This is a genomic window from Paenibacillus sp. FSL R7-0048 (assembly GCF_038004505.1).
In the GTDB taxonomy this organism is placed as follows: Bacteria; Bacillota; Bacilli; order Paenibacillales; family Paenibacillaceae; genus Paenibacillus_AQ; species Paenibacillus_AQ odorifer.
Map to the genome: position 1 here is coordinate 1,614,801 of NZ_JBBORF010000001.1, position 115,343 is coordinate 1,730,143.

Annotated in this window: 90 protein-coding genes and 2 pseudogenes (2 of these 92 cut by a window edge); 80 read left to right on the top strand and 12 right to left on the bottom strand. The window is 43.5% G+C overall.

Annotation, left to right across the window (positions count from 1 at the left end; translation table 11 throughout):
• The 6 genes from NSQ91_RS06980 to NSQ91_RS07005 all read left to right on the top strand — a co-directional run.
• A protein-coding gene (locus NSQ91_RS06980; RefSeq protein WP_076187556.1) for a PA14 domain-containing protein crosses the window boundary here: on the top strand, positions 1-1,655 show its 3' portion. Its footprint begins 322 nt before the window's first position; only the last 1,655 of its 1,977 coding nucleotides appear in the window; the start codon falls outside the window, past its left edge; the stop codon is at positions 1,653-1,655.
• A 23-nt stretch (positions 1,656-1,678) separates the two neighbouring features.
• Complete coding sequence (locus NSQ91_RS06985; RefSeq protein ID WP_256716695.1) at positions 1,679-3,097, top strand: GBS Bsp-like repeat-containing protein; 1,419 nt, start codon at positions 1,679-1,681, stop codon at positions 3,095-3,097.
• A gap of 199 nt (positions 3,098-3,296) precedes the next feature.
• Positions 3,297-8,879: an RHS repeat-associated core domain-containing protein gene (locus tag NSQ91_RS06990; RefSeq protein ID WP_340917111.1), complete on the top strand. Its 5,583-nt coding sequence runs from the start codon at positions 3,297-3,299 to the stop codon at positions 8,877-8,879.
• 36 nt (positions 8,880-8,915) lie between these two features.
• Positions 8,916-9,689, top strand: coding sequence for a hypothetical protein (locus tag NSQ91_RS06995; protein ID WP_076305689.1), 774 nt, complete (start codon positions 8,916-8,918; stop codon positions 9,687-9,689).
• 113 nt (positions 9,690-9,802) lie between these two features.
• A complete protein-coding gene (locus NSQ91_RS07000; protein ID WP_076305688.1) occupies positions 9,803-10,411 on the top strand; it encodes a helix-turn-helix domain-containing protein in 609 nt (202 codons plus the stop codon).
• A gap of 134 nt (positions 10,412-10,545) precedes the next feature.
• Positions 10,546-11,451, top strand: a complete 906-nt coding sequence (locus NSQ91_RS07005) for a phage/plasmid replication domain-containing protein (protein ID WP_076305687.1) — start codon at positions 10,546-10,548, stop codon at positions 11,449-11,451.
• Positions 11,452-11,702: 251 nt separating this feature from the next.
• Here NSQ91_RS07005 and NSQ91_RS07010 read toward each other — a convergent pair whose 3' ends face one another.
• The gene (locus NSQ91_RS07010) at positions 11,703-11,912 is read right to left on the bottom strand and encodes a helix-turn-helix domain-containing protein (RefSeq protein WP_076305686.1); all 210 of its coding nucleotides are present in this window, start codon (positions 11,910-11,912) and stop codon (positions 11,703-11,705) included.
• Between the two features lie 182 nt (positions 11,913-12,094).
• On the opposite strand from NSQ91_RS07010, the gene NSQ91_RS07015 reads away from it, so the two are divergent.
• The 7 genes from NSQ91_RS07015 (at position 12,095) to sigK (NSQ91_RS07045) (ending at position 18,771) form a co-directional block, all read left to right on the top strand.
• Complete coding sequence (locus tag NSQ91_RS07015; protein ID WP_076305685.1) at positions 12,095-12,871, top strand: recombinase family protein; 777 nt, start codon at positions 12,095-12,097, stop codon at positions 12,869-12,871.
• A 235-nt stretch (positions 12,872-13,106) separates the two neighbouring features.
• Positions 13,107-14,342 carry an IS110 family transposase gene (locus tag NSQ91_RS07020; protein ID WP_076305684.1) on the top strand — a complete coding sequence of 412 codons (1,236 nt, stop codon included), beginning with the start codon at positions 13,107-13,109 and terminating at the stop codon, positions 14,340-14,342.
• 168 nt (positions 14,343-14,510) lie between these two features.
• Complete coding sequence (locus tag NSQ91_RS07025) at positions 14,511-15,008, top strand: hypothetical protein (RefSeq protein ID WP_076187630.1); 498 nt, start codon at positions 14,511-14,513, stop codon at positions 15,006-15,008.
• Between the two features lie 80 nt (positions 15,009-15,088).
• Complete coding sequence (locus NSQ91_RS07030; protein WP_076187628.1) at positions 15,089-16,057, top strand: hypothetical protein; 969 nt, start codon at positions 15,089-15,091, stop codon at positions 16,055-16,057.
• Between the two features lie 354 nt (positions 16,058-16,411).
• Positions 16,412-16,735, top strand: coding sequence for a hypothetical protein (locus tag NSQ91_RS07035; protein ID WP_076305683.1), 324 nt, complete (start codon positions 16,412-16,414; stop codon positions 16,733-16,735).
• Positions 16,736-17,883: 1,148 nt separating this feature from the next.
• Positions 17,884-18,213, top strand: a complete 330-nt coding sequence (locus NSQ91_RS07040; protein WP_076305682.1) for a hypothetical protein — start codon at positions 17,884-17,886, stop codon at positions 18,211-18,213.
• Positions 18,214-18,771 carry an RNA polymerase sporulation sigma factor SigK gene (gene sigK, locus NSQ91_RS07045; protein ID WP_340921420.1) on the top strand — a complete coding sequence of 186 codons (558 nt, stop codon included), beginning with the start codon at positions 18,214-18,216 and terminating at the stop codon, positions 18,769-18,771. It begins immediately after the preceding gene.
• Positions 18,772-18,990: 219 nt separating this feature from the next.
• On the opposite strand, the gene NSQ91_RS07050 is transcribed toward sigK (NSQ91_RS07045), so the two are convergent.
• Complete coding sequence (locus tag NSQ91_RS07050) at positions 18,991-22,149, bottom strand: amidase family protein (RefSeq protein WP_081392002.1); 3,159 nt, start codon at positions 22,147-22,149, stop codon at positions 18,991-18,993.
• A gap of 853 nt (positions 22,150-23,002) precedes the next feature.
• Between NSQ91_RS07050 and sigK (NSQ91_RS07055) the strand changes: the two genes are divergently transcribed.
• Complete coding sequence (gene sigK, locus NSQ91_RS07055; protein ID WP_081392001.1) at positions 23,003-23,545, top strand: RNA polymerase sporulation sigma factor SigK; 543 nt, start codon at positions 23,003-23,005, stop codon at positions 23,543-23,545.
• A 399-nt stretch (positions 23,546-23,944) separates the two neighbouring features.
• On the opposite strand, the gene NSQ91_RS07060 is transcribed toward sigK (NSQ91_RS07055), so the two are convergent.
• Positions 23,945-24,910, bottom strand: a complete 966-nt coding sequence (locus NSQ91_RS07060; protein WP_076219033.1) for an NAD(P)H-dependent flavin oxidoreductase — start codon at positions 24,908-24,910, stop codon at positions 23,945-23,947.
• A 248-nt stretch (positions 24,911-25,158) separates the two neighbouring features.
• On the opposite strand from NSQ91_RS07060, the pseudogene NSQ91_RS07065 reads away from it, so the two are divergent.
• The 12 genes and pseudogenes from NSQ91_RS07065 to NSQ91_RS07120 form a co-directional block, all read left to right on the top strand.
• Positions 25,159-25,476, top strand: a pseudogene (locus NSQ91_RS07065) (sigma factor); the annotation flags it as partial.
• 377 nt (positions 25,477-25,853) lie between these two features.
• Positions 25,854-26,012 (top strand): hypothetical protein, encoded by a 159-nt coding sequence (locus tag NSQ91_RS07070; protein ID WP_248547758.1) that lies wholly within the window; start codon positions 25,854-25,856, stop codon positions 26,010-26,012.
• Positions 25,936-26,883: a Gfo/Idh/MocA family protein gene (locus NSQ91_RS31980; protein ID WP_370510818.1), complete on the top strand. Its 948-nt coding sequence runs from the start codon at positions 25,936-25,938 to the stop codon at positions 26,881-26,883. Before NSQ91_RS07070 ends, NSQ91_RS31980 begins: the two co-directional genes overlap by 77 nt.
• A gap of 491 nt (positions 26,884-27,374) precedes the next feature.
• Positions 27,375-28,007 carry a carbohydrate-binding family 9-like protein gene (locus tag NSQ91_RS07080; protein ID WP_076098916.1) on the top strand — a complete coding sequence of 211 codons (633 nt, stop codon included), beginning with the start codon at positions 27,375-27,377 and terminating at the stop codon, positions 28,005-28,007.
• Positions 28,008-28,231: 224 nt separating this feature from the next.
• Entirely contained in the window at positions 28,232-29,110 is an 879-nt protein-coding gene (locus NSQ91_RS07085) for an ABC transporter ATP-binding protein (protein ID WP_249267678.1), read from the top strand.
• The gene (locus NSQ91_RS07090) at positions 29,107-31,566 is read left to right on the top strand and encodes a hypothetical protein (RefSeq protein WP_076305658.1); all 2,460 of its coding nucleotides are present in this window, start codon (positions 29,107-29,109) and stop codon (positions 31,564-31,566) included. The genes NSQ91_RS07085 and NSQ91_RS07090 overlap by 4 nt, the downstream gene beginning before the upstream one ends.
• Positions 31,563-32,255, top strand: coding sequence for a hypothetical protein (locus NSQ91_RS07095; protein ID WP_076305657.1), 693 nt, complete (start codon positions 31,563-31,565; stop codon positions 32,253-32,255). The genes NSQ91_RS07090 and NSQ91_RS07095 overlap by 4 nt, the downstream gene beginning before the upstream one ends.
• 26 nt (positions 32,256-32,281) lie before the next feature.
• Positions 32,282-32,875, top strand: a complete 594-nt coding sequence (locus tag NSQ91_RS07100) for an RNA polymerase sigma factor (RefSeq protein ID WP_076125358.1) — start codon at positions 32,282-32,284, stop codon at positions 32,873-32,875.
• On the top strand, positions 32,850-33,827 hold the full coding sequence (locus NSQ91_RS07105; protein WP_076305656.1) for a hypothetical protein: 978 nt from the start codon (positions 32,850-32,852) through the stop codon (positions 33,825-33,827). The genes NSQ91_RS07100 and NSQ91_RS07105 overlap by 26 nt, the downstream gene beginning before the upstream one ends.
• An 11-nt stretch (positions 33,828-33,838) precedes the next feature.
• The gene (locus NSQ91_RS07110) at positions 33,839-34,489 is read left to right on the top strand and encodes an ATP-binding cassette domain-containing protein (RefSeq protein WP_076302147.1); all 651 of its coding nucleotides are present in this window, start codon (positions 33,839-33,841) and stop codon (positions 34,487-34,489) included.
• A gap of 438 nt (positions 34,490-34,927) precedes the next feature.
• Complete coding sequence (locus NSQ91_RS07115) at positions 34,928-35,269, top strand: hypothetical protein (protein WP_076221106.1); 342 nt, start codon at positions 34,928-34,930, stop codon at positions 35,267-35,269.
• Positions 35,270-35,683: 414 nt separating this feature from the next.
• The gene (locus tag NSQ91_RS07120) at positions 35,684-36,343 is read left to right on the top strand and encodes a YczE/YyaS/YitT family protein (protein WP_254848794.1); all 660 of its coding nucleotides are present in this window, start codon (positions 35,684-35,686) and stop codon (positions 36,341-36,343) included.
• A gap of 55 nt (positions 36,344-36,398) precedes the next feature.
• Here the strand turns inward: NSQ91_RS07120 and NSQ91_RS07125 are convergent, their stop codons facing one another.
• Entirely contained in the window at positions 36,399-36,815 is a 417-nt protein-coding gene (locus NSQ91_RS07125) for a MerR family transcriptional regulator (RefSeq protein WP_076218374.1), read from the bottom strand.
• Between the two features lie 120 nt (positions 36,816-36,935).
• On the opposite strand from NSQ91_RS07125, the gene NSQ91_RS07130 reads away from it, so the two are divergent.
• The 4 genes from NSQ91_RS07130 (at position 36,936) to NSQ91_RS07145 (ending at position 41,824) form a co-directional block, all read left to right on the top strand.
• Complete coding sequence (locus tag NSQ91_RS07130) at positions 36,936-37,985, top strand: NAD(P)-dependent alcohol dehydrogenase (RefSeq protein ID WP_076185356.1); 1,050 nt, start codon at positions 36,936-36,938, stop codon at positions 37,983-37,985.
• A gap of 569 nt (positions 37,986-38,554) precedes the next feature.
• Positions 38,555-39,955, top strand: coding sequence for an ABC transporter substrate-binding protein (locus NSQ91_RS07135; protein ID WP_076305654.1), 1,401 nt, complete (start codon positions 38,555-38,557; stop codon positions 39,953-39,955).
• Between the two features lie 85 nt (positions 39,956-40,040).
• Positions 40,041-40,958, top strand: coding sequence for a carbohydrate ABC transporter permease (locus tag NSQ91_RS07140; protein WP_340012090.1), 918 nt, complete (start codon positions 40,041-40,043; stop codon positions 40,956-40,958).
• On the top strand, positions 40,955-41,824 hold the full coding sequence (locus NSQ91_RS07145) for a carbohydrate ABC transporter permease (protein WP_076125340.1): 870 nt from the start codon (positions 40,955-40,957) through the stop codon (positions 41,822-41,824). Before NSQ91_RS07140 ends, NSQ91_RS07145 begins: the two co-directional genes overlap by 4 nt.
• A gap of 214 nt (positions 41,825-42,038) precedes the next feature.
• Here NSQ91_RS07145 and NSQ91_RS07150 read toward each other — a convergent pair whose 3' ends face one another.
• Positions 42,039-43,568 (bottom strand): PucR family transcriptional regulator, encoded by a 1,530-nt coding sequence (locus NSQ91_RS07150; protein WP_340917135.1) that lies wholly within the window; start codon positions 43,566-43,568, stop codon positions 42,039-42,041.
• Positions 43,569-43,763: 195 nt separating this feature from the next.
• On the opposite strand from NSQ91_RS07150, the gene NSQ91_RS07155 reads away from it, so the two are divergent.
• The 14 genes from NSQ91_RS07155 to NSQ91_RS07220 are packed head-to-tail and all read left to right on the top strand — an operon-like array spanning position 43,764 to position 60,087.
• Positions 43,764-44,015 carry an acyl carrier protein gene (locus NSQ91_RS07155; protein ID WP_081386479.1) on the top strand — a complete coding sequence of 84 codons (252 nt, stop codon included), beginning with the start codon at positions 43,764-43,766 and terminating at the stop codon, positions 44,013-44,015.
• Between the two features lie 11 nt (positions 44,016-44,026).
• On the top strand, positions 44,027-45,775 hold the full coding sequence (locus tag NSQ91_RS07160) for a CocE/NonD family hydrolase (protein WP_076193524.1): 1,749 nt from the start codon (positions 44,027-44,029) through the stop codon (positions 45,773-45,775).
• 17 nt (positions 45,776-45,792) lie between these two features.
• On the top strand, positions 45,793-46,176 hold the full coding sequence (locus NSQ91_RS07165; RefSeq protein WP_076125332.1) for a holo-ACP synthase: 384 nt from the start codon (positions 45,793-45,795) through the stop codon (positions 46,174-46,176).
• Entirely contained in the window at positions 46,177-47,181 is a 1,005-nt protein-coding gene (locus tag NSQ91_RS07170) for a phosphate acyltransferase (RefSeq protein ID WP_076125330.1), read from the top strand.
• 4 nt (positions 47,182-47,185) lie between these two features.
• The gene (gene buk / locus NSQ91_RS07175; protein WP_076193519.1) at positions 47,186-48,319 is read left to right on the top strand and encodes a butyrate kinase; all 1,134 of its coding nucleotides are present in this window, start codon (positions 47,186-47,188) and stop codon (positions 48,317-48,319) included.
• Positions 48,312-49,235: an alpha/beta hydrolase gene (locus NSQ91_RS07180; protein WP_076125327.1), complete on the top strand. Its 924-nt coding sequence runs from the start codon at positions 48,312-48,314 to the stop codon at positions 49,233-49,235. The genes buk and NSQ91_RS07180 overlap by 8 nt, the downstream gene beginning before the upstream one ends.
• Positions 49,199-50,713 carry an FAD-dependent oxidoreductase gene (locus NSQ91_RS07185; RefSeq protein WP_217696513.1) on the top strand — a complete coding sequence of 505 codons (1,515 nt, stop codon included), beginning with the start codon at positions 49,199-49,201 and terminating at the stop codon, positions 50,711-50,713. Before NSQ91_RS07180 ends, NSQ91_RS07185 begins: the two co-directional genes overlap by 37 nt.
• A 3-nt stretch (positions 50,714-50,716) precedes the next feature.
• A complete protein-coding gene (locus NSQ91_RS07190) occupies positions 50,717-52,855 on the top strand; it encodes an FAD-dependent oxidoreductase (protein WP_081393540.1) in 2,139 nt (712 codons plus the stop codon).
• A gap of 2 nt (positions 52,856-52,857) precedes the next feature.
• Complete coding sequence (locus NSQ91_RS07195; protein ID WP_076125325.1) at positions 52,858-54,219, top strand: NADH-ubiquinone oxidoreductase-F iron-sulfur binding region domain-containing protein; 1,362 nt, start codon at positions 52,858-52,860, stop codon at positions 54,217-54,219.
• A gap of 50 nt (positions 54,220-54,269) precedes the next feature.
• On the top strand, positions 54,270-54,713 hold the full coding sequence (locus tag NSQ91_RS07200) for a hypothetical protein (RefSeq protein WP_076125323.1): 444 nt from the start codon (positions 54,270-54,272) through the stop codon (positions 54,711-54,713).
• Between the two features lie 40 nt (positions 54,714-54,753).
• Complete coding sequence (locus NSQ91_RS07205) at positions 54,754-55,722, top strand: 2-keto-3-deoxygluconate permease (RefSeq protein ID WP_076125321.1); 969 nt, start codon at positions 54,754-54,756, stop codon at positions 55,720-55,722.
• Positions 55,723-55,732: 10 nt separating this feature from the next.
• On the top strand, positions 55,733-56,698 hold the full coding sequence (locus NSQ91_RS07210; protein ID WP_076125319.1) for a flavodoxin family protein: 966 nt from the start codon (positions 55,733-55,735) through the stop codon (positions 56,696-56,698).
• A 45-nt stretch (positions 56,699-56,743) separates the two neighbouring features.
• Positions 56,744-57,754: a 2-oxoacid:acceptor oxidoreductase family protein gene (locus tag NSQ91_RS07215; RefSeq protein ID WP_076125317.1), complete on the top strand. Its 1,011-nt coding sequence runs from the start codon at positions 56,744-56,746 to the stop codon at positions 57,752-57,754.
• Between the two features lie 26 nt (positions 57,755-57,780).
• A complete protein-coding gene (locus NSQ91_RS07220; protein WP_076125316.1) occupies positions 57,781-60,087 on the top strand; it encodes a thiamine pyrophosphate-dependent enzyme in 2,307 nt (768 codons plus the stop codon).
• Positions 60,088-60,412: 325 nt separating this feature from the next.
• Here the strand turns inward: NSQ91_RS07220 and NSQ91_RS07225 are convergent, their stop codons facing one another.
• On the bottom strand, positions 60,413-60,844 hold the full coding sequence (locus NSQ91_RS07225) for a hypothetical protein (protein ID WP_076125314.1): 432 nt from the start codon (positions 60,842-60,844) through the stop codon (positions 60,413-60,415).
• Positions 60,845-61,186: 342 nt separating this feature from the next.
• On the opposite strand from NSQ91_RS07225, the gene NSQ91_RS07230 reads away from it, so the two are divergent.
• The 4 genes from NSQ91_RS07230 (at position 61,187) to NSQ91_RS07245 (ending at position 66,113) form a co-directional block, all read left to right on the top strand.
• The gene (locus tag NSQ91_RS07230; protein ID WP_076276587.1) at positions 61,187-61,924 is read left to right on the top strand and encodes a CPBP family intramembrane glutamic endopeptidase; all 738 of its coding nucleotides are present in this window, start codon (positions 61,187-61,189) and stop codon (positions 61,922-61,924) included.
• Between the two features lie 114 nt (positions 61,925-62,038).
• Positions 62,039-63,190, top strand: a complete 1,152-nt coding sequence (locus NSQ91_RS07235; protein WP_248547750.1) for a PdaC/SigV domain-containing protein — start codon at positions 62,039-62,041, stop codon at positions 63,188-63,190.
• Positions 63,191-63,586: 396 nt separating this feature from the next.
• Positions 63,587-64,984, top strand: coding sequence for an MATE family efflux transporter (locus tag NSQ91_RS07240; protein ID WP_076302143.1), 1,398 nt, complete (start codon positions 63,587-63,589; stop codon positions 64,982-64,984).
• 322 nt (positions 64,985-65,306) lie between these two features.
• A complete protein-coding gene (locus NSQ91_RS07245) occupies positions 65,307-66,113 on the top strand; it encodes an AAA family ATPase (RefSeq protein ID WP_175619978.1) in 807 nt (268 codons plus the stop codon).
• 102 nt (positions 66,114-66,215) lie between these two features.
• Here NSQ91_RS07245 and NSQ91_RS07250 read toward each other — a convergent pair whose 3' ends face one another.
• Positions 66,216-67,253, bottom strand: a complete 1,038-nt coding sequence (locus NSQ91_RS07250) for a LacI family DNA-binding transcriptional regulator (RefSeq protein WP_076125304.1) — start codon at positions 67,251-67,253, stop codon at positions 66,216-66,218.
• 465 nt (positions 67,254-67,718) lie between these two features.
• Here NSQ91_RS07250 and NSQ91_RS07255 point away from each other — a divergent pair, with 465 nt between their 5' ends.
• The 19 genes from NSQ91_RS07255 to NSQ91_RS07345 all read left to right on the top strand — a co-directional run bounded on the left by NSQ91_RS07255 (position 67,719) and on the right by NSQ91_RS07345 (position 91,093).
• A complete protein-coding gene (locus tag NSQ91_RS07255) occupies positions 67,719-68,639 on the top strand; it encodes an ABC transporter permease (RefSeq protein ID WP_076185370.1) in 921 nt (306 codons plus the stop codon).
• Between the two features lie 17 nt (positions 68,640-68,656).
• A complete protein-coding gene (locus NSQ91_RS07260; protein WP_036675818.1) occupies positions 68,657-69,538 on the top strand; it encodes a carbohydrate ABC transporter permease in 882 nt (293 codons plus the stop codon).
• 61 nt (positions 69,539-69,599) lie between these two features.
• Positions 69,600-71,213 (top strand): ABC transporter substrate-binding protein, encoded by a 1,614-nt coding sequence (locus tag NSQ91_RS07265; RefSeq protein WP_076193509.1) that lies wholly within the window; start codon positions 69,600-69,602, stop codon positions 71,211-71,213.
• Between the two features lie 57 nt (positions 71,214-71,270).
• Positions 71,271-72,752: a glycoside hydrolase family 32 protein gene (locus NSQ91_RS07270; RefSeq protein ID WP_076305017.1), complete on the top strand. Its 1,482-nt coding sequence runs from the start codon at positions 71,271-71,273 to the stop codon at positions 72,750-72,752.
• Between the two features lie 21 nt (positions 72,753-72,773).
• Positions 72,774-73,667 (top strand): ROK family protein, encoded by an 894-nt coding sequence (locus tag NSQ91_RS07275; RefSeq protein WP_076305018.1) that lies wholly within the window; start codon positions 72,774-72,776, stop codon positions 73,665-73,667.
• A 94-nt stretch (positions 73,668-73,761) separates the two neighbouring features.
• Entirely contained in the window at positions 73,762-76,311 is a 2,550-nt protein-coding gene (locus tag NSQ91_RS07280) for a GH32 C-terminal domain-containing protein (RefSeq protein WP_340917155.1), read from the top strand.
• Positions 76,308-77,564 carry a family 16 glycoside hydrolase gene (locus NSQ91_RS07285; RefSeq protein WP_340917158.1) on the top strand — a complete coding sequence of 419 codons (1,257 nt, stop codon included), beginning with the start codon at positions 76,308-76,310 and terminating at the stop codon, positions 77,562-77,564. The genes NSQ91_RS07280 and NSQ91_RS07285 overlap by 4 nt, the downstream gene beginning before the upstream one ends.
• A 297-nt stretch (positions 77,565-77,861) precedes the next feature.
• Complete coding sequence (locus tag NSQ91_RS07290; RefSeq protein WP_076125296.1) at positions 77,862-78,863, top strand: LacI family DNA-binding transcriptional regulator; 1,002 nt, start codon at positions 77,862-77,864, stop codon at positions 78,861-78,863.
• Between the two features lie 21 nt (positions 78,864-78,884).
• Positions 78,885-79,865 (top strand): N-acetylglucosamine kinase, encoded by a 981-nt coding sequence (locus NSQ91_RS07295; protein WP_076125294.1) that lies wholly within the window; start codon positions 78,885-78,887, stop codon positions 79,863-79,865.
• 43 nt (positions 79,866-79,908) lie between these two features.
• A complete protein-coding gene (locus NSQ91_RS07300; RefSeq protein ID WP_076307094.1) occupies positions 79,909-81,207 on the top strand; it encodes a 6-phospho-beta-glucosidase in 1,299 nt (432 codons plus the stop codon).
• A 24-nt stretch (positions 81,208-81,231) separates the two neighbouring features.
• Entirely contained in the window at positions 81,232-82,158 is a 927-nt protein-coding gene (locus NSQ91_RS07305) for an ABC transporter permease (RefSeq protein WP_036675807.1), read from the top strand.
• Positions 82,159-82,217: 59 nt separating this feature from the next.
• Entirely contained in the window at positions 82,218-83,108 is an 891-nt protein-coding gene (locus NSQ91_RS07310) for a carbohydrate ABC transporter permease (protein WP_076125288.1), read from the top strand.
• A 33-nt stretch (positions 83,109-83,141) separates the two neighbouring features.
• The gene (locus NSQ91_RS07315; protein WP_076219658.1) at positions 83,142-84,788 is read left to right on the top strand and encodes an extracellular solute-binding protein; all 1,647 of its coding nucleotides are present in this window, start codon (positions 83,142-83,144) and stop codon (positions 84,786-84,788) included.
• Positions 84,789-84,826: 38 nt separating this feature from the next.
• Positions 84,827-86,560: a family 10 glycosylhydrolase gene (locus NSQ91_RS07320; RefSeq protein WP_339190093.1), complete on the top strand. Its 1,734-nt coding sequence runs from the start codon at positions 84,827-84,829 to the stop codon at positions 86,558-86,560.
• A gap of 266 nt (positions 86,561-86,826) precedes the next feature.
• A complete protein-coding gene (locus NSQ91_RS07325) occupies positions 86,827-88,110 on the top strand; it encodes a DUF1963 domain-containing protein (RefSeq protein ID WP_339190094.1) in 1,284 nt (427 codons plus the stop codon).
• 166 nt (positions 88,111-88,276) lie between these two features.
• Entirely contained in the window at positions 88,277-88,606 is a 330-nt protein-coding gene (locus NSQ91_RS07330) for a PadR family transcriptional regulator (RefSeq protein ID WP_036675798.1), read from the top strand.
• A gap of 14 nt (positions 88,607-88,620) precedes the next feature.
• Complete coding sequence (locus NSQ91_RS07335; RefSeq protein ID WP_076125280.1) at positions 88,621-89,487, top strand: pentapeptide repeat-containing protein; 867 nt, start codon at positions 88,621-88,623, stop codon at positions 89,485-89,487.
• A gap of 76 nt (positions 89,488-89,563) precedes the next feature.
• The gene (locus tag NSQ91_RS07340) at positions 89,564-90,322 is read left to right on the top strand and encodes an ABC transporter ATP-binding protein (protein WP_076185338.1); all 759 of its coding nucleotides are present in this window, start codon (positions 89,564-89,566) and stop codon (positions 90,320-90,322) included.
• Positions 90,323-91,093, top strand: coding sequence for an ABC transporter permease (locus NSQ91_RS07345; protein WP_340917165.1), 771 nt, complete (start codon positions 90,323-90,325; stop codon positions 91,091-91,093).
• Positions 91,094-91,158: 65 nt separating this feature from the next.
• Here NSQ91_RS07345 and NSQ91_RS07350 read toward each other — a convergent pair whose 3' ends face one another.
• A complete protein-coding gene (locus NSQ91_RS07350; RefSeq protein WP_340917168.1) occupies positions 91,159-93,090 on the bottom strand; it encodes an ATP-dependent DNA helicase in 1,932 nt (643 codons plus the stop codon).
• Positions 93,091-93,381: 291 nt separating this feature from the next.
• Between NSQ91_RS07350 and NSQ91_RS07355 the strand changes: the two genes are divergently transcribed.
• The 9 genes from NSQ91_RS07355 to NSQ91_RS07395 all read left to right on the top strand — a co-directional run bounded on the left by NSQ91_RS07355 (position 93,382) and on the right by NSQ91_RS07395 (position 100,725).
• Positions 93,382-94,563 (top strand): sensor histidine kinase, encoded by a 1,182-nt coding sequence (locus NSQ91_RS07355; protein WP_076125275.1) that lies wholly within the window; start codon positions 93,382-93,384, stop codon positions 94,561-94,563.
• 182 nt (positions 94,564-94,745) lie between these two features.
• Positions 94,746-95,192, top strand: a complete 447-nt coding sequence (locus NSQ91_RS07360) for a V4R domain-containing protein (protein WP_340917172.1) — start codon at positions 94,746-94,748, stop codon at positions 95,190-95,192.
• A 148-nt stretch (positions 95,193-95,340) separates the two neighbouring features.
• A complete protein-coding gene (locus tag NSQ91_RS07365; RefSeq protein ID WP_076309646.1) occupies positions 95,341-96,600 on the top strand; it encodes an MFS transporter in 1,260 nt (419 codons plus the stop codon).
• On the top strand, positions 96,597-97,901 hold the full coding sequence (locus NSQ91_RS07370) for an alkaline phosphatase family protein (protein WP_076185333.1): 1,305 nt from the start codon (positions 96,597-96,599) through the stop codon (positions 97,899-97,901). The genes NSQ91_RS07365 and NSQ91_RS07370 overlap by 4 nt, the downstream gene beginning before the upstream one ends.
• 28 nt (positions 97,902-97,929) lie before the next feature.
• Positions 97,930-98,802 carry a YitT family protein gene (locus NSQ91_RS07375; RefSeq protein WP_036675789.1) on the top strand — a complete coding sequence of 291 codons (873 nt, stop codon included), beginning with the start codon at positions 97,930-97,932 and terminating at the stop codon, positions 98,800-98,802.
• Positions 98,803-98,969: 167 nt separating this feature from the next.
• On the top strand, positions 98,970-99,239 hold the full coding sequence (locus NSQ91_RS07380; protein WP_340917175.1) for a nucleotidyltransferase domain-containing protein: 270 nt from the start codon (positions 98,970-98,972) through the stop codon (positions 99,237-99,239).
• Positions 99,179-100,057, top strand: a complete 879-nt coding sequence (locus NSQ91_RS07385; protein ID WP_340917178.1) for a nucleotidyltransferase domain-containing protein — start codon at positions 99,179-99,181, stop codon at positions 100,055-100,057. The genes NSQ91_RS07380 and NSQ91_RS07385 overlap by 61 nt, the downstream gene beginning before the upstream one ends.
• Positions 100,058-100,187: 130 nt before the next feature.
• Complete coding sequence (locus NSQ91_RS07390) at positions 100,188-100,514, top strand: DUF6442 family protein (RefSeq protein WP_340917181.1); 327 nt, start codon at positions 100,188-100,190, stop codon at positions 100,512-100,514.
• 1 nt (position 100,515) lies between these two features.
• A complete protein-coding gene (locus NSQ91_RS07395; RefSeq protein ID WP_076125269.1) occupies positions 100,516-100,725 on the top strand; it encodes a helix-turn-helix transcriptional regulator in 210 nt (69 codons plus the stop codon).
• A gap of 104 nt (positions 100,726-100,829) precedes the next feature.
• Here the strand turns inward: NSQ91_RS07395 and NSQ91_RS07400 are convergent, their stop codons facing one another.
• A complete protein-coding gene (locus NSQ91_RS07400; RefSeq protein ID WP_076193472.1) occupies positions 100,830-103,502 on the bottom strand; it encodes a cation-translocating P-type ATPase in 2,673 nt (890 codons plus the stop codon).
• Between the two features lie 344 nt (positions 103,503-103,846).
• Positions 103,847-105,253: pseudogene (locus tag NSQ91_RS07405) on the bottom strand (MFS transporter).
• A gap of 111 nt (positions 105,254-105,364) precedes the next feature.
• Between NSQ91_RS07405 and NSQ91_RS07410 the strand changes: the two are divergent.
• From NSQ91_RS07410 to NSQ91_RS07420, 3 genes are all read left to right on the top strand, one after another.
• Positions 105,365-106,252, top strand: a complete 888-nt coding sequence (locus NSQ91_RS07410) for a LysR family transcriptional regulator (protein WP_076305027.1) — start codon at positions 105,365-105,367, stop codon at positions 106,250-106,252.
• Between the two features lie 406 nt (positions 106,253-106,658).
• Positions 106,659-111,215 (top strand): endo-1,4-beta-xylanase, encoded by a 4,557-nt coding sequence (locus NSQ91_RS07415; RefSeq protein WP_076305028.1) that lies wholly within the window; start codon positions 106,659-106,661, stop codon positions 111,213-111,215.
• A 433-nt stretch (positions 111,216-111,648) separates the two neighbouring features.
• Positions 111,649-112,662 carry a stalk domain-containing protein gene (locus tag NSQ91_RS07420; protein WP_076305029.1) on the top strand — a complete coding sequence of 338 codons (1,014 nt, stop codon included), beginning with the start codon at positions 111,649-111,651 and terminating at the stop codon, positions 112,660-112,662.
• A 91-nt stretch (positions 112,663-112,753) separates the two neighbouring features.
• Here NSQ91_RS07420 and NSQ91_RS07425 read toward each other — a convergent pair whose 3' ends face one another.
• Complete coding sequence (locus NSQ91_RS07425) at positions 112,754-114,196, bottom strand: DHA2 family efflux MFS transporter permease subunit (RefSeq protein WP_254847740.1); 1,443 nt, start codon at positions 114,194-114,196, stop codon at positions 112,754-112,756.
• 294 nt (positions 114,197-114,490) lie between these two features.
• On the opposite strand from NSQ91_RS07425, the gene NSQ91_RS07430 reads away from it, so the two are divergent.
• Entirely contained in the window at positions 114,491-115,072 is a 582-nt protein-coding gene (locus NSQ91_RS07430; RefSeq protein WP_076125257.1) for a TetR/AcrR family transcriptional regulator, read from the top strand.
• 98 nt (positions 115,073-115,170) lie between these two features.
• On the opposite strand, the gene NSQ91_RS07435 is transcribed toward NSQ91_RS07430, so the two are convergent.
• Positions 115,171-115,343 carry the final stretch of an ABC transporter substrate-binding protein gene (locus tag NSQ91_RS07435; protein WP_143763921.1) on the bottom strand. The gene runs 1,099 nt beyond the window's last position, so 173 of the gene's 1,272 nt are visible here — the last part of the coding sequence; its start codon lies off the right edge, out of view — the gene reads right to left on this strand; it ends in the stop codon at positions 115,171-115,173.

Below are 115,343 nucleotides of genomic sequence, written 5' to 3' on the forward strand. Positions count from 1 at the left end.
TTGCAGATGATGGGGTTCGTTTATGGGTCAATGGCCAATTAATAATCGATAAATGGGTGACACAAGCTAGCGAGCTGACGAGTTTACCCATAACCTTAACTGCGGAGAAAAATTATGACATACGTATCGAGTATTTTGAAAATGGCGGAGGGGCAACGGCCATTCTACAATGGGCAAGCCCAAGTCAAAGCAAACAGGTCGTGCCACAAAGTCAGTTAAATCCTCCAGTAGAAGTCTCAGGTATGGGACTGAAGGGGGAATACTATGACAATATAAATCTGAGCGGACTTAAGCTAACACGTACGGATATTAATCTTAACTTTAATTGGGGATTGAGCTCTCCAGCCCCTTCTCTTGGCGCGGATACATTTTCCGTGAAATGGACAGGAACGATCAAACCTAAATATAGTGAAACCTATACATATTATATGATTGCAGATGATGGTATTCGGCTTTGGATAGATGGTCAATTATTAATCGACACATGGGTGACACAAGCCAGGGAGCTGAAGAGTCTACCGATTACATTGATGGCAGGACAGAATTATGATATCCGTATCGAATATTTTGAAAATGACGGAGGAGCAACGGCTATCCTTCAGTGGTCGAGCCCCAGTCAAACCAAGCAAATTGTACCGCAAACCCAGTTGTATCCACCTGCTGAAATTTCGGGCACAGGTCTGAAGGGTGAATATTATGACAATATGGATTGGACAGGACTAAAGCTAACACGAACCGATGCGGATCTTAATTATAATTGGGGTGCCGGGTCTCCAGATGACTCCCTTGGAACAGATACATTTTCAATCCGATGGACAGGAACACTTAAGCCCAAATACAGTGAAATGTATACCTTTTATTTAAATGCGGATGATGGAGTACGTCTTTGGATAGATGGTAAACTTCTTCTTAATCGGTGGGAAAATCAGTCGGGTCAATTTGAAAGCAGCCCTATAGCATTAATTGCAGGTCAACAATACGATATTCAAATTGAATATTTTGAAAATCTAGGCGGCTCAGCCGTTGGATTATTATGGACAAGTCCTAGTCAGACCAAACAATTCATACCGCAGAGTCAGTTGTATCCCCCTGCTAAATTACCCGGTGCCGGCTTGTTAGGTGAGTACTACGACAATATGGATTTGACAGACCTTACACTCACTCGAACGGACCCTGCTATTCATTTTGGGTGGGGACTTGGCTCCCCAGATGCTAGCATAGAGGGGGATACATTCTCAGCAAGATGGACGGGAACGATTCGCCCGCTGTATAACGAAACATATACCTTCTATTTCAATTCGGACGATGGGGTCAGACTTTGGGTGAACGGCCAATTGATCATAGACCAATGGGTCACGCAGGCAAGTGAACTGACCAGCCTTCCTATCTCATTGATAGCGGATCAAAACTATGACATTCGTGTTGAGTATTTTGAGAATAGTGGTGGGGCAAACGCTATTTTATCCTGGTCTAGTGCTAGCCAGATAAAGCAGATCGTGCCTAAGTCCAATTTGTTCTTACCATACAAAACCTATACTCCTGTAGAATACCACTACAATGCGGGAGGACGAATAGAATACATTCGATATTCAGATGGGACTGTTGTTCATTACTACTATGATGCAAACGGTAACTTACTACGGAAGAACCTATAAAAGTGTAAAGGAGTACTATACAGATGAAGATATTAAAAACAACAATGCTATTGTTGGGAGCGTTAGTAGTCTTTTTAGGATATGGAGATTGTATTCTGACTGCTTCTGCCCAGGACATACCTTATGCCAACTATATTATGGTGGATATAAGTAGCAATCCAAAACCACAAACCTTATATGTCTACAATCAAGGCAGGCTAGAAAATGAAATTTATCCCGATAACTCGATCATTCAATATACATATGATAGGAATGGAAATCTGCTAAAGAAGAGTAAAGGCTATTCGTCAACATCGTATGTATTTAGTAGCTCAGCACTTTCCTATGACATCTATTTAAAGGGGGTTTCTGATAGTATCCAACAGGTGACTTTTCCGACATGGACTGAACAAGGTGGACAAGATGACTTGGAATGGATAGCGGGTGAGAAGCTTACTAATGGATTATGGAAAGGAACAGTTGTCCTAGCTAGGCACGGAAAAGAAACAGGCCAGTACAATACACATATCTACGCAGATGGCAAAGCAGTCAGTGGATTAACTGCCACGGTACAAAATAACATAAGAGTGATCTCACCTCATGAAGTATCATTGGCGGATGGTTATTATGAGATTTTTGTGGAAGGAATCGCGAGCAATGTTAGAGAAATTCGATTTCCTACGTGGACAGATTACAATTGGCAAGATGACCTAATGGATCCATGGATTATCGGCGAAAAAGTAAATGAGACGACATGGAAGATTCGTATTCCCTTTAGTAATCATAATTATGAGACAGGTAGTTATATTACGCATATTTACGCTACTGATAAATATGGAAACATGGAAATGCTAGATGGCACGTCAGTTAATGTTAAGGGGGGGACAGGGGGTTCAAAGGAAACGGACATATCTGGAGTGTCCTACGATATATTTATCTATGGTGTAGATCCGAAAACGCAAAAAGTCCAATTTCCAACGTGGACAGCGAATAAGGATCAGGATGATTTAGAGTGGATAGAGGGCGTTAAGATTGCAAATGGGGTGTGGAAGGGAACCGTAGTTTACTCAAACCATCATTCAGAAACTGGACGATATAATACTCATGTTTATGCGGATGGGAAATATAGTGGAGCTTGGTTATTTGATGTGACAAATAATACAAGAATCACAGCTCCGAGTGTTGCATACATGAGCAGCAGTTTTTACGATATTACGATAGAAGGAGTTCCCTCTAGTGTTACAGATGTTCGATTTCCAACTTGGACGGTAAGTAATGGTCAAGACGATTTAGAGGATCCATGGATTAAGGGGGAACGTTTAAGTTCTACAAGTTGGCGAATTCGAATTCCTTTCTTTAAACATAACAATGAAACAGGAATGTATATTACCCATATTTATTCCTTTGATGCTTCTATGAACAAAATGATGATTGGTGAAATTTTAGTAGAAGTAAAGAAGTGAGTGAAATTAAAAGAGGAGATGCAAAATTCATGTTAATGCATCCCAGGATAGGAAGGTATATTGAAGAAGAAACGATTCAAATAGGGAATGAACTATTATTCTAATAGATTATAGATAAATATTGGGGAATATTTTCATAGAAAGATAGAAATATAGCTTAATTGTGAGGTAACCAAAATAATTGCTGGGGGAAACTAAGTTGAGAAAAATAAAGCTAGTGAGAAAAATATTAATGGTCATCATGTGTTTATCTTTGATCATTCCAAATATTTTGGAAGGAACTGCGAAAGCGAGTACAACCGTTAAAAGTACTTCTGATCAAACTTACATAAACAAAGCACAAGATTTACCTGCTCCATCACCTGCACCGTCAGATTTTTTGGATTTTTCAACGGATTCGGGACCACAGCCTACACCTACGACTCGTCCAGAGAATTCTGCGAGTAAATTATTCAAAGAAGAAGGTTGGCAGGACTCCATTCCTCCATTGCCGGATGAGAAGGCTACTGTGGAGGTAGCCACCTATGATCCGAAATTTTCCGAAGCTATTGTATCAATTAAAGTTAAAACGCTTGAGAAGCAAGGATTACTCAATCATTCGGTCTCTTCAGGTGGAACGGCTACAAATCAAAGAGTAGTATCACAAGATTTAATCGAATCTGAAATCGAAAAGCTGTTTTTGGCCGGAGCTTCCATTGAAGATGTCTATTGGATTAATTATCTGATGCAGGATTCACCGAATCAAACCTTACTTGAGCTATTAAAGTGGAAGCAAGAAGGAAAGCTAAGCTGGGAAGACATACAAGGGGAATTAGAAAATCAAGCTATCCAGAAGAAGAACCCATCTTCGGTTCAAAATTCTACCTACCAGGATGATCCGATCTTTCAACAATTTCCGAGCATAACCTCGCTAGTGTATGGAGAGGACCTTTTTTCTCCAGATAAATTGAAAATCGCGGCTTTAACGGTGACTGCTTTTGATATGAGGGTCGCTGGCATATTTGACGGACTAGTTGTTCGAGCTCAGCTTAATCAAACCAACAAACCCCAATTTGGAGATCGTAATACTACTGATGAAGTGATCGATCCTGTTTCCGGTTCATTGACATGGAAAGAGAATCAAATCCATTTACCCGGTCGAGATGGTCTGGATTTGGATATTGGGATTATGTACAGTTCCAATCAAGGACATTCTTTTGAAAGAGCATATAGTTCTTCAGGTAATTATACGTACACAGAAAGATATGATCATTTTTTGGAGATGAATAGTTTAGGGGTAGGTTGGTCGTTTCAATTTCCTTCAATCGAAAAAAATGGCGACTATCGTTATTATCATGACGGAAAAGGTGGGGTGTATACCGTAGCCCGTTATCCAGAAAATGGTGATGAATTTACAAAATACACAAAGTTCCTAAATTACAAGCAAAAAAACATGCGATTTGTTTATAACAATGAGAACCATGAATTTAATAACGGAGAGGAAAATTCCTGGTACTACGTTGAATTCGAGGATAAGAGAAAAGAGTACTTTTCTGCCAATGGAGCACTTATCGGGATTGTAGACCGTTTTGGAAATACAATTAACTTTAAGCATCGCTCTATAGATATTGATGGTATACGATCTGTTCTTATCAGTTCAATTACAGATACAGTGGGTCGTGAGGTTACTTTTGAATATGAGGATAACCTTAATACTCAAGAGATATTTAACGGTGAAAATGTGACGATTCGAGTTAAGCAAAATGGAACCGAGGTCCAAAAGGTCATCTTGACTAAAGGCAGAAAACTTGTGCCAGTGAATGAAATTGAAGTCTATTTGCCTGTACTATGGTCGGTTACAGATCAGAATGGGGACAAGACCTACTTCGACTATGAGGAAGGAATTGCATATTATCAAACAGGGAGTGATTATTCGGGTGCAAGAAATCAAAACTATCATACCTTGCTAAAAGAAGTCATATATCCTAATTCAAACACAGAGTATACGTATGAACGGGTTTCCAGAAATATAGGTGAAGATCAAACCCTTCATCAATTTCGACTCTTATCAAGGGTAGATAAAACAGGTCCGAAAAATTATAATTGGCTTCAGTATACGTATACAGGTGACTATACGGGATATCCGACCTATTATCCGCCATATCTACAGCAAAATAATCGCTATAGCAGCACGGTTACCGTAAAAAGCGATACGGCGGCCAACAACTCCAGAATCACCCGAAATTATGATGGTAAAGGAAAGTTGCTATCTACGGACACTCAAGCAGCTAATGGGGAGCGCAAGATCGTTACGAATACAGCATTTGATGGACTCTTCGAGCTATTCCCGACGAGAACTACAATTTCAGAATATGGTGTCGGGGACAGCGAGGCAAGTGCTAATCATTTGTATACAGAAACAACATATTCAGATTGGGGACTGGTCAGTACCCAAACCCAACCATTAACGGCGGAGCAACATAACAATTCAAATCTAAAACAACACTATACGACAACGATAAGCTATGAACCGAAATATCATTTAGTGGAGTCTAAATCTTGGTACCAGAATGAATCTGATCCGGCCCCATTAATTGAACGATACACCTACACTGACAAGGGAAGGCTATCGACAGTAACGAATGCGTCGGGGGAACAAACCACATATAGTTATGGTAACCGCGATACCTTGGGTGGAATCTCTCAAATGACGGCTGAAAAGACAGCCAAGGGTCAATTGGTAGCTAAAAGTGTAACCATATACGGACCTGAGAGTCGTTACGCCTACCCGACAGAACAACAACAGTGGTTCAACATCGGGAAGTCTGACCAGAAAATCGTGAAGACGAAGATGAGTTACGAGATGGGAACGGGTTTGCTGAAAAGTCAAAGTGACGGCAACGATCAGACTACGGTCTATGAATATGATGCAGCAGGTCGTCTAAAAAAAGAAACACATCCGATTCGAACCAATAGCAATGGAGAAACCTTCAGAGAGGTTATCGATTACAATTATTATCATCAAACCTCCAGTAACTTTGATTCGGTGAATGCAGGGACCTATGTTCTGAAGGTCGATACGATTAAAACTGTCACTCAATTATCCACTAACAGTAGTATGAGAACGTATGCGAATACGTTATATAATGGAATGGGCCTAGCGTTGTTAGAAGAGCATTATGACGATAACGTGAGTCAATGGGTCTTCACCCAGTACCACTACGATGATCAAGGACAAGCGATCTATCAAAAGGATGCGTTAGGCAATGAGATTACGGCTAGTTACGATGCATGGGGAAGGCAGAATCGTGCCACAGATGCCAATAACAATATATATGTAACGGATCATAACCTTAAGCAGCGCAAGACAGAAAGTTACATGATTGCTGCTGACACTCAAGAACGATTGAATTATCTGGAAACTATCTATGATCCATGGGGCCAGCCAGTTACCATGAAAACCTATAAAGACTGGCCGAGTCAATCACAGCCCCTCACAGAAAGTTATCGGTACGACATCAGTGGTAACGTGATCGGTTATACGGACCCTGCGAATCATCTGAACGATGCTGGGATTACAACATCGTATAGCTATGATGCTCTAAATCGTCTAACCTCCGTCTATGATGCGTTAAACCAGCGCACACGCTATACGTACGATGGAATTGGTCAGCTTGCGAAAGTTACGGTGCAAGCTAAAGGTGGAGCGGAGCAAACGCTGAATACCAAGAGCTACAACGAAGTTGGGTTATTGACGAGCAAGCTGGATGGGGCCTCTCAAAGTGAAAGCTTATCCTACAATGCATTAGGGCAACTAACCAGCAAAACCGATCGTAATGGCAGTGTGTTTAACTACAGCTATGACGAAATTGGTGGGCTTAAATCTAGCACAGTCAGCGGGAGTATCAACAATGTACCTCAGACACAGAAAACTGAATTGACATATAGCGATGGCTCGCCGAATTTGCAGACTACTAAAACCTATCTTAATGGAACAATGAAGGCTGTGCAGAGCAGTAGTGTGAACAGTTTGAATCAGGTACGGAGTATGAGCGGTACGGTCTATCCATCTGGGGTAGCTGCCCACTCTGCTTATATACTGAACCAGCGGGACGCGCTTGGTCGAATGACACAACTGAATGATAGCTACTTAGGCTTTTATGTAAACTACCAATACAACAAAACGAGATTGGACAAAGTGCAGACAAACGGAAGTTCTGTAGTGGATAGTGCATCAGCAGCCAATGTTCAATACGTTTATTCTGCCAATAACCTAGTGAAGTTCATTATCTATCCGACTCTGACAGACGGCAGTGTGTTACGGACCGAGTATGCGTATAACAAAGCGCTGAACTGGGTCGAGAGTATTACGAACCAGAAGGGAAGTAGCGTACTTTCTAGATATGTGTACGGATATGATAATAACGGAAATGTGATCTCGATCAAGGAAACGAAAAAAGATGGAACGGAACAAACGACAACATTTGCGTATGATGCATTGAATCGCTTAATAGCAACAGTACATCCAGGTGGGGGTCGTGATGGATATACGTACGATGTACGTGGCAACCGCTTGACAATGGAACAAAGTGTGGGTGATCCAGTAGCTTCATTTGAGGATACTAGCTATAGTTATGACTTGTGGAATACGTTAACATCCGTAACAAAGAACGGAAGCGAGACGAGGTTCGAGTACTATGGTGACGGACTTCGTGCGATAAAGAGCAAAGGTAGCACGCATACGCAAGTAAACTATGATTTAAATGGACAGGTAATTACGGAAGAAAAGTTAAATGGTAATAATATCGTGCAGAAATCCACGTATGTCCGAGGCGACCGAGTACTGGTGAAGAAAGACAAGACCGCTAGTAAAGATTATTATTATCTGTACAATGGTCACGGCGATGTAGTACAGATGGTAGATACGAGTGGTGCAGTAGTGAATAGCTATGCTTACGATGTGTGGGGCAACATTACCAGCCAAAAAGAAGAAACGCCAAACCCATTCAAGTACACAGGTGAAGTGTATGATGAAGAGACAGGTCTTTACTATCTGCGTGCACGATATTATGATCCGAGTATGGGGCGGTTTTTAAATGAGGATACGTATGAGGGGCAGATTGATAATCCGTTGAGTTTGAATTTGTATACGTATGTAGAGAACAACCCATTAATGTATACTGATCCAAGTGGACATGCGCCAATCGTGGGGGATAGTCCATATGATACAGCCCCTACAAATACTGTTAAGGGTTATATAGTATATGTTACAGAAAATCAGTTAACCCAACTTGGATTCCAAAATGTAACTAATGATATGTTGAAAGACCTAAATATTACATTGGGCATGTTTGATATAACAACTAGCGATAGGATTAGTCATTTTCTAGCACAGGTAATGCAGGAATCTGAATTGGGTAGGTGGACTACTGAATTAGGTGGTAAAAAATATTTTTCAAAATATGAGCCTGGAACTAAATTAGGTAAACAACTTGGCAACAAGGATAAGGGTGATGGATATAAATTTAGAGGTGCAGGATATATACAAATGACTGGTAGGTATAACTATCAGCGTTTTGCTGACGCAATGGATGACCAGAAAATTATGGAGTTAGGTGCTGAATATGTTGCTGAAAATTATGCATGGCGTGCAGCTGGATTCTGGTGGGATGATAACAATATGAATGAATTGGTTGATTCAGGTGCTTCAGTTGAAAAAGTAACAAGGCGAGTTAATGGGGGGACAAATCATCTTGCTAATAGACAGAAATACTACGCACTTACTAAGAAAGTTATACGTTAAAGAAAGACTTACTACTTGGAATGGAGATGAAGAGATGTGAAGCAACGGTTAATAATTATAATACCAATTTTATTAATATTAATTTCTTGTAGTGCGAAAGCTGAGCTAAACTCTGATAAAGCAAAAAATAGTAGTGAATCAAGTATAGGAGAAAGTTACGAAGTTGAAAGTAACAAGTATTCTAAAAACAAGATTAACATAACGTATCCAAAATTAGTGAATTTAGCTAATGATACAAATGAAGTGAAAATAAATGAATTGATTCAAGAAGAAGCAATAAGAATAGTTAAATCGTATTCATTAGAGAAGGATAGTCTTGAAATCGGATATCGAATTACATTTAAGAGTAATGAGTTACTGAGCATTCAATACTCTGGATCAGCATTTGCTGAAGGAGCAGCCTATCCGTTAAATGTCTTTTATACCTCAAATATTGATTTGGAAAAGGGGGTTAAGGTTAAATTAACTGATTTATTAGAGATAAACGAAGCATTCGTTGAAGCATTTAAACAGGGTAACTATAAAAGTTATGATAAAGATTTAAATTTGCAAGAGGAAGGAGTTATAGAAGATATCTGGAGTGGATATGATGCTCAAGATTTACTTAATTATTTTAAACAATCAGATGAAGTAAGTCAGATAAATGAATCAGGCACATTCAGCTATATCACCCAAGATTCAATTGGAGTAAGTATTTCAGTTCCACATGCGTTAGGCGACCATCTAGAAATGGAGATAAGTTTTGCAGAATTAAGTGAAAATATAAAGAAAGAAAATAAGTTGCTAGATAGCATAGTAGTAAATAAGTAATATATTAGTTGACCACATGGATGGAGAATCCGTGTGGTTTTTTATGTTGACATTCTGAGTATGGCGAAGTATAATCATCACAGCAAGACATACTAAGTATGGCGGTGAATAAGATGATAGGATTACAATTTATAGCTGACACGTTTCACATGGAGTACAAATCTGTAGCAGAAGCCATCGGGGTTTCCAAGCAAACATTTCAGGACTGGATCAAAGAAAGACGGAAGATACCTGAACCACGTCTGGAGCAATTGTCTGAGTTATTTGGGATTGAGGATCAAACCTTGTTCCAGAAGGAGTTGCTTCCATCCGAAAAGTCGGAAATTCTGATGGTTTACTTAACTAAAACAGATGAACATGAGGAAATTGAGATAACAGGTGTTGATGACGAAGGATATGAATATACAACAACAGAGCATTACTCGCATAATAGGCAGCTCGTTGACTATATCTATGAAGAGCAGAAAAAAGAACGATTGATTGAACAGTTGGAAGTACTGGTCAATGACGAAGAAAATGAGAATTTTAAACGGCTTGAAGATGTAGTTACAGTATTTCAAGAACAGAATCGCAATAAAAAGACAGCATTGGAATTGGTCTTATATTATCTCGTTCACCGGGATAACGAATGGGGAGTCCACCCAGATTACGCAAAATACGAACAGAAACAGTTCTTTGAGAAACTTGACAAGCTGTTTGAAGAAATAGGAATAAAACCTTAATGAGGTGGTGAGCACGATGAACAAGATAAATACGAGTTGAACAATAGCCTGACTCCAGCCGTGGATTGTCGTTCTTATAACATCTCCAATCTTATCCAATATTTTAGACTACTAGAAATGAAAGAAGGTTTCATATGTTTGACACTATCATACTGAAAGCAAGACCTATTCCTATTGATCCAGATATATTGAATCAATACAACGGACATTCAACTACATTCTTTAGCAAAGAAACAGGTGCATTAAACACAAGCTATACGTTAAAAGATGAAAAGTTGCCATATATGAAGTATATCGAGAATAGCCAAACACTCACAATACAAGTATCCATGCCAAAGTTTCTATACGGAGACAACGTTACGATGCTCACAGAAGCAGACATTCCCTTGTTCTTTGAACAGTTGCAAGAGAGGCTGCTCCAGCTCTTTGATGTGCATATCCCACACTCTGAATGGATAATAAGCCGATGTGATGTCTGTTGTAATTTTCAGGTAGGTAAGAAGGTCAGTGAATATGTGAGGATGCTAAGTAGGCAGCAGCTTGCTTACAAGAATACAATAGCGTACAACCAAGACCAGACCGTTGAATACCGGAACAAGAGCAGCAGAATTATGCTTTATGATAAGCACAAGCAGACTCGGAAGGAAGAAGAATCAAACGAGATTATTGAACGTTCTAAAGGTATACTGCGACTAGAAGTCCGACCTAGTGACAATGATCTGAGAAGATTCTCGCCAACGAGGAAGGCAGTAGAATTACTCCAAAAACCATTCTTTGACTATACGATGGAGAGGACACTTGCACAGATTGAGTATCCAGAGGAAGTCAGCGATATGGATTTGTCTTGGCTAATGGAGAACAGAGAGAACATCTCCAAGATTGAAATTGTTCTTGGTTTCCAGCTATTGCAAAGCAAATTTGATGAATCCGTATTAAGGCAGCTTTATACATCATCTACGTATGCCAATCGCAAAAACTTGGCAAAAAAAATAGCAATCCCCAAAGGGAACTGCCTAGATCGTCTTGCTATAAATAGCTAGAAGACACATCCTCACCGATGGACACGTTATTTTGCCGATAACGATAAAAAGTCCAACATGCTGGATGAAATAAAAATAACATAGTCTCTATTGTACTTGAAAATAAAGAGATTACAACCCCTACCTTCCGGGAAATGTTCACCATTACGATAGGAAAACACCCAGGGGTGGTTTACATCAAAAAGCATGATTCTTGTTGAGGAATAGGGTGTAGCACATCCAGCGCCCGACCCGACTTGCATTTAGACACCTTAAGCTTCCGAATCTTCAACAATCAGTTCATGGATGGAGATGTCTAGGGCATCACATATCGCTTCCAGCGTTCGGATATAGACTCTGTCTACTGAATCGGAACAGAGATGATTGATGGTTGCGTAGCGAATGTTCATTTGCATGGAGAGTTGACGTTGAGAAATTCCTTTCTCAGCAAGTATTTCTTTTAAGCGAATCTTTAATTTCATAGGAATAATCCTCCAACGTAAAAACGTACTATTAACCGTACTATATCACATTGTGTCCAATCTAGCATTGATATATACGCTTAAAGGTACTATAATTACTATATACTCTTAAGGGTATATAGCGTCGGTGTTACAGCAATTCTAATTCATGTAACGCTAGAGGTAATAGGGGAGGTAAACCTATGAATGTCATAGGATATATACGAGTTAGTACACAAGGACAAGCAAGGGATGGATATAGTCTCTCCTACCAGCAAGACGAGATTCAGTCGTATTGTGAGCAGCAGGGATGGCATCTGATTCAAGTCTTTGCAAACGAGGGAATCAGTGGAGCGAAGGTGGACGAGGACGCCTTAGAGATCGAACGTGATGGCTTCCAAGATATGCTGACTTATGTATCAAGTCAAAAAGTGGATTACGTTGTTGTACTTAACACAAGTAGGTTATGGAGAAGTGATATTGTCAAAGTCCTTGTGCATCGAGAACTAAAAAAACATAGTATCGACATTCGAAGCATTGAACAACCAACATATAGCATTTTTAAGAAAGACCCGTCTGACTTTCTAATTAACGGATTAATGGAGTTGTTGGATGCTTACCAACGGTTAGAAATTGCCATGAAGCTGGGACGAGGACGGAATAAAAAAGCATCAGAAGGTAAGTTTGCAGGTGGAGGTATCCCTTTTGGTTACAAGGGAAAGCGAGGGTCAAAGCAAATCTTCATTGACGAGCCGAAAGCATATATTGTTCAGCAATTATTCAACTTTAAAGATCAATACCCAGCTTGGTCATTATCGGCTTTAGCTGAGAAGTTAAATGAAGAAGGATTCACCACGGAACAGGGAATGAAGTTTACCAAAGTACAGGTAAAACGAATCCTAGACCATAAGGCGTTCTATCAGGGAACATATCGTTACGGACAGATTGAAGCAGATGGATTGCATCAAGCGATTCTTTAGTCAAGGAATGCAAGGAAGGTAAATAAGATATTGCTAACGTATCTTTGCGGCATAGATCGCTCGAACTGAGGATGCAAACTTATTTCACCATTGTTGTTCTATCCACTCGATTGAGTGGTTACTAATGGGGCTGGATACATACGAAAGCTAGCATCTACAGTAGCACTGATTCTTGAGTAAAATGACTCAAACTCATTAGTAACTATTCAAATCGAATATAGAGGGGCGAAGAAGAATGATAGAACAGCAGAATCTGATCTATGTAGGGGTTGACCTGCATAAACAACATCATACAGCCGTCATTATTGACTGTTGGAGCAAGAAGCTAGGAGAACTTAAATTCGATAACAAACCGTCTGCCTTTCCATTGCTCATTAAAGAATTGAAAAAATACACCGAAAAAGGTTTATCCGTTGTTTATGGACTGGAGGATGTTGGTGGTTACGGCAGAGGATTGGCTGTTTATCTCAAGGACAATCATTGCTGGGTGAAGGAAGTGAACGCAAAACTCGCCAACGCCAGAAGACAGAGCCATGTGACCGTTCAGAAGTCGGATAGCTGGGATGCTGAATGTGTCGCCAAGGTATTAAGAGACGAACTGGAGCGTCTACCTGATGCGAAGCCCATTGATCTATTCTGGGCGATTAGTCAGCTTGTCACGCAACGAAGATGGTTTGCTAAAAATTTAACTGGAACGGTAAAGAAGCTACATCAGCAGATTAGCTATCCGTATCCAAGTTATAAAAGGTTCTTCTCGGAAGTGGATGGTAAAACGGCACTTGCCTTCTGGGAAGCATACCCTTCTCCACATACCTTGAAGGACATGTCGGAGGAACAATTAGCTGGTTTTTTACGAAGCCATAGTAATAATGGACTGTCGCATAAGAAGGCTATTCAAATTCTTGCACTTATCGAAGGTGATGGGGATACGTATCGGGATTTCCAGACTTCACGAGATTCGGTAGTAATCAGTCAAGTCAAGACTGCTAAATTTCTTAAGGAGGAAATGGCTAGGGTAGAGGGAGAGATTGAGCAATTGATGAAGCAGCTTGGCTTCCAGCTTGAATCTATGACAGGTATAGAGGTGGTAACAGCAGCGCAGCTTGTGGCAGAGATCGGAGATATACACCGATTTTCATCCCCCGATAAACTCGCCCGATTTGCTGGCATTGCACCTGTAACTGTAGGATCAGGAAACAAGTCACGAAACTTCAAGAGTAAGCAAGGCAATCGAGAATTGCACGATATTATCAAGAGCCTTGCGATTCGTCAGATCGGTGTCATTCGTACCAAGAGAGAACCGAAGAATGCCTTTTTTCATTCATACTATGAGCAAAAGATAGCAGAAGGAAAAACCAAACAACAAGCCGTTGTATGTTTAATGAGGAAGTTGGTAAACATCATCTACGCCATGATGAAGAAAAAGTCAGCATACGTGATGCCGAATACACCTGTACGGCAAGCAGGGTGATAGAATTGGTGGTGATTGGGAGTATGTTCTCGGTTGCCACCTTCTTTATTAAAAGTACGCTTTATAAACTAGGATACGTATGAGGGGCAGATTGATAATCCACTGAGTTTGAACCTGTATACGTATGTGCATAACAACCCGATACGTTATAGTGATCCAAGTGGTCACATGATTTTCGAAGAAACTCCGGGGTCTTATTATGCACCTGAAAAAATAAAAAGGATGGATTTGGAAAGCCCTAGTTATTGGCAGGGCGTGAAAAAGCGTGCTAGTGGAATAAGAAGTAAAGCTAAAAGACTGAATTTATTCGGCGAACTCGCAAAAGCCATAGTTGAACAAGAAGCAAAATCAGTAGTATCGGATATGATTTGGTCAGATTTGAGTTCTACTCAAAGAGGAGAAATGATTGAAGAGATTTTAGCAGAATATGATTATAAAGATATGTATCAAATAGGAAGTGAAAATGGGGGGTACCTTCCAGTAATTGATTTTGTAACAAATGATCGCCAAATTATAAGCCTCAAAACAATCGACCCTAGGAGTTACACGGCAAGTAGTTTAAATAGTACCCTATCTCAATATCTAAAGGAATTGAACAGTCTTGATATATATAGACAAAGCTTATGTTACTCTAGACAGAAGGCGATTAGATATTGTTGTTCCTAAAGGTACGAAAGGGATGATAGATCTAAAATCGCTACTTGACAAAGCAGGGGATACTAAAATTTATATAAAGGAGTTTTAAAATGTCTCAAACACAATTACGAATTATATTTGAAAGTAAATATCTGAGTTTAGAAAATGTATTAAATTGGATAAGGAACGCTCCTGGATTTAAAATAGAACATTTTATATCAGATTTAGTAACTAAAGGGAATGTTTTGGATTATAACGAAAAAGACTTTTCAAATTGCTTTACAAAAGAGATGAGTAAAAAAGCTCCTGTTTTTATAACGTTACTTGACTTAAATGGCAATAAAATTATGCTTAATAAAGGGAGAGATGCGGCATCGCTAATCATTAATCTTAGTAATATAACTAGAGTAGAACTACAGGATTGGATCGCATATACAGATGGTTTTTTTGAAGATAATATTGGAATTGTAGCTTGCATTTATCCTGAAGATGATTATTTTTGGCAGCAAAATACGGATTTATGGCAATACGAGAAATACGGAAGACCAGTCGATGAGCTGAAATTGCAGAATATAGATAGTGCTACTGTTATGATTGACCCTACATCTCTCCCAGGAAATTCTTTATATGTAAATGATATTTGGTTTGGTTCTACATGGATGATGTGGTTTGGTCCTGATTATTTTCAGTTTATCCCACAAGAGCGTTTACTTGAATTTGATCAAGCTTATAAAGTAAAAATACTAAGTAATAATACAGTAGTTTTTCAGCTATTCGAAGAATTCGAAGAAGTCCAAAAAAAAGAATCGCGTAATATTCAATGGGCTTTTAGGAATTACTTTAGAATCAATGAATTAGTAAGTACTTTGCGTCAGAATGAAGTCAGAAATAAGAGTGGAAATCCAGATCCTGCTATTGAAATATTCAATACTAATTGTACACATGGGGGAGTACGTTTAGTACGTCTATATTTAGATATCTATAACAAAAGCGTGCCTCGATCACAAGCAAAGCAACAGGTATCATACGAACTGGATTCCAATGGAAATACCCTTTGGATAAGTAAGATTGATATATAAAGTTCCCTTTATGCAAATGTGGTTTGATGCATTCCTTTAAATAAACTATATATTTTTCTCGAAAAAAATGAGTTTTTTATAATCTATATGTTGAGCCACATGTGAGTACATACTCTATGTGGTTTCTTTTTGAGTGCTGATTGAAACTTCCCCCTTGCAATGAAACTCACCTAGCTCATCTGTGATTGGATTATAAAGTAATATACAAGGTAATGAAAACTGGTATTATCAGGAATGGAATGCAAATGAGTATACGAATCTGAAGTATAAGAATGGATATTGGAAAGAAAGTATTCCGTATACACTAATAAATAAAGATATTCACCATCCAGCCGAAATCGATTCGGTGAGGACATGGATAGCACCAAAGTCAGACTCATTCGAGTAACAGGTAATATTGCCAATGCTGAGATAAACGGTGGAGACGGAGTAGTGGCTACGGTATTAAAAAAGACTATTTCATACTATGATAATAAATATGATCAGATTTCCTCAATTACAAGAAGCATTACGCAGCATGCATTTGAGAATGGAAATAAAAGAACAGCACTAGATACTTTAAATATGTTGCTTAAAGATTTTAATCTAAAGAGTCCTTTAACAGATTCGCAAAAATCTAATCTAATAAATAACATGGCGGAAGGAGTTATTAAAGATGTATCAGATATTTCAAGATAATATAAAAATATGTTTGAAGTATGATGGAGAAAGGAAGAATAATTTATTTACTGTAATGATAATTGATAAAGATGATCTTAAAATTCGGTATCAAGAGATTCCGATATTCCATACGAGGTATTGCAAATGTTAATAAAAGAGTATGGCATTATTGTTTCAGAAGAAATAAATAAATTATTTTTTGATATTTTTATGAAATTGAAAACTGAATTGAATTGGATAAGTTTATGAATTCTGAATATGTATTTATATATACGTCAGAATTAAAAGCACAAATTGTATACTATATATCTATAATTAGATGTGAGATTAATTGTAACTATACAAGCACTGATTTAAATCAACTATTTAATTTCATTATGAAAATTCGAACAACGTAAGTGTTGAAAAAGTCTATAACGAAAACTTTGAAACTGGAAATTGGTAATGTTAACTGGACCGTAACAGCATATGCTGTTACGGTCGTATTGTATCGAGAGTCTTAATTCCGCAAGAAAATGGGTTGCGCCTATGTCAGGATTTATTCGAATAGCTGAATGTGGCCAAGAATACAATGGTTGCTGGAGACAGTGTAATCGTAAAGGTGTGAAATAATAATACTCAATTATATTCACAAAAATTGACCTACAATAACACAATGGGTTTTGAAGTAGGTGTAACGGTAGAATTTATTGCAGCAGATTCAATCTATTTCATCGTTAATAAAAATGGTACCAATGCTTTTTATGGAAGAAGTTGTAATTTAATTCTTGCATACTCAATCTACGTATTATTTAATATGGGGCATTCATTTCGGTGGTTCAATATTGATAGATGATGTCGAATTCAAAAAAATATAATTATAGAATTTAATATAAAATCTTGGTTTTTTATTATTCGATGTCTTTGAGATGAGGAGAGTTTCAATGTCGAAACGTATGGCTTTAATTATATAGGGGAATAAAGATGAAAAAATCTCTGAAGTTTATAATTTTGGCTGCATTAATACTATGTATTCATTTTCAGTTGCTCGATCAGAGAGCCATCGCGGCTCAGTATAGACATCAAATTACCACAATTCAAATGGAAGACTAGTATATTCTTTTTCGAGTCCAGGGAACTACTACTTTTCATACGATCGAAACGGAAATATTCTAGAGAAAACGGCATTGAGTAATATCTTGGTTAGAACGGATGATCTTAACAACTTGGATCAAACGTATTATCACACCAATTCGTTATATTTGGATGAGAGTAATGCGGCGTATTTTGATAACGATCATTCACGGGCTGCGAGAACTATGCTTACTGATGATGAAATTGTGTGGAAGCAAACAGGTTTAAAAGTGTTTCAGGCGATAACCTATTCAAATAAAGAAAGTAATTACTTTGATTACTTTACCTCTGTTAATGGAATAGATTGGGATAAAGCGTTTCCGACAGTTACTGTATCTCAAGGCTCGGGGGGGGGGGCTAAACATTCACTACAAGCATCTTAAATAAGACTTCTAAGAAAACCAGATGATCTTACATCGTATCCTGTCCATAACCTCAAGAAATTCGACAACACAGGTGAAGACATGGAGGACCTCATCTCCATCGGCACCATCGGCCTGATTAAAGCTATTGAGAGTTATCGTCCAAACAAAGGAACCAAACTAGCCACATTTGCTGCTCGTTGTATTGAAAACGAAATCCTGTTGCACCTGCGTTCGCTCAAGAAAACACGTAAAGACGTATCCCTGCATGATCCAATTGGGACGGACAAAGAAGGTAATGAAATTACTCTCATCGATATCCTTGGTTCGGAAGCGGATGATGTTATTAAAGAAGTGGATTTGAAGATCGAGAAGAGTAAGATTTATCGTAATCTTGATATTCTGGATGACCGGGAAAAAGAAGTTGTGGTTGGGCGGTTTGGATTGGATACAGGCGGGGAAGAGCGGACGCAGCGGGAGATTGCTAAGGAGCTTGGCATTTCGCGGAGTTATGTTTCGAGGATAGAAAAAAGGGCGCTCATGAAGCTGTATCATGAGTTTTATAAGGCTAAGCGGTGAGACTGATGACAATTACACAGTAATAATCCATTAATAATAAAACTTGAAAAGCGACTTGTCTACGGATGAGTCGTTTTTTGTGTGGATAGGGTTAGCCCTACTTATGATACGGTTCATCGCACTATCTGTAACGGCAAGTTATAAGGCCATCCCTTTCGGGATGGCCCTTCCTGTAAACGTGGTTACTCGAGTACTCTGTCATTTTTAATTGAATTTCTTTTAATTAGTAGTTTCTAGTAATCTGGAAACAATTGCTGCAAACTCTGCTCTAGTAATATCTTTTTCAGGCTTAAATGTACTGTCTGCGTATCCTGTAATAATATTATTGGATGCGAGTGCATCGATGAAATCATAATACCATGCATTTCTTTTAACATCTTTGAATGATGTGTTTCCAGTACCAGTTAGCTTAAAAGCTCGAGTGATTAGTACCGCTAATTCACTACGGCTAATCTTCTCATTTGGACGGAAGCTTCCGTCGCTATATCCGTTCATCAAGCCTGATCTAGCAGCTGCACCAATAAACTTATTCGCCCAATGAGTTGGAGATACATCTATAAAGTTACTTTCTTGTCCTTCAAGTCCCATATAAGTTGCAATTACTTTAATTGCTTCGGCACGAGTCAAACCTGAATTTGGGCGGAATGTTCCATCGGAATACCCCGTCAATAATCCCTTAGCAATTAGTGCGTCAATGCTTGTTTTTGCCCAATGATTCATTGTATCTACAAAACTAACAACTTTCGGTTTATCTGCTGGTATTATTGTTTCTGCAGGTGACGGTGTTTCTATAGGCGTTGTTATTGCTGGAGGTGTCACCGTACCTCCTCCAGTATTTGGATGGGTTGGTCCATTATCTGTGTTTGGATCAGGATTAGTAGAGTTTGAAACGTATTGAAGTGCTGGAGCAAATGTTGTAAGTAGTCTAGCTTGACTTTGTTGCTCAAGAGCGTAGCTCATGCCTAAAACTTTTGCATCGTCCCATGCTCTACCAACCAGTTGCATAGAGATAGAATATCCGCTGTCATTCGTTCCTACAGGAACAACTACCGTAGGTAGACCCATAGTAGAGGTTAATACGCCTGTGTTACGGTCTGAACTTAATTGAGAAGCTGCTGCGTCATTGTTATATACGTCGCTAATAAAACCTGCATAAACAACAGCATCAACACCATTCGCGTCCATCCAGCTTTTAATAACTTCCTTATAGTCGGTTCTATACTTAATGTAATCTTGTACAGCTTGTTCAGTCATACGAGTTGGAGTACTATATCCTCTTTGATTATAGATAAGCACCTTATCTGAAGCTAGTACACTTGCTCCATCAATATAAGGGAAGTCCTTATGCAACTCAATATAACGTGCCCAACCTTCAGTAGATCCATTAATACCAGAAGGACGACTAGGGCCTGATGGTACAGCTGACATTTCAACCATAGTCGCACCCGCTGCTTGAAGCTCTGAGAACTTATCCATCACTGCCTGTCCAGTATCATCATCAGCATATGCAGATACAAAGGATGCAGGAATGTATCCAATTTTCTTTCCTTTCAATGCATTAACATCCAGAGATTCCTTCCAATCCACTGGACGCTTATGATCTGCATCAGCAGTGACTGTGAAAATATCCTGTGGGTCCGTACCCGTTGTAGCATTCAATATAATGGCTAGATCAGTTACTGTTTTAGCAATGGGACCTGCATAATCTTGTCCCCAAGTGAGTGGCAGTACACCTGTAGTACTTGCCATACCGTCTGTACCCCGGAAGCTTTTTAAGCTAGCGCCTGTAGTTGGTGCATATAGAGATACCCCTGTTTGCGATCCCATTGCTGCTGCTGCAAAATCAGCTGCAACAGATACTGCAGACCCGCCGCTTGAGCCAAAAGATGTTTTCGATGGATAGAGTGCATTCCATGTTTGCTGCCAGCCGCTTTCACTAAAGCTTCCGCTGTTAGCAAACTCAGAAGTATTTACTTTACCAATAATTACAGCTCCAGCTTCCCTCAGTTTTTTCACTTGGAATGCATCAGAATCAGGCTGCCAGCCTTCAAGAGCTTTACTGCCACCGGTAGTAGGCATATCCTTTGTATCATAAATATCTTTTATCGCAATTGGAATACCCAATAAATCACCTTTTACACCTTGGGCACGGGCATCGTCAGCAGCTTTTGCTTGGTTAAGCGCAGTTTCAGATACATGCAGGAATGCATGGAATCCCAATTGTCCCTCATCGTATACCTTGATTCTATCTAAATAGGCTTGAGTAATTTGTACAGAGGTAGTTTTGCCAGTAATCATATCCTGCTGCATTTCTGCAATTGATTTATTCTTAACATCATACGGCGATGAAGTTACTAATTCTTTAGGCGCAGGAGCATTTGGTATAACCAGATGATCTCCAGTATCAAGTCCCTCTATAGCAGATATATCCCAGTTGCTAATTGACCGAATTTGTGCGTTTGTTAATCCTGTTACATCCAGCAGACTATTAAGTCCATCTAGCATAGCAACCAGATTTTTCAACCCTTCTTCACCAGCTTCTCCAACTTGTACATAATTTACTAGGGATTTCGATTCGCCCGGGCCAATATTTAGTGAATTAATGAACCCATAGAAATTCGCTTCATTTCCATACTCAGCTAATGGTATTGTGAATGGATCCTGTTGCTGATTACCTAGACCGGTTAATCCATTATCAAACGGCTTTGGAGATCCCACTGCAACGCCTAACGGCTTATTGTTTTTGGCGCTACTATCTACAACAATCCATGAATCATCTGTAGTTACCTTTAGATCGCCTGAATAGGTTGCCTTAACTACTGAAGCATTTGTTGTTGTACCATATCCTAAAGAGCCACCGAATGATACATCAACTTTTATTGCCACATCATTTTTATTAGTGAAAGTATCAAAGAATCTCGTTCGATTATGAATAGTATCCACATACACCTCACGTGTTACAGTTACATTTCCTAGATTTACAGATTGAGCCGAAGTAAACTTATTAACGCCGTCATATTTCAAGTCAAACCCACGCATCATTTGACCATTCATCAGTGGAGCTGAAGGCGAGGACACTTTAACAAAGATATTGCCGAAACCTTGTACTTGTGTAGAACCAACTGTACGTAAACTTCCTGTGTCTAAGCTAGGAGCAAAAACATCGTGAATCTCCCATACTGTGCCACTTTCTGAAGTAACTCTAGTTAAAGCGTCAGCTGTTTGGAACGGAATTACACTCGTAGCAATAACAGATAACACAATTGAAGTAGCTATAAATTGCTTTTTACTCCAATTTTTTTTTGCTGGTGAATATTCAGATCGGGTGGAACCAGAATGCTCTCTTTTAGTTTCACGTAGACGTTTGAACTTATTCATGTGCGTAATCTCCTTTTCCTGTATGTATTTTATTATTTAATGTTAGGAAATATAACACTAGTATTTGTTTCAGTCAATGAATATTATGAATTTAATATATTTTGAGTTTGAAAAAAGGGAAAAACGGCTCTTTTAATTATTCTGTGTAACGTATATGTAAACTGTTTCGTTAAATAAATTACAATTTATGATAGGTTTTGGAGAATCTATAGGATATTGAGTATCATCATCCGGCTGCATCACCAAAAACCTTGAATTTCACTTATCTCTATGTGAATTTGACGAAATCAAAAAGAAAAGGAACAGCTAAAAATTAACGGAGAATATTATGTTTTTCATTTCATGAAAGTGGAAGATTCTATATCGGAGCATGGCATAAAACAGAATCACTGATGATTCCAGATGCATAGCCGCAAGATCACTAATGGGCATCCTGAAAAGAGTAAAGTATCTGCTGGGAAAGAAGCCATAAGAATAGCCAGGTAGTGTATCTGGAATAAGTGGGATTTCATTGTGGAAACCACTTTAGCGGGTGGTAACGTTATAAGGCAGATGAGGATGCAAAGGAACAAGGCTTTGAAATTATTGTGTTTTATGTGGAACTAGCAGATGTTCGGCTAAATATTGAATGTATTGCTCTACGTGTGAAAAACGGTAGCTATCATATTGAAACCGAGGATATTATTAGACTCAATTTAACAAGTGTAATACTCTGACATCTCACTTAGAGTTAATTGATCAAGTAAAGTGTTATTTAAATGGATTACCAGGATGTACACAAGAAATCAATCGGAAACTACAAATTAAATATAATGTGCAAAAGGAAACCAATTCGAATCAGAATCGATCGTAATTGGTTTATTTTTTGACATCACATCGTGCCCATAACCTCAAGAAATTCGATAACACTAGGGAAGACATGGAGGATCTGATCTCCATTGGCACCATCGGCCTGATTAAAGCTATTGAGAGCTATCGTCCAAACAAAGGAACAAAGCTAGCCACATTTGCAGCACGTTGTATTGAAAACGAAATCCTGATGCACCTGTGTTCGCTCAAGAAAACACGTAAAGACGTATCCCTGCACGATCCAATTGGGACGGACAAAGAAGGTAATGAAATTACACTTATCCATATCCTTGGCTCCGAAGCTGATGATGTCATTAAAGAAGTCGATCTGAAGATCGAGAAGAGTAAGATATATCGCAACCTAGATATTCTGGATGACCGGGAGAAAGAAGTTGTGGTGGGTAGGTTTGGGCTGGATACAGGTGGAGAAGAGAGGACACAGCGGGAGATTGCTAAGGAGTTGGGGATCTCGCGGAGTTATGTTTCGAGGATAGAGAAGAGGGCGCTCATGAAGCTTTATCATGAGTTTTATAAGGCTAAGCGGTAAACTCATAATCACAAGGTAGTATCCGTTAACCGGCATACATAGAAAGCTTCAAGGACCATATTAGAATTTTTTAGAGAAGATATAGTTCAGCGAATTTTTGTATTAAACCAACTCATAAAAATACATGAGAAAGGGAGAGGGAAAATTGTTAAGTGGTGCTCTGAAGAGTACATATATCCAGTCATCTTTTGCGATTGGGCTTATTGCATTTTGGCTGTGAAGATATTTAGCTGTTGTTGCAATTAAAAAGAAAGGTACGGAAATCTTTGGTTAATACAACACAAAAGCTTATTAAATATAACTAAATTTGAGTATCAAGCGAAATAAAAAAACCACTTATGCTCGGAAATCCCAAGCTTGCTTAAGTGGTTAATCGTGCTTTTGAATCTTATAACAACCTTAAGTTGTCGGGTTCAATGCCCCTTGATACTCATCCATTAAATTGTCGATAATCTGCTGTACGGACAAAATCTCTTTAATCTCATGAACTCTGGACCCAGCAAAAACCAATCCGTTCTTAACATCTCCTCTAAGGGAAGTGAGCAGGGATTCCATTGTACAGAAGCGATGTGAACAAACCTTTAGACAATTATAGCATTTGACTATCTTTAATTTGGCATCATCACTGATCCGGTCCGTAAAATCATTCCGAATCGCTCTACCTTCTAGACCCACAGTAGACTTGATTAGGACAGTATCTCCTTGCTGAGCATCTACATACTTTTGCTTGAAGGCTAAGGGAGCATCACACTCAAGGCTAGCCACAAAACGGGTACCCATTTGAACACCAGATGCGCCGATCCGAAGGGCTTTTGCGATATCATCCCCTGTTAGAATTCCACCCGCAGCAATAACAGGAATCGAAACGGCCTCTAAGACTTCAGGAAGGATATCAAACATGGATCTGTCTGTACCTAAATGGCCTCCAGCTTCGAACCCTTCCACAACGACTGCGGAGGCACCAAGTCTTTCGGAAATTCGGGCTAATTTGGCGGATGAAACAATAGTTACGACAGGAGTACCATATTCTTTACCCCAAGCATAAATATCTCTAGAAATTCCGGCTCCGGAAATAATAAAGTCAACCTTTTCCTCCAAAGCAATCTTCATTTTTTCGGCAAAGTCCTTCACTGCGAATAGTACATTCACACCGATGTAGCCATTTCCTTTAGAGAGTTCTCTTGTTTTGCGAATATGCATTCTCAGCTCATCAGGAGTAATCCCTGTACCAGAGATGGTGCCGATCCCGCCTGCATTGGCTACAGCAGCGGCTAGTCCACTTAAGGATATGCCTACACCCATTCCACCTTGAATAACAGGAACTCTCGATTTAATATGTCCGAATTGGATTGTTGGAAGTTTCAATTACACACCTCTTTTGCAAGTTGTTGACATTATTAATACTCCTCTAGAGTAATAAGATATATCGTAACACAGCTAATTCTTTCCCGGATGTGACTGTAAACATGCTCAAACTATGTTAAATATCATGTCTTTCAACTGTTAAGTTGTTGATATCAAGTGAAAATTTAAGAAAACGAAGTGACTATTAAAAAAAGGACAATGAATAACAAAAAAAAGAGCCATCCATCCGGTAAAACCTTCATACTTCTATCAACGCATTTCTATCAAGAAAGTGGATTTTGACATCGTATCGTGTCCACAACCTCAAGAAATTCGATAACACAGGGGAAGACATGGAGGATCTGATCTCCATCGGCACCATCGGCCTGATAAAAGCTATTAAGAGCTATCGTCCGAACAAAGGAACCAAACTAGCCACATTTGCTGCTCGTTGTATTGAAAACGAAATCCTGTTGCACCTGCGTTCGCTCAAGAAAACACGTAAAGACGTATCTCTGCACGATTCGATTGGGACAGACAAGGAAGGTAATGAAATTACACTTATCGATATCCTTGGCTCTGAAGCTGTATCATGAGTTTTATAGGGCGAAGCGGTGAGGATATTAGATAATAACTTAAGATTCACTATAGAGTGTTTTAAAAGCGACTTGCAAAAAGGGAGTTGCTTTTTTATGTGCGCCCAGCATTGGCGATCTATAGGGTTGAAGTTCCGCATACATCGTACAAAAATGGCAGACCTTGCGGCAAGCGATAGAAGAAAGAACCTATGAACCGAGTCCCTCCCCTACATAGAATTAGAAGGAATAACGGAATCGTGCAAAAAGTAACTTTCTTTGCTAAATAAAAATATCCATCATTCTTATATAATAAAGGTGACAAGGTATCATAACAAGGAGCTTGGATCAACATAAAATAACCTCCGCGAGTGAGAAGGATAGGATGGATGCATCATGAAAAGGTACGGGGCGGTCGTGATAGGCTGCGGTTATATGGGCTCTCTCCACTTGGACGCGATATCACGACAGGTGCGGGTCCGGTTGATCGGCGTGGCGGATTGGAACCGGGACAGGGCCTCCTTAGTGGCAAGCCAATACGGAGCTGAGTGTTGGAGCACGGATTACCGGGTCTTGATAGAGCGTGATGATGTGGATCTGGTCATTATCGCCACGTACCCGTCCTCCCATCTGGGGATCGCAAAAGATTGTCTCGCTGCAGGGAAGCATATCCTATGCGAGAAGCCGATGGCGGGCAATGCACGGGAAACACAGGAATTCATGAAGCTGGCCCGTGGAGCTAAAACCAAGGTGCTGATCGGTCACATCCTTCGCCATAACACTACGTACCAGGCGGTTATGAAGATGATCCGGGAGGGCGCCATCGGCTTCCCTTTGGTCATCCGGCTATCCCAATTGAAGCCCTCCAAAAATTGGGTTTCCCACTTATCCCTGCTCCGGGACGTCTCGCCGATCGTGGATTGCGGCGTCCATTATATCGATGTGATGCGTTGGGCTACAGGGGCGGACGTAGTAAGCGTCAATGGGATCGGGCAGCGTCTCTACGAAGAAGTCCCGCCGTATACTTACAATTACGGACTCATGACCCTCCGTCTGTCGGACGGCTCCATCGGCTACTTTGAGACAGGGTGGGGCAAGGGGCTTCCGACTGATAACCGGAAGGAATTTATCGGACCGGCAGGCCGGATTCGCATCATATACAAGAACGAACGACCGCGAGAGGATCAGCATCTGGGGAATCTGATCGAGGTCGAAGACTACCAGAAAGGAGCGGTCCGGCAGATCAATATGGACTTCTCCGTAAAGCCTACGGGTGCCCAGCTGGACTATTTCCTGTCCATGCTGGAGAACAACTTGCCCCCTATACCGGCAATGGAGGAAGCCTGCCGGGCGATGGAGATCGCTCTCTTAGCCGACCGGGCGATCCATGAAGGAATTACGTTACCTTGCGCGAAATAAGGGTTGACCAACATGGTGATGGTAACAGGGGATGAACCGGTGCATGGTGTACACCTGCTGAGGAATAAATTGTCCACACCCATGCAAAGTACGGCAGCCGACATCAGTCAGTCGAACTGAGGGATGTATACGGTGCCGTCGGGTACCACCCGCTGGATCATCAACGGATTGCAGGGCTAGTAAGCTCCGGAGCCATATTCCGGGAGGTTCCATTCGGCGAGGTGAAGGTAGATTTCGACGCATTGCAGGAGAACACGGATACGGGGGGATCTGACCATCGATCGGGAAGTGGGGGATGCGCCCGAGGGGATATAGAGTGTGCAGTTCCATCATCCGCCAATACAGGTAACGGCAGACGGCCGTGCGAAATTTCGGGGATCGAGACTGCGTATTGGAAAACCGGTAAGTCGCGGGTCTAAATAATCAAGTTAATTAATAGGGTTGTTTTGCTGTGTTAGCCTAGTGGGATTTCCAACCGAAGGGAATGAACCATGGAAAGAAAATTAGAAACCTTAGTGATTTCCCGCCTGATAAATCAGACGGATGTTTCAGTTACAGAAGATTTCCAGATCATTAAACAGTATCAATGGCTTAAAGGATATAACCCGGTCGTTACAGCAAGATTAAATTACAGTCAGGAGGATCTGAAGCTTCAGTTTAAGGTTTACGAACAGAATCCAATACGAACATATAGAAACATGAATGATCCTGTGTATAAGGATAGCTGCATCGAGTTCTTTTTTCAGCCTACTCCGGATTCGGACCAGCGCTATATGAATTTCGAATTTAATGCGAATGGCGCAATTCTCTTGCAGATAGGAGCGGATCGGTATGATCGCTTCCCAATCACTATCAATCCAGCACTTTTCCAAGTCCTATCCACCACGGATCAGATTAATGATAAAGGGGAAGCGTATTGGGAATTAAGCTTTTCGATCTCATGGGCATGGGTACAATCTTATTTTTCGGATTTTCGGGCAGTGCCGGGAAAAAGGATAAGAGGAAACTTTTACAAGTGCGGCGATGAAACGGTTTATCCGCACTTTGGAACATGGAGCAAAGTTCATTCGAACAAACCAGAATTTCATAGAAGCTGTGATTTTGGGATTCTGTACTTAGAGTAACTGCGAAATGCAGGTTAATGAATAACTTCCAAAGCCGCATATACGGGGTTGGAGGTTTTTTTGTCGTAGTAGACACATCGAACAAATGTCATATTGGCAGCGCAAGGATACTATTATTTTAAAAAATCACCTGTTTTTTAAACTTTTAGAAGGGAGTGTCGTTATACTGTTCGACAATCTACTCGTGCGCACGGTAGTTGGCCAAGTACGAATGGAGGCAGGTAATGATGCATGTAGTTATCCAGCAATTGTGCAAAAAATATGGCAGTAAACAAGTACTGAACGGAATTAACCTGACATTGGGTACGGGTATGTTCGGCTTACTCGGTCCCAATGGGGCGGGAAAATCGACATTGATGCAAATATTGGCAACAGTAATACCGAAAACATCAGGGGATGTACAAATTGGACATTGCAAGCTTGGGCGGGATGAACGTGAAATTCGTGGCTTGCTTGGCTACCTGCCACAAGAGTTTGGCGTATATCGCAAGTTGACAGGCGCAGAATATCTCGATTATGTCGCGTCCATGAAGGGCATTACAAATGGAAAAGCCCGGAGGAAAGCAGTAGCCGAAATGTTGCGCCGAGTCAATCTGGAGGAGAAGCGCCATGTGCGTATAGGCAAATATTCTGGCGGGATGCGGCAGCGCATCGGTATTGCCCAGGCGTTGCTAGGTGATCCGCAGTTCATTATTGTGGACGAGCCTACGGCAGGGCTTGATCCCGAAGAACGCATGCGATTTCGTGATATGCTGACTGAGCTGGGTAAAGATCGTACTGTGCTACTGTCTACACATGTCGTCGCCGATATTGATAATAACTGTAAGAGTATGGCGATTATGAGCGGAGGGCGCATCGTATTTCACGGTACGCAAGAACAATTGCTCCAGCGTGTGCAGGGACAAGTGTGGACGGTCCAAGTGGGTGATGAGAAGCTTGCAGAGCTCAAAGAAACTGCAGCCATCGTGACTGCAAAGCGTTCAGGAGCCGGCTATGAGGCGCGTGTTCTTGCCAGTTCTGTCCCATTACCTGGAGCAGTCCAGGCAAAGGCAGGACTTGAGGACGGATATATCGCGGTCATGAGAGCGGGGAATAGCCAATGAGCCTGATTCGCTATTACAAAACAGAGTGCAAGCTACTGCTGCGTGGCCCAGGCTTGTATCTAATGCTGGCAACTGTGGTCGGCATCCTGTATTTGATGTTTCAGACCGCCGATGCCAAATTGGATCGTGCAGTATACGTGATGGATATTTCTGAGGTGTATTGCCTTGTAGCCCTCATTATTTTGCCTTTGCTGGCAACAGCGATAGCACGGCGGGATGAAGAATGGAAGACAGCAACCATGATGGCTACCTTTCCGTATCGAACATGGGAAATGGAGGCTGCACGCTTGCTCTGTGCTGTAACCCTTCCGTTAGCAGCTGCGCTCGTGCCGATGGGGGCTTATGTATGGTTGGTCGTAAATGATGGCATCTCATGGGGAATGCGTGAATGGTATACCTCTGCTGTATTGGCTTCCTTTGCCATCCCGATGTTATTTGCAACTGTAATTGCCTACTTAGTAGGTATCCTTATCCGCAAGCGATACAGTTACTTGATCAGCTTCGTCCTGTTGCTTAGCTTGGCAATTATTTTACCGGAATTTTTTAAGACCGATCGCCCTTCTTTTTCATTACCCCCTCATACGCAGATTTGGTTCGATTATTCACTAGTTAAATATATTGGTAAGTCTTACTCACGTATGTGGGGATTTATATATGATCCGGCATTTTGGCTGCATCGCGGCATCGTTGCAGCTTTAGCAGCAGGAATGGTCATGACTGTTCTACTTGTAGTATGTAGACGCAGGCGGGAACGGGTCAAGGCATGGCTTGTCTATCCCACGATGCTGATTCTAGGTGCAGTATTGTTATGGGCAGGTAGTGCGATGTACGGATACCTGCAGGAACGGGCAGATATTGCGGATGCCAATGAACGTTTCTATCGCGAACGTCTTACTTCAGCCAATGATATCACGCAACAGCGTGAATTGGAGCAACTGCTCGTTGCTGGAATTGCAGCGGGTAAATATTCGGAGGCGGATATTGAGGAAATGTCTCGGATCACCCTTAACACAAACGGGAATACCAGCAATCCGCTCTCGGTATCGCATATTAAAGATCTGCTTGTCGGAATGAAGTTCCAGGATCTACACATTAACAGCTACAAGCTGAATTTGGAATTACTGCCGCGGCATGGGTTAGAAATACAGGCGACGATGCAAGCAAGCAATGGACAAGCGGCAACACTAGAGCGATTCCCAATCATGCTGCGACATATCTTTGATGTACAGGAACTGAAGGTGAACGGTGCTGCTGCTGCCTATGAGTGGGAAGAGGCTACAGATGTACTTTGGATCAAGCCTGCAACGGATGTTATGCCAGGGGAGCATATGGAGATCGAGATGACATATAGAGGTACCCTAAATGATTGGCGGCATTATTATTCCGTCGCTCCTAGCAGGGATAGATGGGAGCAGATCGCTGTTGTCGACGATAACAGGATTTTCCTGCCAGCTTTCTATGGCTGGTACCCTGTTATCGGCAATAGCCGGCTATCGGAATTGCTTACCGATCACTACGAATGGGGGCGTCACGCTACAGATATTCTGGACACACAACTGCCGCGCCCTATGGCGGGCTTTGAAGTTGCTATCACAGGGCCAAGTGGCTTGAAACTGTTCTCCAACGCCTCTGTCATTACTAGTAAGATGGCTGGAGAGAAGGGAGCGACCATCACGCGCCTGGAGCTGGATGAAGCAAGCGGACTTACATTATTTGGGGGCGATCTGCAACTTGCAGAAGCGACGGCAGACGGCAAGACGTTGCGTCTGTTGGCATCTGGTCAATTGCCTGCCCGTTCTGTCGAAGAAGCAGCACAGTTCGCAGCCAGGCATTACGCCCAAGCGGCGCGTACTTTGAAAAAGTTGGATGGAGAAGCTGCAACGAGTTTTCCCCAGACGGTTACTATGGCACTTGCCGATTATCCGTATTATAGTTTGAATATGGTGAGTATGAGCACCCTTGGCATGGTAGATGCATCAGTTGGAGGTCCGGAAGCTCGCGATGTCCACTTTTTGTCTAAGGTGTCTGTGTCAAGTTATTTTGGGGCGGAAATTGATCGAGGGAAAAATGGGAATATCCAACTGAGAACGGGGCAGTACTGGCTTGATTACAGTGCCAAACGTAGAGAGATTAGAAATGCGAGAATGTTAAATTTAAACGCCCAATATACACTGAATAACTTTTTTCAGGCTTATAACGAGCTCAAGCTGGTCGGAGGGAAACTGCCAGATCGACTGTTCGAACCTGTTAGCAGCTATTTTTTGAACGGTACACCGAATCAGGTTTATGACCTTATGAATACCATATACAGCCAGTACGGTATTGAAAGTGTCTACGATGTCATCAAGCTTGTCTATGACAGTATTGGCACAGAGCAGCTAATCGAGGACATTGATGAACAAATGGAAGCGCTTCTGCGAGGCTATTTGCAAAGGAAAATGGAGGGAGGACAATGAAGGTTGCCCTCATTCTTTTGTCCCGTGCAAAATATGCTTGGCGCATCCTATGGGGCGGCTACTTGCTAGCTATAGCTATTATTGCGGCGCTGATAGCAGCTGGTTGCCTCATGCTGCCAATGATGATGCCCTCTCCTGGTTTTTATCATGTCAAAGTGGCTTTTATATTTGTGCTGCCTTTACTTGCGATTGCCTTGAGTGCTGCCTTGTTCGCCGATGATTTCAGTGAGGGTACTTTTGCCCATCATTTCAGCTATCCATATTCACAATTACTCGTGTTCGCCGAGCGAGGAGCGGTCGCTGCGCTATTGCTAGTTATCTATGAAGCAGCGTTGCTCTGGGCAATTGACCGCTGGGCGATCGTTTTAAGTACGGCACAACTAGCTTACATAATTAAACATAGCCTCAGTGTGAATATGTTCCTTGGCGGTCTGGCGGCATTGGGCACTCTGCTAGGGCGCAATATGGCTGTCGGGCTAGGAGTGGGGGCAACGGTGTGGCTGCTGGAGTATTTTATGTCCAGTATGCCGCTCAATCGGTACTATTTATTTCAAGCCGTCTGGCCGGTGAGCCAGTTCACAGATAAATCGCATAACGCTATCGCATTATTTGCAGCAGCTGGAATACTGCTTTTCTGCTGTATGCTTCTATTGGGGAAAGGCAGAGGTTGGCTCGTGTGCAGGCAATAGTGCTGAGCGAGAAAGGAGAGAGTCAAGTGAACAGCAGGGCTGTTGTTACGGATGAGCAACTGCTCGAGCAATACAAGCAAGGGAATACAGCCGTGCTGGAGTTGTTCGTCTATCGGTATCATCAGACCATCTATGCGTATTTATACCGACTGACCAGCAAACGTCAGCTCGCAGAAGATTTGGTGCAAGAGTGTTTTGTCAGAGTATTCACGGCTTTGCAAGCTGGTCGGTTGCCTGAACGGTTTCGACCATGGATTTATCGAATTGCGACGAACCTGTGCCGTGATGTATGGAAGTCCGGAGCTTATCGTTATGAAGTAGCGGCTAAGGATACCGGAGTGTATGATGCGGCAGATGGAGGTAAGGATACGGTAGCGTCTTTTTTAGACAAGCAATATGAGCGTGAAGCAGTCATTGCTGCCCTTGGCGCTTTGCCTGAGGAGGAGCGGCAAATTGTTATTTTGCGTTTTTATGAGGAGCTCAAGCTGGATGAAATAGCCGAGTTGCTGGAACTGCCGCTTGGAACGGTCAAGTCCAAGCTGTATCGGGCGTTCAGGCGACTGGCCCATACATTGCAGAAAGGGGAGGATCAGGATGAGTTACATATCCGGAGCCGGTAGCGCCGATAAGGCTAGTCGCGACAGTCAACTGCACAGGGAATTGCAAGAGCAGCGGCAACTAGAGGAAAAGGGTGAAGCAGCAGCGGATCGATGGGAGCATGACCAGATCGGAGCCGTATTCAGCCAACTGGATCGCTATACCGTCGATGGTCCCAGCGGCCAGCAGACGGAATCTCTGCTGGCGCTTGCCGCCACATATGCCACACAGCCTGAGTGGGCGGTTGCTGTACCCTCTTCCAAGCGAGTGGCAAGACATGACAGGCCTGGGCGGCAAGCAACTGTCGCTATATCTTTACCAGTAAGGCTTATGCAACGCATGGCAGCTCAGGTAAGGACGATGCATTGGCTGTTTTGGCTTACATCAGCGCTTATGATTGGCATAGGAGCAGTCGTTGAGGGGCTGGTAGCAAGTGAATGGTTCAGTAGCTCTGCCAAGCCGGATGTATTTTTATTTACGATTCTGTTGCTTCCTGTAGCCAGTGTGGCCTATTCACTCCGATCCATGCATACGCCAATGAGTGAGCTTGAGGCGACCTTTCCTGTTACACCCGTACAGCTTATGGTAGCCAGAATAGGAACCATACTGCTATATGACCTCCTTCTAGCGCTGTTGTTTTATGTAATACTCGTTATGACGGGTACCAGCGGTGAATTCGGATCTAACACTACTTTACTGATCACAGATCTATTACTGCCGATCTGCCTGAGCGCTTTTGCAGCGCTGGCTGCAATGCTTCGTTTCGGGACATGGCCTGGTACCGCGGTTGTCCTCGCAGTGGGCGTCATCCAGTTTTCCGCTGGCGAGAGGCTTGGCGTATTTCAATTGTTCAGCGAATACGGGTCCGAACACTGGCTTGCAAGCAAGCTTGTTGCTGTTAGTCTGGCAATAGCGCTGGGTGTTATAACAAGTATTTTGCTGCGCCATCGGCATTATTACAAGCAATATGGATAGGAGGGAGAGTGGTGCGAGGAGCTGAGCTAAAACTTACCGCGGTTGAACTTCTTGCAGATAATGGTCACCTGCTGCTAGGGGATGTGAATCTGGCTTTGCCGCCAGGCTGGTATGGTCTGGAGGGCGCCAATGGCAGTGGGAAAACAGCATTGCTCAAAGCGATAGCTGGTCTATACCAGCCTGTACGCGGCCTGATTACCTATCAGCTTCATGGCGTGACGTTGTCAGGGAATGCTTTCAAGTCTTATCTGGGCTACAAGCCACAGCAGACAGCGTACTATGACAATATGAACGTCGAGGCATACATGCGTTATGTGGGTGAGATGAAGCTGATGCCACGGGCAACCATTGAGGAACGATCTCGTGAGCTATGTGAACGGCTTGGGCTTACTGCCGAGTGGAAAACGCCCATTCAGCGGTTGTCAGGCGGCAACAAGCAACGGCTTATGATTGCTCAGGCGATGCTTGCTGATCCATGGTTTCTGCTGCTGGATGAGCCTCTCTATGGCATGGATATCGAGATTCGTTTCCTGCTGCTAGACACGTTGTACGAAATGACACCTGGCACAGTCGCAATCTTTTCAGGCGCTTTGGAGGGCCTACAGGGAGGTTGGTTGGATGCTGTGATCAAACTTGAAAATGGTACAGCGGCGCTGCACTGATGCAGCGCCGTTTTCTATATTAAATCATCCTGCTGCGGCTGCGAAACTTGCCTGGCGGATAGCCAGACATTTGTTTGAACCATTTGCTGAAGGGGTGGATAGAGTCGGCCTCTAGCTGGCTGGCAATGGAGACTCTTCTACTCTTATCATTGGCAAAGAACGGGGAGTTTTGAACACAAATAAAATAATGAGAAGTGACAGATTGCTTGGGTAGTGTTGGGATAATATCAATAATTGGCGAACCAGCCGATGGAATCAATGGCGTGATTTTCTCTTTGAATGGAGATTTTTTGGTACCTTATTGTCAGTACAATCATACAGAGAAAAAAAGGAGGAGAACCCAGAATCATGCACACCAAGAATAAGGGGAAGTACAATGATTTTTCGAGATATTTACCTGGATAGCCAATTGTTGCGGAAGAAGACGAAACACTTCCCTTGGCTCATCCTGATTTGATGTTGTTTTTGCTTAACACCACAAATGTAATTGATAGTGTTGATTATAGACTGTTCAAAATAAAGGAAACAGCTATCGTTCAATTTTTTGTAACGGACGCATTTAAACAACTAGTGGAACTCCATGACCTTAAGGGCTTAGATTTCTCAGAGGTATACGATTCAGCTTTTACTGCAGAAAAAGAAGAAGAGCAAGAACGTAATTACCAAGCTGCCCTTGATTTCATAGAGCGCAATAAAGGAATTGAAGTTCATATGATGAGGCTCGTTTCCTTATGGAGCAGGAAAAAGTTGTTGCCAGCGGAAAGTGGAGAATGCAACTAGATGAGAATGGGGAGCAATGGCTTGCGAATTTTACACCTGATTTGATTTATTGCTGGGGCCAGCCAATTTATATTCCTCCTGTGTTAATGCTTTTTCAATGGCATGAAGTAGAGAAGTCTGAAATTAACTTATAGAACCCGGTGGAATGAAATATACTCTTATGAAGCTTTATCATCATTTTTAAAAGGCTAAGCGCTGAGCTTAAAGCCATAAGTTAGATTCTGTTAACACTAAAGTTTTACAAAGGCGACTTATCTGCGGACGGGTTGCTTTTGTTTTTTTCAGTTCCCATCAAAACAATATAGTCCTGACCGATCTGCTTATCCAAATCATTGAATACTATCAATAAAGATAACCGTCAACCAATAGAATATATGATATAATGACGTGGTTGTTGTAAGGTGCAATTTTAATATGAAAAATAGGATGGGCAATATGAAGGGTTATCTTTATAACGTGGATAAAAAAAGATTGATTATTATGGTTATCGGCAATGTATTTCTGGGCATGGGAATTAGTATTTTTAAGCTGTCCGGCATGGGGAATGATCCCTTTAGCGGCATGGTGATGGCTCTTGCAGAGTGCGTGGGTATAACATATGCAAATTTTCTGATCTTGCTGAACCTGGCATTGTTTGTAATCGAATTCATAACCGGACGAAGGTATATAGGAGCAGGGACTTTTGTAAACGCAATCTTTTTGGGGTATATCGCTACGTTCTTTCATAGTACTTGGCTATCTCTGTTAGGCGAACCTCAGCTGTTATGGCAGCGGGTGGTCGTCGTAGCGATTGGCGTGGTGGTATGCAGTTTTGGGGTATCCCTGTATCAGACATCGGCTGTGGGAGTCGCTCCTTACGACAGCCTGTCCCTGATTATGAGGGATAACGTCCCGAAAATATCTTATTTTTGGCACCGGATGTTTACGGATGCTCTTTGTGCTTTGATTTGCTTCCTGGCAGGAGGCGTTATAGGCTTAGGTACTCTAGTGTCCGCACTTGGTTTGGGACCCATTATTCATTTTTTTGATGTGAATTTTACGGAGAAGCTGCTGGCAAAAAAGCGTCCAAATTAAGAAAGGCGGGGCAGATCAATCTGCCCCGCCTTTACTGTAATTTGAAGGTTCATTTCTAATGAGTAAATGCACTCTTAATGTTATTTTTTTTATGAACATCTTCCGTGCCGCTATCCAAGGCGGTCTTGTAGTAGAAGCATTTATGGTCTATGACTTCCATCGTTTTTCTCAATTCTTCCATCTGTGCTTCTACAGAAGCTTTCCGCTCCAGGAACATATCATATCTCTGCTGCAAGGTGGAGTCCCCTTCAGAGCACCACTCAATGAAATGTTTTATTTCCTTAATCGGCATCCCGGATGACTTCAGGCATTCAATTACTTTTAAAGCATCCATATCCGTTTCTTTGAAAATGCGTTTCCCGCTGGGGGTTCTTTCTATAAAAGGCAAAAGCCCTTCCTTGTCATAGTAACGCAGGGTATGTGATGTCATATTAAAATATTCTGCAACTTCACTTATGGAGTATGTCTTCATCATCTATCTCCAGTCTTAATTATATTTTATGCTTGACTTAGAGTTAACTTTAAGTAATAACATAGGTTTTGTAAAGTCGGCGTTACAGCTTTTTATATTAACTAGAAGAGAGGTTTCACTATGATAAAAGTAAATGCACGTGCTACATTCAGTCAGGAAGGCCCGTTCAAGCTAACTACAATCGAACGCCGGAATCTGCAGCCGCACGATGTTCTTATTGAGATTAAATACGCTGGCATTTGCCACTCGGATATTCATACAGCCCGCGGGGAGTGGGGACCGGTTAAGTATCCACTTGTTCCAGGGCATGAGATCGCCGGTATTGTCAGCCAGGTCGGTTCCGAAGTTACAAAGTACGCAGTCGGCGATCGTGTAGGGGTTGGTTGTATGGTTGACTCCTGTGGAGAGTGCAGTAATTGCCAAAAAGGTGAGGAGCAGTATTGCCTGAGTGGAAATACGGGCACCTATGGAGCTATCGACCGGCATGGTCACTATACTCAGGGCGGATACTCCACGCACATCGTTGTAACAGAAGACTTCGTGGTCCGGATTCCTGATGCTATTCCGCTTGACGCGGCTGCACCGCTTTTGTGTGCAGGAATCACCACCTATTCACCGCTGCGCCATTGGGGAGCCGCTCCCGGCAAAAAAGTAGCTGTAGTGGGTCTTGGCGGGCTTGGACACATGGCTGTGAAGATTGCTCATGCCATGGGAGCTGAGGTTACTGTGTTATCACAGTCACTGAAGAAGAAGGAAGACGGATTGCAATTAGGAGCGGATCATTATTATGCGACCAGCGATCCGGAGACATTTAAGCAGCTTGCCGGTTCATTCGATCTTATTGTGAATACAGTAAGCGCACAAATTAATATTGATGCCTATCTTTCACTTCTGGCATTGGATGGTACATTAGTCAATGTTGGTGCGCCCGCTGATCCATTGGCAGTTAACGTATTCTCGCTGATCGGCCACCGCCGTTCGTTTGCCGGGTCGATGATTGGTGGAATCCGTGAAACGCAGGAAATGCTTAATTTCTGCGCTGAACATAATATTGCTTCTGAAATCGAGGTCATTTCTGCTGACCGGATTGATGAAGCTTGGGAGCGTGTGCTTGCTTCAGATGTCCGTTACCGGTTTGTCATCGACATCAGCACGATGGGGAACGAATAAGAGACACCTTCATTCTTGACCTCGGTTCGTGGCCACAACCTCAAGAAATTCGATAACATAGCGGGAATTTGCTAAGGAGCTGGAAATCTCACGCAGTTATGTTTCGAGAAGAGAAAAAAGGCGTTGTTGCATACAGCAGCATATGTGTATAAATGCTAAATAGGCAGAGCAGTGCTTCTACCATTGGGGTAGGAGGACGGCTCTGCTTATTGTCGTTGCTGCAATTGAATATTTTGGTTCAGCTGATTCTGCCGTTTTTATGAAAAAGATGATTCTTTAAAGGTTGGAATTTTTAAAAATCAGGTTGAAAAATGCTATTTTCCCTAATAGAAAATCATGACACAATAACAATAAAGCGCTTACTTCATTAAAACATCCCAAGTTCATGAAGACTCTATACCACTTTTTGAAAATATTTACGATATTAAAAGTCGTATCTGCTGGCCGAAATTGCGGATTCCAAGCAAAGGTTGAAATTATTAAAAAAGTTGGTACTAAACGTTTAACTCAATAACTTAAGGGGTCAAACGGTTAGACATATCTATGTAATTATGAAGGGGGAGAGGGAAATGAAAGTAGGTAAAGCATTCGGGGTAGGTATTCTTTCAACTGCACTAGCGTTAAGTGTCATTGGCTGCGCGAAAGACGAGACAAACACAGCAACCAAGGCATCTGATGCACCCAAAGCATCTGAGAACGCAACCTCCAAGCCTGAGGAGAAGGTCAAGATTATCTATTCGATGTGGGGAAGTGCGGAAGAGGGAAATGTAACCCAGGGAGTGGCGGATAAGTTTAATGCTTCTCAAGACAGAATTGAAGTAGAAGTACAAGCAATTCCTTGGGAAAACTACATGACTAAGCTGAATACAATGGCTACGGCAGAGCAATTGCCTGATACAGGGATGCTCAGAGAAGATGGGGTCGTTCAGTGGTCTACCCAAGGCATGCTGAATGATGTAAATACAATGTACGAAGGAAGCGACAGCAAACCACTGGATAGCTTAGCCTACAAATATCAAGGGAAAACCGTAGCCTACGCGGCTGCCAATGAAATCTTACTCCTCTATTACAACAAAGATATGTTTGACAAGGCCAATGTACCCTATCCCCCAGCCGCTTTAGACAAAGCGTGGACATGGGACGAATTTGTAACAACAGCAAAGAAGCTGACCCTTGATAAAAATGGTAAACATCCTGATGAGAGTGGCTTTAATGAGCAGAGTATCGTACAGTTTGGCGCATCCGTTGAAAACTTACCATGGCAGCTTGAGACCTGGGCGCTTGGTAATGGTGGAGGGTTCTATTCGGGTGATGGGACTGAGGTGAGAATTGGAGAAGACGCCAGTATAGAGGGAATTCAGAAGGTTGCAGATCTTTACTTGAAGGATCATGTTGCTCCGTTGTCTGTCGGACAGACTGATGATGGCATTCAACGAACCATCATCGCGGGAACTGTTGCCATGGCTACTAACGGTGCGTGGAACGTGGGAACTAGTCTGAATACGGCCAAGAATGAAGGCTTGAACTATGGCGTTGCAGTATTGCCTTACATGAAGGAAAAGGTTACCCTCAACACGGGTGGCGCCAATGTCGTCTTCTCCCAGACTAAGCATCCAAAAGAAGCGATGGAATGGCTGAAATGGTACAACTCAGAAGAAAATAACTGGGGCCTCATTAGCTCGGGGATCTGGATGCCGACGCTGGAGAAGTGGTACACGGATGAGACCCTTACCCGTAAATGGGTCGAAAATCCTAACTTCCCTGTTTATGACGAATATAAATCTGCAGTAGTCGACTATGCGCAATCACCTGCTGTGAAGCCCGCAGCGTGGTTCTATACGAATCATACGACAGAGTTTAACACCTTGCTCGGGTCGGTTCTAGGGGATGTATGGACTGGAAAGACGACCGCTAAGGATGCTATTTCTAAAAATCTGGATGCGTTGAAAGCAGCCCATTCAGGCAATTAGTAAAGTCCGTAAAAGAATGGCCGCTGCCAAGCTCACACACGCGGCGGCCATATTATGATCTTCAGGTGGGGAGATAGAGATGGAAATGATTAATAAATCTCCGAAACGTCGTTCACGTATCCATTCAGGTGAGGCACGAGCCGCGTATATATTATTGATCCCTGCCTTCATTGGGCTGATCTTTCTAACGTATTTACCTCTTATTGGGGTGCTCGGGATCAGCTTAACGAATTGGACGGGACTTTCAGACCCCAAATTTGTTGGCTTCGAGAATTATATTAATCTATTTACCACTGATCCTTATATTAAAGATTCTATTATCGCTACGGTCTACTTTGCCGTCTTATCGGTAGTTGGAGGCATGATTTATTCACTTTTTATTGCGATGCTACTGAATCGTAAAATTCCGGCAAGAGGGTTTTTCCGAGCTGTGTTCTATGTACCGTACGTTTTGCCGGCAGCCGCAATATATGTAGGATGGTCCTGGTTATACGAAGCTAATTTTGGATTTTTTAACTTTATTCTCTCTGAGATGGGTTTGAACAAAGTTTCTTTTATCGCGGATTCCAGCTATGTCATTCCATCCCTATCCTTGATTTCGGTTTGGCTGTCAGGTAACTTAATTGTTATTTTCTTAGCTGGGCTGCAAAATGTTCCGGTCGTCTACCATGAAGCGGCTGAAATGGATGGTGCGAATGGATGGAAACGATTCTTGCATATCACTTTACCGTGCATGTCGCCCATTATCTTTTACAATTTGCTAATGAGCTTGATTGCCAATCTCCAAATTGTTACGCCGGCTCTTTCATTAACGAATGGCGGCCCGGGTAATTCTTCACGCTTTTTAACTTATCTGATGTATGATCAAGCTTTTGTAAATTATAAATTGGGGTATGCTTGTGCGACAACAGCCGTTATTTTTGTTATTCTTGCAGGCTTTACTGGTGTATTATTCAAAACCTCCAACCTATGGATCTTTAATGAAGGAGGCGATGACAAATGAGTGTAGCCTCATACGGAAGATTAAAGAGCAAAAAACGTAATAATCAATGGATGAACCTGATCTCGTTTGTCGTTGTTATTTTTTTTACTATACTCGTGCTCTTTCCAATCTGGTGGATATTTCGCACGTCGCTCATGTCGAATGCCGAGATATACCAATATCCGCCTTCACTGCTGCCAGGAAATTGGTTGTTTTCAAACTATGCAGAAACGCTAGAGATCTTTAAGTTTTGGAAATATTTATGGAACACTATGATTATTATTGTACCCGCCTGTCTGGCAGGAACCTTTACAGCGACTTTATGCGGTTATGCCTTTGCAAGACTGCGTTTTCGGGGCAAAAAATTGATTTGGGCTCTTTGTGTCGGTTCGATGCTTCTACCTGCCATGGTTACACTTATTCCGCTATATATTGGGTGGACGAGAGGCTTAGGAATTCATGACAGCTATCTGCCGTTGATTTTGCCTTATTTCTGTGGTGGCGGGGCTTTTAATATCTTTTTGATTAGGCAGTTTATCATGTCTATTCCGAGAGAGCTTGATCAAGCAGCAACGATCGATGGCGCTGGATATTACCGCATTTTGTTCAGCATTATTATGCCGGCCATTAAATCTGCGATGATCGTCGTCGCATTATTTATCTTTATCGGTTTATGGAATGATCTACTTCAACAGATGATTTACATAAACTCAAGCGATAAGTATACGATAGCCTTGGGACTAACCGCCTTTAGAGGCCAACTAAAGCAGGACTGGTCGCTGACGATGGCGGCTACGTGTATGTCCTTTGCGCCGGGTGTCATTTTTTATCTGATTGGTCAAAAATATTTCGTAGAAGGAATCACGTTGACAGGACTGAAAAATTAGCTTCAATGGCTAAAGATAGCGCACTGTAATCTGCTCTGAAGTATTAATGGGGGCACCTTTCTGCTAAGGCTTAAGTTCCGAGCCCGGCGGTATAAGGTGCCCTTTATTTGTGCTGTAAAAGCTTCTACAGATTATGAATAAAGTTATATAGGTTTGCTGGGACGAGTCCTCTCTTTGAATTGGAACGTCCATACAAGCTCCTCGAAGATTAGTTTTATTTATGTACTTCGTATTTTAAGTTCAGAAAATGAAATGTCAATTGCAGTTTGAGACGAATATCACCGTTGCTTAAGTCTAATTGGAAAAGCTCCCGGATCCTGTTGATACGATAGAACAAAGTGTTTCTATGGATAAAAAGTGCTTTTGCCGCAAGAGCTGGAGTGTCCACATACTGAAGATAGGCTTCAAGGGTAGGCAGCAAACTTGTTTTGTGGGTATGGTCATAAGCAATAAGCTTCTGAATAACCGGATGACAGAAATCAGCAAGATCATGATGTTCAGATATGATTTTTCCAATATGCTCACAGAGATAGTCCTCATACACATAGATTGACTTGTTAAAGTCAAGTTGGAGTCCTAAGTCGATGGCAGCCAGACATTGTTTGTAATATTTTCGCAAAAAATTTAATTGACTGAAGGAGTCACTCATTGAAGCAGTCAGACTATTTACTTGCAGAAACTCCAGAATCCGTTCTTCTTTAGTAATTATTTCGTGGGTTGAATCGGTGAGAGAGATTAGAAATACAATGCGCCCTTGAAAAACGATCCAACGGTTGTTTGGCAGGAATTGACTTAGATGCTGCGCGACCAGTTGAACTTTTCCCTCAAAAAAACCGTTGTTTTGGTCAATTAAGGTCAACACACGCAAGTTAGAGGACAGCGGCCACTCCATATGAGCCAAGCGCATTGCAATGACATTAGCATCATAGAGATCACCAGTAAGGAGTTCGGTAAGCAGAAAGCTATGAACCATTCCTTGATTGGATTTATAGAAATCACTCTTCTGCAATTCTACCGAAACCAGTTCGCAAAGAAATTTTACTAGTTCAAAATCAATATCAGTAAATTCACGATCAAGCTCCATAACACTAACCTGTGCAAATTCTATACCGTGGACGTACACAAAAGCTGTAATCCAACCGTTCTTGGTCTCGGGATCACGAGAGTAATAAGGAAAAAGAGCCATCCGGGTCCGCTCGTATAAATTGGATTTCTTCATGCTTTGAATATTTCGGTCAAGGACATAACCTAAGTGTCTCTGTTGTTCAATATCAGGTCGGCTGGGAATAGGTGCTTGACACATAGCGAGTAATTTATAGCCAGCATCAACAATGATAACCGGATTACCAAAGATGCGGGTGGCTTCATTCGTCATGTGCTGCAATCCTTTGTTGGAGTTAAGTGCGGAGATAAGCGTGTGCATATGCTCAATAAGCCGATTCTCATGAGCAAGGATAGTAGAGATTTTCTCTGAAAGATCAAGCAAATCCAGTTCATTTGGCAGAAGGGTAAGGCAAGTATAAGAATCAACAGATGCGTCACAATCCTGAATACAGAAAAGTGGGGTGTCTGTTGGAAAGTCCCTTGGTATATCTGAAAGCTTGCCTAAATAGGCAGAGTCAGTCTTGAATACGGAGCAGGGTCGCAGGATAGCAAATTCGTTAATCTCTTTGGTTTGTAATGCCTCTTCCGGCCAGGCAAGACAACAGTCGCTAAGTTTTCTGATGATCTTTTGAAGATTCACGAGAACAGCCTCCAATAGCACTAGGAACCTTTGTGCAATTTTACAAAACTTTGCTGAAATAACCGATCACGATTAAGTTGCAGCACATGGGAGATAACGCTCTCATTATATATACTGAAATTATCACATGCAGCAATAAATGACACTTTAGCTTGAAAATGTGTGATGAGCTGTATTCAACAAGGAGGGATTGTATTGGAATTACGTGAAGAAATTTATGCGAAGCTGGTGGAAAGAGCTTCGCCTTTATTCGGGAAGAAGCCGGAGGATTTGTCGGAAAGTCTTTCATTTACGAGTGATTTACAGGCAAAATCTGTGCATTTTTCGCAGATCACTACTTTCTTGGAGGACGCTTTTAATGTTGAAATTCCATATATGAAATTTCGCCGGAAACAAACCATCGCTGAGGCTGTTGATTATGTGCTGGAAATTTGCGAGAACGGATAAGGAGAAGGACAATGAACAAATTTTTTACAAAGAAAGAAATGTTTCAGGGCGAAGAGCTTGAGAGTATTTACCGTGTGGCCCGTCGGCCTGTTAATAAAGAGCAGGATATTGATCTTTCTGCAAGTGAAAATCCAATGGATGCAATGGGACAAGGTTTCTGTCCTCCCTTCAACCAACGAACATACATTGCGGGTGAAGGCGTGATCTGTCAGCAAGACGTACCCGTTAAAATGCGTGACGGGGTGACTATCTACTGTGATATATATATGCCGGAAAATCGAATAGACAAGATTCCTGCACTAGTTTCCTGGAGTTTTTTCGGGAAAAGGCCAGGAGAAGGAATGAGTGAGTGGCAGATTATGGGCGTTCCTCCGCAGACCGTATCCAAACTCGCAAAGTTCGAGTCTCCGGACCCTATGTATTGGTGCCGAATGGGTTACGCCGTTGCCAACGTTGATACTCGCGGTGCAGGTCATTCCGAAGGTGATGTAAGCATGTTCAGTCGTCAGGATTGTGAGGATGGCTATGATTTTATCGAATGGCTGGGTGTTCAATACTGGTGTAACGGTCGAGTGGGTATGGGAGGAAACTCTGGTGTAGCCATGACCCAGTATCGTGTAGCAGCTTATCAACCTCCCCATCTCGCCTGTATAGCCCCGTGGGAAGGCACGACTGATGTGTACCGGGAAGCAATTTATGAAGGGGGCATCCCAGCACTTAGCTTCAATGAATTCATCGCAGCTTCGGTTACGGGGAATGGCGGTGTCGATGATCAAGTGGCTATGGCACGGAAATATCCTTTAATGAACGGTTACTGGCGTGACAAAATTCCTGATTTCAGCAAGATTACGATTCCGTGTTACTGTACCGCCGGCTGGAGTCATTTTCATCTGCGTGGTTCAATTCAGGGCTATCGTAAAATTAAGACGAAGCAGAAATGGCTGCGCGTACATCGCGATTTTGAATGGGCAGATGCTTATGATCCTTACAATCTTGAGGACCTGAAGCGCTTCTATGACCGCTACCTGAAAGACATTCATAATGGCTGGGAATTAACCCCCCGTGTCCGGCTTGATGTTATGGATGCTTTCGATTGTGATTACCAGGTACAGCGCAAGGAAAAAGGATTTCCTCTGGAGCGAACTCAATATACACGTTACTACCTGGATGCGGCCAGCATGAGCATGCAAGAAGGTCCTGTTTCTGCCGCATCCGAAGCAACTTACGACTCGGACAGTGGAGAAGCAATCTTTGATATGGAAATTAAAGAGGATACTGAGCTGACCGGTTATATGTTTTTACGGCTTTATGTTGAAGCAGCCGGGCATGACGACATGGATCTTTTCATTAATATTCAGAAGGCTGATGGAGAGGGCAATTGGATTCCCTGGCATGTACTGGATGAGCCGCATCCCGGAGCATGGGGTAAGATTCGTGTTTCGCACAGAGAGCTTGATTCAAAGCTTAGTACCCACTATCAGCCTGTGCTTTCTCACGAACGTGAGCTGAAGCTCACTGGGGGAGAGGTAGTTCCGGTGGATATCGAAATTGTACCTTCCAGCCGGATCTGGCATAAAGGTGAGAAACTGCGGGTGCAGGTGGCAGGCCGCTATATCCGGGAGGGTTGGTTCGAGCCTCTAGCGTGGGACACAGACAATAAGGGCAGACACATCATTCGCACTGGCGGGGAATATCAATCCTTCCTTCAGGTACCGGTAATTCCGCCACGTTATCAATCTGGTGAATATATCTACCGTTAGATATGGAGGAAAGTCCGATGATCGGTGTGGGGACAGATATCGTGAATTTTTCTCATCTGCGAGCCATTACGCTGGTGCAGGAAGATCCATTTATACAAAAAACATATACTCCGAATGAGATCGCGCAAGCTATAAGCCGTCCGGAGCCTTTTTATTACTATGTAACGCGGTTTGCCGGCAAGGAAGCGGTGTTCAAGTCTCTAGCTATCAGTGGCGAGGGAGTTAGTCTCAAAGAGATTGAAATCCTTAATGATGCCGAAGGGCGGCCTAATGTGATACTGCATGGGGAAATCGCCAAACGGGCGCTGCAAAGCTCATGTGCGCAAGTGAAAATTTCCCTTTCTTATGATACAGACTACGCGGTGGCCTTTGCCATAGCTGCAGATGGAAGGAGTATATAAATGAGCCTGCTGGAAACGCTCGAGCAAAAAGCACGTCTTCATCCCAAAAGGGTGGTTTTCCCGGAATGTGATAATGAAATGATTTTGAAAGCCGCCGCGGAGGTGGTCGCACGCAAGATAGGCCAACCTGTGCTAATTGGCAATTCAGAGAGTATCAGTGCGCGTGCGGTGGAACTTGGAATTTCGACTGAGGCATTCAGTTTCTTCAATAATTCGAATGAGCAGCAGTTAGAAGAACTCGCTGACGAATATACAGCACGTTTTGATGAGTTGAGCAGAAAAGCGGTCCTGCGCAAGGCAAAAGATCCAGTAAACTGTGCGATGCTGCTGGTTAAGACCGGCAGGGCTGATTGTGCAGCTGCTGGACGCGAGTATACTACGGCTGAGGTTATAGTGGCGGCTCAAAGCATTATCGGGATGCAGGAAAGCTTTAGCAGCATTTCAAGTCTTGGTATTGTGAATGTGCCGGGCTTTGAGGGTCCTGAAGGTCAGCTGCTTGCTATAGCTGATTGTGCGGTGAATGCCGCTCCCGATGCTGACGAACTTGCTGACATCGCCATATCCTCTGGATATACTGTCAAAACGCTGCTCGGCTGGGAGCCTCGTATTGCTATGCTTTCCTTTTCTACATGTGGCAGCACGGAGCATGAGAGTATTGATGTTATCCGCAAGGCAATCGATATTGTACATGGCAGAGTGCCGGACTTGAAGATCGATGGTGAATTTCAACTTGATGCAGCTATATCCCCAGGGGTGGCTGCAAACAAAGTGAAGCGTGAAAGTGATGTCGCTGGCAAGGCAAATGTGCTTATATTTCCAAATCTGCATGCCGGGAATATAGGTGTCAAGCTGATACAGCTTTTTGGTAAAGCCGATGCATATGGGCCTGTACTTCAAGGCTTTGCACAGCCGATCTGCGATTTTTCCCGCAGTGCTCCGCTTTCCGAAATGATGGGCAATATTATTATGCTAATTGTACGCGCACAGCATGGAAAGGAACTGTGAAGACATGGAAAGGATATATAAAATTTTTACGCTCAGCCCAGGCTCTACTTCAACAAAATTGGCGGTTTTTGAGAACAACACACAAGTATTCAAAGCGAATGTTGCCCATGACCCGGCAGTTCTAAAGACCTTTGCAACTATTGGCGACCAACTTCCTTACCGGCGCGAGACGATTCTATCGGAGTTATATAAGGCTAAAATCAGCCTTACTGCTATGGATGCTTACGCTGCGTACAGTGGAGGTTTGGAAAGCATGGTTGGTGGCATTTATCCGATTAATGAAGCCATTCTTAAGCATTCCCGGGAGGGAAGAACGGTCAAGCATCCGGCAATTCTCGGCGCACAGCTTATTCAAGCATTCTCGGATGAATTTGGCGGAGCACCTGCATATTTGGTCAACCCGCCTGATGTTGACGAATATGAGGAGCTGGCCCGTTTTACAGGGATAAGGGGCATTTATCGAGAGAGTAGAGTACATGTGCTCAATCAGAAAGAAGTCGCCATGCGGTATGCCAAAGAACTACGCAGACCGTATGAGGAATGCAACTTTATTGTGGCGCATGTGGGCGGGGGACTATCTGTTACTGCCCATAAGAAGGGAAGAATGGTAGACGGCAATGATGTACTAAATGGAGAAGGTCCTATGGCGCCGAATCGTTCTGGCTCAGTCCCTGCCGTCCCCATTATTGATATGTGCTTCTCCGGTGAATACACCCATCAGGAAATGATCCAGAAGATCAGCAAGACAGGAGGACTAGTCAGTCATCTCGGTACAGATAACACCATGGAGATCAAAAAAATAATTGCTAGCGGAAATACTTATGCGAAGCTTGTTTATGATGCTATGGCTTATCAGTTATGCAAAGCTGTCGGTGCTTGCGCAGCAGTTCTTCAAGGCCAAGTGGACGGGATCATTCTCACAGGCGGCGTCAGCAATGACCTCTATTTTACAGGTTTTGTGGAGCTATACTGTGGCTGGATCGCACCTGTTAAGGTGTACGGGGGTGATTTTGAAATGGAGGCACTTGCGGCAGGCACTGTGCGTGCTCTGAACGGTGAAGAAGAAACCAAAGTGTATACGGGTTATCCCGTATGGGAAGGTTTCAACAGAACAGAAACAGGAAAATCAAATGGATGATTTCTTGCAAAGCTTCATTAAAATCATACCCTCCATTCGTGCATCTGAAAGAATGGTCCTGTTGTCACAGCATATTCATGGAGAGCGGCTGGAAATACCTTGCGGTGAAAGCCACAGTGTTGAAGTTTGGTTGCATCGTGCCCAGCGGCAAAACTCGCCAGTACTTTTTGAGCTGCATGGCGGGGGGCTAGTGCTTGGCGATGCTGCCAAGGATGATAACCTGTGCGAGGAAGTCAGAACTCTTATTGGCTGTCACGTAGTAGGGATAAATTACCGCAAAGCTCCTGAGAATCCTTACCCTGCAGCGCTAGATGACGTCTGTGGAGTAATGAAGTGGTTTGCCGAAAATGCTGAAAGCTTCAGTATGGACCCTTCACGGTTTGCAGTTATGGGATTCAGTGGAGGGGCGACTCTTGCTACAGCCGCATCAATGAAGGCAAGGGAACAGGATCGCTACTCTATTTGCTGCCAGATTTTGCATTACCCCTATCTTGATGCCGTAACTGATCCGGCAGCGAAGGAGCGCTGTTTGTCCGATATGGCCCCAGAGTTGATGAAAGCGTTTACTTTTCTATATTCAAGTGAGGAGCAACGGAAGGAACCCTATGTATCACCGCTCCATGCGCCTGAACGGTTCATTACTAATATGCCGCCGGTCATTATAGTACTTGCCGAGTGTGATGCGTTGTGCTATGAAGGCGAACAATATGCAATTCGTTTGTCCAGGGCAGGCGTTCCAGTCTTTATACGGCAGATGCAAGCTGCGCACCATGGCTATATAGAAGATGCTTTTAATAGTGCCTGTTATAACGAACTTCCCATAGATACAAAAGAAACCCATGCAATCAACTTCCGTGAGCTGGCAAATGAGGCGGTGGAATGGAGTGCGCAATGGTTAAGGATGTATTTAAATTAATGTTTCTAGGAAAGGAACTTTATATGAGACGGATCGAGACAGAAATAGTTGTAATTGCCGCAGGACCTTCCGGATTGGCAGCCGCTGCGCAAGCTGCTGAGAACGGAGCGAGGGTAGTAGTGCTGGAGAAAAACAGTACGGTAGGTGGCGCAGCAAATATGGGGATGGGACCTCTGGGGATAGGTACGCGGCAGCAAAAATCCATGATGGTAGATATCAGTGTAGAACGGGCCTTCAAAATGTTTATGGAATATACGCATTGGCGCGTAGATGCCACTCTTGTGAAAAGGTATTTTGAAAATTCCGCCAATACCATTACCTGGCTAGAAGAGATGGGCGTCCAGTTTGCTGGCGCATACAAATATTTTCCGAAATCTGAGCAGACCTGGCATATCGTAGCAGTGAACGGTGGCATTGGCCGCAATGGCGGTGCCATCATGAATAAAGCAATCATGGAATACGCACGTGAGCATGGGGTTGAGTTTTATCTTGAATCCCCTGCTCAGCGTATTCTTACAGATGGACAGGGCAAGGTCTGCGCAGTTATTGGCAGAGGGCCTGATGGTGAAGAAACTGAGTTCCGATGCAAGGCTGTTGTTGTAGCTACGGGAGGTGCAGGTGATAATCCAGAGATGATTAAGGAGCGCACCGGCTATAGCTACAAGGAGGATATGTTCAATTTTGCAATACCCGGACTCAAGGGTGACGGAATTCGTATGGCCTGCGAGGCAGGGGCTGCGACAACCGATATGACTGTTGAAATGATCTACATTCTGCCACATTCGGATACCGGTCCGGATAGTGTGCCTGCCGTACTGATGCAACCTAACCTGATGGTGAATCAACTCGGCAAACGTTTTATTAATGAGGAAGAAATGCAGAACAATACCTTCACCGGCAACGCCATCGCTATTCAAAAAGGGCGTGTAGGTTATTCCATTATTGATTCCACTATTCTAAAGGGGTATAAGCGCAATGGTCTTGATGTCATAAACTTTGTGCATGACCCGGATGATGTCAGTGATTTTGATGAGGTCGTAGAGGATTACATCCTTCAGGGCAATCCGGACATTATCAAAGCAGACAGCATTGAGGAGCTAGCTGAAAAACTTGGGATCGTTCCAGAGGCTTTGCTCGATACAGTTGATGAATACAACGATATGTGTGATAGAAGTGATGAGCTCTTCTTCAAAAACAAGACTTATATGAAGCCTGTTGTGAAGGCACCCTTCTATGCCGGATGCTTTCGTCCCAGCGCGTATGGCACACTTGGCGGTATAAAAATAAACGATAGAGCAGAAGTGCTGGATAAGGAATGGTTGCCTGTACCCGGTCTGTACGCTGCCGGTACAGATACCTGTACCATTTACGGGGACAGCTATATGTTTCTTTTACCCGGAAACACGATGGGTTATTGCTTGAATACGGGACGTTTTGCTGGTGAAAGTGCCGCTGAATATGTGAGAGCAGAGGAATAAACGATGAAGGACGAACAAGTGACACTGGTGATTGACGGAAAGACCGTATCTGTGCGTACAGGTGGAACGATTCTAGAAGCTGCACTATCAAACGGTATCTATATCCCGAACCTCTGTTACCATGAGAATCTTCGTCACACTGCCTCCTGCCGACTCTGCATGGTGCGTCAGGAAGGGAAAAAGGGTGTCGTGGCTGCCTGTGCTGTAAAGGCGGAAGAAGGAATGGTCATTGACAGTAAGGATGCTCTCGCTGAAAACGTACGAAAGCTTTCTGTTGATTTAATGTTCAAAACACATCCAAGTGAGTGTACAGGCTGTCCAAAATTCGGACACTGCCAGTTCCAATCCATTTCCCAATTTGTCGGAGATACGGGGCGCCGCCTCCGGGCCAACCCGATCCGTATTGCTGAGGATGTCAGGAACCCGATTATTCTTCATGAAATGACCCGCTGTATTCTATGTGGAAGATGTGTGCGTGCATGTGAAGAGATGCGGGGTGTGGGAGCTATCCGCTTTGAGAAGGTTCAGGGCCGGTTGCAGGTTGTAGTAGATGGTAATTCCCTGCAGGATGCAGATTGCCGCTTTTGCAGTGCTTGTGTAGAGGTATGCCCCACAGGAGCTATTCGTGAACACGAGGCCATTACGCAGAAGATGACTGGAAAGTCCCGTACAGATGCCCTGGTTCCATGCCGGGCGGCTTGTCCTGCCCATATTGATATACCCAAATATCTGCGGTTCATACGGGAAAAAAATTATCCGGCTGCGGCTGCCGTCATGCGCGAAAAAGTACCGTTTCCCCACGCGCTCGGGTACATATGCACCCATCGCTGCGAATTGGAGTGTAAACGTAATTTTCTCAATGAACCGGTGGCCATACGTGACCTGAAACGCCATGCCTGCGAGCATGATGACGGTAGTTGGAAAACTCGTTCTTTCCAAAAATCGGCCACTGGCAAAAAGGTCGCTATTATTGGTGCAGGTCCTGCTGGTCTGACGGCAGCCATGTACCTTGCAAAGCTAGGTCATGAGGTAACTATTTATGAAGAACGCCAAAAGGCTGGCGGTATGATGCAATACGGGATTCCACAGTATCGTCTTCCCCGGGAGATCGTTGACCGAGAAATCGGCATGATCCTGGAGTTGGGTGTGAAATTACAGACCGGTGTTCGGATTGAATTTCCTGCCTCCCTGATCTCAGAAGGATTTGACGCTGTTTTGGTAGCCGTAGGGGCTCATAAGGGAGCGCGTCTGCCACTGAAGGGCGCCGGGCTGGAAGGCGTATATACGAATATTGAATTTCTGCGCCAGACGGCAGAGGGGGAGGCTCCGACTGTCGGTAAGAACGTAATTATTCTGGGTGGGGGAAACGTTGCCTTGGACTGTGCAGGAATCGCAAAACGGTTTGGCGCGGAAACCGTTCATCTGGCTTGCCTTGAAAGCCGAAATAAGATGACCGCATCTCCTGAAGAGCTTCGCTGGGCTGAAGAAGAGGGAGTGCTGGTGCATAACAGCCGAACGTTTCTCGCCATTAACGGCAGCGGCGACGGTAAAGTGAACGGGCTGCGGATGGCAGAAGTGAAAGGCTTCCAGTTTGATGAGAATGGCAGGAGTGTCATTGATCTTATACCTGGCAGCGAAACGATACTCCCGGTTGATACAGTGATTTTTGCAGTAGGTCAAGGACCTGATTTGGCAGAGGGCTGTGGGTTAGCCCTTGGTCGTGGCAGCCGCATTGTTGTCGAAGCGAATAGCTGTGCTTCAAGCATTCCCGGTATTTTCGCAGCCGGAGACTGTGTAACAGGCACAGATTCAGTTATTCGTGCCATAGCAGGTGCGCGCCTGGCTGCTTCAGAGATGGACCGGTTTCTCGGCGGGGACGGCAATATTGAGGAAAATCTTTCACCGGAGCAGGCGGTTTGCCCGAGAATTGGTGCAATTAAAGGCATGAGTGATAGAAAGCGAAAGAAAACACAGATTGTTGCACCAGAGGAGCGTTGCCAATGCTTTGATCCGATGGATCTGGGTTATTCTGAAGCGCAAGTACCGGATGAGGCGCAACGTTGTCTGCAGTGTGATCTGCGACTAGAAATAGCTGCGCAAAAATTTTGGAATGATTATTCGAGTGTTGCCAGAGGTGAATAAAGATGCCACATGAAGTCAGCCGAACTCCCCATTTTCTGTCGCCTTTCCCGAATGCTGAAGAGCCTGCTATTCAGGAGCTTTTGGAGAATAGGCTAGCAATTTCAGCTTCGGACGCGGCAGTAAGAATTAGAGCACTTGCATTGACGGATAAACAAGGAGTGCTTCTCGATGAACGTTTATCCGCAATCAATCCAGATGACGGGAGACCCGTATTAATCTGCTCTCTCGCACAGGAGTTAGATGGATTCACGGACTTTATTCTTGCGCATGTCGCGAGTCGAATAGCAGCAGGGCTGGCAATGGCTGCAAAGATTTGCATGGATTGTGAGATTCTGATCTATGCCGAGACAGAGGCGCAAGCTGAGATGTTGGCGGCACCGCTGCGTGAGATAGCTCCGGCCTCGCTTATATCAGTGAAGTACGGACCGGCTTCTCCTGTCCTGCGGGAAGAAACAGCATTATACAATGCCATAGACAATGGTGTAATACGTTGTGACTTATGGGTGAAAAGCTTCAGTGCCGAAGGCTGGCAAGGGAGACCTACCTTCCTGCTGGATGTGGAGACTGCGTACTGGATTTACGAAGGTGTAAGCAGTTCCCGCCGTCAGGAGAAATTAATAATGATTACAACAGATGAGAGAACCAGGGTTGTGGCAGTTGCACTTGGCACCCCTGTGTCTGCTCTGTTAGAGGAGCTTGAACTTGCGCCAGCCAAGCCCCTGCTGCTGGGTGGCATGCTCGGGCACTTCGCATCGGCTCCGGCCTTAACTTCGGAATTCATAAGCTATGATTCTGTTTATGACAGTATCCGAATCTTTACCGACAAGCACTGTATGGCAACTATCGCCAAAGGGTTACTTAGCGCTGCAGCGGAGACATCCTGTGGAAAATGTGTGATTTGCCGTGAGGGGAGCTGGCAACTCAAAGCAGTCTTCACTGATGTTACCGAAGGGCGCGCAAAAAAAGAGGATCTTGATTTAGTAACAGATATTGGCGAATTAATCGGAGCAGGATCTTTTTGCGCATTTGGAAGAAATATGGTGGGGCCGGCGTTATCTGCTGTTGCCTGCTCCCGTCTTGATCTTGAAGCCCATATTGTACGCAAGACCTGTCCGGCTTCGGTGTGTACCCATTTTCTTGCCTATGTCATTGATCCGAAATTATGCAGCGGCTGCGGGGAATGTCTTGATGTCTGCCCGGAAAATGCAATCCAAGGGAAATCAGGCTATATCCATATGATCGATCCGGCGATTTGTGAAAAATGCGGAAGGTGTACGGAAGTCTGTGAAGAGAATGCGATTGTCACTGCATCTGGTCGCATCCGTGTCCCCAAACAGCTGACCAGGGTGGGCAGATTCAAGTAAGTAACAGAAAAATGGAAAGAGCATGCCATATCGGCTGCGGGTGCAGGAAAATGAGTAAGACATATTCTTTGTATTTTAAGCTTGTGTTGAATCTTCCCTCTGCGGCGGCGATGTCGCTTGCAGCTTCCCTGATGAATGAGGGGATTAATGGACGAACATGGGTGTTCACCCTGGTTGGTTTCTCGCTGGCTTGTCTTATTAACGATTTTATTCCCTTGATGAGGATTAGCGACTGGTTTACGGGGCTTTTTGCTCTAAAGAAGGATTTACTGGCGGGTCAATGTGTCGGCTGTCTGCTAATAAACTTCATTCCTGTAACTGTAATCAGCGGAGTGATGGCTCTGCTTGGCACATCAAACCTGTCAGGCTTTCTCACCTCATTTACTGGGAATTATCCGGTGCTTTATTTGGTTTCCTATCTAATGACCATGATCATGACACCTCTAGCCAAAGCTGCCGGGAATAAAGCATGCGCAAGAGTAACAGTCAGATAGAGGAAGGACACGATTACTTGGAAGAAGGGAATCGCCGTACATGAAAATATTAGAGAGAATACAGGGAATATCAGGCGGAATGATGCTGCTTCCTATGGGAATCGCTGCAATAATGCATACTTTTTATCCGAGAACCTTGATGGTTGGCAATCCGTCCACTGCTGTATTTTCGAATGCGGGAACGATGACGATCGTGGGAATTCTGCTAGTATTCTGTGGTATTCAGTTCAAACCTCAACAGCTTGTGACAACTCTGCGGCGGGGCGGCATACTAGTTGCGGTAAAACTTGTTCTTAGTGTTGTTTTTGGGATCGTTGTTATGAAGCTTTTCGGTTTGGCGGGTTTTGGAGGAATCTCTACCCTGGCACTTGTGGCTTGCATCACTAGTTGCAATCCCGGCATGTACCTTGCGCTGATGGAGAATTATGGTGATGACACTGACATTTCTGCGTTTGCTCTGCTGAACCTTATCGGGCTACCGTTCATACCCGTCTGTATTCTTGGTTTCTCTTCCGGAAATGGGATTGACGCTCGAAGCATCATGGCTACTTTAATTCCGTTTGTAGTCGGATTTCTTCTGGGTATGTTTGATCCTGCTGTTCGTAATTTTTCCAAATCAGGGACCTCACTTATGGTGCCTTTTCTGGGGTTTTGCCTTGGGGCGAATATCGATCTCAAGAGCGCACTCAGCTCATGTGGGCTGGGGCTGATTTTGTTCTTGATCTTTACCTTGATTAATAACATCCCCATGTTGTTAGTTGACCGATTCTGTCTGAAACAAGACGGGCATGCTTCTGCGGCGATTTGTTGTGTAGCCGGGTTATCCATAACGGTACCTCAACTTATGGCAGAGGTCGATCAGGCATATCTGCCTTATGTTGAGAGTGCCCGCGCACAAATTGCATTCGCAGTTGTTGCCAGTGCAATTGTCACTCCAGTTCTTGTGAAAAAGCTGAAACGATCTCGTGGATCAGTTTCTGAAAATATGCTTAACAAATTCGAATTGTAGGAGGCTACTAATGAAAATTTTAGGGATCAGTTGCGGAAGAAGAATGAGCAATTCAGAAATCCTTGTTAAAGAAGCTTTAATGGGTGCTGAGGAGCTTGGTGCCGAAGTAGAACTTGTGCGTCTTAATGATTTACATATTAAACCTTGCACCGGTTGTAATGCTTGTGTAGTGAGTCTGCTTGAAAAGTGTGGCTCAGGAGACTGTGTGATAAAGAATGATGACTATGGATTTATTGATGAAAAATTAATGGAATGCGACGGATTAATCTTGAGCTCAGCCATTTATGAAAAGAGTCCTAACGGATTATTGAAGATTCTGAATGACCGGATGGGGCCTTCTCATGACATTGCTTTCCGGATGATTGCCAAGAAGCAACGCGAGGAAAGAGGGATTACTACCGGCAAAGGCCCGGATGAAAGAAGCTTTAAAACAAGAGTAGCTTCTCTTATTGCTGTAGGAGGAAGTGAGTGGGACACACTCGCATTGCCGATGCTCCACCTTTTTACGTTGCCGATGCAAATTAATGTAATAGATAAAATGCTGGTCAATTGGGTTGGCTTACCTGGAGCAGTTGTGTTCAGGGAGGAAGAACTTAAGAGAGCAAGACAATCCGGTCGTCATGTGGCCGAAACACTCATGAATCCAGATACGGAAGCGAAGTATATTGGCGAACCTGGTTTATGTCCAATCTGTCATTCCAAACTCATAGAAATCAGAAATCATGATGATAATTACCCAGCAATATGTGGAATTTGCGGGGTCAGGGGGACTCTGGAGGTGGAAGACGGTAAAGTAAGATTTGATATCGCCGAGGAAGATAGAGCACATTCCCATGTTCTAATCTCCGGAAAGCTTGGCCACGCAGATGAATTATATCAAGTTTCTTTAAAACGTAATCCAAAGGCTGACGAATTGCCTGAACGGTTGAAGAAGTACAAAAATTATTTAGCTTATTCCAGACCTGAACGGGATTAATGCTCGCAAGAGTATTACTAGTCTTCTAGTGAAAGGAGTTCATTTATGATTGAATTACCACGAATTAACGATCTCGGATTTTTTGAAATTCGACTGGAGTCTATTGGAGGCTTGGGAGCTAACCTGGCGGGTAAAATGCTCGCAGAAGCGGGAGTCGTCGGAGCGGGGCTGAACGGCGTAAGCTTCTCGTCTTATGGATCAGAGAAAAAGGGCTCTGCTGTAAAGGCCCACATCCGCTTCTGTGATTTAAACACGCATATCCGTGATACTTCGCCGGTAGAGCGTCCCCATGTGGTTGGGGTGTTCCACGAAGCGCTTGTCAAGACCGTTAATGTCACCAGCGGGATTAATGAAGACAGCACTGTTCTTGTGAACTCGGCCAAGACGCCGGAAGAACTCAAAGAGCTGCTGAAGATGAAAGCCGGAACCATTGCTGTGATCGACGCGACAAGCATCGCACTGAAAGAGAAAAACCGTGTAAACATGGCGATGCTGGGTGCCCTGTTCCGGCTCTGCCCATTCCTGGTTGCTGAAACGATGAAGGGCGTTATTGAGAAATCGCTCGGCAAAAAATATCCGCAGGCTGTACAATCGGCTATTACGACTTTTGAGCGCGGCTACAATGAAGTGAAGTTTATGCACTTCGAGCTGGAGGCAGGGGACAGCATGCCTGAATATGTGCGTTCCGACATTTCGCCGTTTGGCTATGAAACTCAGCCTATAGGCGGTACGATCATCAATCCGGGAAGTAGCTTCCTCAAGAACCTGAGCATTTCCCGTTCCGGAATGATTCCGGCTTATGAAAATGAGTCCTGCATTAACTGTGCACAGTGTGACACCGTCTGCCCTGACCAGTGTTTTGTGTGGGAAGAACGGCTTGACCGCAAGGGGCGCTCACAGATGTTCCTGCGGGGCATCGATTATCAATATTGCAAGGGTTGCCTGAAATGCGTAGGCGCCTGCCCGACCTCGGCACTCTCAAGCATGCGCGAGAAGGAAGGCTATGCCGACAGCCATACAGTGCATCATCCATTCGATCTCATCACGCAAGCGTAAATCTGGTTAGAAAGGCGGAATGAACAATGGCTATTGATTATGAAAAAGAAATAGGTTCTGCCAAAGTAGAACAGAAATTCCTATATGAATCAGGCAATGAGATGGCGGCCTATGCTGCGCATCAGATCAACTATCATGTCATGGGGTATTTCCCGATCTCGCCATCGACAGAGGTTGCCCAATTCCTCGATACGATGAAAGCCAGCGGCCAGCATGACATTATGCTCGTGCCCTCAGATGGTGAGCACAGCTCGGCAGGTATCTGTTATGGCGCTTCTACAGCCGGCGGACGCGTATTTAACGCCACCAGTGCGCAAGGCTACATGTACATGCTTGAGCAGCTGCCTGTACAAGCCGGTACGCGGATGCCCATGGTTATGAACCTGATTTGCCGCTCCATCTCCGGACCGCTGAACATTCACGGGGACCACTCCGATTTGTATTTTGCACTCAATACCGGCTGGCCGATTCTGATGTGCCGTGACCCGCAGTCGGTCTACGACATGAATCTGATGGCACTGAAGCTGGCTGAGCATGTCAAAGTCCGCCTGCCGGTTATGGTAGCTTCGGACGGATATTTCACTTCTCACCAGAAGCGCCGCGTACAGGCTTTTGCGCACCGCGCAGATGTGCATAAATTCGTAGGCGAACAGCCGCCAGCCGGCTCAACCGATACCCTTGACCGCAACAATCCGGTTACTGTTGGTCCTTACATGAATGAACCGGATTATATCAATAATCGCTATCAGCAGTCTGTGGCCATGTACAATGCCGGTGAAGTGTTCGAAGAGATCGCTCAGGAATTTGCTGATCTGACCGGACGCCATTATGAGGTGATTGAGCAGTACCGGATGGGGGATGCCGATGTGGCTGTCTTCCTGATGAATTCCGCGTCCGAGATCATTAAGGATGTTGTGGATCAGTTGCGACTGCAGGGAGTCAAAGCCGGAGCGATTTCACCGAACATGATCCGTCCGTTCCCGCAGAAGCAGATCGCGGAAGCACTGAAGAATGTCAAAGCCATTACTGTTGGTGACCGTGCGGATTCCTTCGGCGGACACGGCGGCAACATGGTTAACGAAATCAAAGCAGCGCTGTTCACTTACGGGAATACAACGACTAAAGTCATCAGCCGGATTTACGGATTAGGCGGAAAGGACTTCTATGCTGAAGATGGCCATCATTTCTTCCAGCTGGCGTTGGATGCTGTTGTTGCTGACCGTGTTGAAGTACCGTTTGATTACTACGGCCACAATCCTGGTGAACCGGAAAAGGCACCGCAGCGCCTGCTTAAGCCGATGAATTTCGATTTGTTGAAGACGGGCCTCATTACTGTTACTAAAAATGAAGAAACCGGAAAGCTGGCCGTGAAGATTCCCCCGATCCGCAGTTTGATGAAGAAACCAAGACGCCTGGCTCCGGGTCACGGCACATGCCCGGGCTGCGGGATTTTCTCGGGTCTTGAGCTGTTCTTCAGGGGAATTGAAGGAGATATCGTTGCGCTGTACCATACAGGATGCGCAATGGTTACAACAACCGGCTATCCTTATTCGTCGCACAAGTCAACGTTCATCCATAACCTTTTCCAGAACGGTGCGGCTACGTTGTCCGGGGTGGTAGAAATGTTCTGGGAACGCAAACGCCGCGGAGAGCTGGATGGACTGGGCCTGAGGAATGACTTTACTTTCGTTATGGTAACAGGCGACGGAGGTATGGATATCGGGATGGGACCAGCCATTGGTGCTGCACTGCGCGGACATAAAATGATTATCATCGAGTATGATAATGAAGGTTATATGAACACTGGTGCACAGCAGTCTTATTCAACACCGCTCGGTCACCGGACTTCTACTTCAAGCATCGGCAAGACCCAGCAGGGTAAAGTTACCCAGCATAAAGATACTGCCCAGATCATGGCAGCCACTAATATTCCTTATGTATTCACCGGCTGTGAAGCCTACCCGCAGGATCTGCTCAAAAAAGCAGCTAAGGCCCAATGGTACGCGCAGAATGAAGGTCTGGTCTACGGCAAGATTCTGATTGCCTGCCCGTTGAATTGGATGACCGAAGACAAGGATGGGACGGATATTGTATCCTTGGCGGTGGAATCCTGCTTCTTCCCGCTGTATGAAGTGGAACAAGGCACAACGACCATTACGTACAATCCGGAGAACAAGGACAAACGTATTGAAGTCTCTGCCTGGCTGAAGACGATGGGTAAGACCCGCCATCTGCTCAAGCCTGAGAACGAACCGGCTCTGCGCAGCTTTGAGAGCGAAGTTCAGCGCCGCTGGAGTCGTCTCAAAGCGAAACACGAGCATTCTGAATTGTAAATATAGTTTTTTAAACATTACACTTATCGATATTTTGATTCGGAAGTGGATGATTTGCTCAAGGGAGTATATCTGAAGATCGAGAAGAGCGGATACAGCGGGAGATAGCGAAGGAGCTGGGGATCTCACGGAGTTATGTTTCGAGAGTGAATTTAAGAAACAAAGTCTGGGAATAGATTAATACCTGTGAGGACAGGGGATTCGTCGGTTTACGTTACTTTATTTATATAGTGTAGAAGTTAAAAATCATGATAAAAAGGCAACTTATCTGCGGATAAGTTGCTTTTTGGCGATACGTCATTCTTTAGCTAATTCGGCTCTTTTATTATTCAGAGCGGTTCTGCTCAATCATTAGATTGTACCTCTTCACAAGCAGCTTGTTGAAAAAATAAAAACATAACCCGTTAAGCAATCCTATTACGGTTGAACTGAATGCCGAGATTAGATATCCTTCATTTTCTACATTTGAAACAAGGTTAATGACAATAATTGAAAGAATTAGACTGAAAGCAAAACCTCCCAAGGAGAAATATAACAAATTGAGTAGAAAAACTCCTCTTCGCTTCTTAATCAAGCTTTCAATAAAATCATTTAAATAGATAATAAGTAAAATACCATAAACTAATAATAGGGCAATAAGCCCATAGAAACCAGCAGGTGGTGGCTTATCCGCAAGAGCAAAAAAGATGACAGTCCAAAAAAAGAAGAATGTGAAGAAATTTATCGTTTTAATTTTTTTTAACAGCTTCAGGTCCATAACATTGGTAAACCTCGCTTTTTAGTTTTTTAACAAGAGAACTGTTTATTCTATTATTACCTGTCTATTTTATCAAAACAACATAATTATTTCTGAAATAGATTCATTTTTTTTATACATTTTCATGAATTTGCAAAATTAAGTGATGAATTAATTTCAGTTTATTCAAAACTTGTGTAAATATTGTAATTCTTTTCTGAAAAAAATGTAAATGTTTCAGAAAAAAATGGGAGTATAGTGTGATAGTACAAAAAACAGCTGACTGTATTTCTATTCTCCGCATCATTGGTTTTAGTATTCAGAGAGTATAGCTTTTCATTATTTTCAGGAAGGATTTGATTAATGATGAGTAAAAGTAATTTTTTTAGATTTGAGCGTAAAAATGATGATTTTCCGTTCTACAGTGAACTGCAATCCCCTACTCTAAATTTGAAAACCAGCCTAATATTTCTGATAGCTGTTGCTGCAGGTTTTGCATTGTTTCTTATTGGGTTTGGAGGTACTTATGGACATCCTTTTATAAATGTGATTTTCCCATTAGCAGCAGTTATCTTTGTTGCACGGAGTCAGTGGACATTACTTTTCAGAAAATTAGTTGCTAAAGATATTATATTAATTCTTGGGACGTACATTGTAAATCTTATTGTGACCTATGGTGTTGGTTTTATTATTACGAAATTATTTAATTTTAGTGCAAATCCAGTGAGTGAAGGATTCAATGGTAATTTTTCCGATACAATTACGACGTTCCTGACAATGCTCCCGATGCTTTTTGGAGAAGAATTAATAACGATCCTTCCATTCTTAGTCATTTTGTACTTAGGAGTAAAAAAACTTAAACTGAACAGAAAGTCTGCGATTATCTTAGCGTGGATTGTAGTATCCATTATTTTTGGCGCATACCATTTACCAACTTATAATTGGAATATTGCACAAGCCATTCTCGGTATCGGCATTGTACGGATTGTTCTGCTCTATCCATACATTAAGACTAAAAACATTTGGACATCGTTTATAGTGCATGTGCTAAATGACTGGACACTTTTTGGATTTGCCTTAATGGTTTCAATGCATCATTGATTAGCGAATTCCATGTAAAAATTGTAATCATTTTCTGAAAATACTGTAAACCATCCGGGAAATAACGGGATTATAGTGTGATAGTAAGAAAATGACTAAAAGGGGATCTTCAAAATGGAAACTCAAGTTAAAAAATTCACAACTAAAAAGCGGATGTCCGTACTTCTATTGTCAGCAGCACTGGCTGCAGTTGGCACAGCGGCGGCTTTACCCGTGTCTGTCGGATCAGTTCATGCTGCAGCCACTACTGCAACAATAACCTCCAGGGTGAATGTCCAGGTTAAAGGTAAAGCAATCGGGACTCAGGCTTTCCTAAGCCCATTAGGTAATACACTCATTCCGCTTAAAGACGCAGCGCAAGCATTAGGTGCAGCTGTTAAATATGATAACAAAAATCATAGTGTAGAGCTTACCCTGGGAGAGAATACTGTAAATTATTCATTGGATATCGACAGTGCACTTGTAAAGTTAAATGGAAGCGGTCTGGGACAAAGATACGAAGCTCAGGTAATCGGAGGAACTTCTTTTGTTGCAGTGCAAGCCTTGGTTGAACCTTTCGGATATTTGGCCCAATGGAACGGACAAACCCGTACTGTCAATATCACGAATGCAGGAATGAATGAACTGACTATAACTGCCGGTAAACTCCAGTCTTCTAATTCCCATAAGGATGTAACCATCAATATCGTATATCCAGTTGTATCGCAGCTTGCGAATCAAAATGCCGAAGCGGCAATTAATAAAGCGGTGAAAGCTCAGGCACAGAAGTTTCTAGATGCCTCGGAAAAACAACTGGCTAAGTCTGGTGCTCCAGCGGAAGGAGCGACATACGATTTCGAACTGGCCTACAAGGTGACTTACAATCAAAATGGAGTGATTAGCTTCCTGCTTACCAATTATCAATACCTCGGCGGAGCTCATGGAGGCGGCTCACAAACAGGTCTTACTTACTCTCTGCAGGATGGTACGACAATGAAGCTGGGAGATTTGCTGAAATCCAACAGCAATTACAGTCAGGTTATTAAGAAATCACTTCAAGAACAAGTCCAAAAAGGTACTGAGTCTTCTATCTACTCTATTGACCTGTTCAATAAGTTAACTAAAGATGCTAATGCATACCTGGATAACTTCTACTTGACTAATGCAGGATTCACTGTGTTTTTTGTTCCAGGTGATATAGCAGAAAGTGTTGTAGGCAGTCCTGAATTCAAATTCACATGGGCTCAGTTCCTTTCGAATAATGCGGATCCGTTCGCTGCTTATTAGGTCGGTTTTTGACTTCAATCGTTTTTTTTCATCGTTACTTTATCACAAAAGAGTTTTTTTAAAAGCAACTTGCCAACTGGGAAGTTGCTTTTTTTGTTGAGTTAAGTAGGGGGGACTAAATGATTGCCTAGCATTCAAAATTGACCATGTACCGGAAACTTGCGGAGCCGCGACCACTCCTGCTGCAGTTTTTTAATAGAATGGAAATGAGAGGGGGCTATTCCGGGGAGATTTATATAAATTCAAAGATAAAATCCTATATGAGATAGAAACAATCCTTTTTGCGGTAGTTGCTAGCCAACATGTCTTATAGACTAGTTAATGCAAGGAGTCCCGTATAATTTTTGAACGACGACTTTGCATATTCAGTCAAAAGAAGGAGAGAAAATTCATATTATGAACACAGTAACACAGATAAACAACAGCAAAGACAAGCAGACGCATTTTATTCTCAACGGTAATCTTTGGAATATTATGGTCCAGTTATCATGGCCCGCTATCATCGCAATGGTCCTCTATGGCTTAAATGCGGTTATTGCCGCTGTATTTGTGGGAAGATTTGTCGGAGAGGAAGCACTGGCTGGGGTATCGGTAGCTTATCCTTTAACCCAGATCAGCTTGGGACTGGGCTCCTTGATTGGGGTGGGTGCCGGTTCTGCTTTAAGTTTAGCCCTCGGCAGGCAGGACAAAGAAATGCAGAAGCGTTTGATGGGGAATGTTAATTATCTGTCCATCCTTGTAACGCTTGTCTATATGGTATTGGGTTTGCTTTTCTCTACACAGCTGGTGCGAATCATGGGAGGAGAAGGGGAAACTCTGGCTCTTGGAGACAGCTATTTTAGAATTACGGTGATTGGTTCATTTTTCTGGATTTATGGACTGGCTGCCAACATGATTGTACGTGCCGAAGGGAAAATGAAATCGGCAGCCGTGGTAATGGGCATTGGACTGGCAGTTGATGTATTGTCCAATTATATTCTGGTAGCCTGGCTGAATTTTGGAGTAGAGGGTGCTGCCTGGGCTACAAATATCGGGATGCTGGTCTACACCTTGCTGGGATGGATTTATTTTGGCAAAGGATTTGCCTCATTCCGAACGAATGTCTTCGCAATCTATCGGGATGCTGCCACAATCAAATCCATAATTGGTCTGGGAATGTCCTCTTTCATTATGAACTTTATGAATCTGGTACAGGCTGTTGTAGTATTTAATGCACTCTCGAGATACGGGACTACAGCAGATATTGCATTTTATGGAGTGGTTTTTCGTGTATTCACCTTCCTGTTGACGCCGATATTCGGATTAATGCGCGCCTTGCAGCCAGTCATCGGCATAAATTTTGGAGCAGAACAGTATGAGCGCGCCATCAAAGCCTATAAAATATTCACACTCGTTTCCATGCTGCTGACTTTGCCTTTCTGGATAATTTCCATGATCTCGCCGGCTTCCATTCTGGGGCTAATGCTGCCGGATCAAATCTTTAAGACCAGCGAAATGTTATATTTCCGGTTGAACATGGCGGTTCTGCCGTTATTGTCGCTCATTTTTATGGCCATGACCTTTTTCCCTGCGATTAATAAAGGGAAGCCGGCAGCCGTTATCGGCATCACCAGACAACTTGTTTTTTATGTGCCAGTGATGCTTGTTTTGCCAAGATGGTTAGGCGTCTCCGGAGTATATTGGGGTTCGCTTGTAATTGATTCTGTGGTTGTAGTGTGGACGGTAATCCTGGTAACTAAGGAATTCACCCGGCTCAGAGCTAAGTCCAAGCTAGCCAGGACTTACAATATGTGAAGGCAAGATGCTGGAACTTCTGCTTTGCCTGGATGGCCGATTTAATAGATATACCCTAAAAGAGCCTTGGAATTATAAAGGCTCTTTTTTGTGCTACTGGTTGACATTATAAACAAAAAGAAAGTATGATATTTTAAATCGTAATAATTACGAATAAAAACAATGTGTATTTGAATTGATTTGTGAATAATGAATGGTCACAAGCGGACTCTATCGTTCCTCACGAGAACTTCGAGCGGCAATTAGAGCAGGTTGAACTGGATTCAGAAAGGATCTTTTGGATTTCTTAAAAATAACCATTTTAAAGGAGCTTCAATAAATAATGAATAAAAGCAGCACCAATCAACGTCTACCCAGAGCAAAAGGGATTGATATGGGTACCTATTATACACCCAAAGAATGTGCCAAAAAGGTTAGACATCTCGTCCTACCCGATATGAATCGAAAGATTGTCGAAGAATTCATCACAATCTTAGGTATGAGGGAAAGATTTGAAGAACATCGAGTTCCCATTCCCAATAAAGTGGTTATGTATGGTCCACCGGGCACAGGGAAAACACTGACGGCATTTTATATGGCTCAAATGCTGGAGCTTCCACTTATCCTGGTTCGACTTGATGCAATTATTCACAGCCATTTGGGCGAGACTGGAAGTAATATCCGGAAAATATTTGAGTATGCCAAAGCATCTCCTTGTGTTCTTTTCCTGGATGAGTTTGATGCCATTGCAAGAACACGGGAGAGTAATGACGAGGTTAAAGAAATGGCTCGTGCGGTGAATACACTGCTGCAATGTCTCGATGATTTTGGTGACAATAGCATTTTTGTAGCAGCGACGAACCTAGAAAATGAACTGGATAGAGCTATTTGGCGAAGGTTTGATACAAAAATGATTTATGCTAACCCGGATGAATCAAGTAGGCGTCAATATGTCGAACTGTTAATTAATGACTTTGAAAGTGAAGCTGGGTTGATGGAGGAGGCATGCGAACGTCTTTCCGGTTGCAGTTTTGCTGATATTGAACAAATTGTCCTGAAAGCGAAACGTAAGGCGATTATAGAGCATTGTCTGCTAAAACGAGAGCATATTGTTCTATCCTATGAAGAATACAATCCTTCCTTAAACTAATTGTGGGGTTATAAATACAGGACATTGTAATTGGAACAATTCAACGAAAAAAAAGAACCCCAGCGACGGAATTTTTAATCGCTTGGGTTCTTTTTAAATCCATCAACTGATATTAGGTGTAGAGTCTCTTAGGATGAGTTTGGTATAAATATGAGAAACCTGATAGGGTTGCTTCGGATCATGAATTCGGGAAAGTAGCATTTCAGCTGCTTTGACACCCATCTGATTACTATAAATATGAACAGTGGTGAGATGGGGTTCTACAATGCTTGATTCAGGACCATTATCAAAACCACAAATGACGAGGTCATTAGGAATGGAAAGCATATTTTTGAGTGACTTCATAAAGGTAACCGCAATATAATCGTTAGCACACACGAAAGCAGAAGGAAGCTGATTGATTTGGCTTAGCTTAGCATCTGCCCACTCCGGACTCGAAAAAAATAGTCGATCGTCATCGAGAATACATTGTGAGAGATCGAGATGAATCCCAGATTCTATCAATGCGCGATTAAAGCCCACCCATCTTTCATTAAAACTCCTACAGTGATTATAGTCCCCGATGAACCCCAGTGATGTGTAACCGCCATCAATTAACTTTTTTGTAAGTTGATATGTGCTGTGTTCGTTTTCCATGAGAAGTACATCTGCTTGGAATTCAGGGTAGCAGATATCGGCAGAGCAGTCGATGAAAATAGTTGGAATGCCTAGACTTGTAATCAGCTTACTATATTCGGAATTGAACAACTCAATACAAATAATTCCGTCTACATTGGCGACATCAAAATTATTTGGAAGAGACAAGGACTCCTGATCAATGTCTCTTATAATGTGCATGGATAAATTATATCCTTCTGCACTGATTCGTTTCTCCATGCCACTGATCAGTTTCGATCCAAAGTGGGAAGTGTTAGGTAAGTTTTCTGTTAATAAAGCGATATTTCCAGAGTTTCTTGGTTGAACACTCTCGGTGTCCATAAAAGCAAATTGTTTATATTTTAACTCTATCGCTTTCTTTATAACCTTGTTTCTAGTTTCATCAGGTATACCATTCGTTCCATTTAAGGCTTTGGAAGCTGTATTTCTAGAGATTCCTAAAGCATCCGCGATGTCTTGTATGGTTACTTTTTCCCTGGCCATCTATGTAATTCACCTCTATATTCTTGTTCTTAACCTTCGCCACAAATAGTGTACTGTTTGGCATGATTCCAACTCTCTTTAATGTATATTAGTTTACTCAAAATAGCAATATGATATTTACAAATGCACAATTTAGTTTACATTTTATCAGCGAATAAATGTGCAAAAAAGGTATTATTATTTTCATCTTCATGAGAATATGTTGACTTTAAAGTATATAACCCTATTTAAATTGGCTGTATTTGTAATTATGTAAAATTATATGCATCATTTATGAACATAATGCTTTGTCATATGCACATAAATAATTTTACAAAATGTATTGACGAACGATTAAGTGTTTGGTAAATTGTAAAAGCAGCAGGACATAAGCCAATTGAAAGCCCTTACTGCATCAAGATATAAACATTGATAAGAACGGAGGTAAAGGCATTGCAAAACCTAATAGAAGCTGAACACAGAACAATGGTGACCAAACATAAGAGCTCCTTACTAGACTATCTAAAGAAATACTACTTTCTTTATATTTTGCTCGCACCAGCTGTGATCCTGACCCTGATTTTTAAATACGGTCCTATGTATGGTGCGATTATCGCCTTTAAAGATTTCAGCCCAATCAAAGGGATTATGGGGAGTGAATGGGTAGGCTTGTACAACTTCGAGAAATTCCTGTCATCCCCCAACTTCGAAGTTATCTTTATGAATACGCTTAAATTAAGTTTCTTCGGATTAATTCTGAGTTTTCCAATCCCAATCTTGCTTGCGTTGATGTTAAATCAAATTCGCCGTGCAGGCGTCAAAAAGAACATTCAGTTGTTCTTGTATGCACCTAACTTTATTTCTGTTGTCGTTGTGGTCGGGATGTTGTTTATCTTCTTGTCCCCAACGGGACCGATTAACCAGTTTTTTACGTGGCTTACAGGTGAACCAATCATGTTCATGTCTCGTCCGGAGTACTTCCGTTCGATCTACATTCTTTCTGATATTTGGACCGGAGCCGGTTGGGCATCCATTATTTATGTAGCAGCACTTGCTAATGTCGATCCTGAGTTACATAATGCAGCCAATCTTGACGGCGCTAATCTTCTACAAAGAATACGCCATATCGATTTGCCAACCATTCGTCCAATTATGGCTATCGTATTTATCCTTGCAGCTGGTGGGATTATGTCCATTGGCTTCGAAAAAGCCTATCTCATGCAAACGGCGATGAACTTGCCAACCTCAGAAATCATTCCGACTTACGTTTATAAAATTGGTTTGCAGTCGGGCGATTATGCCTATTCAGCCGCAGTAGGGTTGTTTAACTCTATCATCAACATCGTCTTGCTCGTCACCGTTAACTTCACCGTGAAGAAACTGAATGAGGGCGAAGGTCTTTACTAAGAAAGGAGCAACAAGCTATGCCCATTAAACATTCCGGATTAGATCGCTTTATCGTCGTGCTGAACGCGATCTTCCTGACACTGGCCGTACTTATCATTGTACTTCCTTTGATTTATGTAGTGATTGCATCTTTTATGGATCCATCAGTTCTGCTCAGTAAAGGATTATCATTCAACCTTTCGGACTGGTCATTAGAAGGGTATATAAAAATTCTTTCTAATCCGGCCATGATCCGAGGTTTTGGTAACTCTGTTTTATACTCTGTTTCATTTGCTATGCTTACCGTTCTCGTCTCAATCTGTGCAGGGTACGCACTGTCTGATGACAGGCTCAAAGGAAAAGGATTCTTCATGACCTTGTTTATTATCACCATGTTCTTTGGGGGTGGGCTTATACCTACATACCTGCTCGTTAAGAATCTTGGTCTGCTTGATACAGTATGGGCGGTGATCATTCCAGGAGCAGTCAATGTATGGAACATCATTCTCTCTAGAACTTTCTTCAAAGGAGTACCGAATGAAATGAAGGAAGCCGCTAATGTCGACGGAGCTTCGGAGATGCGGATTTTCTTCAGTGTTGTATTACCGCTCTCCAAACCGATTGTTTTCGTGCTCGCTCTTTATGCTTTTGTGGGCCAGTGGAATTCCTACTTTGACGCCATGATCTATTTAGATAATCCGAATCTTCATCCACTGCAGCTCGTGTTGCGGTCCATCTTGATCCAGAATCAGGTAGATCCGGGCATGATCAGCGATCAACTCGCCATGGCGGAAATGAAACGATTGTCTGAAATCATCAAGTACGCTGCCATTGTTGTTTCCAGTTTGCCACTTATTGTTATGTATCCGTTCTTCCAGAAGTACTTTGAAAAAGGTGTTATGGTCGGTTCCCTTAAGTAGGAAACAGGCTGCACATAGATAAAGATTAATTCATTCATATCTAATTTGGAGGTCATACCCTATGAAAAGAATTAAGAAATCAAGAGTATCAACGAAAGTAGCTTCTGCATCTGTACTTGCTTCGTTTATGTTCCTTACTGCATGCGGTGGCGGAGGAGGAGGGGGAAGTGCAGCTAGTAAAGAACAGGACGCCAGCGGTAAAGTAACTTTGAACTTTATTACGCAAAGCTCTCCACTTGCACCCGTTGATCCAAATGAAAAACTGATTAATAAGCGTCTTGAAGAAAAGACGAATGTTCATATTAATTGGAAGAATTTCACGAAAGACGTATTTGTTGAAAAAAGAAACTTGGCTGTGGCAAGCGGCGATCTTCCTGATGCAATTTTTAATGCGGACTATAGCGACTATGAGCTGCTCAAGCTTGCTAAAGATGGTGCCATTATTCCGCTGAATGAGCTTATCGAGAACAATATGCCCAACTTCAAAAAGGTGCTGGAAGAAGCACCGGAATACAAGAGTATGATTACGGCACCAGACGGTAATATTTATGCCTTTCCGTGGATCGAAGAGCTGGGCAATGGCAAAGAAAGAATCCAGGCGGTAGACAGTATGCCTTGGATCAATGTGGAATGGCTTGAGAAGCTGGGCCTTGATATGCCTACAACAACAGAAGAATTAAAAGAAGTATTAATTGCCTTCAAGACAAAAGATCCAAATGGCAATGGTAAGGCTGACGAAATTCCTTTGTCCTTTATTAACAAGCCTGGAGCAGAAGATCTGGTTTTCCTATTTGCTTCATTCGGATTGGGGGAGAACCCCGACCACGCGGTTGTAAGCAATGATGGGAAGGTAATATTTACGGCGGCACAAGATGATTACAAAGAAGCCGTTTCTTTTATTAACGAGCTGTATAAAGAAGGACTCATTGATATTGAAGCCTATACTCAGGACTGGAGTACTTACCTTGCAAAAGGAAAGGATCAGAGATACGGACTTTACTTCTCATGGGATAAAGCTAACATCACTGGAGCAAATGACATTTACGAGGTTATGCCTCCACTTGCTGGACCAGATGGTGAAGTTAACGTAACAAGAACGAACGCGCTTGGTTTGGGCAGAGGTAAGATGGTTGTTACTAGCGCCAATAAGAACTTAGAAACGACAGCGAAATGGGTTGATCAACTCTACGATCCGATTCAATCTGTACAGAACAACTGGGGAACGTATGGAGACGATAAACAGCAAAATATCTTCGAATTTGATAAAGAAAAAGAAATGCTGAAGCATTTGCCGCTGGAGGGTGCAGCTCCTGTAGAACTACGTGAGAAAACAAGTGTCGGTGGACCCTTAGCTATCCTTGATTCCTATTATGGCAAATACACAACCATGCCGGATGATGCCAAAGGCAGAATGGATATTATCAAGAACATCATGGCGCCTAAAATGAAAGCAGAAAACGTAATGCCGAGTGTATTCCATTCCATTCAAGAACTTGATCGCCTTACGACAATTGAGACGGATCTGTTTGCCTACGTGCTTAGAATGCGTACTGAATGGTACCAAAATGGTAAAGTCGAAGCGCAGTGGGATGAATATTTGAAAGAATTGGACCGTCTGGGCCTGCAAGAATGGCTTGAAATTAAACAAGGCGGCTATGACAGAGCAAGCAAATAATAAACTATAAATAATATGCGGTAAATGCCGTGTTCGGGAGTAAAGGAGAAAACAATAATGTCTACGATTGCGAAACAAAATTACCGCGGAGTGTATCATTTTTCCCCTAAGGAAAAGTGGATGAACGATCCAAACGGAATGGTTTATTTTGAGGGTGAATATCATTTGTTCTTTCAGCACCATCCGGGTGGAATGACCATGGGAGCTATGCACTGGGGCCATGCGGTCAGCAAGGATCTTGTTACATGGGAGGAACTGCCTATCGCTCTCGCTCCAGATGAATTAGGTATGATTTTTTCCGGCAGTGCTGTAGTTGACTGGAATAATACGACTGGATTTTTTGAAGGTAAACCAGGTTTAGTAGCAATTTTTACGCATCATTTGGATATGCCAGAAGGCAAGCCAGCCATTCAGCGTCAAAGCTTGGCCTACAGTAAAGATAACGGAAGAACCTGGACGAAATATGAAGGAAACCCGGTACTTGAACATGATACATTCATTGATTTCCGTGACCCCAAAGTATTTTGGAATCAAGATACGAATCAATGGGTGATGATTGTAGCTTGTGGTCAAACGGTGTGTTTATATCATTCTCCTGATCTAATTAACTGGACATATGCCAGCGAATTTGGTAACGGAATCGGTTCTCATGACGGGGTATGGGAATGCCCAGACTTGTTCCCACTTGCTATTGATGGCGATCCTTCGAACACGAAATGGGTGATGCTTGTGAGCATCGGTGCGGATCCCGCTTTTGTGGAAGGGTCAAGAACTCAGTATTTCACAGGGGATTTTGATGGAGAAGTGTTCACGCCAGATGAAGATACGATAAAAGTTCGCTGGATTGATTATGGAAGAGATAATTATGCAGGTGTAAGCTGGTCTGATATACCGGCTGAAGATGGAAGACGACTATTTATCGGCTGGATGAGCAACTGGATGTATGCTAACAAGACGCCGGCAAAAGAATTCCGCGGCGCGATGACGATTGCAAGGGAACTTCAACTCGAATCAAGACAAGGGGAGATCTTTCTTGTGCAGAAGCCGGTACAAGAGTTGGAATCTGCTCGTGTACAGGTCCTTTCTGTGAAAGAGGCAACGGTGCAAGAAATCAATACTCTTCTTAAGGAGATTCACTTGGAATCTTATGAGATTATAGCTGAGTTCACTCGAGGTAAATCTGTAGGCTTCAAAGTAAGAGTAGGTGCGGATAGTCAAACAATAATCGGTATTAACGGTGAGACAGAGGAGCTTTATGTAGATCGGATGGCTTCAGGTCAGCATGATTTCCACGAACATTTCGTAGGACATCATTCAGCCAAGCTCGAAGCGCTTGATGAGTCAAATGATCTCCGTATTTTTGTGGATCGCTCTTCAGTTGAGGCGTTCAGTAATGGTGGTCAGGCAGTGATTACGGATCTTATATTCCCTGGACTAGAATCTAAAGGTATAGCTATGTTTGCAGAAAATGAGAATGACTTGCTGATTTCCCTGGATATCTATGAGCTTACTCCCTCTGCTGAGCAAGACAAGAATTAGTCATCGAGAGGAGTCATGTATATGCGTATAGGAGCGATTGAAGCTGGCGGGACGAAGTTTATATGTGGCATTGGGAATGAAAATGGGGAAATTGAAGATCAGATTAGTTTCCCAACAGAACATCCTGAGGTGACGTTGCCCAAAGTTATTCAATATTTTCAAGGCAAGCAAGTAGAAGCTATCGGAATTGGATCGTTTGGTCCGATTGATATTCACACAGATAGCAGGGCGTATGGTTACGTTACAACAACACCAAAGCCAGGGTGGGGAAATTACGATATGCTGGGCACTTTGAAAAGTAACTTTTCGGTTCCTTTTGGATGGGACACGGATGTCAATGCAGCGGCATTTGGTGAAGCCAAATGGGGCGCTGCTCAAGGATTATCCAGCTGTTTGTACTATACAGTTGGCACGGGTGTTGGTGTGGGAGTGTATTCAGAAGGTAAACTCATTCATGGTCTTGTACATCCTGAAGGGGGTCATGTTCTTACGAGACGCCATCCTGACGATGTATTCCCAGGGGGATGTCCCTATCATGGGGACTGCCTAGAAGGGATGGCGGCAGGTCCTGCTATTGAAGCAAGGTGGGGGAAGAAGGGCCATGAACTTCCTATGGATCATCTTGCATGGGAAATGGAAGCATTTTATATTGCACAGTCGATTACGGGTGCTATATTGCTTAACTCTCCTCAGAAAATCATTCTGGGTGGTGGTGTTATGCAGCAGTCACAATTGTTTCCACTGATCCGTCAGGCTGTGCTTCAGAACCTGAACGGCTATGTCAGCTCAAGTACTATTTTGGAACACATAGATGAGTATATCGTTCCACCAGGACTAGGCCAACAGGCGGGATTATGCGGTGCTCTGGCTCTTGGACTCACAGCACTGGAAAGTAAGATTTCTGCTCAATTGTAAAAGAATATATAGAGGAGGTCAGTGCAATGAATTGGCCTCCTTCTTATTTTACAATAAAAGAAATGATTGATGATAGAAAAAGAGGGTGAAGAGGATGGTTAATAAGGGAAAAGTAGTTTTATCCTTTCTCATGGCAACAGGATTTGTTATGACTTCCGCAGGCATATATGTAGCCAATCCCGGTATGGGTTGGGCTGCGCCCGCTGATCAGGAGGTAAGTAAACAAGCTAAGGAGGGGCTTTCTATTTTTGAAAGCGTAACCAAAACAAACACAAACTTGACAGGTTGGCAAATAAAAGGAAAAGGTAAGTTGGCGGATACTGTGGAAGGGATTTTACTGACTTCCGATCCACAAGAAAATGTAATGGCAATCTCCGAAACGGTGTCAGAGGATTTTATCTATGAAGCTGATGTCATGATCAAGGATATGCAAGCGGACGCGACCTTATTGTTCCGTTCTAATGAAGATGGCTGGGGTTCCTACATGCTCCAAATTGTTCCGAATGCAGGTATGATCCGCTTACGAGACGCAAGTGATGGTGAAGGGAAATTAAAAGAGGAGCGGAAGGTTACTGTTAAGGCAGGAGAGATCTATCATCTCAAGGTGAAAGCAGAGGGTTCATCACTGAAAGTATATTGGGACAATGAATATAAACCTGTGATTGAGGTTCAGGATGATGCGTATCGTACTGGTAAGTTGGGACTCAATGTATGGAATGGTTCTGTTTTGTTCCAAAATATTATCGTAAGCGACCTGAAAGGAAATTTGGGTGCTGTGGTTACAAATAAAGGACAATGGCAGCCTAATATCAACGGCAAGAAAGGAATGGCAGTAAACCAGATGAAGTCACAGCAAATTTATAATAAACAAGCTGCTGATTTTGTATATGAAGGAAATCTATCTCTTCGTCCTGATTCTGTTGCAGCGCTCGCCTTTCGTTCATCGGCTGATGGAACAAAGGGATATGAAGCAGCCCTGACAAAGGAAGGAAATCAGGTTCGTGTAAGTCTGACGAAAGCTAACGGAACAAGGATTGCAAGTTCACAGCATACCTATCCAAGTCAGGCCGGAGCAAAACATCATGTAGAGATAAAGGCGAAGGGAAACAGAATTCAGGTCTTTCTAGACGGATACACCCCGGCCGCAATCGATCTAACAGATAAAACCTATACCGATGGATATGCAGGAATCGTTGTTAAACAGGGAACAGCTTACTTCCAGGATACCTATGTGACGGATGCCAGCAATTATTATAGTGAAAAATATCGTCCTCAATACCACTATACGCCAATTCGTGGTTCTGCCAGTGATCCGAACGGACTTGTCTACTTCGAAGGTGAATATCATCTATTCCATCAGGACGGAGGCACTTGGGCACATTCTGTCAGTAAGGATATGCTGAACTGGAAGCGGCTTCCGATTGCGCTGCCGTGGAATGATCATGGGCATGTCTGGTCTGGATCAGCTGTGGCAGATTTGACGAATGCATCAGGTTTGTTCGGGGATTCAGGAGGTAAAGGTCTAATTGCCTACTACACTTCCTATAATCCCGATGGCCCGAATGGGAATCAGCGTATCGGTCTTGCATACAGCAAGGACCAAGGTCGTACTTGGGAATATTCCAAGACGCGTCCAATGGTTATCGGAAATCCAGGCGATAATGGAGGGGAGCCGGGAGGCTGGGATTTCCGTGATCCGAAAGTGATTCGTGATAATGACAATAACAGGTGGGTAATGGTTGTATCCGGTGGAGACCATATTCGTTTCTTTGCTTCAACGAATCTACTTGATTGGAACCTGACAGATAGTTGGGGATACGGGGACTATGTTCGCGGCGGTGTATGGGAATGTCCGGATCTGCTTCAGCTTTCGGTAGACGGAACATCACAGAAGAAATGGGTTCTGATGATTAGTACAGGAGCGAATTCAAAAACAGGCGGATCAGATGCTGAATATTTTGTGGGTCATTTAACAGCGGATGGTAAATTCGTTAATGATAATCCGGCAGGGAAAGTATTGCGAACAGATTTTGGAAAAGAATTCTACGCTTCAATGTCTTTTTCAAACATGCCAGATCATCGCAGCGTAATGATGGCGTGGATGACAAACTGGGACTATCCGTTTGCTTTTCCAACAAGCCATTGGAAAGGCGTACTGTCAATCCCAAGAGAAGTCTCATTAGTAACGACAAAAGATGGGATTCAGCTCGCTCAAAGCCCGATCAAGGAGTTGGGATCGCTGCGTAGTCAGCTGTATTCTACTGCTAACAAAGAGGTGAGTCCTTCTTCTCAGAATCTATTGAAAGGAGTTACCTCTGGTGCATACGAAATTGAAGCTGAAGTAGAAATTCCAGCAGGTAGTCAGGTTAGTGAATTTGGCTTTAACGTTCGTGTAGGGGGAAGTCAAAAAACGGTTGTTGGATATAAACCTGGTGAGGGTCGGATTTTCGTGGATCGGTCTGCATCTGGTTTGACGGATTTTTCGAGTCTATTTAATACAAGACATGAAGCGGCAATGCAAACGGAGAACAAGCGAGTTAAGATGCGTATCCTTGTAGATGAGTCTTCTATTGAGGTTTTTGGCAACAACGGTAAAGTTGTTTTCTCTGACGTCATTTTCCGGATCCAGCCAGCAGAGCTTTGAGTTTTTACACCAAAGGAGGCAACGTAAAAGTCGTATCTCTGAAGGTGAATCAGTTAGGCTCTGTATGGAATCAGGAGACGGGCTCAGCTACCAAGATAATGATGGATACAAGTGATCGCGAACTGAGCAAGGGGCAAAGCGACATACTTTTGGCGATGGTAGAGAATGGTACCGGTAATGGGGCACAGCCGCTTAAATGGAATTCCAGTAACAAGGATGTTGTTGAACTAAACGTGGTGGATAAATCCCAGGCAACCCTTGTAGCTAAAAAAGAAGGCGAGTCTATCATTACCGTCTCTACTCCAAATGGGAAGACATCCGCTAGCTTATTAGTTAAGGTATCTGGGGGTGAATTTCATACGAACTTAAGTGGGTGGACTAAAGATCTATCTGCAGCCTCCTGGGTCATTGGTGAAAATGGGATTCGTGGAAATTACTGGAGTGACGCGAATTATATCGCAGAGAAGCAGGCAGGAGATTTTACTTATGAAGCAGAGATGATGTTAGGGAAATCCGGAGGAGCAGGCTCTATGTTGTTCCGTGCCAGCGAAGATGGACGCAGCGGATACTACATAAATCTGGATCCGAATATGAAGTCCATCCGTCTGTTTTATAAAATCGACGGCCGTTTTGAAGAGCGTCAGATTCTAGCAAAAGTTCCGACGTTCATTCAGCCGGGTCAAACCTACAAAGTGAAAATCGAAGCGAAGGGCCCGCATATCGTGGTTTATGTGGATGGGCAGAAAGTGATCGACCTCCAGGACGGCACATTTGCAGAAGGCCGCTTTGGACTACATGTATTTGGTGGATATGCTTCATATCAAAACGTTAACGTGAGCGGAGAAACACCTGCCGATCTATACACTTCCAGTCTAGTAAATGCAGAACTACAGAAATCCCTTTATACAGCAAATCTCGCAAATGGTGAAGCTGTTACACTGAAGGCTGCGAATGATTTTACGGATCAGAAGTGGGTATTCGTGCCGACGGGGGACGATGCAGGCTCCTATTCTATTCGTACAACAGCCGGTCAGGCGCTTGATCTAGACACAGGGCAAAATAAAATCCAGTTATACCCTTATCTCGGATATAACAATCAGCGTTGGATTTTTCACAAAAATGATGATGGTACCGTAAGTATTATTTCTGCTCATCATAAGAAAGCGATGGAAGTATCAGCGGATGGGTCGACACTGTCCCTTAGCGAGCTTGATCCTACTCTTGATCGACAAAAATGGGTAATTACCAATTAACCTGAGGATGATAGAAGCAATGGAAGGGGGAATAGCGTGTCTAAAAAGCAACTTGTCTGCGGATGAGTTGCTTTTTGTTTTGGCTGCATTTTATGTATTGACGGATATTGGAAATGTAAGTAGAATGTAAATTAGTTAAAACCTTAAAACTTTTGTAAAGAATTTTGGTGTTCTTGATAAAGGAAAAACTGACATTCAGTGTGCAATTTTCAATCAGAACATAGAAATATCACGAAAGGTTAGGTTTTTTTATTTACCTAAAAAGTTTAATCGTTTAAACTTTCGGGTGACGGAGGTATGGAAGCTAAGATGAATATACATGATGTAGCCAAAAAGTCGGGACTCTCTGTAGTGACCGTATCCAGGGTGCTTAACAATTTACCCTCTGTACGGGAAGCTAATAGACAGAAAGTACTGAAAGCTATGGAGGAATTAAATTATCAGCCCAATTCAGCAGCGCGGAGTCTTGTGAGAGGCAAAACGGGAGTCATCGGGATGTCGATTACCAACTTTAACGACTCTTTCTATGACCGGGTTATTCGCGTGGTGAACCGGAAGCTGGCGGCGCAAGGGTATTTTTTAGCCCTATCGATCGCCGAGAATGAGGATGAAGGCGATAATTTCCTGTTTCAGAAGGATCGCGTTGATGGAATTATCCTGTTGTCCCCACTTGAAGAAAAGGCATATGTAGAGGAACTGAAAAGAAAAAATATTCCGTTTGTATTGCTGGATAACCAGTTTCAGCATGAGGATGTGCCTAGCGTCGTGGTCGATAACTATCAAGGCGGGTATGAGGCTACAAAGCACTTGCTCGATCTTGGGCACACTCAAATCGCCTATATTGGCGGCCCTTCGGTATTTCTAAGTGTAGCGGAGCGTAAGCGCGGTTATGTCCAAGCGCTCGAGGATGCCGGGTTAACGCCATTCGGAACGGAATACTGCAGTTTTACAGTAAGCGGCGGCTATGAGGTGGCCAAGAGATGGATCCGCGAAGATAAGCTGCCGACAGCTTTTTTTTCCGGGGACGATTTTATTGCTCTTGGAATGGTTCAGGCTCTCCGGGAAGAGGGAATTCGAGTACCCCACGATATCTCAATTGTTGGATTTGATGATCAGCAGTTCGTAGGTGAATTTTACCCGCGGTTAACGACGGTCAGACAACCTGAGGCACAAATGGGCAATATAGGCGTTGATTTACTACTAAAAATGATCAACGGGGAGGTGATGCCGCCCGCTGTAACGAAGCTTGCTCCGCAGCTACTCATTCGTGAATCCACCGCATCTGTTAGATTACCTTGAATTTTAGGAGTGAAATCATCCGTGAAGTATTTTTTGGGAGTTGATGCAGGAGGCAGTAAAACCCATGCAATGATTGCAGATGAACAAGGGAAGGTCATCGGAGTTGGCAAGGGTGGGATCGGAAATCATCAAATAAACCGTGAGCAGGCGGTGAACAGTTTGCAGCAGGCCATATCGGAAGCAATTATGGCGTCAGGGCTGACCAAGGATCAGCTGGATTACTCCTGGTTCGGCTTAGCGGGAGCGGACAGAGAGGCTGATTTCCGGATTTTGCGACCGATCATCAGCAGCTTTGATCTTCCCCAAACTGAGATTTCCTGCGACACCTGGATTGCCTTGCGGTCAGGTACAGAGAAGAACTATGGGATCGTGCTGATTTGCGGATCAGGCGTGAACTGTAGTGGTAAAAATCCGTTGGGTGCTACATACCAATGTGGTGGATTCGGCTACCGGTTCGGGGATTATGGCGGTGGCTATGATTTAAGTATTGAGGTATTCCGTAGCGTCCTTCGGGCGGATGAGGGAAGAGAGAAGGAGACGGTCCTAACCGAACGCTTAACGGAATTGTTGGGCTATTCCAATGTTTCGGAGCTAAGAGAGGATTACCTGGATCATTTCAGAGACCTGCCTCCCCATATTGCTGAACTATTGTTTCAAGCGGCAGAGGAAGGGGACCAGGTTGCCACCGAGCTGCTGGTCAAGCAAGGGGATGAGCTGGGTTTGGCCGCGGCATCGGCCATCCATCGCTTGGGCATGGAGGAGGACTTCTTCGACATCGTACTTGCAGGCAGCCTGCTGACAAAGGGAGACCGCTCAGGCATCATCCGGCGGGCCATTGAGAGAAGAGTGAAGTTGTCGGCTCCGAATGGCACTTTAAGGATTTTGACCCGGGAGCCGGTTGTAGGATCGGTCGTTCTGGCTATGGAAAGCAGCGGTATGCGTGTAGATCAGAAGGTTCTAGATAATCTATCACAGGGGAAAGTACTGAACACAATAGGCTAGTTTTTATAAGACCAAAATGAAAAAGATGAAGGAAGGGTCTATCATGGAGGAAACATTGAAGCTGGTTGTCATCGGAGCGGGATCATCGTATACGCCTGAGCTTATTGAAGGCATCATCCTGCATCACCAAGAGCTTCCCATTCGCGAAGTATGGCTGGTGGATATTGAGGAGGGAAGGGAGAAGCTGCATACGATTGCAGAACTGAGCAAACGCATGATTGCTGAGTCCGGACTGCCGATTACCGTGGTCCAGACGCTTGAGCGCAGGGAAGCCATTGCCGGAGCGGACTTTGTATGTACGCAAATCCGGGTAGGCATGCTGGAAGCGCGCAAATGGGATGAATTAATTCCGCTTCAATACAATGTCATCGGCCAGGAGACGACAGGTCCCGGAGGGATGATGAAAGGCCTACGGACTATCCCGGTCATTCTGGATATTTGCAAAGACATTGAGGAGCTGGCTCCGGATGCCTGGTTGCTGAATTTTACGAATCCGGCCGGTATGGTGACTGAAGCTGTTCACAAATACTCATCGGTAAAAAGTGTAGGCCTGTGCAACTCGCCGATCGGTTTTCAAAAGTGGCTCTCCGAGTTCTTCGGACTTCCTATGGAGAAAATCTACGCGGAGTTTGTCGGCATCAACCATCTGCACTGGGTATCCGATATCGTGATTGACGGTAAAAGCAAGCTGCAGGAGCTCATTGATTACCCGCAGAGTTACAAGGCGAGCAATGTGCCGTTTGATTCCTGGGACTACCGGTTTCTGAATGCTTTGAAAGCGATTCCCTCTTATTACCTGAGCTATTACTATATGACGGACGCGATGCTTGCGGAACAGAAGGAAGCAGCAGCAACGACTGGATCGCGCGCTGAGGTAGTGAAGAAGGTGGAGGAAGAGCTGTTTGAACTGTACCGGAACGTAGCGCTGAAGGAAAAGCCCAAGCAGTTGGAACAGCGCGGCGGAGCCTACTACTCGGAGGCGGCAGTGCTGCTGATGCGCTCCATTTATAATGATTCCCGCGATATCCAGACGTTGAATGTAAGGAATAACGGAATGATTGACTTCTTGCCGGACGATGCCTCTATTGAGGTGAACTGTATGGTAACCAAGCAAGGCCCGCTGCCGATTCCGCTGCGTATAATTCCTCAGCCCATCAAAGGCTTGCTGGCCGCGGTCAAGCAATACGAGAGCCTCACCATCGAGGCGGCTGTGCACGGAGACCGGGATATAGCCCTACAGGCTATGGTTCATCATCCGCTCGTGCCTTCGGTCACCGTAGCTGAACAACTGCTGGATGAAATGCTGGAGAAGAACAAATCGTTGTTGCCGTTGTTTCACTAGAATCGTCCAGAGGGGGAAAAGCGGATGAACACGGCCGAGAAACCGCGTAGATGGAAGAAATTTATCAGTCAATTGGATTTGCAGTCCATGGTTTGGCCGGGAATTATCTTTGTATTCATTTTTAGCTACATTCCGATGTATGGCGTGGTTATGGCATTCCAGCAATACGATATTTTTGGCGGCATTATGAAGAGCCCCTGGGTTGGATTTATGCATTTCAGAATGTTCTTCGAGGCGCCGGAGTTCTGGAATGTGATGCGAAATACCCTTGTGATTAGCTTGCTTAAATTGATTATCTCTTTTCCTGCCCCGATTCTTCTTGCGCTGATGCTGAATGAAATCGGGAATATGGGCTTTAAACGCATTATCCAGACCGTCAGCTATTTACCTTATTTCCTGTCCTGGGTTATAGTATCCGGTTTTGTATTTTCGCTGTTATCCGTTGACAACGGGACGGTGAACTATGTGCTGGAGCGATTCAATCTGGTAGGGGAGCCAGTTAACTTCCTGGCGTTACCCAAATACTTCTGGTCGATTCTAGTAAGCGTAAATGTGTGGAAAGAGGTCGGATTCGGGAGCATTGTCTACCTGGCCGCGATTGCAGGCATTGATCCAACCCTATATGAGGCCGCTTCTATAGATGGAGCAAGCCGGTTTAAGCAAATTCACTTGATTACACTCCCCAGCATTACCCCCATTATCATTATCTTTATGATTCTTGCCATCGGCAGTCTGCTCAGTGCGGGCTTCGAGGACATTTTGCTGCTGGCAACCAATCCAATTCTGCGACCCTACTCCGATGTTATCGACACCTATGTGTACCGTGTTGGGATTTTAAATGCCAGATTCTCTTATGCGACAGCGGTAGGGCTATTCAAGGCGGTGATCAGTGTCATTCTGCTAGTGACGGCCAACAAAATCGCTCGCCGGGCAGATGTTAGTCTCTGGTAGTACTACTACTCATAGCGAATGCTTCCGATGCTCCATAAACCTTTTAGGAGGAGTGAACAATGAGACTAAGCCTAGGCGACAAAATCATGCAGCGGAGTATTTATATCCTTTTGACGCTGCTGGCGTTACTCATGCTATACCCGTTTTGGAATGCGTTGGTCATTTCCTTTAATCTAGGGAGCGATACGGCGCTCGGCGGTGTAACCTTGTTACCGAGAGCATTTACCCTGGAAAATTATTATATTGTGTTTCAGGATCAACGCCTGCTGAATTCTTTTCTGATCACCATTCTTAGAACGTTAAGCGGCACGGCATTGTCTGTCTTTTTCACGGCACTGTTAGCCTACGGAATGTCCAAGAAGACATTGCTTTTTCGAAAACAATATATGGTGTTCTTCATGATTACGATGTTCTTCAGTGGAGGGCTCATCCCTAGTTATTTACTAGTTCGCTCTTTGGGTATGCTGGACACCTTTTGGGTGCTGATTATCCCCGGCATCATCAGTGTCTGGAACATGATTGTCATCCGCACCTTCTTCCATGCTCTGCCGGAGGGGTTGGAGGAATCTGCCAAAATCGACGGCAGCAGCAACTACGGCATTTTTTTCCGAATCGTCATTCCCGTCTCCGGCCCGGTGCTGGCCACGATTGCCTTATTCACCGCAGTAGGTTATTGGAATGACTGGTTTACGGGAGCGATCTATATTACAAAGGATCACTTGCTCCCTATACAGACCCTGCTGCGCCAGATTATGAACTCCAACATCATGACCCAAATTGGCTCATCGAATGCTATCGCGCTGGATCATATGAACCGGAATCGGACGATTACCACGAAGTCACTGACTATGGCTACGATGATGATCGCTACCATTCCAATTATCCTGACGTATCCTTTTCTCCAAAAGTACTTTGTTAAGGGCGTAATGATTGGTTCGATGAAAGAATAGCAGTCTCCATATTATGTAGAAAGAAGGGAAAAGATGCGCAATCGTATGAAATGGGTATCTCTTTTGCTGACTTCACTGGTGCTTCTTCTCGCTGCCTGTAGCGGAGGAGGAAATTCTAACACTTCACCAAACACAAGCGAGAAAAATCTGAATACTGAGGCCGCCACAGATGACGGCAGCGGGATCAAGCCCGTCACCTTCAGCTTCTATGGAAACTATGACTGGCTTACGACATCACCCTGGGGGGATAATGAGGCGACAAAATGGATTCAGGAGAACCGTAAGGTTACTGTTGAACCCATACAATCCGGAGGAGCGGCCGGAGAAAAGCTCAACACGATGATCGTCGGCGGTGATTTACCGGATGTCATTTTTACTGACCGGGGATCCTCAGTGGAGCGGCTGGTGCAGGCAGGACAACTCGTTGCGCTGGATGATTACTATGAGAAGTATCCGAACTTCAAGAAATATGTGAAGGAATCCACCCTGAATTTGCTCCGTTCAGAAGACGGGAAAATCTATCAAATCCCGAACTGGTATACATCCGGGCAATTCGGCAACGGCGGATGGATGGTGAATAAAGATATTTATAACGAACTCGGCAGACCGGCGCTGGAGACCTTTGATGATTTGTATCAATATTTGCTTAAGGTGCAAGAAAAGTATCCGGATGTAGTACCTCTGGAGGTTGGGGAGAAGGGGGCAGGTCTGGAAATTATGTATGGTGGTTTTAAGGAGAACTCCACCAGTAAGTTTATTTCACTCATGGGATATCCGGATGGCGACAAGCTGTCATCTATCTTGGATGATCCTGCTTACGAAGAGATGGTGCTGTATATTAATAAGCTGTATCGTGAACGGCTGATTACGCAGGATGCACTGCAGCAAACCCAGGATGCGGTCAAAGAAAAGGTCAATACCAACCGGGTAGCAGTCATGGTCGAATCCAATATCACTACGTATGGAGCCGAGGGACACCGGGCACTGACAGCGAATAATCCGGACAGCGGTTATGAGATTATATGGCCGATTCATAAATCCGGACTAGACAAAACACGAGTGTTTGTAAGCGGCTTTGAGACGCTGGGTTGGAACGTTAATGTCATTACGAAAAAGGCCAAGGATCCAGAGGCCATCTTCGCTTATTTTGACTGGATTACGGGTCCGGAGGGGCAGAAGGTGCTTTTCTTCGGTCCTAAAGGCTTGTACTGGGATGAAGAGGATGCGGACGGAGCTCCAATCCCGAACGAGAAATACAAGACGACTCCTGCTAACGAGCGTACGGAAACGATGCGGAAATTCGAGGACTTTAACTGGGCGGGAAATACGACCTTTATTGATACGGCGAAAATGAGCCTCGAGGCGTTGCTTTCCGCGAACCAGAAATCCTGGGAGACCGTGGCGCAGTCCACGGTGACCTGGAAAACCGCGTTGGATATCACAGAGTTTGTAAATACCGATCCGATTCCGGATACGGAGATCGGCATCATCGCACAGAATATCGGGGATATTTATACCCTTGCTTACGCCCAGATGGTTCAGGCGAAGTCGGATGAAGCGGTGTTGTCGGCGCTAAAGACAGCTAAAAAGAACACCGAAAAAGCGGGGCTTGCTAAGCTGCTTGAATTCAGAACCGAAAAATGGCAGGAAAATGTTAAGAAAATCAACGCGACGAAATAAGACTATTTATAAAATCTTATAATTGTGGAGGCGAGATTATGGCATTTGCGTTGAGATCGAGGTTCATAGCACTGTTAAGCATCGTGTTGGTTTCTTCGATAGCCGGTGGTTCCGTTCCTGTTATGGCCGAAGAGGAGAGTAACCCCCCTTTCGAAACGGAAGTTATTGTACGGACCGTAAACCAGTTTAAGAACATGGCGGATGTCCAGAATTTCATCGCGCTGTCTACAAGCTATGGCGTCGATGTTATTAGCATGAACGTGAAGCAGGATGAAGATGATGAGGTTCCGTCTGGAAGTGTATTTTATCAGAGTGATATCGCACCAATTGCCCAAGGCTACCAGAATTTCGATGCCCTGCAGGCTGTCATTACGGCAGCCCATGCTGTAGGAATCAAGGTTCATGCCTGGATTCCGCAGTTCCATGATCAGCAGGCTTTCCTGGAGCACGATGAATGGCAGATGCAGGCGCTGGTTGACGGGGTTCAGACACCGTTTACAGGTTCTAACGGCAACGAATACTTCGTCAATCCGATTCACCATGAAGTGCAGGAGTATGAGCGTTCCATTATTCAGGAAGTAATCGAGAATTATGATGTGGATGGCGTTGTGCTGGATTGGATCCGCTTCGACAATTACAACATGGACGTCAGTGATTACACGGCCCTGAAGTATCAGGCGCAGTTCGGGTATTCACCGCTCAGCATTGACTTCGAGACAGATTCGCCTCAGCGTGAGCAGTGGAATGAATGGAGAACCGAACAAATCGGACAGTATGTGGGCGATATCCGTCAGGATATCACACAGTCCTCAAAGCCGGATGTGCAGCTCGGCGTGTATATTTTGCCGCCAGAATTCATTGAAGTTGGGCAGAATGTAGCCAAATTCAAGGATGATATCGACTTTGTTGCACCAATGGCGTACTTTGATGACTGGGAGTTCAACAGTGATTGGGTATACAGCACTTCCTACGGAATCCTGAAGGATACGAGCGACCGGATTAGCGGCAGTGACGTGGAAATTGTTGCGACGCTGGATAATGATTGGACAGATGATCAATATCAGGAGATTTACAAGGGAATCCGCGAGAATTATCCAGGTGTGAAGCGTCTGTCGTTCTTTGCTTACGGGGCCTGGCCAGAAGATGAGCTAGCCAATATCAAAGAACGTGAAACCTGGCCTACGCCAGGCTGGACGCCTGCGGTAGAACAAGACTATCCGGCTCAATTACCAGCAGGGTGGAAGGCGCGAAATATTGGTTCCATGCCGGGGAACGTTACCTACAATTCTTCCAATAAGCAATTTACACTCAGCAGCAGCTCTACGGATATCTGGGGAAATGGAGATCAATTGAATTATATATACCAATCCGTGCGGGGCGATGCGGAGATTATTGTTAAAGTGCATTCCACTAGCCGATTGGACGGCTGGGCCAAGGCCGGCATTATGATTCGGGAGTCGCTGGGTCATAATTCGAAGCACGCAGATATGATGCTTACCCCGGAAAATGGGGCCACCTTCCAGTATCGTGCAGAGACTGCGGGCAATATGGTTGATCAGACTGCGGCTGCCTCGGCTCCAAGATGGCTAAAGCTGACCCGAAGTGGAAATACCTTCAAAGGGGCTATTTCGACGAACGGGAATAACTGGCAAACGGTCGGAACTGTTCAGATTCCGATGAACCGCAAGGTGTATATTGGCATAGCACTTAGCAATCCCGGGGATGACTCGAGGAATAAGGCTGTGTTTGGAAATGTGAAGATTACGGATTAAGCCTAATACAAGGGCACCGGTTCTTCTTTATCCGGGGGAGTTTTCGTTTATCAGGTTAACCAGAAATATTTGGTTGACCTTTTTTTGTTTCCGTTTAAGGTGATGGTGGGGGATATATCCAATTGAAATCTGAAATGAATTTAAAGCTGCTAAATCCGGTGGTATATTTAATGCAGCTAATTCTATAATATAGCTAATTCTATAATGCAGTTTAGCTTATTAATAATAGTCTTTGAGAATAACTTATACAGAATAGGAGAGATACGATGAGCGAGCGTATACCCTGCCAAACCTCAGGCTGCAAGGGAAGCATACTTCCTGCAACTGCTTTAAAGACGGGGGGAATCTGCATGCCCTGTCATCAAAGGAAGCTTGCGCTGGAGCAAAAGGCTTATATTGAACAAAATCGAAAAGACATTGATTTGTACGCAGGTGTGAATGATCCGGTTGAAATTCTTAAAATCATGCACAAACCGCGGAGATGGAGCCCGCTTGAACACGAAATCTCCTATCACAAAACCGCGCAAGAGTTGTATCGTCAACTGACTGAAAGCGAAAGGGAGCGATTGGAATCCTACGCCATTGAATTGATGGAAGAAGATGATTTTGACCAGGCTGAGGCTATTTTACTGTCGCTTATATGTTTTTCAAGTGCGTTCATTGAACGGGGGCTGGAGGTTTTTTTTCACAAAGGGAAGTATTATCCCGGTATTCTCTATAAAGAAGCTGGTCAGGAGATCCGCGATATGATCATTCATCAGTTAGAGCATGACTCGGAAAACCGTAATCATTTGCTGCTTGCATTGGCCTGGATTGGCGATAAAGAGGTTGTACGGCAGTTCGAGACATGGCGGCAGCATCCGCCTCGATGGACATCGGAGTTAAATGTGGCTCCGGAAACCTATGCTCACGAAGCAGGATGGGAATTAGATCCCGACGGTGGGAAAAGGCTGCTCTTTTACCCCGAGAGTTATCATTTTGAAGTAAACAGGGACGGAAAAAATGGGCTGGATCGGGATCATACGGCGGTAGCGGCGCTGCAGGAGGGTGAGCATTCCTGCCCTTGGTGTGGCGGTAAATTGACAGTGCTGTTTGATTACGATTTGCAGAATCCACTGGTTCAATTTATGAAGCTTTCCGGCCAGCGGTTAAGGATTGCAGCTTGCATGCATTGTAATTGTTATGGCACCGTGTTTATGAAAGCGGAGCTGGATGGCCAATATTCGTGGAGTGAATATAATACCGTTCCTGATTTTTTGCCTGCAAATGAAGACAGGGAAGAAATAGCATGGCATGCCATGCAGCTATCGGAACGGCAGATGGGAACCTATGAAAATTCGTATTGGATGCTTGAGGCGCCTGCGTCGCAGATTGGAGGACATCCGGCTTGGATTCAGGATGCGGAATATCCTGTGTGCCCTTGCTGTTCGACGACGATGAAGTTTATTGCCCAAATGGACATGGAACAGGCCGAGGACAGCGAGGGGATTTATTATGCATTTTTGTGTGAGGGTTGCCGGCAGGTAGCTGTGAATTACCAGCAGACATAAATCAACTTATTTCTGGTTAGCGTAAATTGGAACTTCAGACTTAAAAGAGAAAAATGCTGCCTTAGACAACTAAGGACGGCATTTTTTTATTTTGTATAAACATGATGATCAAAGTACATTGACTGTCACAGTAGTATGATATACAATGCGATTATGAGGTGATGAAATGAGTGAGAACAAAATCACATCCGATCTGCTGCGAGGGCATACCGATACGATGGTATTACGGCTCTTGTCCGAAGCCGATCGTTATGGATATGAAATCGTCAAATTGATTGCTGAGCGTTCCGGAGGCGAGTATGAATTAAAAGAAGCTACGATGTACTCCAGCGTCCGGCGGCTTGAGGCAGACGGTGACATTGAATGGTATTGGGGGGATGAGTCTCAGGGGGGACGACGGAAGTATTTTCGGATTACCGAGAAGGGGAAAGCTGTTTACGCCAATAACAAGACTAATTGGGAGTACGCAAAGCGTGTGCTTGAAAACTTATTATAAGGAGACTTGATAATATGAATGAGAAATTAAACATGTATTTAAATGGCGTATTCGCACCCTATGACGGGATAAAAAGCGTTGCTGAATTAAAGAGTGACCTCCTTTCCGATTTGCAGGAGCGGTTCAGTGAACTCAAGGCTGAAGGCAAGGATGATGAAACGGCGTTTAAGATGACGATAGACAGCATCGGCGACATTGAACAGACGGTGCAGGAGGTTGCCAATCTCTCCCGTTCACTTGAGCGGCAGGTGGTGACGAGCTTTAGGGCGAGCAACTTATCGAAGAGTGATTTTGCAGGCGTTACCGCCCATAAAGGGGATTTTAAAGTGAGCGCGTTGCGGGGTTCCGATTTTACAGGCGCTGACTTGACTGGCAGTTCTTTCGCGGGCAGTGACGTAGGCGAGGCCAAGTTCGACAGCGCTAATCTGACCGACTGCAATCTGTCCGGCATTGAACTGGCAAATGCGAGCTTTCACAAATCTATTCTTGTTCGCACCAACTTTAGCTCATCAGGACTTACAGGGGCGAAATTTATCAGCGCAAGACTGACCGACGTCAAGCTGTGTACGACTGATCTCACGAAAACAATCTTTGAGAACTGTATCTTTGACGGTGTGGAATTTAAAACCTCTGATCTGCGGGGATTATGTTTTGACGGCCAGACCTTTATCGGGGTCAAGTTTGAAAAGTCGGCGCTGAACGATATTTCGTTTAGAGGTGCGACGTTAAAAAATGTGTCATTCCTCTCCGGGTTTTCATTATCCAAGAAGTTTTATCGTGCAATCAAAACGATCAACTTTGATGGTGCAATGATGGATAAGTTGACCTTCGCTGCGCTCAAAGGCATGGAAGCTGATTTGACAAAGGTTACAGTCCTATAAGCCTGAGCTTCCGAAGTGAGTTTTGCGGGGAGAATTCCATGAAGATATGCTAACAAAACCTTGAGGAGGGAATGCAATGAACAAGTCCATTAAAGTGGTTGGGTTGGAAAAGTCCTACAGACAGCTTCAAGTTTTAAAGGGGGTGGATTTTGAAGTGGAGCAGGGCAGCGTTTTTGCTCTGCTGGGCTCCAATGGTGCAGGCAAGACCACCATTGTCAAAATCCTCACCACTTTGCTGAATCAAGATGGCGGGACTGCTGCAGTGAACGGATTTGATGTCGCCACAAAGCCTGATTATGTACGCCAGTCCATCAGCCTGACGGGTCAATTTGCTGCCGTGGATGAGATTCTGACCGGCCGGGAAAATCTGATCATGATTGCGAGGCTCCGCCATGAGAAGCATCCGCGTCAAGTTGCGGACGATCTGCTGGAACGCTTCACTTTGACCGCTGCCGCGGATCGCAAGGTATCCACTTATTCAGGCGGGATGCGCCGGAGATTAGATCTCGCGATGAGTCTTGTTGGAAAACCGCAGATTATTTTCCTCGACGAACCAACCACTGGACTTGATCCTGAGGCAAGGATGGATGTATGGAAGATGGTTAAGGAGCTTGCCGACGGCGGTACGACTGTCTTTTTGACGACGCAGTATTTGGAAGAGGCAGAGCAGCTTGCTGATCAAATCGCCATTCTGCATGAAGGTAAAATTATTGCGAGCGGTACACTCGAAGAACTAAAAAAGCGTTTTCCGCCCGCAAAAGTTGAGTACATTGAAAAGCAGCCGACGCTGGAGGAAATATTCCTCGCAATCATCGGCAAAAAGGAGGGAAAGTAAATGGAAATGATTAAGAAGCACTTTTTCAGTGACATGAGTGTAATGCTCGGACGCTCTATGCGCCATATTCTCCGCAGTATGGATACCATCATCACGGTAACTATCATGCCAATTGCATTTATGCTGTTGTTTGTTTACGTGTTCGGTGGGGCCATCCAGGCGGGTACGGATAACTATGTGAATTATTTATTGCCCGGGATCATACTGATCGCTATTGCAAGTGGTGTAACTTATACGGCTTACCGCCTGTTTAATGATGTGCAAAAAGGGATTTTTCAAAGATTCCATTCTATGCCGATTGCACGTTCTACCATGCTGTGGGGACATGTGCTGACCTCCCTGATTTCCAATGCGATTTCAGTTAGCGTCATCATTCTTGTTGCATTGATTATGGGGTTTCGTTCATCGGCAGGAGTGCTATCATGGCTGGCGGTTGCCGGCATCCTGATATTGTTTACGCTGGCTCTAACTTGGGTCGCAGCAATTGCTGGACTATCCGCAAAATCGGTGGACGGCGCGACTGCTTTTTCCTACCCGATTATTTTCCTTCCTTTCATCAGCTCGGCCTTTGTGCCTACCGAATCGATGCCGCCAGTCGTTCGCACCTTTGCTGAAAACCAACCCGTTACATCTATAGTAGAGGCGGTTCGCTCCCTCCTGATGGGGCAGCCTGTCGGCAATGATATTTGGGGAGCCATCATATGGTGCATAGCCATTCTAGTAGTTGCTTATTTAATAGCGATGCGGGTATACAAACATAAAGTAGTTTAATTGCAGATAACGTTATAGGGTTTAGAAGCGACTTGTCTGCGGATGGGTTGCTTTTTTTCATCTCTCTACGTATCGCTAAGCTGTATCCCTTTTTCTTTCACAAACTTCTCCAGAACCTTGAAATCCTCAGTAACCTTTTTAAAAGGTAAGGCTTCCAGTACCTGATCCCGGTAATCCTTTTTGGCGGCAATGGACAGGCGGGAATCGAGTATGCTGAGTACACCCAGATCAGTTTCACTGCGGATCAGGCGCCCGGTTCCTTGTCTTAACCGAAGCAGCATGTCCGGTACAAAAACCTCTTTCAAGGGATTCTTTGCCATCGAAGTCTTATATTCATAGACAGGATCGGCAGGAACAGGGAAAGGCAGACGGAAAATGATTAACTGCGACAAATCGGAACCTTCGATATTCACACCTTCCCAGAATACACCGGTACTAAGTAGAACGCCTTTACTGCCCCGAAAGTCAGCGATCACCCCGTCCTGGGACGAACCTTCCCTTTGAACATGTAATGCCCATGCCAGCTTCTCAGAGTTTAATTTCTTATGAATATACTTCATATCCTCTTTAGCTGAAAAAAGAACCAATGTCCGCCCGTCTGTTAAATTACAGAGCCTCATCATTTCCTTGTATGCCGCTTCAAGATAATCTTCCCGCCGCTGATGGTTATAGTAGGGGATGTCCTTGGCAATATACAGCATGGTGTGGTTGTCATAATCAAACGGTGAAGCTTGGCGCTCCATATAATCTCCCCTGTAACCGAGGGACTCAGTGAGATAAGCGTATTGTTCCTCCAGCGTTTCTCCGTTTTGACACATCGTTGCTGACGTTAAAATAACAGAGGTTTTCCCGTTAAATAAGGTATATTTCAGAAACTGGCTTATCCCTTTAGGGCAGATACTAAGGGTACTCTCCCGTTGGGTATTGCTTGCCCAGATCAGATAGTTATCCTCTACTCCGTCGAGTACATCAAAGAGGTCGATAAGTCCGTTCATGGCTTCGAAAATATTGTCAATCTCCCGCTCATGCCGTGAAGTTAAGACGGAAAGGCTGAGATTAAAATCTTTTAAAACCTGTGCTGCTCGTTTTAAGGGGATTCCTGTGATCTGCGATATTTTTATACGGTCATTGTCCTGCTTGGCTGTTTGCAGTAAGTCTGCCTCAACTTGTTTAAAAATATGGCCAACGCATCTTTTTATAAATTTAAATTGCGGCATAAGCTCCGTATCGGCAGATTGTTTGAAGAGAATCTGTAAGGCGTCATCCAGAATACGGCAGGTTCCCCGGTATGTAAATTCGACCGTTCTTGCATCTCTAACCTTTGCTTCCAGATTATGAGCTTCATCAATTACGATCAGAGCCGGCCGTTCAGTGATTAACCCCTTCGTTCCTTCCTTTTTCTTGATTAAATCACGGATGAGCAGATCCTGGTTTACGATAATAAAATCCATATCGCTCGCGTTGGCATTAATTTTAGCTCTCATCTCATAAAACGTACATGTACTTTTATAATGGCAACGTTCAAATTTGCAATCATTCACACAAACGTTAGACCATACTGCATCACTAACCCCGCCCTTAATATCTGCCCGCTCATCAATTTCATAATTGACAATCTGTTGAGCAAGCGCAGACAGAGGGGCGTTTGAATCATCCGCTTGGAACAGATCTGCTGCCCTATACCGGCAAGCATACTGCCCCATGCCTTTTCCAACTACCGAACGTACCCTTGTAAATCCGAGCCGACTTCCGATGAATCTCAGATCTTTATGTATTTGTTCTGAAAGTTGTATGGAGGATGTCGCAATAATAACCGGTTGCCTTGAGATTTGGTTAATAAGCAGGCTGGGAATGAGGTAGGCAAAGGACTTGCCGATGCCGACTCCAGCTTCAATCATCGCGTTACGACCATTAATATAGGCATCAGCGATATCTAGAGACATATCCTGCTGGCCGATCCGCTCTTTAAGTCCAATCCTGGGAAATTTATCATACATGCGAAAGATAGCATTGACTAAAGAGGGCTCGATGTCCTTCTTTAGCTCCTGCTTCTGTAATTTGTAGAGATCACTTAACCAGCTAATGACGACCGCCCCTTTTCAAAATCAATGATCTTCCTAATTATAGTTTTTTTGGTTTTTTGGTGAGGTTGTAATTATCTTCGATGCCACTCTAACAGTCAAGTCCAGAATATAATATGATGATTAAAACAAAGTGAATTACTGTGTTTTTGAAGCAGGAAAATATACACATATCTTGAATACAAACTACAAAGAAGGAGGATGACAATGTCATACAAAGAAAATGAATTGCGTTCGTCATTAATCTTAGCAGTTCCAATCATTTTAAACAGGCATTATCATTCCATGACTATGAAAAACATCGAATTCTCCTGGTTTGTAGAGACGCATAAGGAATTGTTAGATTCATCATTCAGTACGATATTAATGAGTATGGTAGAAGCCTTGTTTTTTGATTCTTTTGGTTACGATCAATACTTAAACCTGCTAGAAAAAGAGGGGGCTGAGCAAGGGGTTTATACTGCAGAAATATTCGGTGATCATTTTGATATTTTACTTGATATGAGCAAGGATTTAAATTTAACCGCTCAGAATATTATGTTTAAGATCATTGAAGAGTTTGTAGATGATTCCGCGATCCGATTGTTTTTTTATAATCGTTTAATGGAATGCAACTGGACCCGTTTTACTGGCTTTGCACAAGGTTATTTGTCTAATAAAAATCAACAGATTGACAATTTACATGAACAAAAAATTGCTGTTATGGGACAAATGGCAGCAGGAATGGCGCATGAAATAAGAAATCCGCTAGCTTCGATTAAAGGTTTTGCTCAGCTTGTAAATATCAGGCTAAATGAGCCGGAGATCAAAGCGGATGAATTGCGTGCATATCTGGATATCACCATCAAAGAGATTGATGCTCTGAATGGATTAGTAACGGATTTTCTAATACTGGCTCGAAAAGGTGACAGTACGAAAAATAACGGCGTAGTATTTAACGTTATGGAGGTTATACATAGAGTTAATAACATTGTGAATCAACTCATACTTAGTGATGATATTATACTTTCAGTAGAGTGCTCTTTAGAAAAAGTACTAACGTTTGGAAGCGCCTCTCAGCTAGAGCAGGTAATTCTTAATATTTTGAAAAATAGTATCGATTCCTTCACAGCTTTTAGAGGCAGAATAGATATTTCTGTTACCACAGCTGCTGAGACAAACGAAATTATTCTACTCTTTAAAGACAACGGAGAAGGAATTCCACAGGATAAATTAAAACGGATATTTGACCCTTTCTTTACTACCAAGCAAAAAGGAACAGGGATTGGATTATCGATTTGTAAACAATTAATTGAAATGTATGGGGGGCATATTAAGGTAGATTCAGAGGTTCAGGTTGGAACTAGCGTGAGGGTTATTTTGCCTTGGGTTTATGATTATCATATTTGAGATGCTGCTGCAGCTAATGAATGAAGGAGTGACTTGCCAACAGGGAAGTTGCTTTTTTTGTTATGGTTCTACAAAAAATCAGGATGTGCGTAAGATCACAAAGCAATTATTGGATACGTTTATACTCAATATATCAATTAAATTTGAAATATATATTACATAAGCAATTGGAGGCTACTGGCATGGATCAATTTACTTTTACAGATATGAAAAAAATAAAGAGAAAAAATTTAGGTAATGTCGTACCTTTAGAGCTTTTCAGAACGATTAGACTTATTGGTTTATATCAAGCGTTACCCATGAATGGTAAGGGTACAACGTTGACTATAGGAAGAAAAATTGGGGAAGAGTTTGGTGTTACCTCGGTTAATGAACTATTCGAGTTATTCGAACAATTGAAGATAGGGATTCCTATAATAACCCATGAAGATGACAAGGGGATGACGATAGAAGTACACGATTGTTTCTGCGAAGGGTTACCTATTATGGAAGGGAAAATGGTTTGTGACCTGGAGGGAGCCATTATCGAAGGAGCACTTACTAAAATTCGTGGAAAGCGGGTTTCCGTCCGGGAAATAAAATGTAATGTTAATGGGGATGAATATTGCGAATATATCGTCAAATATTAAATTCATATATAAAAGCGAGTAAGCGGCCTTTCGATTTTAAAAGGTCGTTTTTTTATGAATAAGTTGTGATGGAATTAACATTCATTTAACATGGCCCTTATGCTGAAATGATATAACAGTTACAAATAGGTGAAAAGGTGGCTGTTAGATGAAACTTAGCAAAGAGGAAAAATCATGGATTTTATATGACTGCGGGAATTCAGCCTATTCGATGGCGGTTACAACTGCATTATTGCCTATTGTATTTGGCATGTTTTCAAATGTTAACAGCAGCATGGATTTAGGGTACTTTAACTCCATTGCTAGTATTCTTGTGGCTATCCTTAGTCCGATTTTAGGCACGATCGCAGATTACAAAGATAAGAAAAAGCGCTTTTTCTTATTTTTCTCTTTGATCGGTGTGCTGGCTACGGCTTCCTTGGCATTCGTTGCACCTGCGAGCGGGCAGTGGCAGTTATTGATTGTGTTTTACATCCTGTCCGTCATAGGTTTTGCCGGAGCCAATATTTTTTATGACTCTTTTCTTGTGGATATAACCACTGATGAAAGGATGGATAAGGTATCCACAAAAGGTTTTGCTTATGGATATATAGCCAGCGTCATTCCATTTGGCATCAGCCTGCTATTGATTCTGTTTATGGGGATGGATAAGTCGATCGGTTATCAGATTGGGTTTATCATTACTGCCCTTTGGTGGGGGCTGTTGACCATACCCATGATCAGAGATGTGAAGCAGAGATATTATATTGAGCCTGAACCAAGACCTGTAATCAACAGCTTTAAAAGACTGGGAGACACCTTTAGGAATGTTAGACAGCATAAAGTTGTATTTGTTTTCTTAATTGCGTACTTTCTTTATATTGATGGGGTAGATACGATTATTAAAATGGTGGTGCCCTATGCCACATCGGTTCTGGGTGCGGATGCTTTTGACACCTTTACCTTACTGGGGATATTATTAGTTATCCAGATCATCGCTTTTCCTTGTGCAATCCTGTATGGTAATCTCGCCAAAAAATACTCCGCCAGGACTTTGATCATCGTGGGGATTGTTACATATATCCTTTCCTGCATCGCAGCTTTTTTTATCATTTCAGTGTGGCATATATTTATTCTAGGTGCGCTAATTGGTTCCGCTCAGGGAGGCATTCAGGCGCTCAGCAGGTCTTATTATGCGAAGATCATTCCAAAGGAGAATTCCAATGAATTCTTTGGTTTTTACAATATTTTTGGCAAGTTCGCGGCCATTGTTGGTCCTGCTGTAATGTCTTTAACAACAACCTTAACAGGTAATGCTAAATTTAGTATTTTAGCGATTATCCCCCTTTTTATTATTGGATTATTCGTATTTATAACTTTACCTAAAGAGCAGCCTGAACATGACGAACCTAAGGGGCTTATTCTATGAAGTCAATTAAAGCACAAACGGCTATGGCCAAGCATTTGATCGTCATCTCTTACGATGCCTTTTCAGAAGACCACTGGGCATTGGCCAGCCGGCTTCCAAACTTAGCGGAATTAATTAAAAACGGAGCCCATAGCCATAAATTGAAAAGTGTGTATCCCACGCTCACATATGTAGTGCACACCACCATAGCAACCGGTGTATATCCGGATAAGCATGGCATCCATCACAACAATCCGTTTCAGCCCTTTATTAAGGAAGAGGAGCAGAATTGGTTCTGGTTTAGAAATGCGATCAAGGTGCCAACGATTTACGATGTTGCGCGCGAGCATAAGATGAGCACAGCCGGAATCCTATGGCCAGTATCGGGTAAATCCTCCATCCAATACAATATACCTGAAATCAGAGCCATCAAAAACGAAAATCAGGCACTGAAGATATTAAAAAGCGGAAGCCCCTTATACTGCGTGGATATGGAGCTGAAATATGGCCGGATCCGCAAAGGGATTGAGCAGCCCTATCTGGATGACTTCACGACCAAATGTGCTATAGACACGATTAAGCGCAAAAAACCTAATCTTCTATTGATGCATCTGATCGATCTGGATGATGCCAAACATGCTTATGGAACTGACAGTGACGAAGTGAAGCAGGTAATCACACGTATGGATAAAAGGGTAGGCGATATTATGCAGGCAGTGGATGAAGCGGGGATAAAGGATGATACGATTTTTTTAATTTTGGGGGACCATGGCCAGTTTAATGTTAGGTACAAGGTGCATTTAAACAACCTTTTGCAGGAAAAGGGCCTGATCTATGAAGAGAACGGCGAAATGAAGTGGAGAGCTTACTTTCAGTGTGGGGGTGGAGCGGCTTACTTGCATATCCGGCAGGGCGATGAAGAAGCTGAGCAAATAGCATTAGCTGTTATTGGAGATAATATGAGAGATGAATCCTCAGGTATAGAGAAATTGTATGCTAGAGATGAACTGGATTATTTTCATGTGGGCCAAACCACAAAGTATATGCTTGAGGCTAAGAGAGGTTATTGTTTCGACGAAAGTATGGATGAACCAACGATTGTTGATTTGGACAAACAAGGCGTTAAATTTGCCACGCATGGCTATTCTCCTGATAAAGACGGCTATAGATGCAACTTGGTTGTCTCCGGGGAAAAGATTAGAAATGGGCATCATATAGGGGACATCGAAATGGTAGATATAGCCCCCACGATGGCAAAGATTTTAGGGATTGATTTTAATCCAGGTGACGGAAGACCTTTAGAGGAAATTTTTATGGACTAAATTAAGCAATGTGAAACGGAGAAATTCAATGATTGAAACGCGAAAACAGAAATCAAATAAACTCAAGATATTCTCAAAAGTATTCATGATTATTATTGGGGCGCTAATAGCTGCCTATGGTCTAGAATCCGTATTGATACCCAACAACGTCTCAGATGGAGGTGTCACAGGTCTAAGCATCGTTGGCTCTGAACTGTTTGGCTTACCGCTAGGGCTGCTAATTGGCATAATTAATATCCCTTTTGTGTGGCTAGGATATAAGCAAATTGGTAAAAGCTTTGCTCTTTACTCCGTTATCGGTATTGCTTCACTGGCTATTGGCACTAGTCTTATGCATCATGTACCGACGATTATAGAAGGTGATACCTTATTAATTACCGTTGTTGGCGGGATTATTATCGGTTTTGGTATGGGTTTAGCCTTACGTAATGGTGGAGCATTAGATGGGATAGATATGTTAGCTGTCTTACTTTCACGAAAATTACCTTTTGGGACCAGTGATTTAATCTTATTTCTAAACATGTTTGTCTTTATTGTTGTTTCAACAGTATTTGGCCTACAAGGGGCTATTCTATCAGCGCTTGCTTATTTTATTGCTTCTAAGGTCATTCATATTATTGAAGAAGGTTTGAGTGGCTCTAAAACGTTTAAAATCATCACCATTCAACCGGAAATCATGGTCGAGACTATTCGTGACCGATTGGGTCGTGGAGCAACTTATACAGATGCTTATGGCGGCTACTCCAATGAACAATTCAAAGAAATTACTTGTGTAATTAACCGTCTGGAAGAAAGTAAAATAAAAGATATTATTCGTGAAATTGACCCGAATGCCTTTGTAGTAGTCTACGATGTTGCAGAAGTTAAGGGCGGCAGTTTCAAAAAGAAAAATATTCACTAATGACTATAAATCGCGTTGGAGAGAAGCTAATTATGCTCTTGCCAGCGCGTTTTTTGTTTTCTTTGAAGGAGAGGAAGGGCTTGGTATAGATTTAATATAATTAAAGTTGGAATACCTACTCTAACAACATGCTTATACAATAGAATTAATAAGGTTGGAGAGGGGACATGGATATGGATGCTGTTCTTAAAGAAAAGATCTTAATCAAAAATGAAAAGCTTATTAGCATGGTCATTGAACGGGCTAAGAGAGATTTTTCTGATGATATTGCAATTATTGGGCTTACAGGTTCTTTTAGTACTGGGGATTTTCATGAAAAAAGCGATCTTGATCTAATCATAATTAATAACACAGAGCAGGGCTGGGGAATATCTTCGTGTTTTATTTGGATGATATTGGATACGATCTATATTGTACGCCATGGGAAACAAGGATAGAAGATCAAGCCAATCTCGAGAGTCCAATGATTTCATGTCTGGTGGATTTACAGGTGTTATACTGTGCAAAACCCGAATATTTGGAAAAGCTAAATTTATATAAACAGAGAGCACTCGATGCTCTGGCAATGCCTATAGGGAGAGAATGTATCAGTAGAGCGAAAAAGTGTATAGACATAGCAAAACAGGAATATGCGAATACATTACTTTCTGAAGATATAGGAGCAGTAAGATATGCTTCAAGCGAAGTTTTATACAATTTGTTAAATGCGCTAACTCATTTGAACAATACTTATTTCAAACGGGGAATGAAAAGATATTTGGAGGAAATAGCTACGTACCGTTATGTTCCTGATGATTTTGAAAAGACATATATGGCTGTGATAGAGGCGAAGACTATCGATGAAATCAGAAGTGCAGCATATAAGTCCCTTAGAAACATCAACGATCTATATAATAAAATGTATAAGGATTTTGTAGTGCAGCCAGTCCCAAGCTATGATAATCTTGGCGGAACTTATGAGGAATTATGGTGCAACTACCGCAATAAGATTATAGCAAGTGTAGAATCGGGTGATAGATCGTATGCGTATCTAGCAGCAATGGGCATACAAGGTTTTCTTGATGAAATGACAGAATGGAAGGGAACCAAAAAGTTTGATATCATGCAGTATTTTGATTCTGACCATCTTCAAGTCTTTAAGAATGAGTTTCTGAAGGTCATGGATGAATATCTGGAGGAATACAACAAGGTAGGCAGGAAAGTCGAACGATATAATACTTTCGAGCAATTATATAACGAATATATGAAGGTATAGAAAATAGCTCACTACCAATCTTTGGATTGGAGTGGGCTATTTTTTTGTTTGACAAGAAAACTTGGCGTATTATAATAATGATGACAAGTTTTCTTGTCATCATCTTTTCAATCTGAAAGGAGAAATTTTTATGAAAAAGGAAGAAATATTAGAAAAAAGCCGAAATGAAAAAGGAGACGAAGGAAAAGAATTTGTTTTTGCTAAAGGCAGAAAAAGCAGATTCATTGGAATGTTGATTGTATTTTGCATTCTGAGTGTCTTCAATTTATATAATCATAGTCAGGAAACAAATTTTGCATTAAAAGCTATGATAGCTATGTTTTTTGGATATTTGGGCTTTGAAGGACTTGGAATGTATTCTGTAACTAAGAAGAAGATGGATTTACTCAAATTCATTTTAGAATTAATTATAAGTGTTTATTTTTTGTTTATTTACTTTTATGGAATGAGTGATTAGTATGAGTGAACATTTGGTTTTAAAAAATAAACTGCGCGAAGCAAGAACAGAACAAAAATTATCGCAAGCACAATTGGCAGAAATGGTGGGTGTCTCAAGAAATACTATAAGCTCGATTGAAACCGGACAGTTTAACCCTACTGCAAAATTGGCTTTGATTTTATGTATTGCGTTGGATAAAAAATTCGAAGAATTATTTTATTTTGATTAAAATCAATAGAAGCTTTTCTAGGTTTAACTCTAGATGTCAGAAAAACAGCGATACTCCATCATTGGAGAATCGCTGTTTTGTCTTTTCGGTCGATTATAGCTTACTCAGGAATTTACAGGATTCTGTTCAACAGACTTGGGTGTAAAAGCTCTTCGAACAACCTTCGTTATTTCCATTAGGATGAGGGAGCCGAGGGCTAAGCCTGCTGCAACCAGCCACTCTGACATTCCAAATGAAGCCGGAATCGAGAAGATTTCTCTAACCCCTGGCAGAACTGCAATGCCGTAAAAGGCAAAGCAGACCAGAACGGCTCCGATGACGTATTTGTTGCTGAAAAGCCCAGCTTCAATAGCAGTTTGACTGTTCGAACGGGCGGCAAAGGTCTGCAACGTACGAGACAAGATCAGGGTTGTGAATGCCATAGCTACGCCCATATCAGGCGAATCCTGAAGTCCGATATACAGGGATATGATTACAGCTATACCTATGAGTAGACCACGAGTGACAATGGCCTGCATCATTCCTCCTGCGAATATTCCTTCCTTGAGCTCTCTTGGTTTTCTGTTCATCACATTAGGTTCAGGTTTTTCCATCCCAAGAGCAATGGCGGGCAGAGAATCATTCGCCAGATTGATGAATAGAAGCTGAATCGCTGTGAAAGGATTAATCCAGTTGAAAATAAGGGCAAAGAGGATGGCGATAATTGCACCCAGGTTACCTGAGAACAAATAGGCGATCGCTTTTTTGATATTGTCAAATACCGTTCTGCCCACAGATACAGCATTGACAATAGATACAAAATTATCATCGGTCAAAATCATGGCAGCCGCATCTTTGGCAACATCGGTTCCACTGCCCATGGCAACTCCGATATCTGCTTGTTTCAAAGCAGGCGCGTCATTTACACCATCACCGGTCATGGCTGTTATTTTGCCTTTCCGCTGCCACGCGCGGACAATTCTGATCTTGTTCTCCGGGGAGACACGGGCGTACACACCAATCTGTTCGAGTTTTTGATCAAGTTCCTCGTCAGACATGGCATCGAGTTCTTGGCCGGTTACGGCAATTTCATTTTCAGTCATCAGACCGATATCGCGGCCGATCGCTTGTGCGGTTGTCTTATGATCACCGGTAATCATGATGGTTCGGATGCCAGCCTTCTGAGACTCTGCGATCGCGCCGTAGACAGCATCCCGAGGTGGATCAATCATAGCTGTCAAACCTACGAGCACCAGATTTTGTTCATCCTCTAATCCTACTTCAGTAACCGTATTTGGTACGGTTTTGTAGGCATAGGCAAGTACACGTAGTGCTCTGCTGGAGAACTCCTCATTGGCTTCGAAGAAGCGTTCAAGAACTTCTGGTGTCATCGGCACTTCTTTTCCACTTAACAGTACATGCGAGCATAGACCAAAGAGCACATCGGGCCCGCCTTTAGTAATCATTGCTTTTTGCCCGTTAAAAGTATGCAAGGTCGTCATCAGCTTGCGATCCGAGTCAAAAGGTAGCTCGGCTTCGCGCGGGAAATTATCGCGTATTTCCTTATAATCTTTATTCTTGCTGTTGCTGAAGGCAATAAGCGCTACCTCTGTAGGATCACCCAGCTCTTTACCATCCTCATTAATGTTAGAGTCGTTGCAGAGCACAGCAATATGCAGGAGCCGCCGGGCTTCTTCAGACCATTCTTCAGGCGCTTGATTGAATTGATCACGGTCCCCTTCTGGCAAAAAGTAATCTACAACAGTCATTTTATTCTGGGTGAGGGTACCGGTTTTATCTGTACAGATGACACTGGTTGACCCAAGGGCTTCGACAGCGGGCAGCTTACGAATAATCGCATGTTGCTTAGCCATCTTATTAGTACCTACGGATAGGACAATGGTTACTATTGAGGAAAGAGCTTCGGGAATCGCAGCAACCGCCACAGCGACTGCAAACATTAACGCATTCAGGATAGCTTCTGTTGTATCCACAGTATCATTCGACAACCAAACACGTCCGGCCTGGATGGCAAAGATTACAATGGACAGGAGTATAATTGCTACCCCCAGCTGCTTGCTGAATGTTTCCAGCTTGCGCTGCAGCGGCGTTTGCTTGGCTTCGGCGCTTTCAATGAGTTCAGCAATTTTTCCGATCTCGGTAGTGAGTGCAGTTCCCGTTACTACCAGGGTTCCGCGGCCATATACAACTAGTGAACCGCTGAACGCCATATTACGCCGGTCTCCAAGCGGAGATTCTTTCGCGATGATATTCGTATGCTTTTCCACAGCTTCGGATTCTCCGGTTAGCATACCCTCATTTATTTTTAAGCTTTCCGATTCTATAATCCGGCCATCGGCGGGTACGAAATCGCCGGCTTCCAGCCATACGATATCACCGCGTACAAGTTCCCTTGCCGGGACGGTTTTTAATTCTCCATCACGCAGCACTTTGGCCTCGGGTGCTGACATCTGCTGCAAGGCATCAAGTGAACTCTCCGCTTTACGGGTCTGGATGACACTTATAACTGCATTGAGAATCAACACGAGGAATATAATAAGCGACTCCATAACTTGTCCCATAACAATCTGGACAATGGCCGCTATAAGCAGTACGACTACCATAGGGTCTTTGAAGTTTTCAAGAAAAAGCTTCCAAACAGGATCTTTTTTCTTTCCTTTTAATTCGTTAAAACCATAGTCTTTCAGACGTTTGTCGACTTCTGCCGAAGTAAGCCCGTTAGCTGAACTCTGAACATCCTGTAAACTGTCGGCTACATTGTTGCGGTAATATTCCACTAATGATAGCTCCTCTCTGCTGTGCTGTGTCTTTGTTCTTAAAAATTACGGTTCAACCCGGGACAAGTTTCAAAATATCGAGCTGCCGAAACTGTTTTCACATTATAAATGTGTCTTTTGAGCTTGAAATTGGACGGAAAAATATATGTAAATCTGGTTTCTTCATTATGTTTTTGGCTCACCGAGCACAAGTTTACTATGGGCGCTTTATTTATTATCCTATTTATGAATCGAGTTTATCCCCACCTTGAAGAGTTAAATAAAACTCATAAAGAGCTGAGGCTACGCATTAAAATAACAAAACAAGACCCGTCTGATGACAGGTCTTATTTGTCTGCACTTTCCTATTTGTTAGCGCCCGAATTAGCCGATTCCTGCAATTGCCCTGACTCCCGGTGCTTCCGACTCATGAATACCAAAGACAATGCAATTACCGTGAGGATAACCCCAAGGACTTGAAATCCCTCGAAGCTAAACTTACCTCCCATTATGATACCTATTAACAATGAAGAGAGAATGGTTCCCAGGTATCTCGATGTATTAAATAATCCGGAGGCTACACCGATTATTTCTTATGGAGAACTTTGGAACAAGGCTGCTTGCAGGCCGACATTGTTCAATCCGTTGCTAATACCGAATGCAGCTAAAGCCACACATACACTGATAACTGGTGAAGTCTGATTTAAGGTCACAAGCCACACTGATCCCAATGTCATCAGGACCCCGGATACTAGCAATGCTGGCCGGGGTCCTGATCTATCGATCCAGCGTCCTGCTATTGGAGCAGTAATCAGTGAGCATAATCCCAGCGTTAGCATGAGAATTCCTGTTTGGAATTCACTGACATGACGTACCATTTGCAAGTAGGATGGGATCCCGAAAAAGAGTGAGTAAAAAAGTACATTAACGAGCATGAATTCAACATTAACCCAAGTCATTGCCGGGTATTTGGCAAATGTACGTAAAGGAATAAAGGGTGATGCCGCTGTTAGCTCATGCCGGACGAATACTCCTAGCAGAACGAGTCCTGTTAGCAAGGTAATGACATGTATTAATGAGATATGTCCGGATGATTTTGCTGAAAGCAATCCAAGGAGCACGGCAATCAGCCCCACAGTGAAGAGCAGGATTCCTGACGCATCAATCAAATCAAACCATTTGCGCAGGGACATTCCCCGGGTAACGGTTGTTGACGGTTCGTCCTTGGGGATATACTTCCAAGATAATAAAAAGCTAGCGACCACGAATGGAATATTGACGAAAAAGATAGCTGGCCAGTCCCACCAGTGAATAATAACCCCGCCAATAAAGGGACCAATTGCTGCCGCGCCGGATAGGAAGATGGATAAAACAGATAGTGCGGTCGCTTGTTTCTCCGTAATATGAATCCGCACAATGGCCATTCCAACGGCAACCATCATGCTAGTTCCAATGGCTTGCACAATACGGAACACGATGAGACAGCCAAAGTTTGGGGAGAAAGGAGCTAATAAGCCTGCAATGAAGGATACGACAAGCCCGGTAAGAAATATTTTCCTCCGGCCGAATAAATCGCTGGCCTTTCCCATGACAGGTTGAGCGATGCTACTTGCAATGTAAAAAGAAAAAATAATCCAGGAAACACCTGTATAGTCAAGCTGGAATACATTTTGCAGCCTCGGAATAGCCACAGACACCATCGAAGAATTTAAAGGGTTCAATAAAATCCCCAGACCTACTGAAATCATTAACCACCTGTTGCGAACACTCATTTTAAATCCCCCTAAAGCTTATTAATGTCATCGTACTTGAAATCGATTATTCATTCCAACGCATTTTATGTTATGATCTCATTGACTTGAGGGAATGAACGGAGGTGCGAATTGGAACTTTTGCAACTGCAATATTTTCTCGCGGTAGCTCGGTTGGAACATATGACTGAAGCTGCACGAAATCTACACGTTACTCAATCTTCACTAAGCAAAACGATTCAGCGTTTGGAGGAGGATCTGGGGGTACCTTTATTCGATCGGGTAGGAAGAAAGCTGCGACTGAATGAGTCCGGAAGCCGGTTCCTTCGCCGAGCTGAAAGGGCATTGTTTGAATTGGAGCAGGGAAAACAGGAGCTTAGCGATTTATCCAGTCCTGAACATGGCACACTCGAATTAGCGGTGACGACGGCAAGCACATTACCCAATATCCTGCGAGAGTTTCGGAAAAAGCGGCCTGATATTCAATACCATGTGCAAATGCTAACCACGCAGGAAATGGTTACACTTCTTAATAGAGGAGAAGTTGATTATTGCTTATCCTCACCTCCAATAAAAGGGGATGACATCGAATGTCAAATCGTCTTTATCGATCCAATTCTTGTGGCTGTTCCAAAGGGGCATCGGCTGGCCAATCGAAGCAGCGTAACTTTGAAAGAGCTAAGGGATGAGTGGTTTGTTGGGGTAAAGAGTGGCTATGGTACTCGCGATTTAATAGACTCTGTATGCAAATCAGTTGGATTTGTGCCTAAATATGTGTATGAGGGAGATGAACCCGCAAGGCTTAGCACTCTTGTGGAAGCTGAAATTGGTTTAGCTTTCATACCAAGCACGGCACGGAATTCACGGGAAGATATCCAATACCTCCAAGTAGAGAATCACGAATTGGAAAGGGAGATAGCTTTATTGTGGCACAGGAGCCGGTACATTTCTCAGGCCGCTTTGGAATTTCGGGAGGTAGTTGTAGAATATTTTGGAGCGTTATCCAAACAGACCATTTAATTATGCGGCAGAACAACTAACAAACCAATTCCCCGTTACCTTCCGTTACGTTCAACGGTCCGTAAGTGGGGTTTTCTTTTTGGGTTAAATTTGTAGAATCTTTAATCATACCTATGTTTTCCTATAATTATGGGGGGTAACACCTTTAATATTAGCGTAGTAGTGCGTAGTAGCGAGGCTGTAAAATAGTGTGAGTAGACATGAAAGCGTTTACATATAAGGAGGGGATCTGTAAGTAAAAAGATTCATTTGTGATGATGTTCTACTGCTCTTCGGGATGATTGTACCACTGTTGAAATTAAGGATTTAGCAGGTAAGGAAATTAGCGTGGGAATATAGGGCTGGTGCTAATAAGGTAGGTCATTAACTGATTTTTATGAAAATCACTAGAGGAGGAATGCATTAAATGAGTAGAATGCTTAAACAAGTAATCTCGATCTTACTCGCAGCTGCCTTGCTTATTCCGACAAGCTGGATCGCTCCGGTTACTGAAGCTGCGGCGCAGGATACGACAGTATCATCAGATAGGGTAACGGTATATCATGAAACTTTTGCGAGTGGCAAGGGGATTGCAGCTCAAGCAGGCAGTGCTAGCCTTACACCTGTGAATGATAAAGTTTTTACTGGCAATGCTGACGGCGCAGCTTTATATGTAAGCAACAGAGCGAATAACTGGGACGCGGCTGATTTTAAATTCAGCGATATGGGCCTAGAGAACAGCAAAACCTACACGGTGACTGCAACCGTTTATGTGGATGCTAATGCTACTATACCTAGCGGTGCCCAAGCTTATCTTCAAGCGATAGGCAGCTATGCCCTTTTGGCAAATGTGAATTATGAAGCAGGCAAAGCAATCACCTTGACGAAAGAATTTACCGTGGATACGGACAAAGATACGACACTGCGCGTTCAATCCAACGATGACGGGAAAACGGTTCCGTTCTACATTGGTGAGCTTCTCATTACAGCAAAAAAAGCAGTGACGGAAACGGATAAAGAAATCTATCACGAAACTTTTGTGAGTGGCAAAGGTTTAGCCTCACAATCAGGCAGCGCTAACCTAACCCCTGTCACCGGAAAGGTTTTTGCGGGCAATGCTGACGGGGCAGCTTTATATGTAAGCAATAGAGCGAATAACTGGGACGCGGCTGATTTTAAATTCAGCGACATGGGCCTAGAGAACGGCAAAACCTACACGGTAACTGCATCCGTTTATGTAGACGCTGATGTGATTGTACCCAGCGGTGCCCAAGCTTATCTTCAAGCGATAGGCAGCTACGCTCTTTTGGCAAATGCGAATTATGAAGCAGGCCAAGCGGTCATATTGACGAAAGAATTTACCGTGGATACGGACAAAGATACGACACTGCGCGTTCAATCCAATGATGACGGGAAAACGGTTCCGTTCTACATTGGGGATGTACTGGTCACAGAAAAGGTGGCTACCGTAGAGCCAACTCCAACACCAGAAACACCTAGAGACCCAGCTTTACCTTTTGCCACTGTTACTTTTGAGGATCAAACGGCAGGTGGTTTTGAAGGCAGGGCAGGTACAGAAACGCTTACGGTTACTAATGAAGCGAACCATACGGATGATGGTTCATACGCTTTGAAGGTTGAGGGAAGAACCAGTACATGGCATGGGCCGACATTACGTGTGGAGAAGTATGTGGACAAAGGCTACGAATATAAAATTTCGTTATGGGTCAAGCTGATCCAGCCTGCAAGCTCGCAGCTCCAGCTGTCCACGCAGGTTGGCAATGGCAGCAGCGCCAATTATGTGCAGCTCGCACCTAAAACCATCAGTGCAAGCGATGGCTGGATTCAGTTTGAGGGATCCTACCGTTATAACAATGTAAGCAGTGAGTATTTGACCATTTATGTGGAAAGCTCCAGTAATAGCACGGCCTCTTTTTATATTGATGATATTAATTTTGAAAAGGTAGGCTCTGGCCCGGTAGATATCGAAAAAGATCTTATACCGATTAAGGATGCTTATCAGAATGATTTTCTGATCGGAAATGCGATAACCGCTGAGGATCTGGAAGGTGTCAGACTTGAGCTTTTGAAAATGCATCACAATGTTGCTACGGCAGGTAATGCCATGAAGCCGGACGCGTTGCAGCCTACTAAGGACAACTTCACGTTTACCGCGGCAGATACAATTGTAGATAAAGTACTGGCTGAGGGCATGCAGATGCATGGACATGTGTTGGTATGGCATCAACAATCGCCTGCATGGCTGAATACAACAACAGACGCAGCTAACAACACAATCCCCTTGGGACGGGATGAAGCTCTTGTGAATTTGCAGACCCATATCCAAACCGTTATGGAGCATTTTGGTGACAAGGTGATCTCTTGGGATGTTGTAAACGAGGCGATGAGCGATAATCCATCCAACCCAACAGATTGGAAAACAGCGCTGCGATCCGCCCCATGGAAAAGTGCCATTGGAGCAGATTACGTAGAGCAAGCCTTCCTGGCGGCAAGAGAAGTATTGGACGCGCATCCAGATTGGGATATTAAGCTCTATTACAACGATTATAACGAAGATAATCAGAATAAAGCGCAAGCCATCTACAGTATGGTCAAAGAAATCAATGATAGGTACGCGCTGACTCACCCTGGCAAATTGCTTATCGACGGTGTTGGCATGCAGGGGCACTACAGCATTAATACGAACCCAGAGAATGTGAAGCTTTCCTTGGAAAAGTTCATTTCCTTGGGTGTCGAAGTAAGCATAACTGAGCTGGACATTCAGGCCGGAACCAACTATCAGCTCTCTGAAAAGCTTGCTAATGCGCAGGGCTATCTATATGCGCAGTTGTTAAATATCTTCAGGGATCACGCTGATTCTATCAAACGTGTTACCTTCTGGGGAATGGATGATAACACAAGCTGGAGAGCTTCATCCAATCCGTTGTTATTCGATAAAAATCTGCAAGCCAAGCCAGCTTACTATGGCGTTATCGATCCTGATACCTTCATTGAAGAGCATGAGCCTGAAACAGTAGAAGCCAATCAATCTACCGCTAAATTTGCTGCACCTGTTATAGACGGAACAGTTGACGAGATCTGGAGCCAGACCGCTGAGATTCCGGTCAATCGGTATCAAACCGCTTGGCAAGGAGCGAGTGGAGTGGCAAAAGCACTCTGGGATGATCAAAATTTATATGTCCTGATCCAGGTGAGTGATACACAGCTTGATAAGAGCAGTGTGAATGCACATGAACAGGATTCGGTCGAAATCTTCGTGGACCAAAATAATGGGAAAACGACGTTCTATCAAGATGATGACGGCCAGTACAGAATCAATTTTGACAACGAAGCTTCATTTAATCCTGCAAGTATCGCAGCCGGCTTTGAATCGGCAACCCAGATTTCCGGAACCAACTATACGGTTGAAGTGAAGATTCCACTTCAAGGGATCACTCCGGACAACGATAAAAAGCTTGGTTTCGATGTACAGATCAACGACGCTAAAGAGGGCTCACGTCAAAGTGTCGCGGCGTGGAACGATACGAGCGGAACTGGATATATGGACACATCCGTTTATGGTGTGCTTACTCTAAAGGGTAAATCTACGGGTCCGGAACCCACTCCAACGCCGACAACAGCACCGACACCGACACCAACGAGCCCAACCGATCCAACCGATCCAACAAACTCAACGGAACCATCGGCAACCCCGACATCTGTTCCAACAGCGACGCCAGCACCAACAAATGCACCAACGGGTAGCAGTAACTCGGGTAATGTAGTATCAACTCCACAGCCTGGAGCCATTACAAACAAAGATGGTGTTGTTACGATTAAACTGGAGGTAAAGTCCGACAACGGGCGTGCTATAGGTACCATCTCCAGCGACAACATGAAAAAAGCGCTTGAGCAGGCTACTGTAGCGGCAAACGGCAAGAAACAAATTATCATTGAAGTGCCAAAGCAAACGGACGGGAAAGGGTATGATATACAATTACCGACCCAAAGCCTAACGGGGAAAGAAAACTTTGAACTATGGCTTAAGACGGAAAATGCCACAATTCAAATTCCAAGCAATATGCTGTCTAACGTAACAGACAATGCTGAGCAAGTATCTATACGAATAAGTAAAGTCACCACGGACAGCTTGGAAGCAGCTACCTGCAATATGATTGGCAACCGTCCAATTATCGGTCTAAGCGTAATAGCAGGTGACAAAGTTATTCCTTGGAATAACCCTAAAGCACCTGTAACGGTAGCCATTCCTTACGTGCCGACAGCGGAGGAGCTAAGTCATCCAGAGCTTATAGTCGTTTGGTACATCGATGGCAAAGGCAACGTACTGCCGGTTCCGAGCAGCCGATATGATGCTGCAACCCAAACGGTTGTCTTTCAAACAACCCACTTCAGCACTTATGCAGTAACCTTCGTAAAGAAAAACTTCGGAGATATGCAGAATCTGTCTTGGGCCAAACAAGCTATAGACGTTATGGCGGCTCGCGATATCATTAAAGGAACGTCCACGAACAGCTTTTCACCTGCAGATTCAATCAAACGAGCGGATTTCATTGCTCTCCTCGTAAGAGCGCTTGAACTGAAGGGAACGGGCAAAAGTGCAATAATGTTCAACGATGTCCAAAAGACGGACTATTATTATGATGAACTGGTCATCGCGAAGGAATTGGGAATTGCTACAGGTTTTAAAGAGGATACGTTTAGACCCAATAGCGATATCTCCAGACAAGATATGATGGTGCTGACAGCACGCGCGCTGGCGGCAGCCGGTAAGCAAGTTAAGGCGAGCGGCGTTGTAGCTGCTGCTTATCTTGATGAAGCAAGTATTTCCAGCTACGCAAAAGACAGCGCATCATTGTTGATCCAATCCGGAGTCGTAAACGGAAAGAATAATAGAATTGCGCCGAACGATACGCTTACCCGTGCTGAAGCGGCAGTCATTCTGTACCGTATCTGGAAGCTGTAGTCCCGGCATCACAGAAAAAAAGTCTGAATTGTCTCAAGGTCATATTTAGTCTGAAGAGTGGAAATACGTGTGCAACCATCCCTTGCATTCTTCTGTATTAAGCATCGCTGCTCACCTCCTTGCGGAGAGGGGCAGCGATTTTTTTGTGTATGTTCCGTTGAGTTGGAGATGAAAAGGGAAAAAATGTCACGAAAAGAAAGTCTATCTTTTTTCAAATATTATCAGACTCTAGCAACAAGGTCATAGTTATTAAGGCTTACCAGAATATCGACCATTTTGAGGGGGAATTTGGCGTTGGAGAATGGAAATGTGTCTTTTTTAAGTATTCACAAATAAAGAACGAATATCCTATCATACCAATATTTACAAAATTCGATATAAAGTGATATAATTTTCGAGATTCATATACATAAACATGAAAGAAGAGTGTAAGATGCTAAAGGTAACAAGCAAAAAAGTCATGTCAATTATTACAGTTAGTTCAATGCTGTTGGCTGTGGGTGCAGTCGCTTACGCAGACACGACATTGAAGAAGATTTCCGCATATCAGAACGCGGCCATCAGCATTGAAGTGGATAATCAGAAAGTGAACCTGTCAAGTAGTGAAGGAACAATGTACCCAATTATCTATGAGGGACATAGCTATGTATCCGCCAAGGCTGTATCTGAAGCACTGGGGGCAACCGTGAAATGGGATAACAGTCGTCAAGCTGTTGTGATCACATCGGCGAACGGCGGAACATCAACATCCGTTGTCCCGGATAAGGACAATACTGTTGCACAAGCTACTGCGAAGCCTGCAACCGTATCTACTCCACCTGCAACTGAGTCCACTCCGCAAGCAACACCAAAGCCTGCTGCATCATCTTCCGCTACAACTTCCAGTAACAGCGGCGCTTCGTTTGCAGATGCAGTGAAGTTGGGTACTTCTTTTACTTATACGGACCTTGATAACTATTATAGCCCTAAGGGTGATTCAACATCTGCTCAATATACTTTCACTATCAATAAGGTTACGTCGACTACTCTCGGACAATTAAAAGCTCTTGGGTTTGAAGAACATGTCACTGATCCCGATGTAGCTGTAGATTATGTCCTGCTTGATGTAACGCTTAAGGTGAAGAACGCCAGTCTTGTAAAAGGTAGTCAGGGCCAAGGGTGGAAGTTCCTTTCAAGTTTTACACCTACCATTTGGGGAGCAGAAACTTCCAGTGGACAATACTATATTGGTGGCTCTAGTGATTATTTTGAGGGATCTCTCGGAGAAAATATCGAAAAGCTGTTGGCTGATTTTCCTGAAGTCACCCCAAGTAAACCGGGTTCTTTTGAAGCTTCGGGTAAAGTTATTCTGCCAATAATCAAAGGCAAGGAGAACAGCCTTGTTCTTCGTAGAAACGATAGTAAGCTTGAGTCCGACAAAACGTCCATCTATTTCAAACTGAAATAGTTATGCAAGTTAGCAGAAAAAGAGATCAACGATGTTATTCATCGTTGATCTCTTTTTTTATGAGGCTTACACAGTGCTGATAACTTTTATATCAAGCTTCTTTGGCAATGATTTTTTTGAGCTTCACCTTGGGTTCTTGCTCAGGGTCAGGCGCTTGCCCAACACGTTTAATAAAGAAAGATAGCAGCAGACCGAGGATACCAATTCCCACAATCACTAGATAGGAATCATTGATCCCTTGAATGGATGCTTCCATAATCATATGTTCCTGTGTTCCGTTCTGTGTACTGCCAGAGGCCAGCATATCCTTCATATGCGTTGTAGTACGGCTTGTCATTACGGTGACGAGCAGGGAAGTCCCAACGGCGCCAGCTACTTGTCGAATGGTATTCGAAATCGCTGTACCATGCGCACTAAGCTTGGCGGGGAGTTGATTTAGACCCAGAGTTTGTATAGGCATGAGGAGCAAAGCCATACCGATCCGGCGGCCTGTTGACATGTATACCAGATACATGTAGCTGGTTGAGTCTGTTAAATTTACAAAGCTTAGAGTCGTTGCAATTGTAATCAGAAGACCGATAATAGCGAGCCATTTTGCCCCGAACCGGTCGAACAGCTTGCCGGTTACCGGCATCAACAATCCCATTACGAGTGCACCAGGAAGTAGCAACAAGCCGGACTCCATCGCTGTAAAACCGCGGGCATTCTGCAGGTACAAAGGTAGCAGCATCATATCCGCATACATCACGATTGTAACTGCGATACTGATGACAGTTGTTAAGGAGAACATATTGTATTTAAAGGCCCGGAGATCAAGCAGTGGATTTTGGGAAGCCAACTGTCTCCAAGTAAACAAGCCAAGGGAAAGCACACCTGCTGCTAAAGACAATAACACTTCTGCGCTCGACCAACCCGCACTGGCAGCGCGGCTGAAGCCATACAGCAAGGTTCCAAAACCGATGGTAGAAAGAGTTACGCTAACAATGTCCAACTTGGGAAAGATGCGTTCCGATACATTTTTTAAATAAATAAATCCGCATATGATTACAATGACGGTCAAAGGAATCATGCCATAAAACATAATCTCCCAAGAATAATGTTCCAAAATATATCCAGCCAGAGTAGGTCCAATCGCAGGTGCGAAAATAATGGCCAACCCTACCATCCCCATAGCAGCCCCTCTCTTTTCAGGAGGGAACAGGGTCAAGATGACATTCGTGAGCAGTGGCATGATAATCCCGGCACCAGCTGCCTGAATCATACGCCCGGTCAACAGAACAGGGAAGTTTGTCGCGACGGCCGATACGATCGTTCCAGCCAAAAATATAAACATAGAAGCTTGAAAAAGCTCTCGCGTCGTAAATCGTTGCATTAGATAAGCTGTAATCGGAATTAGAACACCATTAACCAGCATATACCCCGTTGTCAGCCACTGAGCTGTAGCCGCTGAGATATTAAAATCATGCATTAACTCCGGAACGGCAACGCTCATTACCGTTTGATTCAGTGTTGCAAGAAAGGCGCCCAAAATCATAATGAATAAGATGGGGCCCTTTTTCACGGAACTGCTTGTTACTTCTCTCTTTGTACTCACTCCACTCCATCCTTTCAACTCGTCGATCATGGACTAAATTTACAGTGTGTTGTATAGTTTACAATGCATGAATTAGATTATAAATGAAATTTTCATGTAATCAAGCAACAATTTGCGAAAAAATGTAAAGTATTTTACATTCTTTGTGAAAATGTAGTTTTTTCTTTTTAAAAAACAACAATTATCTAAAATATGTAGCTTACAATATGAAAGTAAAAGATTGGAGAGTAGAAGATGAATAACACAACGCAACGTACAGATCCCCGGGTACTTCGGACACGTCAATTGCTTAGAGATGCTGTAATTGAATTGCTTGAGGAAATGGATATTGAGAAAATATCCGTAAACCGTATTGCAGAGCGGGCTAAAATCAATCGTGTTACTTTTTATCTGCACTACCGGGATCTCCCGGATATGTTAGAAAAGATGGCGGATGAGATGGTGGAGGACATTCTACAAGTGGTGAACAACGATGGCAACCATGATGAATCGGTTGATGAAGAGAATCTGAGAATATTAGAGAGTCTACTTAAGCATATTGCGGAAAATGCAAAATTCTACAAAGTCATACTCACATCGAAACGAAGCCCGATTTTTACAGATCGCCTGTTTAATTTGATGGCGGAAATCATTTCTGCACACCAGAAGAAAAAGGAGGGGGCCGTTGATCATTCAAAGGTACCGATACAAAAGGACATTGCCGTTTGGTACGGTTCAGCAGCTCTAATTGGCACGGTTATTTCTTGGCTCCGAGATGACATGCCCTATACGCCTGTGTATCTTGCCAGACAAATTAGCATGCTGCGTGCGAACTAGCAACGGGTTCCGACTAATGAACGGAGAGGAATTAAATGAACAAGCGCAAACAGCCACGCATCGTTGCGCGGCTGTTTGTTGTATCTAGAGCAGGTAAATCACTGCACACTGAGATTATCCCAGTTGATTTGGAATTCCTTCAACATCCCTTCTTTGGTCAGCTTACCGCCGAGATACCCTTGAATGCTGCTGGATAATTCCTGTGGCATCCCGTTCGGCAGGCGGGTCCAGTTCCAAGTCAGCGCTTGATCTTTATCGGTATAAGCCAGCA

Coding starts and splice junctions, on each gene's coding strand:
- NSQ91_RS07205 (WP_076125321.1), top strand. CDS start 54,754: ATGAAAATATTAGAGAGAATACAGGGAATATCAGGCGGAATGATGCTG.
- NSQ91_RS07260 (WP_036675818.1), top strand. CDS start 68,657: ATGCCCATTAAACATTCCGGATTAGATCGCTTTATCGTCGTGCTGAAC.
- NSQ91_RS07380 (WP_340917175.1), top strand. CDS start 98,970: ATGGATATGGATGCTGTTCTTAAAGAAAAGATCTTAATCAAAAATGAA.
- NSQ91_RS07425 (WP_254847740.1), bottom strand. CDS start 114,196: ATGATTTTGGGCGCCTTTCTTGCAACACTGAATCAAACGGTAATGAGC.
- NSQ91_RS07330 (WP_036675798.1), top strand. CDS start 88,277: ATGAGTGAGAACAAAATCACATCCGATCTGCTGCGAGGGCATACCGAT.
- NSQ91_RS07355 (WP_076125275.1), top strand. CDS start 93,382: ATGTCATACAAAGAAAATGAATTGCGTTCGTCATTAATCTTAGCAGTT.
- NSQ91_RS07360 (WP_340917172.1), top strand. CDS start 94,746: ATGGATCAATTTACTTTTACAGATATGAAAAAAATAAAGAGAAAAAAT.
- NSQ91_RS07210 (WP_076125319.1), top strand. CDS start 55,733: ATGAAAATTTTAGGGATCAGTTGCGGAAGAAGAATGAGCAATTCAGAA.
- NSQ91_RS07035 (WP_076305683.1), top strand. CDS start 16,412: ATGGATAGCACCAAAGTCAGACTCATTCGAGTAACAGGTAATATTGCC.
- NSQ91_RS07275 (WP_076305018.1), top strand. CDS start 72,774: ATGCGTATAGGAGCGATTGAAGCTGGCGGGACGAAGTTTATATGTGGC.
- NSQ91_RS07350 (WP_340917168.1), bottom strand. CDS start 93,090: ATGTATGATAAATTTCCCAGGATTGGACTTAAAGAGCGGATCGGCCAG.
- NSQ91_RS07280 (WP_340917155.1), top strand. CDS start 73,762: ATGGTTAATAAGGGAAAAGTAGTTTTATCCTTTCTCATGGCAACAGGA.
- NSQ91_RS07025 (WP_076187630.1), top strand. CDS start 14,511: ATGATTTTCGAAGAAACTCCGGGGTCTTATTATGCACCTGAAAAAATA.
- NSQ91_RS07370 (WP_076185333.1), top strand. CDS start 96,597: ATGAAGTCAATTAAAGCACAAACGGCTATGGCCAAGCATTTGATCGTC.
- NSQ91_RS07345 (WP_340917165.1), top strand. CDS start 90,323: ATGGAAATGATTAAGAAGCACTTTTTCAGTGACATGAGTGTAATGCTC.
- NSQ91_RS07415 (WP_076305028.1), top strand. CDS start 106,659: ATGAGTAGAATGCTTAAACAAGTAATCTCGATCTTACTCGCAGCTGCC.
- NSQ91_RS07090 (WP_076305658.1), top strand. CDS start 29,107: ATGAGCCTGATTCGCTATTACAAAACAGAGTGCAAGCTACTGCTGCGT.
- NSQ91_RS07420 (WP_076305029.1), top strand. CDS start 111,649: ATGCTAAAGGTAACAAGCAAAAAAGTCATGTCAATTATTACAGTTAGT.
- NSQ91_RS07430 (WP_076125257.1), top strand. CDS start 114,491: ATGAATAACACAACGCAACGTACAGATCCCCGGGTACTTCGGACACGT.
- NSQ91_RS07235 (WP_248547750.1), top strand. CDS start 62,039: ATGGAAACTCAAGTTAAAAAATTCACAACTAAAAAGCGGATGTCCGTA.
- NSQ91_RS07015 (WP_076305685.1), top strand. CDS start 12,095: ATGAATGTCATAGGATATATACGAGTTAGTACACAAGGACAAGCAAGG.
- NSQ91_RS07030 (WP_076187628.1), top strand. CDS start 15,089: ATGTCTCAAACACAATTACGAATTATATTTGAAAGTAAATATCTGAGT.
- NSQ91_RS07365 (WP_076309646.1), top strand. CDS start 95,341: ATGAAACTTAGCAAAGAGGAAAAATCATGGATTTTATATGACTGCGGG.
- NSQ91_RS07265 (WP_076193509.1), top strand. CDS start 69,600: ATGAAAAGAATTAAGAAATCAAGAGTATCAACGAAAGTAGCTTCTGCA.
- NSQ91_RS07270 (WP_076305017.1), top strand. CDS start 71,271: ATGTCTACGATTGCGAAACAAAATTACCGCGGAGTGTATCATTTTTCC.
- NSQ91_RS07180 (WP_076125327.1), top strand. CDS start 48,312: ATGGATGATTTCTTGCAAAGCTTCATTAAAATCATACCCTCCATTCGT.
- NSQ91_RS07320 (WP_339190093.1), top strand. CDS start 84,827: ATGGCATTTGCGTTGAGATCGAGGTTCATAGCACTGTTAAGCATCGTG.
- NSQ91_RS07120 (WP_254848794.1), top strand. CDS start 35,684: ATGAAAAATAGGATGGGCAATATGAAGGGTTATCTTTATAACGTGGAT.
- NSQ91_RS07245 (WP_175619978.1), top strand. CDS start 65,307: ATGAATAAAAGCAGCACCAATCAACGTCTACCCAGAGCAAAAGGGATT.
- NSQ91_RS07095 (WP_076305657.1), top strand. CDS start 31,563: ATGAAGGTTGCCCTCATTCTTTTGTCCCGTGCAAAATATGCTTGGCGC.
- NSQ91_RS07240 (WP_076302143.1), top strand. CDS start 63,587: ATGAACACAGTAACACAGATAAACAACAGCAAAGACAAGCAGACGCAT.
- NSQ91_RS07170 (WP_076125330.1), top strand. CDS start 46,177: ATGAGCCTGCTGGAAACGCTCGAGCAAAAAGCACGTCTTCATCCCAAA.
- NSQ91_RS07335 (WP_076125280.1), top strand. CDS start 88,621: ATGAATGAGAAATTAAACATGTATTTAAATGGCGTATTCGCACCCTAT.
- NSQ91_RS07300 (WP_076307094.1), top strand. CDS start 79,909: ATGGAGGAAACATTGAAGCTGGTTGTCATCGGAGCGGGATCATCGTAT.
- NSQ91_RS07200 (WP_076125323.1), top strand. CDS start 54,270: ATGAGTAAGACATATTCTTTGTATTTTAAGCTTGTGTTGAATCTTCCC.
- NSQ91_RS06985 (WP_256716695.1), top strand. CDS start 1,679: ATGAAGATATTAAAAACAACAATGCTATTGTTGGGAGCGTTAGTAGTC.
- NSQ91_RS07375 (WP_036675789.1), top strand. CDS start 97,930: ATGATTGAAACGCGAAAACAGAAATCAAATAAACTCAAGATATTCTCA.
- NSQ91_RS07315 (WP_076219658.1), top strand. CDS start 83,142: ATGCGCAATCGTATGAAATGGGTATCTCTTTTGCTGACTTCACTGGTG.
- NSQ91_RS07125 (WP_076218374.1), bottom strand. CDS start 36,815: ATGAAGACATACTCCATAAGTGAAGTTGCAGAATATTTTAATATGACA.
- NSQ91_RS07165 (WP_076125332.1), top strand. CDS start 45,793: ATGATCGGTGTGGGGACAGATATCGTGAATTTTTCTCATCTGCGAGCC.
- NSQ91_RS07395 (WP_076125269.1), top strand. CDS start 100,516: ATGAGTGAACATTTGGTTTTAAAAAATAAACTGCGCGAAGCAAGAACA.
- NSQ91_RS07130 (WP_076185356.1), top strand. CDS start 36,936: ATGATAAAAGTAAATGCACGTGCTACATTCAGTCAGGAAGGCCCGTTC.
- NSQ91_RS07105 (WP_076305656.1), top strand. CDS start 32,850: ATGAGTTACATATCCGGAGCCGGTAGCGCCGATAAGGCTAGTCGCGAC.
- NSQ91_RS07220 (WP_076125316.1), top strand. CDS start 57,781: ATGGCTATTGATTATGAAAAAGAAATAGGTTCTGCCAAAGTAGAACAG.
- NSQ91_RS07000 (WP_076305688.1), top strand. CDS start 9,803: ATGATAGGATTACAATTTATAGCTGACACGTTTCACATGGAGTACAAA.
- NSQ91_RS07085 (WP_249267678.1), top strand. CDS start 28,232: ATGATGCATGTAGTTATCCAGCAATTGTGCAAAAAATATGGCAGTAAA.
- NSQ91_RS07010 (WP_076305686.1), bottom strand. CDS start 11,912: ATGAAATTAAAGATTCGCTTAAAAGAAATACTTGCTGAGAAAGGAATT.
- NSQ91_RS07250 (WP_076125304.1), bottom strand. CDS start 67,253: ATGGCCAGGGAAAAAGTAACCATACAAGACATCGCGGATGCTTTAGGA.
- NSQ91_RS07020 (WP_076305684.1), top strand. CDS start 13,107: ATGATAGAACAGCAGAATCTGATCTATGTAGGGGTTGACCTGCATAAA.
- NSQ91_RS07325 (WP_339190094.1), top strand. CDS start 86,827: ATGAGCGAGCGTATACCCTGCCAAACCTCAGGCTGCAAGGGAAGCATA.
- NSQ91_RS07225 (WP_076125314.1), bottom strand. CDS start 60,844: ATGGACCTGAAGCTGTTAAAAAAAATTAAAACGATAAATTTCTTCACA.
- NSQ91_RS07140 (WP_340012090.1), top strand. CDS start 40,041: ATGATTAATAAATCTCCGAAACGTCGTTCACGTATCCATTCAGGTGAG.
- NSQ91_RS07390 (WP_340917181.1), top strand. CDS start 100,188: ATGAAAAAGGAAGAAATATTAGAAAAAAGCCGAAATGAAAAAGGAGAC.
- NSQ91_RS07215 (WP_076125317.1), top strand. CDS start 56,744: ATGATTGAATTACCACGAATTAACGATCTCGGATTTTTTGAAATTCGA.
- NSQ91_RS07160 (WP_076193524.1), top strand. CDS start 44,027: ATGAACAAATTTTTTACAAAGAAAGAAATGTTTCAGGGCGAAGAGCTT.
- NSQ91_RS07145 (WP_076125340.1), top strand. CDS start 40,955: ATGAGTGTAGCCTCATACGGAAGATTAAAGAGCAAAAAACGTAATAAT.
- buk (WP_076193519.1), top strand. CDS start 47,186: ATGGAAAGGATATATAAAATTTTTACGCTCAGCCCAGGCTCTACTTCA.
- NSQ91_RS07070 (WP_248547758.1), top strand. CDS start 25,854: ATGCATCATGAAAAGGTACGGGGCGGTCGTGATAGGCTGCGGTTATAT.
- NSQ91_RS07310 (WP_076125288.1), top strand. CDS start 82,218: ATGAGACTAAGCCTAGGCGACAAAATCATGCAGCGGAGTATTTATATC.
- NSQ91_RS07135 (WP_076305654.1), top strand. CDS start 38,555: ATGAAAGTAGGTAAAGCATTCGGGGTAGGTATTCTTTCAACTGCACTA.
- NSQ91_RS07190 (WP_081393540.1), top strand. CDS start 50,717: ATGAAGGACGAACAAGTGACACTGGTGATTGACGGAAAGACCGTATCT.
- NSQ91_RS07005 (WP_076305687.1), top strand. CDS start 10,546: ATGTTTGACACTATCATACTGAAAGCAAGACCTATTCCTATTGATCCA.
- NSQ91_RS07050 (WP_081392002.1), bottom strand. CDS start 22,149: ATGAATAAGTTCAAACGTCTACGTGAAACTAAAAGAGAGCATTCTGGT.
- NSQ91_RS07290 (WP_076125296.1), top strand. CDS start 77,862: ATGGAAGCTAAGATGAATATACATGATGTAGCCAAAAAGTCGGGACTC.
- NSQ91_RS07230 (WP_076276587.1), top strand. CDS start 61,187: ATGATGAGTAAAAGTAATTTTTTTAGATTTGAGCGTAAAAATGATGAT.
- NSQ91_RS07080 (WP_076098916.1), top strand. CDS start 27,375: ATGGAAAGAAAATTAGAAACCTTAGTGATTTCCCGCCTGATAAATCAG.
- NSQ91_RS07340 (WP_076185338.1), top strand. CDS start 89,564: ATGAACAAGTCCATTAAAGTGGTTGGGTTGGAAAAGTCCTACAGACAG.
- NSQ91_RS07255 (WP_076185370.1), top strand. CDS start 67,719: ATGGTGACCAAACATAAGAGCTCCTTACTAGACTATCTAAAGAAATAC.
- NSQ91_RS07305 (WP_036675807.1), top strand. CDS start 81,232: ATGAACACGGCCGAGAAACCGCGTAGATGGAAGAAATTTATCAGTCAA.
- NSQ91_RS07195 (WP_076125325.1), top strand. CDS start 52,858: ATGCCACATGAAGTCAGCCGAACTCCCCATTTTCTGTCGCCTTTCCCG.
- NSQ91_RS07185 (WP_217696513.1), top strand. CDS start 49,199: ATGGAGTGCGCAATGGTTAAGGATGTATTTAAATTAATGTTTCTAGGA.